The sequence below is a fragment of the Bradyrhizobium sp. 26S5 genome (assembly GCF_036923295.1).
Lineage (GTDB): Bacteria > Pseudomonadota > Alphaproteobacteria > Rhizobiales > Xanthobacteraceae > Bradyrhizobium > Bradyrhizobium septentrionale.
The window spans coordinates 5,935,077-6,047,981 of record NZ_CP145948.1; the positions used below are offsets into that span (position 1 = coordinate 5,935,077).

General features: G+C 63.1%; 113 protein-coding genes and 3 tRNA genes (2 of these 116 running past the window's edge). 56 read left to right on the forward strand and 60 right to left on the reverse strand.

The window, feature by feature from the left end; genetic code table 11:
* The 4 genes in view from V5279_RS27865 to V5279_RS27880 are tightly spaced (at most 22 nt apart) and all read left to right on the forward strand, a layout consistent with a single transcriptional unit that may run on beyond the window.
* Positions 1–507 carry the 3' portion of an FAD binding domain-containing protein gene (locus tag V5279_RS27865; protein ID WP_338690012.1) on the forward strand. Its footprint begins 369 nt before the window's first position, so 507 of the gene's 876 nt are visible here — the last part of the coding sequence; the start codon falls outside the window, past its left edge; it ends in the stop codon at positions 505–507.
* A 22-nt stretch (positions 508–529) separates the two neighbouring features.
* Positions 530–703 carry a 2Fe-2S iron-sulfur cluster-binding protein gene (locus tag V5279_RS27870; RefSeq protein WP_338690014.1) on the forward strand — a complete coding sequence of 58 codons (174 nt, stop codon included), beginning with the start codon at positions 530–532 and terminating at the stop codon, positions 701–703.
* Positions 703–981 carry a (2Fe-2S)-binding protein gene (locus V5279_RS27875; RefSeq protein ID WP_338690016.1) on the forward strand — a complete coding sequence of 93 codons (279 nt, stop codon included), beginning with the start codon at positions 703–705 and terminating at the stop codon, positions 979–981. Before V5279_RS27870 ends, V5279_RS27875 begins: the two co-directional genes overlap by 1 nt.
* A 14-nt stretch (positions 982–995) precedes the next feature.
* On the forward strand, positions 996–3,365 hold the full coding sequence (locus V5279_RS27880; protein WP_338690018.1) for a xanthine dehydrogenase family protein molybdopterin-binding subunit: 2,370 nt from the start codon (positions 996–998) through the stop codon (positions 3,363–3,365).
* Between the two features lie 50 nt (positions 3,366–3,415).
* On the opposite strand, the gene V5279_RS27885 is transcribed toward V5279_RS27880, so the two are convergent.
* Positions 3,416–4,150 (reverse strand): IclR family transcriptional regulator, encoded by a 735-nt coding sequence (locus tag V5279_RS27885; protein WP_338690020.1) that lies wholly within the window; start codon positions 4,148–4,150, stop codon positions 3,416–3,418.
* A 91-nt stretch (positions 4,151–4,241) separates the two neighbouring features.
* Between V5279_RS27885 and V5279_RS27890 the strand changes: the two genes are divergently transcribed.
* From V5279_RS27890 to V5279_RS27925, 8 genes are read left to right on the forward strand one after another with little or no spacing between them, the layout of a single operon-like run.
* Positions 4,242–4,922, forward strand: a complete 681-nt coding sequence (locus tag V5279_RS27890) for an RraA family protein (RefSeq protein WP_338690022.1) — start codon at positions 4,242–4,244, stop codon at positions 4,920–4,922.
* A 2-nt stretch (positions 4,923–4,924) separates the two neighbouring features.
* Complete coding sequence (locus tag V5279_RS27895; RefSeq protein ID WP_338690024.1) at positions 4,925–6,187, forward strand: aconitase/3-isopropylmalate dehydratase large subunit family protein; 1,263 nt, start codon at positions 4,925–4,927, stop codon at positions 6,185–6,187.
* Positions 6,184–6,681: an alpha-IPM isomerase gene (locus V5279_RS27900; protein ID WP_166297481.1), complete on the forward strand. Its 498-nt coding sequence runs from the start codon at positions 6,184–6,186 to the stop codon at positions 6,679–6,681. Before V5279_RS27895 ends, V5279_RS27900 begins: the two co-directional genes overlap by 4 nt.
* Positions 6,678–7,856, forward strand: a complete 1,179-nt coding sequence (locus V5279_RS27905) for an alanine--glyoxylate aminotransferase family protein (protein ID WP_338690028.1) — start codon at positions 6,678–6,680, stop codon at positions 7,854–7,856. Before V5279_RS27900 ends, V5279_RS27905 begins: the two co-directional genes overlap by 4 nt.
* 31 nt (positions 7,857–7,887) lie before the next feature.
* Positions 7,888–8,895: an extracellular solute-binding protein gene (locus tag V5279_RS27910; RefSeq protein WP_338690031.1), complete on the forward strand. Its 1,008-nt coding sequence runs from the start codon at positions 7,888–7,890 to the stop codon at positions 8,893–8,895.
* Positions 8,896–8,899: 4 nt separating this feature from the next.
* Entirely contained in the window at positions 8,900–9,961 is a 1,062-nt protein-coding gene (locus V5279_RS27915) for an ABC transporter ATP-binding protein (RefSeq protein ID WP_338690033.1), read from the forward strand.
* The gene (locus tag V5279_RS27920; protein ID WP_338690035.1) at positions 9,958–11,595 is read left to right on the forward strand and encodes an iron ABC transporter permease; all 1,638 of its coding nucleotides are present in this window, start codon (positions 9,958–9,960) and stop codon (positions 11,593–11,595) included. The genes V5279_RS27915 and V5279_RS27920 overlap by 4 nt, the downstream gene beginning before the upstream one ends.
* 17 nt (positions 11,596–11,612) lie before the next feature.
* Positions 11,613–12,668: a threonine aldolase family protein gene (locus V5279_RS27925; protein ID WP_338690037.1), complete on the forward strand. Its 1,056-nt coding sequence runs from the start codon at positions 11,613–11,615 to the stop codon at positions 12,666–12,668.
* A gap of 51 nt (positions 12,669–12,719) precedes the next feature.
* Here the strand turns inward: V5279_RS27925 and V5279_RS27930 are convergent, their stop codons facing one another.
* Both V5279_RS27930 and V5279_RS27935 read right to left on the reverse strand, forming a co-directional pair.
* Positions 12,720–13,076 carry a DUF6616 family protein gene (locus tag V5279_RS27930; RefSeq protein ID WP_338690039.1) on the reverse strand — a complete coding sequence of 119 codons (357 nt, stop codon included), beginning with the start codon at positions 13,074–13,076 and terminating at the stop codon, positions 12,720–12,722.
* A gap of 74 nt (positions 13,077–13,150) precedes the next feature.
* On the reverse strand, positions 13,151–13,840 hold the full coding sequence (locus tag V5279_RS27935) for a DJ-1/PfpI family protein (RefSeq protein ID WP_338690041.1): 690 nt from the start codon (positions 13,838–13,840) through the stop codon (positions 13,151–13,153).
* A gap of 150 nt (positions 13,841–13,990) precedes the next feature.
* Between V5279_RS27935 and V5279_RS27940 the strand changes: the two genes are divergently transcribed.
* Positions 13,991–15,019 carry a GlxA family transcriptional regulator gene (locus V5279_RS27940; protein ID WP_338690043.1) on the forward strand — a complete coding sequence of 343 codons (1,029 nt, stop codon included), beginning with the start codon at positions 13,991–13,993 and terminating at the stop codon, positions 15,017–15,019.
* A gap of 15 nt (positions 15,020–15,034) precedes the next feature.
* Here the strand turns inward: V5279_RS27940 and V5279_RS27945 are convergent, their stop codons facing one another.
* A complete protein-coding gene (locus V5279_RS27945) occupies positions 15,035–15,898 on the reverse strand; it encodes a LysR family transcriptional regulator (RefSeq protein ID WP_166297500.1) in 864 nt (287 codons plus the stop codon).
* A 134-nt stretch (positions 15,899–16,032) separates the two neighbouring features.
* On the opposite strand from V5279_RS27945, the gene V5279_RS27950 reads away from it, so the two are divergent.
* From V5279_RS27950 to V5279_RS27960, 3 genes are read left to right on the forward strand one after another with little or no spacing between them, the layout of a single operon-like run.
* Positions 16,033–16,902: an SDR family NAD(P)-dependent oxidoreductase gene (locus tag V5279_RS27950; RefSeq protein ID WP_338690046.1), complete on the forward strand. Its 870-nt coding sequence runs from the start codon at positions 16,033–16,035 to the stop codon at positions 16,900–16,902.
* A 40-nt stretch (positions 16,903–16,942) separates the two neighbouring features.
* On the forward strand, positions 16,943–17,401 hold the full coding sequence (locus tag V5279_RS27955; protein WP_338690048.1) for a nuclear transport factor 2 family protein: 459 nt from the start codon (positions 16,943–16,945) through the stop codon (positions 17,399–17,401).
* A gap of 15 nt (positions 17,402–17,416) precedes the next feature.
* On the forward strand, positions 17,417–17,785 hold the full coding sequence (locus tag V5279_RS27960; RefSeq protein ID WP_338690050.1) for a nuclear transport factor 2 family protein: 369 nt from the start codon (positions 17,417–17,419) through the stop codon (positions 17,783–17,785).
* Between the two features lie 204 nt (positions 17,786–17,989).
* Here V5279_RS27960 and V5279_RS27965 read toward each other — a convergent pair whose 3' ends face one another.
* The 3 genes from V5279_RS27965 to V5279_RS27975 form a co-directional block, all read right to left on the reverse strand.
* A complete protein-coding gene (locus V5279_RS27965) occupies positions 17,990–18,991 on the reverse strand; it encodes a DMT family transporter (RefSeq protein WP_338690052.1) in 1,002 nt (333 codons plus the stop codon).
* A 50-nt stretch (positions 18,992–19,041) separates the two neighbouring features.
* A complete protein-coding gene (locus V5279_RS27970; RefSeq protein ID WP_338690054.1) occupies positions 19,042–19,839 on the reverse strand; it encodes a hypothetical protein in 798 nt (265 codons plus the stop codon).
* A 72-nt stretch (positions 19,840–19,911) separates the two neighbouring features.
* Positions 19,912–20,712, reverse strand: a complete 801-nt coding sequence (locus V5279_RS27975; protein ID WP_338690057.1) for an NAD(P)-dependent oxidoreductase — start codon at positions 20,710–20,712, stop codon at positions 19,912–19,914.
* A 172-nt stretch (positions 20,713–20,884) separates the two neighbouring features.
* On the opposite strand from V5279_RS27975, the gene V5279_RS27980 reads away from it, so the two are divergent.
* Entirely contained in the window at positions 20,885–21,700 is an 816-nt protein-coding gene (locus V5279_RS27980) for an IclR family transcriptional regulator domain-containing protein (protein WP_166297508.1), read from the forward strand.
* 245 nt (positions 21,701–21,945) lie between these two features.
* Here the strand turns inward: V5279_RS27980 and V5279_RS27985 are convergent.
* Positions 21,946–22,019 (reverse strand) — tRNA-Gly (locus tag V5279_RS27985).
* Between the two features lie 548 nt (positions 22,020–22,567).
* Between V5279_RS27985 and V5279_RS27990 the strand changes: the two genes are divergently transcribed.
* Complete coding sequence (locus V5279_RS27990) at positions 22,568–22,954, forward strand: YciI family protein (protein ID WP_338690059.1); 387 nt, start codon at positions 22,568–22,570, stop codon at positions 22,952–22,954.
* A 73-nt stretch (positions 22,955–23,027) separates the two neighbouring features.
* On the opposite strand, the gene V5279_RS27995 is transcribed toward V5279_RS27990, so the two are convergent.
* Together V5279_RS27995 and V5279_RS28000 are read right to left on the reverse strand one after the other, a co-directional pair.
* Positions 23,028–23,435, reverse strand: a complete 408-nt coding sequence (locus V5279_RS27995) for a hypothetical protein (protein ID WP_166297510.1) — start codon at positions 23,433–23,435, stop codon at positions 23,028–23,030.
* Positions 23,436–23,536: 101 nt separating this feature from the next.
* The gene (locus V5279_RS28000; protein ID WP_338690062.1) at positions 23,537–24,334 is read right to left on the reverse strand and encodes a lytic murein transglycosylase; all 798 of its coding nucleotides are present in this window, start codon (positions 24,332–24,334) and stop codon (positions 23,537–23,539) included.
* A 249-nt stretch (positions 24,335–24,583) separates the two neighbouring features.
* Between V5279_RS28000 and V5279_RS28005 the strand changes: the two genes are divergently transcribed.
* From V5279_RS28005 to V5279_RS28015, 3 genes are all read left to right on the forward strand, one after another.
* Complete coding sequence (locus V5279_RS28005) at positions 24,584–24,943, forward strand: MerR family transcriptional regulator (protein ID WP_338690064.1); 360 nt, start codon at positions 24,584–24,586, stop codon at positions 24,941–24,943.
* A 15-nt stretch (positions 24,944–24,958) separates the two neighbouring features.
* Positions 24,959–25,345, forward strand: a complete 387-nt coding sequence (locus V5279_RS28010; RefSeq protein ID WP_338690066.1) for a VOC family protein — start codon at positions 24,959–24,961, stop codon at positions 25,343–25,345.
* A 251-nt stretch (positions 25,346–25,596) separates the two neighbouring features.
* Complete coding sequence (locus tag V5279_RS28015) at positions 25,597–25,806, forward strand: hypothetical protein (protein ID WP_029080226.1); 210 nt, start codon at positions 25,597–25,599, stop codon at positions 25,804–25,806.
* Between the two features lie 442 nt (positions 25,807–26,248).
* Here V5279_RS28015 and V5279_RS28020 read toward each other — a convergent pair whose 3' ends face one another.
* Genes V5279_RS28020 through V5279_RS28030 form a run of 3 tightly spaced genes read right to left on the reverse strand, consistent with a single transcriptional unit; the run spans position 26,249 to position 26,928 of the window.
* Positions 26,249–26,476: a hypothetical protein gene (locus V5279_RS28020; protein ID WP_029080225.1), complete on the reverse strand. Its 228-nt coding sequence runs from the start codon at positions 26,474–26,476 to the stop codon at positions 26,249–26,251.
* The gene (locus tag V5279_RS28025; protein ID WP_084518414.1) at positions 26,439–26,618 is read right to left on the reverse strand and encodes a hypothetical protein; all 180 of its coding nucleotides are present in this window, start codon (positions 26,616–26,618) and stop codon (positions 26,439–26,441) included. The genes V5279_RS28020 and V5279_RS28025 overlap by 38 nt, the downstream gene beginning before the upstream one ends.
* Positions 26,619–26,631: 13 nt before the next feature.
* Positions 26,632–26,928, reverse strand: a complete 297-nt coding sequence (locus V5279_RS28030; protein ID WP_338690079.1) for a hypothetical protein — start codon at positions 26,926–26,928, stop codon at positions 26,632–26,634.
* A gap of 341 nt (positions 26,929–27,269) precedes the next feature.
* On the opposite strand from V5279_RS28030, the gene V5279_RS28035 reads away from it, so the two are divergent.
* Complete coding sequence (locus tag V5279_RS28035; RefSeq protein ID WP_338690082.1) at positions 27,270–27,665, forward strand: NUDIX hydrolase; 396 nt, start codon at positions 27,270–27,272, stop codon at positions 27,663–27,665.
* A gap of 73 nt (positions 27,666–27,738) precedes the next feature.
* Here the strand turns inward: V5279_RS28035 and V5279_RS28040 are convergent, their stop codons facing one another.
* Positions 27,739–28,932 carry an adenylate/guanylate cyclase domain-containing protein gene (locus V5279_RS28040; RefSeq protein WP_338690084.1) on the reverse strand — a complete coding sequence of 398 codons (1,194 nt, stop codon included), beginning with the start codon at positions 28,930–28,932 and terminating at the stop codon, positions 27,739–27,741.
* Positions 28,933–29,525: 593 nt separating this feature from the next.
* Between V5279_RS28040 and V5279_RS28045 the strand changes: the two genes are divergently transcribed.
* The gene (locus V5279_RS28045) at positions 29,526–32,684 is read left to right on the forward strand and encodes an autotransporter outer membrane beta-barrel domain-containing protein (protein WP_338690088.1); all 3,159 of its coding nucleotides are present in this window, start codon (positions 29,526–29,528) and stop codon (positions 32,682–32,684) included.
* 341 nt (positions 32,685–33,025) lie between these two features.
* Here the strand turns inward: V5279_RS28045 and V5279_RS28050 are convergent, their stop codons facing one another.
* Entirely contained in the window at positions 33,026–34,270 is a 1,245-nt protein-coding gene (locus tag V5279_RS28050; protein ID WP_338690090.1) for an amidohydrolase family protein, read from the reverse strand.
* A gap of 86 nt (positions 34,271–34,356) precedes the next feature.
* A complete protein-coding gene (locus V5279_RS28055; protein ID WP_338690092.1) occupies positions 34,357–35,712 on the reverse strand; it encodes an MFS transporter in 1,356 nt (451 codons plus the stop codon).
* A 122-nt stretch (positions 35,713–35,834) separates the two neighbouring features.
* Here V5279_RS28055 and V5279_RS28060 point away from each other — a divergent pair, with 122 nt between their 5' ends.
* The 4 genes from V5279_RS28060 (at position 35,835) to V5279_RS28075 (ending at position 41,974) form a co-directional block, all read left to right on the forward strand.
* A complete protein-coding gene (locus V5279_RS28060) occupies positions 35,835–36,761 on the forward strand; it encodes a LysR family transcriptional regulator (RefSeq protein ID WP_338690094.1) in 927 nt (308 codons plus the stop codon).
* Positions 36,762–36,954: 193 nt separating this feature from the next.
* Positions 36,955–39,363, forward strand: a complete 2,409-nt coding sequence (locus V5279_RS28065) for a calcium-binding protein (RefSeq protein WP_338690096.1) — start codon at positions 36,955–36,957, stop codon at positions 39,361–39,363.
* Positions 39,364–40,009: 646 nt separating this feature from the next.
* On the forward strand, positions 40,010–41,767 hold the full coding sequence (locus tag V5279_RS28070) for a caspase family protein (protein ID WP_338690098.1): 1,758 nt from the start codon (positions 40,010–40,012) through the stop codon (positions 41,765–41,767).
* Between the two features lie 6 nt (positions 41,768–41,773).
* A complete protein-coding gene (locus V5279_RS28075) occupies positions 41,774–41,974 on the forward strand; it encodes a hypothetical protein (protein WP_224741533.1) in 201 nt (66 codons plus the stop codon).
* Positions 41,975–41,990: 16 nt separating this feature from the next.
* Here the strand turns inward: V5279_RS28075 and V5279_RS28080 are convergent, their stop codons facing one another.
* The 3 genes from V5279_RS28080 to V5279_RS28090 all read right to left on the reverse strand — a co-directional run bounded on the left by V5279_RS28080 (position 41,991) and on the right by V5279_RS28090 (position 46,299).
* Complete coding sequence (locus V5279_RS28080; RefSeq protein ID WP_338690102.1) at positions 41,991–42,638, reverse strand: DUF4384 domain-containing protein; 648 nt, start codon at positions 42,636–42,638, stop codon at positions 41,991–41,993.
* 20 nt (positions 42,639–42,658) lie between these two features.
* Entirely contained in the window at positions 42,659–44,437 is a 1,779-nt protein-coding gene (locus tag V5279_RS28085; protein ID WP_338690104.1) for a caspase family protein, read from the reverse strand.
* A gap of 140 nt (positions 44,438–44,577) precedes the next feature.
* Complete coding sequence (locus tag V5279_RS28090) at positions 44,578–46,299, reverse strand: hypothetical protein (protein ID WP_338690106.1); 1,722 nt, start codon at positions 46,297–46,299, stop codon at positions 44,578–44,580.
* Between the two features lie 156 nt (positions 46,300–46,455).
* Here V5279_RS28090 and V5279_RS28095 point away from each other — a divergent pair, with 156 nt between their 5' ends.
* Both V5279_RS28095 and V5279_RS28100 read left to right on the forward strand, forming a co-directional pair.
* Entirely contained in the window at positions 46,456–46,737 is a 282-nt protein-coding gene (locus tag V5279_RS28095; protein ID WP_166215719.1) for a hypothetical protein, read from the forward strand.
* Positions 46,738–46,826: 89 nt separating this feature from the next.
* Entirely contained in the window at positions 46,827–47,807 is a 981-nt protein-coding gene (locus V5279_RS28100) for a DUF4424 domain-containing protein (protein WP_338690112.1), read from the forward strand.
* Between the two features lie 8 nt (positions 47,808–47,815).
* On the opposite strand, the gene V5279_RS28105 is transcribed toward V5279_RS28100, so the two are convergent.
* The 9 genes from V5279_RS28105 to V5279_RS28145 all read right to left on the reverse strand — a co-directional run bounded on the left by V5279_RS28105 (position 47,816) and on the right by V5279_RS28145 (position 61,428).
* Complete coding sequence (locus tag V5279_RS28105) at positions 47,816–49,624, reverse strand: serine/threonine-protein kinase (protein WP_338690114.1); 1,809 nt, start codon at positions 49,622–49,624, stop codon at positions 47,816–47,818.
* Positions 49,621–50,397 (reverse strand): PP2C family protein-serine/threonine phosphatase, encoded by a 777-nt coding sequence (locus V5279_RS28110; RefSeq protein WP_166297542.1) that lies wholly within the window; start codon positions 50,395–50,397, stop codon positions 49,621–49,623. The genes V5279_RS28105 and V5279_RS28110 overlap by 4 nt, the downstream gene beginning before the upstream one ends.
* A 6-nt stretch (positions 50,398–50,403) precedes the next feature.
* Entirely contained in the window at positions 50,404–51,105 is a 702-nt protein-coding gene (tagF, locus tag V5279_RS28115) for a type VI secretion system-associated protein TagF (RefSeq protein WP_166307009.1), read from the reverse strand.
* A complete protein-coding gene (gene tssM, locus V5279_RS28120) occupies positions 51,102–54,650 on the reverse strand; it encodes a type VI secretion system membrane subunit TssM (RefSeq protein ID WP_338690119.1) in 3,549 nt (1,182 codons plus the stop codon). The genes tagF and tssM overlap by 4 nt, the downstream gene beginning before the upstream one ends.
* 42 nt (positions 54,651–54,692) lie before the next feature.
* Positions 54,693–55,907: a type VI secretion system protein TssL, long form gene (tssL, locus tag V5279_RS28125; protein ID WP_338690121.1), complete on the reverse strand. Its 1,215-nt coding sequence runs from the start codon at positions 55,905–55,907 to the stop codon at positions 54,693–54,695.
* Between the two features lie 302 nt (positions 55,908–56,209).
* A complete protein-coding gene (gene tssK / locus V5279_RS28130) occupies positions 56,210–57,547 on the reverse strand; it encodes a type VI secretion system baseplate subunit TssK (RefSeq protein WP_029080206.1) in 1,338 nt (445 codons plus the stop codon).
* 48 nt (positions 57,548–57,595) lie between these two features.
* Positions 57,596–58,978 carry a type VI secretion system-associated FHA domain protein TagH gene (gene tagH, locus V5279_RS28135; protein WP_338690125.1) on the reverse strand — a complete coding sequence of 461 codons (1,383 nt, stop codon included), beginning with the start codon at positions 58,976–58,978 and terminating at the stop codon, positions 57,596–57,598.
* A 12-nt stretch (positions 58,979–58,990) separates the two neighbouring features.
* Positions 58,991–59,554: a DUF6931 family protein gene (locus V5279_RS28140; protein ID WP_166297550.1), complete on the reverse strand. Its 564-nt coding sequence runs from the start codon at positions 59,552–59,554 to the stop codon at positions 58,991–58,993.
* A 5-nt stretch (positions 59,555–59,559) separates the two neighbouring features.
* Positions 59,560–61,428: a type VI secretion system Vgr family protein gene (locus tag V5279_RS28145; protein ID WP_338690128.1), complete on the reverse strand. Its 1,869-nt coding sequence runs from the start codon at positions 61,426–61,428 to the stop codon at positions 59,560–59,562.
* A gap of 354 nt (positions 61,429–61,782) precedes the next feature.
* On the opposite strand from V5279_RS28145, the gene V5279_RS28150 reads away from it, so the two are divergent.
* The 9 genes from V5279_RS28150 to V5279_RS28190 all read left to right on the forward strand — a co-directional run bounded on the left by V5279_RS28150 (position 61,783) and on the right by V5279_RS28190 (position 73,746).
* Positions 61,783–63,096 carry a type VI secretion system ImpA family N-terminal domain-containing protein gene (locus V5279_RS28150; protein ID WP_338690131.1) on the forward strand — a complete coding sequence of 438 codons (1,314 nt, stop codon included), beginning with the start codon at positions 61,783–61,785 and terminating at the stop codon, positions 63,094–63,096.
* 121 nt (positions 63,097–63,217) lie between these two features.
* Entirely contained in the window at positions 63,218–63,745 is a 528-nt protein-coding gene (gene tssB, locus V5279_RS28155) for a type VI secretion system contractile sheath small subunit (protein ID WP_338690133.1), read from the forward strand.
* A gap of 17 nt (positions 63,746–63,762) precedes the next feature.
* Complete coding sequence (gene tssC / locus V5279_RS28160; RefSeq protein WP_338690135.1) at positions 63,763–65,265, forward strand: type VI secretion system contractile sheath large subunit; 1,503 nt, start codon at positions 63,763–63,765, stop codon at positions 65,263–65,265.
* 52 nt (positions 65,266–65,317) lie between these two features.
* Positions 65,318–65,803 (forward strand): Hcp family type VI secretion system effector, encoded by a 486-nt coding sequence (locus V5279_RS28165; protein WP_029080199.1) that lies wholly within the window; start codon positions 65,318–65,320, stop codon positions 65,801–65,803.
* 110 nt (positions 65,804–65,913) lie between these two features.
* Positions 65,914–66,420: a type VI secretion system baseplate subunit TssE gene (gene tssE, locus V5279_RS28170; RefSeq protein ID WP_035976637.1), complete on the forward strand. Its 507-nt coding sequence runs from the start codon at positions 65,914–65,916 to the stop codon at positions 66,418–66,420.
* A gap of 1 nt (position 66,421) precedes the next feature.
* A complete protein-coding gene (gene tssF / locus V5279_RS28175; RefSeq protein WP_338690139.1) occupies positions 66,422–68,389 on the forward strand; it encodes a type VI secretion system baseplate subunit TssF in 1,968 nt (655 codons plus the stop codon).
* Positions 68,353–69,417, forward strand: coding sequence for a type VI secretion system baseplate subunit TssG (tssG, locus tag V5279_RS28180; protein WP_338701408.1), 1,065 nt, complete (start codon positions 68,353–68,355; stop codon positions 69,415–69,417). The genes tssF and tssG overlap by 37 nt, the downstream gene beginning before the upstream one ends.
* Before the next feature lie 100 nt (positions 69,418–69,517).
* Complete coding sequence (gene tssH, locus V5279_RS28185) at positions 69,518–72,154, forward strand: type VI secretion system ATPase TssH (RefSeq protein WP_338690142.1); 2,637 nt, start codon at positions 69,518–69,520, stop codon at positions 72,152–72,154.
* Positions 72,155–72,159: 5 nt separating this feature from the next.
* Positions 72,160–73,746 (forward strand): class I SAM-dependent methyltransferase, encoded by a 1,587-nt coding sequence (locus V5279_RS28190; RefSeq protein WP_338690144.1) that lies wholly within the window; start codon positions 72,160–72,162, stop codon positions 73,744–73,746.
* Positions 73,747–73,831: 85 nt separating this feature from the next.
* Here V5279_RS28190 and V5279_RS28195 read toward each other — a convergent pair whose 3' ends face one another.
* Positions 73,832–74,461: a hypothetical protein gene (locus V5279_RS28195; protein ID WP_166297563.1), complete on the reverse strand. Its 630-nt coding sequence runs from the start codon at positions 74,459–74,461 to the stop codon at positions 73,832–73,834.
* Between the two features lie 128 nt (positions 74,462–74,589).
* Between V5279_RS28195 and V5279_RS28200 the strand changes: the two genes are divergently transcribed.
* From V5279_RS28200 to V5279_RS28210, 3 genes are read left to right on the forward strand one after another with little or no spacing between them, the layout of a single operon-like run.
* Entirely contained in the window at positions 74,590–75,468 is an 879-nt protein-coding gene (locus V5279_RS28200; RefSeq protein WP_338690147.1) for a hypothetical protein, read from the forward strand.
* 41 nt (positions 75,469–75,509) lie between these two features.
* Positions 75,510–76,424 carry a hypothetical protein gene (locus V5279_RS28205; RefSeq protein WP_338690149.1) on the forward strand — a complete coding sequence of 305 codons (915 nt, stop codon included), beginning with the start codon at positions 75,510–75,512 and terminating at the stop codon, positions 76,422–76,424.
* The gene (locus tag V5279_RS28210; protein WP_338690151.1) at positions 76,418–76,891 is read left to right on the forward strand and encodes a hypothetical protein; all 474 of its coding nucleotides are present in this window, start codon (positions 76,418–76,420) and stop codon (positions 76,889–76,891) included. The genes V5279_RS28205 and V5279_RS28210 overlap by 7 nt, the downstream gene beginning before the upstream one ends.
* Positions 76,892–76,984: 93 nt before the next feature.
* Here V5279_RS28210 and V5279_RS28215 read toward each other — a convergent pair whose 3' ends face one another.
* Positions 76,985–77,902 (reverse strand): isoprenylcysteine carboxylmethyltransferase family protein, encoded by a 918-nt coding sequence (locus V5279_RS28215; RefSeq protein WP_338690153.1) that lies wholly within the window; start codon positions 77,900–77,902, stop codon positions 76,985–76,987.
* 67 nt (positions 77,903–77,969) lie between these two features.
* On the opposite strand from V5279_RS28215, the gene V5279_RS28220 reads away from it, so the two are divergent.
* Entirely contained in the window at positions 77,970–79,760 is a 1,791-nt protein-coding gene (locus V5279_RS28220) for a caspase family protein (protein WP_338701410.1), read from the forward strand.
* A 341-nt stretch (positions 79,761–80,101) separates the two neighbouring features.
* On the opposite strand, the gene V5279_RS28225 is transcribed toward V5279_RS28220, so the two are convergent.
* Positions 80,102–81,037: a hypothetical protein gene (locus V5279_RS28225; RefSeq protein ID WP_338690155.1), complete on the reverse strand. Its 936-nt coding sequence runs from the start codon at positions 81,035–81,037 to the stop codon at positions 80,102–80,104.
* Positions 81,038–81,411: 374 nt separating this feature from the next.
* Between V5279_RS28225 and V5279_RS28230 the strand changes: the two genes are divergently transcribed.
* Positions 81,412–81,561: a hypothetical protein gene (locus tag V5279_RS28230; RefSeq protein WP_338690157.1), complete on the forward strand. Its 150-nt coding sequence runs from the start codon at positions 81,412–81,414 to the stop codon at positions 81,559–81,561.
* A gap of 51 nt (positions 81,562–81,612) precedes the next feature.
* Here V5279_RS28230 and V5279_RS28235 read toward each other — a convergent pair whose 3' ends face one another.
* A complete protein-coding gene (locus tag V5279_RS28235) occupies positions 81,613–82,041 on the reverse strand; it encodes a universal stress protein (protein ID WP_338690159.1) in 429 nt (142 codons plus the stop codon).
* A 296-nt stretch (positions 82,042–82,337) separates the two neighbouring features.
* Between V5279_RS28235 and V5279_RS28240 the strand changes: the two genes are divergently transcribed.
* Positions 82,338–82,601 (forward strand): hypothetical protein, encoded by a 264-nt coding sequence (locus tag V5279_RS28240; RefSeq protein WP_338690161.1) that lies wholly within the window; start codon positions 82,338–82,340, stop codon positions 82,599–82,601.
* A gap of 83 nt (positions 82,602–82,684) precedes the next feature.
* Here the strand turns inward: V5279_RS28240 and V5279_RS28245 are convergent, their stop codons facing one another.
* The 5 genes from V5279_RS28245 to V5279_RS28265 form a co-directional block, all read right to left on the reverse strand.
* Complete coding sequence (locus tag V5279_RS28245; RefSeq protein WP_338690163.1) at positions 82,685–83,185, reverse strand: Spy/CpxP family protein refolding chaperone; 501 nt, start codon at positions 83,183–83,185, stop codon at positions 82,685–82,687.
* Between the two features lie 263 nt (positions 83,186–83,448).
* Positions 83,449–83,625 (reverse strand): hypothetical protein, encoded by a 177-nt coding sequence (locus V5279_RS28250; RefSeq protein ID WP_165124350.1) that lies wholly within the window; start codon positions 83,623–83,625, stop codon positions 83,449–83,451.
* Between the two features lie 181 nt (positions 83,626–83,806).
* Complete coding sequence (locus V5279_RS28255) at positions 83,807–84,136, reverse strand: hypothetical protein (RefSeq protein WP_414645842.1); 330 nt, start codon at positions 84,134–84,136, stop codon at positions 83,807–83,809.
* Between the two features lie 170 nt (positions 84,137–84,306).
* A complete protein-coding gene (locus tag V5279_RS28260) occupies positions 84,307–84,540 on the reverse strand; it encodes a hypothetical protein (protein ID WP_338690167.1) in 234 nt (77 codons plus the stop codon).
* 155 nt (positions 84,541–84,695) lie between these two features.
* Entirely contained in the window at positions 84,696–85,160 is a 465-nt protein-coding gene (locus V5279_RS28265; RefSeq protein ID WP_338690169.1) for a hypothetical protein, read from the reverse strand.
* Between the two features lie 359 nt (positions 85,161–85,519).
* Between V5279_RS28265 and V5279_RS28270 the strand changes: the two genes are divergently transcribed.
* The gene (locus tag V5279_RS28270) at positions 85,520–85,819 is read left to right on the forward strand and encodes a tyrosine-type recombinase/integrase (RefSeq protein ID WP_338690171.1); all 300 of its coding nucleotides are present in this window, start codon (positions 85,520–85,522) and stop codon (positions 85,817–85,819) included.
* Between the two features lie 25 nt (positions 85,820–85,844).
* On the opposite strand, the gene V5279_RS28275 is transcribed toward V5279_RS28270, so the two are convergent.
* Positions 85,845–85,930, reverse strand: a tRNA-Tyr gene (locus tag V5279_RS28275).
* 310 nt (positions 85,931–86,240) lie between these two features.
* On the opposite strand from V5279_RS28275, the gene rlmB reads away from it, so the two are divergent.
* On the forward strand, positions 86,241–87,065 hold the full coding sequence (rlmB, locus tag V5279_RS28280; RefSeq protein ID WP_338690173.1) for a 23S rRNA (guanosine(2251)-2'-O)-methyltransferase RlmB: 825 nt from the start codon (positions 86,241–86,243) through the stop codon (positions 87,063–87,065).
* A 58-nt stretch (positions 87,066–87,123) separates the two neighbouring features.
* Here the strand turns inward: rlmB and V5279_RS28285 are convergent, their stop codons facing one another.
* The 4 genes from V5279_RS28285 to V5279_RS28300 all read right to left on the reverse strand — a co-directional run bounded on the left by V5279_RS28285 (position 87,124) and on the right by V5279_RS28300 (position 89,346).
* Entirely contained in the window at positions 87,124–87,549 is a 426-nt protein-coding gene (locus tag V5279_RS28285; protein ID WP_338690175.1) for a hypothetical protein, read from the reverse strand.
* An 80-nt stretch (positions 87,550–87,629) separates the two neighbouring features.
* Entirely contained in the window at positions 87,630–88,103 is a 474-nt protein-coding gene (locus V5279_RS28290; RefSeq protein ID WP_029080177.1) for a hypothetical protein, read from the reverse strand.
* 161 nt (positions 88,104–88,264) lie between these two features.
* Complete coding sequence (locus V5279_RS28295; RefSeq protein WP_338690179.1) at positions 88,265–88,960, reverse strand: urease accessory protein; 696 nt, start codon at positions 88,958–88,960, stop codon at positions 88,265–88,267.
* 71 nt (positions 88,961–89,031) lie between these two features.
* Positions 89,032–89,346 (reverse strand): dienelactone hydrolase family protein, encoded by a 315-nt coding sequence (locus V5279_RS28300; protein ID WP_166297577.1) that lies wholly within the window; start codon positions 89,344–89,346, stop codon positions 89,032–89,034.
* 149 nt (positions 89,347–89,495) lie between these two features.
* Here V5279_RS28300 and V5279_RS28305 point away from each other — a divergent pair, with 149 nt between their 5' ends.
* From V5279_RS28305 to V5279_RS28340, 8 genes are all read left to right on the forward strand, one after another.
* Positions 89,496–89,927: a hypothetical protein gene (locus tag V5279_RS28305; RefSeq protein ID WP_166297579.1), complete on the forward strand. Its 432-nt coding sequence runs from the start codon at positions 89,496–89,498 to the stop codon at positions 89,925–89,927.
* A 172-nt stretch (positions 89,928–90,099) separates the two neighbouring features.
* A tRNA-Thr gene (locus V5279_RS28310) sits at positions 90,100–90,174 on the forward strand.
* Between the two features lie 471 nt (positions 90,175–90,645).
* A complete protein-coding gene (locus tag V5279_RS28315; protein WP_166297581.1) occupies positions 90,646–90,795 on the forward strand; it encodes a hypothetical protein in 150 nt (49 codons plus the stop codon).
* Between the two features lie 2,787 nt (positions 90,796–93,582).
* Positions 93,583–93,771, forward strand: a complete 189-nt coding sequence (locus tag V5279_RS28320) for a hypothetical protein (protein ID WP_338690183.1) — start codon at positions 93,583–93,585, stop codon at positions 93,769–93,771.
* Between the two features lie 175 nt (positions 93,772–93,946).
* A complete protein-coding gene (locus V5279_RS28325) occupies positions 93,947–94,135 on the forward strand; it encodes a hypothetical protein (protein ID WP_166297589.1) in 189 nt (62 codons plus the stop codon).
* A gap of 88 nt (positions 94,136–94,223) precedes the next feature.
* The gene (locus V5279_RS28330; protein ID WP_338690186.1) at positions 94,224–94,409 is read left to right on the forward strand and encodes a hypothetical protein; all 186 of its coding nucleotides are present in this window, start codon (positions 94,224–94,226) and stop codon (positions 94,407–94,409) included.
* A gap of 201 nt (positions 94,410–94,610) precedes the next feature.
* Positions 94,611–94,802 (forward strand): hypothetical protein, encoded by a 192-nt coding sequence (locus tag V5279_RS28335; protein ID WP_338690188.1) that lies wholly within the window; start codon positions 94,611–94,613, stop codon positions 94,800–94,802.
* A gap of 134 nt (positions 94,803–94,936) precedes the next feature.
* Positions 94,937–95,491 carry a hypothetical protein gene (locus V5279_RS28340; RefSeq protein WP_338690190.1) on the forward strand — a complete coding sequence of 185 codons (555 nt, stop codon included), beginning with the start codon at positions 94,937–94,939 and terminating at the stop codon, positions 95,489–95,491.
* Positions 95,492–95,553: 62 nt separating this feature from the next.
* Here the strand turns inward: V5279_RS28340 and V5279_RS28345 are convergent, their stop codons facing one another.
* The 3 genes from V5279_RS28345 to V5279_RS28355 form a co-directional block, all read right to left on the reverse strand.
* Positions 95,554–96,714 (reverse strand): DUF2652 domain-containing protein, encoded by a 1,161-nt coding sequence (locus tag V5279_RS28345; RefSeq protein WP_338690192.1) that lies wholly within the window; start codon positions 96,712–96,714, stop codon positions 95,554–95,556.
* A 103-nt stretch (positions 96,715–96,817) separates the two neighbouring features.
* The gene (locus tag V5279_RS28350; RefSeq protein WP_338690194.1) at positions 96,818–97,684 is read right to left on the reverse strand and encodes an alpha/beta hydrolase; all 867 of its coding nucleotides are present in this window, start codon (positions 97,682–97,684) and stop codon (positions 96,818–96,820) included.
* On the reverse strand, positions 97,681–98,049 hold the full coding sequence (locus tag V5279_RS28355) for a hypothetical protein (protein WP_338690196.1): 369 nt from the start codon (positions 98,047–98,049) through the stop codon (positions 97,681–97,683). The genes V5279_RS28350 and V5279_RS28355 overlap by 4 nt, the downstream gene beginning before the upstream one ends.
* A gap of 478 nt (positions 98,050–98,527) precedes the next feature.
* Here V5279_RS28355 and V5279_RS28360 point away from each other — a divergent pair, with 478 nt between their 5' ends.
* The gene (locus V5279_RS28360) at positions 98,528–98,779 is read left to right on the forward strand and encodes a hypothetical protein (RefSeq protein ID WP_338690199.1); all 252 of its coding nucleotides are present in this window, start codon (positions 98,528–98,530) and stop codon (positions 98,777–98,779) included.
* Between the two features lie 58 nt (positions 98,780–98,837).
* Here V5279_RS28360 and V5279_RS28365 read toward each other — a convergent pair whose 3' ends face one another.
* The 4 genes from V5279_RS28365 to V5279_RS28380 all read right to left on the reverse strand — a co-directional run bounded on the left by V5279_RS28365 (position 98,838) and on the right by V5279_RS28380 (position 101,234).
* Entirely contained in the window at positions 98,838–99,077 is a 240-nt protein-coding gene (locus V5279_RS28365) for a hypothetical protein (protein ID WP_338690201.1), read from the reverse strand.
* 186 nt (positions 99,078–99,263) lie between these two features.
* Positions 99,264–99,977, reverse strand: a complete 714-nt coding sequence (locus V5279_RS28370; RefSeq protein ID WP_029080164.1) for an outer membrane protein — start codon at positions 99,975–99,977, stop codon at positions 99,264–99,266.
* Between the two features lie 274 nt (positions 99,978–100,251).
* Positions 100,252–100,680, reverse strand: coding sequence for a hypothetical protein (locus tag V5279_RS28375; RefSeq protein ID WP_338701413.1), 429 nt, complete (start codon positions 100,678–100,680; stop codon positions 100,252–100,254).
* 218 nt (positions 100,681–100,898) lie between these two features.
* On the reverse strand, positions 100,899–101,234 hold the full coding sequence (locus V5279_RS28380; RefSeq protein ID WP_338690204.1) for a His-rich protein BRANT: 336 nt from the start codon (positions 101,232–101,234) through the stop codon (positions 100,899–100,901).
* A gap of 286 nt (positions 101,235–101,520) precedes the next feature.
* Here V5279_RS28380 and V5279_RS28385 point away from each other — a divergent pair, with 286 nt between their 5' ends.
* Positions 101,521–102,081: a hypothetical protein gene (locus V5279_RS28385; RefSeq protein WP_338690206.1), complete on the forward strand. Its 561-nt coding sequence runs from the start codon at positions 101,521–101,523 to the stop codon at positions 102,079–102,081.
* A gap of 195 nt (positions 102,082–102,276) precedes the next feature.
* Here the strand turns inward: V5279_RS28385 and V5279_RS28390 are convergent, their stop codons facing one another.
* From V5279_RS28390 to V5279_RS28440, 11 genes are all read right to left on the reverse strand, one after another.
* Entirely contained in the window at positions 102,277–103,215 is a 939-nt protein-coding gene (locus V5279_RS28390; RefSeq protein WP_338690208.1) for an NAD(P)-dependent oxidoreductase, read from the reverse strand.
* Positions 103,216–103,299: 84 nt separating this feature from the next.
* On the reverse strand, positions 103,300–104,493 hold the full coding sequence (locus V5279_RS28395) for an MFS transporter (RefSeq protein WP_338690210.1): 1,194 nt from the start codon (positions 104,491–104,493) through the stop codon (positions 103,300–103,302).
* Between the two features lie 297 nt (positions 104,494–104,790).
* Positions 104,791–105,069 (reverse strand): hypothetical protein, encoded by a 279-nt coding sequence (locus V5279_RS28400; RefSeq protein ID WP_166297605.1) that lies wholly within the window; start codon positions 105,067–105,069, stop codon positions 104,791–104,793.
* Between the two features lie 140 nt (positions 105,070–105,209).
* Positions 105,210–105,959, reverse strand: a complete 750-nt coding sequence (locus V5279_RS28405) for a cation transporter (protein ID WP_338701415.1) — start codon at positions 105,957–105,959, stop codon at positions 105,210–105,212.
* A gap of 113 nt (positions 105,960–106,072) precedes the next feature.
* Entirely contained in the window at positions 106,073–106,375 is a 303-nt protein-coding gene (locus V5279_RS28410; RefSeq protein WP_338690212.1) for a copper-binding protein, read from the reverse strand.
* A 28-nt stretch (positions 106,376–106,403) separates the two neighbouring features.
* The gene (locus V5279_RS28415; RefSeq protein ID WP_338690214.1) at positions 106,404–106,865 is read right to left on the reverse strand and encodes a cupredoxin family protein; all 462 of its coding nucleotides are present in this window, start codon (positions 106,863–106,865) and stop codon (positions 106,404–106,406) included.
* Between the two features lie 56 nt (positions 106,866–106,921).
* A complete protein-coding gene (locus V5279_RS28420) occupies positions 106,922–110,092 on the reverse strand; it encodes an efflux RND transporter permease subunit (protein WP_338690216.1) in 3,171 nt (1,056 codons plus the stop codon).
* Entirely contained in the window at positions 110,089–111,543 is a 1,455-nt protein-coding gene (locus V5279_RS28425) for an efflux RND transporter periplasmic adaptor subunit (protein WP_338690218.1), read from the reverse strand. The genes V5279_RS28420 and V5279_RS28425 overlap by 4 nt, the downstream gene beginning before the upstream one ends.
* The gene (locus V5279_RS28430) at positions 111,540–111,941 is read right to left on the reverse strand and encodes a FixH family protein (protein ID WP_338690220.1); all 402 of its coding nucleotides are present in this window, start codon (positions 111,939–111,941) and stop codon (positions 111,540–111,542) included. Before V5279_RS28430 ends, V5279_RS28425 begins: the two co-directional genes overlap by 4 nt.
* Before the next feature lie 100 nt (positions 111,942–112,041).
* Positions 112,042–112,488: a hypothetical protein gene (locus tag V5279_RS28435; protein WP_338690222.1), complete on the reverse strand. Its 447-nt coding sequence runs from the start codon at positions 112,486–112,488 to the stop codon at positions 112,042–112,044.
* 114 nt (positions 112,489–112,602) lie between these two features.
* On the reverse strand, positions 112,603–112,905 hold the 3' portion of the coding sequence (locus V5279_RS28440) for a heme o synthase (protein ID WP_338690224.1). Its footprint extends 606 nt past the window's final position; only the last 303 of its 909 coding nucleotides appear in the window; its start codon lies off the right edge, out of view; the stop codon is at positions 112,603–112,605.

The window sequence follows — 112,905 nt, forward strand, 5'->3', positions numbered from 1 at the left end:
TCGGCGACGGATTTCTACGCCGCCGATTGCGTGCCGGCGCTGCTCTGTCTCGATGCCGCGGTCGAGATTGCAAGCCGTGACGCCAGCGAGCGCATGAGCCTGGTCGACTTCCTCAAGCGGCGATCGACATTCCTGCCTGGCCGGTTGCTCACCAGGATCATCGTGCCCCGGACAGAACGCAGGACCGCGCATACCCGCCTGCCGCTGCGCAAATCAGGCGACTATCCCGTCGCGATCGTCAGCCTCTCCGTGAATGTCGATACCGCCAGCCGTGTTCAGGCGGTCCGGATCGCCGTCGGTTCCGTCGAACAGACCCCGCGCCGCTGGGGGCAGCTCGAAGCTGCCTTGCTTGGCGCAGTGCTCGATCCCGCGCGGGTGGCCGATATCGCCGCAGGGCTGACGGCGGAGTTCACCGGCCGGGACAGCGTCGAGGTTCCGCCCTGGTATCGCGTGAGCGTGCTGCCGAGCCTGGTGCGCCGCGCGGCTGCCGTCGCGCGTGGCGAATGAAACGATGATGGAGGCAGCGGGCATGGTCTTCACCCTGAGCGTCAACGGCGACCGCCTCGCCACGACCGCCGATCCCGTCACGCCTCTCGTCGACGTCCTGCGCGAGGAGTTTCACCTGACCGGCGCCAAGCCGGTCTGCCGCGAAGGTTTCTGCGGCGCCTGCATGGTGCTGGTCGACGGCAAGCCCGCGCCCTGATGCCGGTGGCGCTCGCAGCCGATTGCGAGATCCGCACGGTCGAAGGCCTCGCCGGCGGCGGCGCGCTCAACCCGATCCAGCAGGCGCTGGAGACCTGCGATGCCGTTCAGTGCGGCATGTGCTTTCCCGGCATGGTGGTGACCCTGACGCATCTTCTGACGACCACATCAGGCGCAACGCGCGACGACATCCGCGCGGCGCTGACCGGCAACATCTGCCGTTGCACCGGATATGAACGGATTATCGACGCCGCCATGCTGGCGCTCGCGGCGACTTGATGGGAGGCGCAGCGATGGCCGATGTTTCAGCGACCATGGATCTCCGGCGCCGCGATGCAAGCGACAAGCTGCGCGGCCGCACCCGCTATACCATCGATCGTTACTTGCCCGGCATGCTGCACGCGGCGGTGCTGCGCGCCAGCGTTCCCGCGGGGCGTATCGTTCGTCTCGACACCGCAAAGGCTACGCGCATGCCCGGCGTGCATGCCGTCGTGACGGCCGCCGACGCTCCCGGCAAGATCGGCATCGGCATCGCCGATCATCCATTGTTCGCGCGCGAGGTGATCCGCTACGACGGCGAGCCGCTGGCCGCGGTGGCCGCCAGCACGTTCGCCCAGGCGCAGGCCGCGCTTGCCGCGATCGAAGTCGAGATCGCACCGCTGCCGGCCGTGCTCACCATGTCCGAAGCGCTTGCGCCCGAAGCGCCGCTCGTTCACCCCGATTGGCGCGAGCATGAGATCCTGCTCGAAGGCGGCGCACGCGCGGGCAACGTCGCCTGGGAGGCGACCGTGGTCCGCGGCGATGTCGATGGCGCCTTCGCACGCACCGATGTCGAGATGGTCGAAAGCACGTTCCGCGTCGGGCGCCAGAATCATGTCGCCTTCGAGCCGCGCGCGGTCGTCGCCGACTATGAGGACGGACGTTTCCACATCGAGACATCGACTCAGGTCCCGTGGACCGTCCGCAATGCGACCGCGCGACTACTGGGTGTTCCCGCATCGCAGGTGCGGGTCACGGTGCCGCCGGTCGGTGGCGGCTTCGGCCTCAAATTCGATCTTGCGATTGAACCATTCGCCGCGCTTCTCGCCCGCGCCAGCGGACGGCCGGTGCGGCTGGTCAACTCGCGCGAGGAGGAAATGCTGACCTGCCTGTTCCGCGAGAACGCCGAGATCCGCATCCGGTCGGCCGTGACGCGCGACGGCGAGATCGTCGGGCGCGAAGCCGTCGTGCTGATGGACTGCGGAGCATATGGCGGCGAGCAGATCTTCCTGACCACCATGACCGCGCACACGCTCGGCGGCAACTACCGGCTCGGTTCGGTGCGGCTGGTCTCGCGTGCGGTCTACACCAACACTGCGCCGAACGGCGCGTTCCGCTGCTGCAACGGCGTCTACAACACCTTCGCACTGGAGCGGCACACCGACGAGATCGCGCAACGCATCGGCATGGATCCGCTTGCCTTCCGCCGCCGCAATGTGCTCGGCGACGGCGATCTCGGCGCCACCGGTCAGGTATTCGAGGGCGACGTGCTCGGGCCGATGCTGCAGCGGATGGACACGCTACGCGATCCAGCAGCGCCGCCGCGTGAGCTTGCGGATGGCCGGCTCTACGGCCGCGCCACCACGGTCGGCACCTGGTTCGTCTTTGTCGGCCCGTCGGCGGCGACCGTGAACATGAATGCCGATGGCACGGCGACGCTGGTGACGTCGGGCGTCGAGATCGGCTCAGGCTCGATGATGCAGAGCCTGCCCCAGATCGTCGCCAGCACGCTCGGCATCCCGCCTGAAACCGTGATCGTGCGCGCCGCCGACACCGACGCCGCCGGCTATGATGTCGGCGTCGGCGGCGGCCGCACCACGGTCTCGCTCGGCGCCGCGAGCCTGTCGGCCGCGCAGGAGGTTCGCACCAAGCTGCTCAAGGTCGCCTCCGAGTGGATCGAAGCGGCGCCTGAAGACCTCGTGATGCGCCAGGGACGGATCGAGATCGCCGGCGCGCCGGGGTCCGGCCGCACCATCGCCGAGGTCGCGGCGCGCGCCCAGGCGCAGATCGGTCCGATCTCCGGCACCGGCGCCTCCACCGGAGCCGGCGTGCAGGCGATGCCGGGATGCGTTGCCGGTCACTTCATCGGTGCGATCGATATCCCGATCTTCGCCGTCCACGACTGCGAGGTCGCCGTCGACCCGGAGACCGGCCATGTCGAGGTGCTCGCCTATCGCGTCGTCCAGGATGTCGGCCGCGCACTGAACCCGCGCGCGATCCAAGGCCAGATCCAGGGCGGCGTCGTGCAGGGACTTGGCTACGCCCTGCACGAGGAGGTGACGATCGGCGCCAACGGCCGGGTCTGCCAGAACGGCTTCGAGACCTACCGCGTGCCGCTGGCGCTCGACGTCGTTCCGGTCGAGATCAGCCTCTACGAGGACGCGCCGTCGATCGGACCTCTCGGCACCAAGGGCGCGGGCGAGGTCCCGATCCTGAATGTCGGCGCGGCCGTGGCATGTGCGGTGGCAAATGCGACGGGAAAGCGCGTCCAGGAATTGCCGCTGACGCCGCCGCGCGTGCTCGAGCTGCTGCTCGACCGCAAACAGGACCTCGCATTGACGCACATCGCAGCGGCCTGGGCGGACAATCTCGTCCGCCCTCACAACCAATCGGATCGCTCGTGAAGACTAAGTGAGCGCCAACCCGCGACGTCAGTTCGATCCGACGAGCGGCGTTATGGAGAGACTATTTCCGCCGATGGCAGGCTGACGATCTGCAGCGCGCCGACCTCCCGGGGCAATGGCGCCCCGAGCATAAGCGAGAGCTGATGCGATGCGTCGGTGAGGCAGGACGCCAGCGCCTGCAGGTCGGCCCGGCGGATGCGTTCGATGGGGCCGCTCACCGTCATCGCACCCATCAGCGCGCCGTCGTGTCCGAAGACGGCGGTGGAGAGCGAGGCCGTCACGGCGTCGTAGACTCCCGAACTGACGAACACATGCACACCGTCATTCATGCGATCCGCAAAGTGGGCCGTCTGCAGCACCTGTCCCGTCGAGGTCAAATCGAGCGGTGCGAGATTTGTCGGCCGCGCGACATCGCGCACGAGCTGGGGCGAATCCACCCGAAACAGGCAGAGCCGGCTATCGCGTTCGCGCACGTGGAACGCGCTGCTCTCCAACGTTTCCTGGCTTAGCCGCTGAAGCACCGGCAGCACATGCTGTTCGAGATTGAAATTGGCCCGATAGGTGGTACCGAGCTGGAACGTCTTTGCACCGAGCGCGTAGCGGCCGTCGCTGAGGCGGACGACGTAGCCGGCCTCATCCAGCGACACCAGCGAGCGCATCACGGTCGGCTTCGCCAAACCCGTGATCCTGGCGATGTCGGCCAGGCTGCGCGACCCGGCTCCAGCGAAGGTATCCAGGATCGCCAGCGCACGTTGCACGGCGGCGACCCCCTGCGTCTTGGGCATCGAAATCCCCTGTCCTGCCGATTCCGGGTTGACCTCGGCGCGTTGCCATTACACTATGCGTAACGGCGCTCCATTTTCAATGGGGTTCAGCATGGCCGTAGGGTTCAGGATCCTTTCCCGCAGGCGCGTGGTCGCAGGCGAATGGGTCGAGCGGGCGCGCGCCCTTCCGGTCGCCAATATCAGTGACGTGATGTCACGCATGGCCTCGGGCGGCGCCACGCTTCGGCCGATGCATGCGGCTGGCGGCATGGCCGGTCCCGCTTTGACCGTGAAGACCCGCCCCGGCGACAATCTGATGGTCCACAAGGCGCTCGACATGGCGGTTGCCGGCGACGTCATCGTCGTCGACGCCGGTGGCGACCTCAGCAACGCAATCTTCGGCGAGATGATGCTCGCGCAGGCGGCCCGGCGCGGCGTCGCCGGCATCGTTGTCCATGGTGCGATCCGTGATGCCGCCGCCATCCGCGCGAACCGCCTTCCCGTGTTCGCGGTGGGTGTCACCCATCGCGGTCCCTATAAGGACGGTCCGGGTGAGATCAACGGACCGATCGCGATCGGCGGCATGGTCATCCAGTCCGGCGATTTGGTGTTGGGCGACGACGATGGCGTGCTCGCCGTCGCCATCGATGATTGCCGAGCGGTGATCGAGGCCGCCGAAGCCAAGCAGGCCGCCGAGACCAAGCAAATGGCGGCGATCGAAGCCGGTACGCTCGATCGTAGCTGGGTCGACGCCTCGCTCCGCCGTCTCGGTTGCGAGATGCCAGAGGTCTAGCGATGGCCGGGCGTACGATCTCCGAGAAGATCCTCGCTCGAAAATCCGGGCAGGATGCGCGCGCCGGGGACCTCGTGGTCTGCGAAGTCGATTGCGCGCTCGGCACCGACGGTTCGGTCCCGATGGCGCTCGACTATTTCAAGGCGATGGGCGGGAAGAGCGTACGCGATCCCACGCGACTGGTGTTTGCGCTCGACCACTATGTGCCGCCGACGAGCCCGCAGACGATCGAACTGCACCGCGTGATCCGAGACTTCGCCAAGCGGTTCGATGTCACACTGCATGAGGCCGGCGAAGGCATCGGCCACCAGCTCATCGTCGAGACGGGCCGCGCGCTGCCGGGCGGCTTGGTCGTCGGAGCCGACAGCCACGCCGTGACCTACGGGGCGCTGAATTGCTTTGCGACCGGGATCGGCTCATCCGATCTCGCCGCCATCATGCTGTGCGGCCGGATCTGGTTGCGGGTGCCGGATTCGATCCGCGTCGTTCTGGCCGGACAACTGCCGAGCGGCGTCTACGCGAAGGATATCGCATTGGCGCTCGCGGGCGTGCTCGGCGCTGACGGTGCCGCCTATCAGGCACTCGAATTCGCGGGACCGGGTGTCGCCACGCTCGCACTGGAGGACCGCCTCGTCCTGAGCAATCTTGCGGTCGAGATGGGAGCGAAGACCGGCATCTTCCCGGCCGCCGTTGAAACCGTCGCCTATCTGCAGGGCCGCACCGGCCAGGCTTTCGAGCCGGTCGCAGCGGATCCGGATGCGCGCTACAGCCGGACCGTGGAGATCGCGCTCGACGCCCTGACGCCACAGATCGCGTTGCCGCATCTGGTGGATCAGGTGGTGGCGCTCGAGGATGCGGCCGGCACGCCGGTGCAGATGGTCTATCTCGGCACCTGCACCGGCGGCAGGTTACGCGATTTCCATCAGGCCCTCGCCGTGCTCAAGGCGGGTGGAGGCGTCGCGCCCGGCGTGCAGCTCGTGGTCACGCCGGCATCGCGCGAGGTCCGCGACGCCATGGCGGCCGATGGCACGCTCGACGCCATGGTCGGCTTCGGCGCGACCGTGGTCGAGCCGGGCTGCGGCTCCTGCTGCGGGACCTGCGGGGTGATCCCCGGCGACGGGGTTTCGGTGATCTCGACCGCCAACCGCAACTTCAAGGGCCGCATGGGCAACGCCAAGGCATCGATCTACCTCGCCTCGCCGGCCGCCTGCGCAGCCGCCGCGACACGCGGTGTCGTGACCGATCCGCGCAAGGTGTCGCGATGACAGTTTTGCGAGGGCGCGCGCGACTGGTTGGCGACGACGTCAACACCGACTCCATCATCAGCTCGACCCGCAAGCGCGAGAGCCTCGACCCCGCCGTTCTCAGGCAATTCCTGTTCGAGCATGTCGACCCGGCCTTCGCGGCCTCAGTGCAGCCCGGAGACATCCTGGTGGCGGGCAAGAATTTTGGTTGCGGCTCGGCCATGGAAGTCGCCGTCACGACCGTGCTCGGGGCTGGCATTCCAGCAGTGATGGCGCGAAGCTTCTCACGCACCTACTACCGCAACGCCATCAACAACGGCCTGCTGCCGCTCGTCTGCGATACCGGCGAGATTCGCGAGGGCGACATCCTGAGCTCCGACGGCACCGGCGCGATCCGCAACGAACGCAGCGGCGAGACGCTCAGCCCGGAACCGCTGCCGCCGATCATGCTGGCGATCCTGCGCGCGGGCGGCCTCGTTCCCTACATGCGTCAGAACGGTGACTTCAAACTATGACCACCACAGATACTCGTTCCGCCATCGCCTCGACGGGCTACCGTCTCAGGCTTCCCGGTCCGACCGAAGTGCCCGAGCGGGTGCGGCAGGCGATGGCTCGAGTGATGGTCAACCATCGCGGTCCCGAATGCCGGACTGCGATCGGCGAGGCGGAGGAGATGATCCGCCCGATTCTGGGCACGACGAACCACGTCCTGTTCTTTGCCAGCTCCGGAACCGGCGTCATGGAGGCCGCGCTCGTCAACGTGGCCGGACCGGGCAGCCGGATCCTCGTGATCGAGCATGGTCAATTCGGTGAGCGTTTCACCACGATCGCCAAGGCCATGAACATCACCGTCGACACGGTCGCGATCGAGTGGGGCCAGCCGATCGATATCGCCGCGGTGGAGGCTCAGTTGCGCGAGCACGCCTATCGCGCCGTCGTCGTCGTGCACAATGAGAGCTCGACCGGGATCGTGGCCGATCTCGCGGCGCTCGGCGCGCTTATGCGCGACCGGCCAACGCTGCTCATCGCAGATTCCGTCAGCGGTCTCGGCGGCATCGAGATGCGGCAGGACGAATGGGGCGTCGACATCGTGGTCTCGGCCTCGCAAAAGGCCTTGATGTGCCCGCCCGGCCTCGCACTTGCCAGCGTGAGCGCCAAGGCGTGGCGCGTGATCGGGCAGGACGAAGGGCGATCCGTGTTCTATTGGGATTTCCGTCGCGCGCTGAAATCCGCGGAGCAGAACGAGACCCCGTTCACGGCGCCGGTCAGCCATATCTATGGCCTGCGTGAGGCCTTGACGATGATGCATGAGGAAGGCTTCCCCAATGTACTCGCGCGCCACAAGAAGCTTTCGGGCGCGCTGCGCGCCGGCGGCGCGGCGCTCGGGCTTGCAGATTTTTGCCGCGAAGAGCCGCGCTCGAGCACGGTCGTGGTCTTCAAGGTCCCCGACGGGCACGAAGGCGGAGCCATCGTGCGACAGCTCTACCAGGATCACCGCACGGTGATCGCAGGCGCCCGCAACCGTCTGTCAGGCCGCGTCATCCGGTTTGGCACGATGGGTGCTTTGAGCGCGGGGACCATTTTGACCGACCTTCTGCATCTCGAAGACGCACTCACGAAACTCGGCCTGCCGATCGAGCCCGGCGCCGGGCTCAAGTCGGCCACCGAGTACCTCGTCGCAACCACATGAGCAACCGCTGAACCTGCAAGGGCGAACCACGATGAGATCTCCTGCCCCCATCCTCGCCCGAGTCGTGACGCTCGCGGCATCGCTGTTCGCGGCTGGGCTGGCCTCGGCCCAGCAGAGCGTCGTGCTCTATTCGGCCAACGACGACACCGTGAACAAGCTTGTCGCCGAAGGCTTCGCCAAGGCGACAGGAATTAAAGTCGACGTGGTCTCGACCGGATCAGGTGTGCTGGTGCGCCGCGTCGCCTCCGAGGCCGCCAATCCGCAGGGCGACGTGATCTGGGGTGTCAGTGCGACGCTGCTGCGGCTGGCGAGCCCGCACCTTCAGGCTTACCCAGCCAAGGGCCGCGACGCCGTTCCGGCCCAATTCCGTGACCCAAACGACCTTTGGCTCGGTACCAACATCCAGGTCGTTGTGATCGGCCAGAACACCAAGGCGATCGACAAGGCCAGCGGGCCCAAAGCGTGGGCCGACCTCCTCGATCCGAAATGGAAGGGCAAGCTCGCCTTTACCGACCCGGTCAATTCCGGATTCTCATATGCGGCCGCGACCACGCTTCTCTCGCTGTGGGGCGCTGATGACGCAGCCTGGACCAAGATGGACGGGCTGCTTGCGAATGCGAAGGTGCTCAACCGCTCGACCCAGGTGTTCGACGGGATCGGCAGCGGCGAATATCCGCTTGGCATCACCCTCGAATATGCCGGCTTTCTGTGGGCCCATAATGGTGCACCGGTGAGCGTCGCCTATCCGGCCGAGGGCACATATGCGGGCGTCGAGGGCGCAGCCGTCCTGAAAGGCGGACCGAACCCCGAGCCTGCCAAACGGCTGGTCGACTATCTCGCCAGCAAGGAAGTCCAGGAGATGTTGCTGAAGGCGACCTTCCGGCGCCCTACCCGTCAGGATATCGAGCTCGAGGCAGTCGCACCCGGGATGCTGCCCTTCTCGGCGATCAAGGTGCTGCCCTATGACGACGTCAAATGGGAAGCAGCCCGGCGCGACACGCTCGCGCGGCTGAAGACCACGATCCAGAACACGCGCTGATCCGATGACCAGGATCCGGATTGAAAACCTGACCCGCACCTTCGGCGCGGTGCGGGCCGTGGACGACATCTCGCTCGACATCAAGCATGGCGAGCTGTTCACGCTGCTTGGGCCTTCGGGCTGCGGGAAGACGACACTGCTGCGCATGATCGCCGGCTTCGTCGATGTCGAATCCGGCTCCATTTCGTTCGACGACCGGCGCATCGATGCTCTGCCCGCGCATCGCCGCGACACCGGCATGGTGTTCCAGAACTACGCGATCTTCCCGAACCACACCGTCGCCGAAAACGTGGCCTACGGGCTGAAGGCCAGGAAGGTCCCGGTTGCCGAGATCGCATCGCGTGTCGACAAGGCCCTCGAGCGGGTGCGCCTTGCAGGCTACGGTCCCCGCTCGTCACACCAGCTCTCGGGTGGTCAGCTGCAACGCGTGGCAATCGCCCGCGCGCTCGTGATCGAACCCGCCGTACTGCTGTTCGACGAGCCCCTGTCCAATCTCGACGCGCAGCTGCGCACCGAAATGCGGATCGAGGTCCGACAGCTGCAGCAGGCGCTCGGTCTGACTGCGATCTACGTGACGCACGATCAGGAGGAGGCACTCGCCATCTCTGACCGCATCGCCGTCTTGCGTCACGGCAAGATCGAGCAAGTGGACACGCCGGAGCGCATCTATCGGATGCCGCAGACCGCCTTCGTCGCCGAGTTCCTCGGCTCGACCAATATGGTGCCGGGTATCGCGGGAGCTTTCGACGGCCGCAACACCAATGTCGCGGCAGCAGGAACGGAGTTCTCAGTCAGAGGCGAAGTCGCAACGCCAGGTGCAGCGGTGTTGCTGTCGGTCAGGCCGGAGGCCCTGCGGCTGGGCGACGGTTCCGGTGGCCCGCGTGTGCAAGCGCGTCTGGCGCTGCGCGAATTTCTCGGCCCAATGCAGCGTCTCCACGCAACCCTGCCGGACGGCACCCAAATTCGGATCGCGGCGCTCGGCGGCCAGGCGCTCGATGTCGCGCCCGGTGCGCCGCTCACCCTTGCCTACGACCCCGCCCAGATCACGGCGTATCCGGCGCCATGAAACGCTTCGCCACCATCGTGACGCTGGCGGCCCTGGTGCTGCTCGCGGTGTTTCTGCTCTACCCGCTGGCGCTCGTCCTGGATGCCAGCGTACGGGTCGACGGCACCGGCAGCCTGACGCTTGGGAACTATGCGGCGATTGTGAAGAGCCGCTACTATCTCGGCAGCATCGGCAACAGTCTGTTCTGCGCCGCGCTCGCCACAGCCCTCGCATGCGCGATCGGCATCCCGCTCGCTTTCTGTCTTGCCCGGATCGAGATACCCGGCCGCGCGCTGCTGCTGACGCTCGCGTCGCTGCCGCTGGTCCTGCCCTCCTTCGTCAGCGCCTACGCGCTCGTGCTGCTGTTCGGCCATGCCGGCGTCGTCACCACCGCATTGCGCGGCATCGGCATCCCGATCGGTTCGATCTACGGCCTGCCCGGCATCGTCATCGTGTTCACGTTGACGCTCTATCCATACGTCGTCATGCCCGTGCTGGCTGGTTTCCAGGCCGTCGACGCCTCGATGGAGGAGGCAGCGCGCAATCTCGGCGGTTCACGGCCCTATGTGATCCGCACCGTGCTACTGCCGATCGTGATGCCGGCGATCCTTGCCGGCGGACTCCTGGTGTTCATTGAGGCGCTGGAGAATTTCGGCGTGCCGGCCGTGCTGGCGGAGGACCGGCCGTTCCTGGCCGTCGACATCTTCAAGCTCTTCGCCGGCGAATCCGACGCCAACCCGGCCGCGGCGGGCGCGCTCAGCGTGCTCCTGATCGCCTGCACGGCGCTCGCGCTTCTCGTGCAACGGCACTATCTCGGCAAGCGCCGTTTCTCGACCAATGCGCGCAGCGCGCCCGCGAAATTGCCGCTGACGCCGGGACTGCGGCTCGTGGCCACGGTCGTGAGTTGGGGCATCGTGATCGCCTCGCTGCTGCCTTTCGCGGCGGTACTGATGATCTCCCTCCTCCGCTTCCGCGGCCCCGTCCTGACCTGGGAGTTCGGATTGGGCAATTACGCGACCCTGCTGTCGGGCTCCTATCGGCCGCTAATCAACACGCTGACGCTCGCCAGCATCGCGGCCGTCGCCACCATGCTGATCGGCGCGCCGATCGGCTATGTCGTGGCCCGGCACCGCTCCCGCCTGTCGGGGTTGCTCGACTTCGTCGGCATGGTGCCGTTCGCGGTGTCGGGCACGATCCTGGCGATTGGGCTCATCATCGCGTTCAACAGCGGTCCTTTGGTTCTGACGGGCGGCTGGCTGATCCTGGTCATCGCCTATGTCGTGCGCAAATTGCCCTTCGCGATCCGGTCGTCCTCGGCAATCGTGCATCAGCTCGATCCCTCGCTCGAGGAAGCCTCGATCAATCTCGGGGTCTCGCCGGCCAAAACCTTCGCGACGCTGACGGTGCCGTTGATGGCGAGCGGCCTTGTCGGCGGGCTGGTGCTGGTCTGGATCACCGCGGCATCCGAGTTGAGCGCGACCATTGTGCTCTATGCGAGCGGCTGGGTCACCACGACCGTCGTGATGTACCATGCGATCGAGGGCACCGGCGCGGGTCTCGCGGCCGCCGCGGCCGCGGTGCTCATCCTGGTCACCGCAATCCCGTTGCTTCTGATCAACCGGCGCATCAACAAGCAGGAAACGACGGTGATATGACGGCAGGACAGGACGGCATGAACGAAGCAGCCCGGACGCTCCCGAATTTCCGCAGCGACAATGTCGCGCCGGTCAGCCCCGAGATCCTGCGGGCGATCGCTGAGGTCAATCGCGGCCCGGCCGCCGCTTATGGCGGCGACGATTATTCGAAGTTGTTGAATGCGCGTTTCTCGGAGCTGTTCGAGACCGAGGTCACCGTATTCCCGGTCTCGACCGGCACGGCGGCCAATGCCTTGTCACTCGCGAGCTGCGTGCGCCCCTATGGCGCCATCTATTGTCACGAAGAGGCGCATATCCATACCGCGGAAGGCGGCGCCACCGAAGCCTTCACCGGCGGCGCAAAGCTCGTCGCCATGTCCGGCCGGAACTTTCGGATCGAACCGTCGAGCCTGCGCGAGGCGCTGGGCCGGGCGGCCTGGGGAGTCCGCAACCGCTCGCAGCCCGATGCGGTGTCGATCACTCAGGCCAGCGAATATGGGACGATCTACTCCCTCGCCGAGATCGCCGAGATCGGAGCCATCGCCCACGACCGGAATCTGTCGCTGCACATGGACGGCGCCCGGTTCGCCAACGCGCTGGCGCGGCTCGGCTGCAGCCCGGCCGACATGACCTGGCGCGCCGGCGTCGACATTCTGTCGTTCGGGGCGACCAAGAACGGGGCGATGTCGGCGGATGCGATCGTGGTGTTCGACCAGGATCTCGTCGAACCCCTGTCCTATCGGCTTCGCCGTGCCGGCCAGACCTTCTCAAAGATGCGCTTCGCGTCTGCGCAGCTGCTCGCTTACATCGAGGATCGCCTTTATCTACGGCTCGCGGCCAAGGCCAATGCCGTAGCCGCCCGCCTTGGAGCGGGCATTGCCGCGCTGCCCGACGTGCGGCTGGTTGCCCCGGTGGAGGCCAATCTGGTTTTCGTCAACCTGCCCGCTTTGGCCATCGACCGGCTCGCGGCGAACGGGTTGCAATTCGCGCGACGCGGCCATGACGTGATCCGGTTCGTGGCCCGCTTCGACAGCACCGAACAGGAGGCTGACGAGGTCATCGCACTCGTCCATCGCGCGATCTCGGGAAGCTGAGAGCGATTATTCCGTAATCGCTTATTCTGGAGACGGATGCCCGGCCCTGAGTCAGGACGAAGCTGGTCGAACCATCCTGGCATTTCCGAGCAGCACGGCTTCAAAGTCGTCCGCGTCACCGCTGACATTCACCTGCTCGAAGTATTCGTACCAACCCGACGCGGCGACCTGCCGCTCAAATTCGCGTTGAAAATCGACGTTCGGTACACGATAGACGCAAAAGAAATCGTACGGAGCACGACGATCGGTCGCGGGAGAGTTCAAACCATAAGCGACGACCTCGACACCGGCGGACTTCAGACCTTTGACCGCCTCGGCCACTTTCGTCACGAAGTCGGTTCTCTCGCTTTCCGGGCATTTGGCCCAAGCGGGACGGTAGTTATAGAGCTCGATGAAGATTTGCTGCATGACGCGCATCTTTCTGAAGAACAACGGTTACACCACAGACTATCCGCAAACTCCGACGCCGGACGAGACGGCCCCTAGAGCCTTCCCATCGTCAGACAGCGGGCTCTCACGCCCTCCAGTTCTTGAACCGGCATCAGCTGCTTCACGATTTCCGTCGTGTGAGCCAATGTTGCAGGATCGGCCAGTTCGGGACGCCCGGTTCCGAAAGGAGGTTGCGGCGCGTACTCAAATGACAACTCGGCGATGCGGCCGGCGGCCTCTCCGGCGATTTGGCCGATCATGGCAAGGCCGAAATCGATCCCCGCAGTCATGCCTCCGCCCGTCGCACGGTTGCGGTCGATGACGTACCTGGCGTCGGTCGGAATTGCGCCGAACAGACTGAGATGCTCCCGCGTGTACCAGTAGGAGGCCGCCTTGTATCCTTTCAAGAGTCCGGCCGCGCCGAGCAACAGCGAGCCGTTGCACACGCTTGTGATCCACGTGGCGCGACTACCGACAGCGGCGATGAAGTCGAGGGTCCGGTCGTCCTGCAGCTGCTTGAAAAGAGAACGTGTGTTGCCGGGGACGAACAGGATGTCCGGATCCTTCCAGCAACTTCCAAAATCCTCCGTGGCCTGCACGCTGACACCGGCGTCGGAATCGACGACGCCCTTGTCCTGCCACACGACCTGCGAGGAGAATCCTGGAAGCATCATGAAGGCCTGCATCGGGCCGGCCAGGTCGATGAATGTGAAGCCAGGAAAAGCAAGCGCCAGTACCTTCATCGATGCCTCGTTCGCCTGAACTTGTGAATTCGCGTTGAAATCCCGCGCAAGCTAGCTGAGAATGCCCATGTCAGAAATGACATATAAACGGCAAATCCTGCCATCCTGACCAGGTGCCGGTTCTGAACATTGTCCGCTGTAAGGAATCTCATGCCCTCGGAGATCAACCGACGTGTTTGGGTCCTGGTATTCCCGGGCTTCGAGTTGCTGGACCTGAGCGGTCCCCTATGCGCCTTCAATCTGGCGTCGGAGATTCATCGTGCTCCCTATCGGATCGAGGTGATTTCCGTTCATGGCGGCACAATCACGAGCGCCTCAGGCGTGCCGATCCATACCTTGAAGGCTTCGCGAGGCAGATCCGTTGACACACTCCTGATCGTGGGAGGCGCCCCCGACAGCGCCGTCGACGGTGATGCCGACACCGTCGCGCTGATCAGGAAGTTGGCTCCACGGGCGAGGCGCGTGGCGAGCGTGTGCACGGGAGCCTACCTGCTGGCCGCCGCCGGCCTGCTCGACGGGCGATCGGTTACGACCCATTGGCGATATGCCGCCGGGTTGCAAAGGCGGTTTCCGCGCGTGCGCGTCGATGCGGACAAGATATTCGTGAGGGATGGCAACGTCTGGACCTCGGCGGGGATCACGTCAGGCATCGATTTGACGCTCGCGTTGATCGAGGGCGATTTCGGGATCGAGGTATCGAAGGCCGTTGCAAGGGACATGGTGGTCTATCATCGCAGATCGGGCGGACAATCGCAGTTTTCGACGTTGCTTGAACTGGAGCCCTCATCCGATCGCATCAGGGATGCATTGAATTTTGCGCGCGAGCACCTGCACGAACCGCTTCCCGTCGACCGCATGGCCGCGGCTGCCCGGATCAGCGCACGGCAGTTTGCCCGTCTTTTTCTGAAGGAGACCGGAGATACGCCCGCCCAGGTCGTGGAGCGGCTGCGTGCCGAAGCGGCGCTTCCGCGCATTCAGGAGGGAACGGAGCCGATCGACATCGTTGCCCGCAAAGTCGGCTTTGGAGACAAGGACCGCATGCGGCGCGCCTTCCTGCGGATCTACGGCCAACCGCCTCGCGCGCTCAGGCGTGCGACGGCGGTTTCGAAAGCCACGTCCCTCCCCGACTCCCGTGATCCCCTTGGTTCTCGAGCACCAAGGCGAAGCCGCACCAAATAGGACAACAAAAGCCCGCTATCCGAAGTGCTCGATCAGCAACTCGGTGAGGACTCGGACTTTTCGAGCGGGGTGCTGCCCCGGCGGCCGGACGACAAACACTCCGGCTGTGGGCGGAGGATAGCGCGTCATCACCGGAGTAAGGGCGCCGGAAGCCAAATAGTCCTCGACGAGGCATTGCGGAAGCCAGGCAATACCGAGCCCTGCTACAGCGGCGACGGCGAGAGCAGTGCCGTTGTCCGCCTTGAACCGCCCCTGCGGATGAATGGAGATTGTTTTGTCCCCGTCGATGAACTGCCAGGTTTCCGTGCCCTGCATGAGCGCCTGATGCGTGAGTAGCTCATCCGGCGTCTCGGGAGCGCCATGCTCCCTGATGTAATCCGGGCTCGCGACGAGGGCACCATGGATTGGTCCGACGCGCCGCGCCATCAGGATTGAATCGCTGAGATAGCCAACGCGTACGGCGCAGTCGAAGCCCTCCCCGACAAGGTCCACGAAGCGATCACTGTAACACGTGTGCACGTGAAGCAGCGGATGGCGCCGCGCCAGTTCCGCAAAAGCCGGCGCCAACAGCGTTGGGCCGAAGGTCAGCGGCGCTGCAACGCGCAGGCGGCCGCGCAGGTCCCCGGCGGGCAGGATCGTCTCCCGCGCGACATCGATTTCGGCGCAGACCCGAGCGGCGTGGTCACGGAACGTGACGCCGGCCTCAGTCAGTGCAGCGCCGCGAGTTGTCCGTGCGAGAAGCTGGACGCCCAGTTCAGCTTCCAGCCGGAACAGCCGCCGGCTCACGATCGACTTCGAGACGCCGAGCCGGCGTGCGGCCGGCGACACTCCGGCGGCATCGGCCACTTCGACAAAAGTCCGCAGGTCTTCGATATCCATTATCGGCGTTCCGCTTTCCGCGACACAGCTAGGCAGATCGCGAGGCTATCGCATCACGCTTCGGAACGACACCATAAACCCGGTGAGAGCGGACGACGCCGCGCACACTCACCGCCTGCTGAAATGGAGATCAAATGCCGAGCTCTTCTGAACATTCGCGTCGCTCCGCCGCAGTCACCGGCGCGGGCGGCGGCCTCGGCCGCGATATCGCGCTCGGACTTGCCGCCACGGGCTATATCGTTTTTGGCACGGCCATGTCCGGCGCAGAGATCCAGGATTTGAAGGACGCCTCCGGCGGGCGCGTGAGCCTGACCGTCTGCGACTTGACCAAAGAGCAGGCCGTGAAGGCCTGGGCGGGCGGCGTGTCCGACGCGCTCGGCCCTTCCGGCCTTGATCTGCTGATCAACAATGCGGGCATCCTGACCCCGGGCCCAATCGAGGTTCTGCCGCTCGACGCCATCCGGCGCGAGTTCGACGTCAACGTGTTCGGGGCTCTCGCGGTCATGAACGCTTTCCTGCCGGCGCTGAGGAAGGCGCGCGGCCGCATCGTCCAGGTCAGTACCTGGACGGCGAGCATTCCGCTCCCCTTCAACGGGCCGTCAGGCGCGTCGAAGGCGGCCATGGAGGTGTTTGCGGCTGTTTACCGCGCCGAACTGAAACCCTTTGGGGTCGACGTCGTCGTGGCGGCTGCGGGCAACATGAGAACCGGCGGCCCCGCCAAAACGGCAGCGGCGCTCGCACGTGTTGCCGAAGACATGACGGCCGAACAACGCGGACTGTACGGAGAGTCCTTCAACACGTTCGCAACCACACTCAATGGCATGCAGAGCAGCGGGCTCGATTCCGTCCTGGCGGCTAGGCGCGTAATCGAACTCGCCGAGCAGGTGCCCGCACCAAGTCGCGCGCCGGTCGGCGCGGACGCCGATGAGATGCTCCGAGCCGCTCGCGAGAAATCCGACGATGAACTGGATACGCTCCGCCTTCAGATCGTCGGCCTCGGCTAGGGCCATCCGGCCAATCCACTTTTCGCAAGAGGAGTTACCCATGATCGAGCTGTTTGATTCCGATGACAGCCGCGCCGTTCGCAACAAGGCCAGCATCCTTAGCTTCTATGATCTGGTGATCAACCAGAAGAAGTCGGAGGAGTTCGTCGCCGAGTTCATCAGCCCCGCCTACGTCCAGCACAACCCGCTCATTGCAAACGGTCCAGAGGCGCTGGGGCAGTTCTTCGGCCAGATCACCCGGGAACGCGCCCGGGCGCGCGTCGTCGTCCACAAGATCATCGCTGTCGGCGATTATGTGTGGGCTCACGTGAATTTTCTGAATCTGTTCAACGACGATCCGAACGATACGGGGATCGCCGGCGTCGACATCTACAAGATGGATGCCGACGGAAAGGCCATAGAGCATTGGGACACCTTGCAGCTCGTCGGTGACCCGAAGAACTCGGCTCCGTGGCTCGCGCCGAACGTGTCGCGCGCCAACCCTAACGGCATGTTCTGAACAGGAGGGTCAGCTATGAGCGACACACTTGGTCCTCTGATGGAAAGGAACCTGCACGAAGTATTCGGGCAGCCAGATTCCGCGCGCAGAGCGGTCGCAATCGCCGAGATCTACGCCGCGAATTGCACGTTCTTTGAAGCGGGGGAACGGATCGTTGGCCGCGACGCTCTGAACGCGAAGATCGAGCGCATTCTCCAGGACGCTCCCGGATTTGTGTTCGGCGCGACGGGATCCGCTGAGGTGAACCATGATCTCGGCCGCTTGCGGTGGCAGCTCGGACCGGCTGGAGCTCCGCCTCTCGTCACAGGCATGGACGTCGCAATCTTCGAGTACGGGAGAATTCGGGCGCTGTACACCTTTCTCGACAAGCCTGCGAGCGATTGAGCCGGCCCGGGCGCCGGTTTCGTCACGACGGCGACACTGCGATTTGCGAGCTGAAAACACCGGCAAATTTGGAAAGGCATTCAGCCCGGTTGCCGAAATGACTTCAACAATTGTCGGAATGAGATCGAGAACTCGCGCCAAATCACTGAAATTGCTTGGAGCGGGTGAAGGGACCCTCGTATTCAGCTTGGAAGTCTCAAAGAACTATAGTGTTTTCAAAGGTCGCTCTGACATTTTCGGCGTTTTTGGCCCATTGAGATCACTACAAAGTTTCTCGTTGTCAGAATGGCGTTTGCGAGCCCCATGGCCTCCACTGGCAATGTAGACACCGCCCGAAATCAGCAGCATTGCGATCCAGTCGATTGTTGCCGGCCGTTCGCCGAGGATCGGGATGGCCAACAGCGTCGTCATGACCGGGGACTGGGCCGCGAACGCCGAGCCGTTCGAAGCGCCAAGAATGCTCACCGCGCGTCCGTAAAGCCAAAACGAAATCACCGGCGTTAGAACTCCCTGAACCAAGGCCTGCAGCGCGACGTCACGCCAGGGCGCGCTGAAGAGAGTGGTCCCGGAAATGATGACGTATACCGGCACGTAAGTGAGCAATGACCCGACGGCGGCAATCGCAGCAGCGTGAAGCCCTTCCAATCTCGCTTTCCGCATGGCCACGGTGTAGCAGGCCCACAACATGCCCGCAGCGATGAACAGGGCGTGGCCGATGTTCTGCCGTGATCCGATCGTACCGCCCGCGCCCCAAACGATGCCGAGGACGCCGATAACGATCAAGGCGAGCCCGATCCGCTTGGCGACGGTGAAGGCCTCATCCAGCACGACGGCGGCCAGGATCGCAACAAGTACGGGTATCAGAGCGGTATACAGAGACGCGGCGTGTGCCGCCGGTGCGAATAGCAGACCAGCGTAGGACACCAACACCATCGGTGCCCCACCGCCCAGCACAATCGCTGCTAGTCCGACGCCCCCCAGGCGGTCGACGGCAAGGCCCTTCCTTACCAGATGCGGCAGCAAGATCGATCCAGCGACACCGAAACGAATTGCCGTGATGTCCCAGGGTGTGAGGCTTGTCTTGAGCCCAAGCCGCGCGGCCACGATCCATGACGCCCAGATGCTCACGGCCGCAAGGCCGTAAAGCGAGCCGCGCACGTAGTCGGAGGCTGTTGGTTTCGACAAGGGATAAACCTTCCGCGGCATGCGTCTGCGCCACGCTCAGGCGGTCACAAGTGAGCGTTGGCGAGACGAGTTCATCGGAACACGGCCTCCACCATGACGGGCTCTGGTGTAAGGCCCTCCCAGATGGTGGCGATGTGCAGGCCGGGCGTGGGTCTGATGCGCGACATGGCGCCGAGACCGAGGCGGTCACCCGCAACAAGCCGAACACCACGTGCGTGCTGGTTCCGGACGATCCACAGCACCGCATTCATCGGATTTCCCATGATGACCTCTGCGCTTTGTCGATCAACGATCGTATTGCTTTCGACATTTCGCGTCGTGACGATCATGCGCTTGAGCTTTTCGGTTGCGGCCTCTGTTCCATCGAATGGGATCGGTGTCCCGGTCAGAACTGCACGCGCGCCCACATTGTAGACGGTCAATATCGGCGCCGTGATCTTCTGGTGGATGTTCACAAGAGAATCCCCGAGTTCGATGGATGGGAGCAAGAAGGCGATAGAGCGCGCCACCTCCGCGACGGTTCGAGCGTCGTTGATCGCTTCGTCCTTGACCACGGCAAGAAGTTTCGCCTCGACGATTGGACGTGCGCCATAGGTCACCGGGATCGCGGCACCATCGGCCGGCCTGAACATCGCGGCGAGATAGATGCCTCCGAGGGGCTCCTTAAGCCCCAGGTCACGCTGCGCGGGGGGCGTGATTACCGCAGCCTTATAACCAAGCGGCCGGCCCATGAGGGGCTGGATGTGAGCGAGAAACACATCACGGATGCACACGGCCTCATCCATCGAGAGGTCCGGACCGAGCAAAGGGAGAGAGGTTCGAGAAACCCAATGCTCCGCCACCAACGCTCCGAGCGCTTTACAATCCATGGCCTTCTCCTCGCCGAATGCCTGGTTTAGAGAACGCCACAACCGCACAAACCAAGAGACGCATTTTTGCGATCATGCTGCGTCATAGCCATCTGCAGCCCACGGACCGCCCTGGAACACGACGGCTGGGCCGCGTGCTTCGTCGTTCGCCAGAGATTCGGTCATCTCGGCAGCGAACCTATCGGCGTTGTCCTTTGGGATGAAAGCGAGGTGACCGGCTGCGCTGTTATTCCACCAGCAGCGGGATCCGGCCGAAACGCCGTAAGCGATGGTCGCTCCCACCCGTGGAGCCACCAGCGAACGCCATACAAGCTCACCAAGGTCACGGTAGCTCACCCAGGTGCTGAGCTGACGAACGTTCGTCGGTTTGTCCAGCGCAGACCCGATCCGGATGCAAACCGATTCGATTCCGTGCTTGTCCCAGAACAGGCGCGCGACGGCCTCACCGAAGACCTTGCTGGCGCCATAGAGGGTGTCGGGGCGAGGCAAAGCCGATGCATCCACCGATTGCTCAACCGGATAAAACCCAACGACATGGTTGGTGCTGCCAAAGACAACCCGCTTCACGCCCGCCGCATGAGCCGCAGCGAAGACGTTATAGGTTGCGATGAGATTGGCTGATGCAATCTGTTCGATTGGCGCTTCACGCGGGATTCCCGCCATGTGGACGATCGCGTCAACACCGGCGACGACGGATCGTGCTGCGAGCGGGTCCGAAAGGTCGCAGCGCACCGTCTCCTCGCCGTCCCGGGGCGGGTCGAGAGCGAGAATGTCGGTGCTGCGCAACCGGATACGCGGGCGCAGAAACTCCCGCAGTCGAAGGCCAATTTTTCCGGCTGCTCCGGTCAACAACACGGTCCCGAAAGACGACATGATGATGCTCCTTCGCGGCTGCCTATTAGCCCCAAGGCGATCAACCACGCGAAGAAGGTCGCAGACTAGCCGCAACCTGTCAACCATACGGACATTTGTCCGCTATACGGACATTGCCTTTCGGTCGAAACACCGGCATAACGAAACAGGTTCCACGAGAGAAGGCAGGCACATGCCCAGAGAAGTGGCAAAGGCCGTGTCGGTCAGTCGACCGGTTCAAGAAGACGAGCGCCCGGCTCATTTCGTGCAAAGCCTTGAACGGGGATTTCAAATCCTGCGCGCATTCGATCGCGAGCACCCTTCCATGACGGTCAGCGAAGTGGCCGGCCGCACGGGCCTGACCCGAGGCACTGCACAGCGTTTTCTGCTCACGCTCGTCGACCTCGGCTATGCGGAGCACGATGGAAAGCGCTTCGGATTGCGGCCGAAAGTTCTCGATCTCGGATTCGCCTATCTGGCGTCGAATGATGTCTGGGATACCGTCGAGCCTTTCGTGGAAGAGGTCGTGAATGAGTTGAACGAGTCATGCACGGTGGGTGTTCTCGACTGGCCGGACATTGTCTACGTTTGTCGCGTTCAAGCACACCGGGTTGTCAATGCGGCCTTGAGCGTGGGATCGCGCGTGCCAGCGAACGCATCCTCACTTGGCCGCGTGCTGCTCGCCTATTTGGATCCGCTGGTTCTTGACCGCTATCTTCTCGATACGCCCCTTCCTGCGCGGACCCGACATACGATCACGAACCCGCGCGAGTTGAGGAAGGCATTGAACGAGGTGAGAAAAAATGGATGGGCGCTCGGCGATCAGGAATATGAAGAGGGTGTTCGTTCGGTGTCGGTGCCGCTCAGGAATCGCCAGGGCAGCGTCATCGCTGCAATAAAGGTCGTTGCGCCGACGAGCCGGGCGACCAAAGAGGAAATGATCAGGCGATTTCTTCCCGTCCTCCGCCAAGCCGCCGAACGGGCAAATGAGGCATTGCGGGCCCGTTGAGGGTTGGGTGGTCCGGGGGACCCATTTTTGCGCCACGGCCGCCGATTTCCGCACGCGCGTTCGATACCTCTTCTCCAAGTCAAGATGCTCGGTTTTGATGACCTCGCACATCGAGCAACACCGGAAATACGGCAGCGTCTCAAGCGGCACGCGAAACAGTCGCTCGGAAAGCAAGCATCGGAACGTGCAAAGCAGCCCGACTTGTCAGAACAAATCCGCCCCTATCGCCAAGTCCATAAAAAGGCTGGAGCGGGTGAAGGGAATCGAACCCTCGTATTCAGCTTGGAAGGCTGCTGCTCTACCATTGAGCTACACCCGCGTCAGGCGATCACCTAACACGGCCGGACGGCCGCCTCAACTGGTTCGGCTCGCGTCCCAATTCCCCGGTCAAGGGAGCATATTTCGATAAGATCCGGCCGGTTTCTGGCGCGGATGGGCCGGACGGCGGCCTTAACAGCGGCGGATTCGCCGCCTATATTGTGAGTCCCATCAACAAAGAAAGGAGGTGATCTAGTGTCTTGTCTCAAGCGCTGTCACCTCGCTGGGATCGCCCGCTAGGCTTTGAGTAATCAGCCTGGCATCGGGGCGCTCTCAGCCCTGACCAGCGAGACAACAAAAACGGGGCGCGGCGGGAGCAATTCCGCCGCGCCTTTTTTGCGGTCCGGGCTGAGCGATTAACGCCCCCTGCCCCAAACGCGGACATCGAATCAGAGGCCGAAAAAGCGGAGCCAGCGCGGCAGCCAGCGGCGCCTCGCGGGATACCTTGTCGCACCACAAAAACGATCCCGTCCGCTACAAGGGAAATGTCGGCGTGGGTTGCCGCGAGACGTCCTTCGGCCTGCCGCATCAGAAATGAGGAGCACATAGATGCTTTATGCCATCCTGGCCTATCACGTCGAAGCCGAGGTCAAATCGTGGACCGCCGAAGAGGACGCCGCCGTGATGACGGGCCTGCGCGAGGTCCATGAACGGCTGAAGGGCCGGCTCGGTCCCGCCGCACGGCTCGGCGATACCCGCAAGGCCAGCACGCTGCGCGGGCCCGGCCACGGCATGGTGATCGACGGCCCGTTCTCGGAGACCAAGGAACAGCTGCTCGGCTTCTATGTGATCGATTGCGCCGATGAAGCGGCGGCGATCGCAGCGGCGCGCGACCTGCGCAGCGTCAACCCGTCGGCGGTCTACGAGATCCGCGCGCTCAAGGTTTACATCCCCGGCGCGCCGTTTCCGGAGACCGCTGGGCCCAGCGACGCGTAGCAGGGTGCTCGATTCTTTTTGACGCGTTTTCTTCACGCGAACCGGTACCCGCTTCGCTCGAAAACGCTTCGGCTCAGCGGCTGGAGCGTTTCGGCAGCTTCGGAAGCCTGCTCGGATCGAACTTCGGCAGCGGCAGATCCGGCGGCGGTTCGGGCGTCACGTCCTGGCTCGGAATCAGCGTCACCTCGAAGGCGAGATCGGGTACGGCATCCGCCCTGCCCGTGCAGGTCGCGATCGCACCGCTGAAGACACCCTCGAGCCGCACCACGAGGTCGTCGGTGCCGAACACGGTCGCATGTCCATCGGAGTGCCGTCTTGTGGTCAGAACGGCGGAGAAGCGCTCGCCGTCGACCTCATAGGTGCCGCTGTAGAGCATGATGGCATCGCTGCCCCACAGCCGGCCGTCGGCCACGTGGACGATGCCGGTGCCATCAGCAAGCGACGTTCGAAACCACGCCGCATAGGTACCGTTCTTGAGCATGGAGCCCGTTTCCATTTGCTCCGTTTCACCGCAAACGATCTGGGCACCGTTGCCTTAACAGGGGGTGAAGGAACCTGGATGTGAAGAATTTGGCCGTGCGCTCATTGGCCGTCGATCTGCCGCCCCATGATCGCGATCGCCTTCTGATAGACCCCTGCGGCGTTCCACGCCTCGATCGCGGCGAAGTTGGGTTCCCCCGGCTGATAGCCGGCGCCGGCGCGCCAGCCATGGGCCCGCAGGAAGTTCGCCGTCGAGTTCAGCGCGTTGGCGGCGACGTCGAGATTGCCGGTGCCATAGGCGAGAACGTTTTTCGGCATGAACTGGGTCTGGCCGATCTCACCATGCATCGAACCGCGCGTGCTTCCCGAGAGCGTGCCTCGGTCGATCAGTTTCAGCGCGGCATAGAGCTGGTCGGTGAAGAACTCCGGACGGCGGCAGTCATAGGCGAGGGTTGCGATCGACGACAGCATGTTCTGGTTGCCGCGCTGGCTGCCGAAGCCGCTTTCCATGCCCCAGATCGCGATCAGCGGTCCCGGCGGCACGCCATAGCGCTGCTGGATCGAGGCGAATAACGCCGCCTGCGATTGCTTGAGCGAACGGCCGCGCGCCACGATGGTCGCAGAGCCCCGCTTGGCCATGAACTGCTCGAGCGACAGGCCAAAGCTGCGCTGGCCGCGATCCGCGGCAATGGTCGCGCTGGCGTAATGCGACTGCATCAGCGCGTCGATCGCGGTGGCGCCGACGCCCTTGGCCCTCGCCTCGCCGGCGAATTGCTCCTTCCAGGATTCGAAGCCGCCAGGTCCGTTGCCGCACTGCGCCGCGTTCGCCTCAACGCCCAGCGTTGCAACCATCGCGACAGCAGCGAGCGCCGATGCCGCAATCAGCCAGCCCCTCACCATCCGAAACCCCCTCCGCAAATGTGCCGCCGCCCTCCGGGCGCAGCGTTGAAGATGGCCGGATTTGCATGACCCGGCGATGAACGATCCGCCTCAGATTCGGCCGCGGATCGCCACGATATGTCGCGGGGAGCGGATTGGCCATCCCGGCCAGATCAGGCAGGCCGGGACATTTGGCCCCTGCGGCCGCCACTGCGCTTGACATTGACGTTAATGACAAGGTGCTAGGCCGACCCTCGACAGGAGATCGCGATGAAGATTCAGGAGGCGGCGCGCCATCTTGGCGTGAGTGCCCGGGTGCTTCGGCACTATGAGGCAGCGGGGCTGATCGTGCCGCAGCGGATTTCGAACGGCTACCGAAGCTACTCCGCAGCGGAGATCGAACGGGCCGCGTGGGTGCGAGACCTGATCGCTTCGGGGTTCTCGACCCGCGAACTTCGCAATCTCTTGAGCGCGCTGGAAGGCGGCCGGCGCGGCGCTCGCGTGAACTGCTCCGCAGTGATGCAGCAGAAGCTCGACCAGATCGATCGAGCGATTGCGGTGCTGCGCCAGCGGCGGCGCGCCTTGTCGCGTCGGCTGACCGAGCCGGATCGCAGCCGCAGCAACGCATGAGATGAGGACCTGGCGATGAAGATACTCAATATCCTGGCGAGACGTTACCTGCCGCTAGACGGTCTGGATGAGGCCGTGGCCTTCCATGAAGCCCTGATCGGCCAGACGGCGCGCCTTCGCTTCGACTATCCGGAATATGATCTCAGGCTCGCGCAGGTCGCCTCGATCCTGTTCATTGCCGGGACGGAGCAGAGCCTGAAGCCGTTCACGGCGACGCATCTGACGTTTCTGGTCGATGACATCGACGCGTTCGCCGCCCATCTCCCCCGCGTCGGCGCTACGGTGCTGGAGGCTCCCAAGCCGGTCCCGACCGGCCGCAACATGCTGGTGCTGCATCCGGACCAGACTCGCGTCGAATATGTCGAGCATCGCGACAAGCATCCGGCCGATATGCTGCCCTGAGCATTGCCGCCACGAGATCATGACGGACGGCGGCTCGCTATTCAGAACTGTCGGTCGTGCGTGAGCGAGACGGATTGGTCGGTGGTCTGCTCGCGTCCCGTTCAGTCAGGAGGCCCCGTATTGTCCCGGATTTCCAATTGCCGATTTTTCCCGGCTACAACTGGCATTCACGATCAAAATGGGGTTCCTCCGATCGGGACGTCTTGGCTGATCGCGTAACATGCTTCATCGATCTTTCCGGGAATACGGGTATGCAGATCAAGCCGGCACAGTGGACCACGGAGGACGAGCACCGGCTGTTGCAGTTGCTCAGAGAGACGCTGCTGACGCAGCGGGAGATCGCCCAGGAGCTTGGACGCACGGAGGCCGCTGTGAACTGCCGGCTGTCGGTGATCCGGAAACGGCTCGCAGGCGGCAGGCCGGACGAGCCGTCTCCATCATTGATGCGTCCGCACCCATAATTTCACGGTGTTTCAAGGCTGTTGGGCAATGACGTAACGTAGCCCCGTTGATCCGGTGCCTACTTCATATTTCGAATTGATTGCACAAAGAGGGGCCGCGAAAACGCGGCCCTTTCTTCTCTCCCCTCTCGATTTTGCAACGCCGGGGTCCGTCTCCGAAACGAGAACGGCAATCGGCGAGCGAACCTACCGAGCCCAGCGACGAACGACCGGCCCCGGCGCACAAGGCGTTGGGATTTCGTAGGCGAGCACAATCCACACCCGTAATACAGCGGGCATTCCAATTGCCACTTCTTCCCGACTATAATCCACGCTCTGGGAGAAAACACCAAGGACGGGGACGGCTCCGGCGATCACGACATCTCGCCGGGGCCGTTCAACCCGCCTGCCCCACGCAATACTCGCAAGCAAGTCGGATGACATCAACTGCCCAGGCGGCGTGCTACGGCACGTCGCCTCGCCTGCGCGGGCCGACGGTTTGCGGCCGGTTGAGGAAGAATTCGCGGTTGCCGAGCGCGGCCTCCGCATACTGATCGATCGCCACGATGATCGCCTGCACGTGGTGAAAGCACCAGCCTTCCCGCGTTGCCCGGTGCCGAACCTCGGCCAGCGCCTTGATCCAGGGCGCGTGATCATCGCTGTCGTGGAAATACCGAAGCGGCTCTCTCATCTTTCCTCCGGCAGATCACGTCTTCCAGCTCGGCGCGCTTGCGCGACAGCAGAAGCTGCGCCGACGCGCTGTCGCGCCCGGCCCGCCTGAGCCGGTTCACGGATGCGTCGAGCTCGCGCAACTCGGCGCGCAGCCGCAGCATCCTGAGCGCGTCATCACGCACGCGCTTCGCTGGCGACCAGCGCTGGCCTCCCCGGGCGAATGGAGACGGGTGCCGTCGTGCGGCGCCGCGGCGCCACGCTCGCATACACGATGATCGGTTCGCGGTCGCCGAGGACGCCGCGCTCCTCGACCAGACGGCTCATGACGAGACGCATCTTCAGCAGGTCCCCGGCCACGAAGGCGCAGTCCTCGTCCCGGTTGAGTTGCTCGCGCATGATGGCCTCGGCCTCGAGCATGCTGACGCGCAGCGCCCTGATCTGCCTGCGAATTTCACTGATACGGTTGTCCATGGCGGCCTCCTGTTCACGGTGGAGGGCAATTAGAACAAAACAAGAACATCAAGTCAAGCGGTGCACCCGCTTATCATGCGACACGATTGCCGAACTCGATCCGGCGAGTTCCTTCTGTCGGAACCCTGAGGGTGACAGTTGTCACGACTTCAACGTGGGGCTGTTGGGGGATGAATACCTGATCGACAGAGGACGCACAGCGTCGCAAGCTCCTCAATCGTCACGTCCCGCGTCGTCGGCGAACAGCCGACAATGGCAGTGGAACAATGCGCCATCGAACTTGTCTACTCAAATAGACAAATTAAAATGACGGCGATTCTGTTTCGATCATTGCACAGTACATGCCCAAGTCCTCCAAGCTGGTCGCCGCGAAGCGCGGCAAGGTTCTTCTGGTACGGCGCCGATCCGACGGCCTGTGGATGTTCCCCGGCGGACGCAGGCGCGCGCGGGAGACCGGCAAGGATTGCCTGAAGCGCGAGATCAAGGAAGAGCTGCCGAAGCTCAAGCTCGGCAGGCTCAGCCTGTGGAAGGAAGTCACGGCCAAGAACAAGCGTTCGGGCCGCCGGATGAGCGATGCGATCTTCATCGCCAAGTTTGCCAAGGGCAGGCTGGCAATCGGCGACAAGAAGGAGATCGACCGCGCGGCCTGGCAGAAGCCGCGGGGCCTCCGCCTGACGCCGACCTCGCGCTACATCCGCGATCGGCTGTTTCCGAGAAAGCAGCGGCCCCGGAGATAGGCGGCGGAAGATTCGCTGTAGCGGGAGCTGACGTCCACGTTCGGGATTGGCCTCTCTCCGAACGTCCCGGCACTCACCCTTGAAATGCAAACAGCTCGATCGGCTCACTGAAGCCGCGCACTGCGTGTTCGCCGACGCGTTCGAGCCGGAAATCGCGTTCGACGAGGTCGGCGAACGCACGCGACAGCAGCACGTTTTTTCCCAATTGCTTGGTGAGGGCTTCGAGGCGCGACGCCATGTTCACCGCAGGTCCGATCACGGTGAAGTCGAGCCGGGTACGCGATCCTATGTTGCCGTACATGACGTCGCCGACATGGACGCCGATGCCGTAATTCATCGGCGCGCGGCCCATCATGCTGTTCTTTTCGCTGAGCGCCGCCATCGCCTGCCGCGCCTCGGACACGGCGTGCAGCAGGTTGGCGCAGGCTTTTGGGTCGCTGAGCGGGAAGATGGCGAGCAGCCCGTCGCCGATGAATTTCAGGATTTCCCCGCCATGCCGCGCAATCGGCTCCGACATCGCGTCGAAATAATCGTTCAGGAGATCGATCACGTCGTCGCGCGGCCAGCTGTCCGAGATCCGGGTGAAGTCCCTGAGATCGCAGATCATGATCGCGGCGCGCACCGTCGTCCCGCTGCCCCGCCGCGTCGCCCCCGCCAGGATCAGCTCGCCGGCATGCGACCCGACATAGGTCTCGAGCAGCGTCCGCGCCAGCCGGTTCTTCATCCGGATTTCGCTGACCAGCGCCAGCACCGGCAGCAGCTTCGAGAGGCCCGCGATCTGCGCATCGTCGAAACCTCCGGGCCGGTCGGTCGCAAACGTCACGACATGCCGCTTGCCAAGCGTATGGAGCAGCGGCCACGCCACATAATCCGTCAATCCCTGTGCGCGCATCTCGTCATAGAGCGCGTGCTTGCGGCCGGGCGCCCGTTCGAGCCGTTCGCGCACTTCGGTCGCCCCCTCATGGATTTCGTAGACCGGACTGCCGATATATTCCGAGCGCTCCCTGACCTCGTAGTCGACCCGCGTGATCTCGGCCTCGCGCTTGCCGTCGGCCCAGATGATCCGGGCGCCAAGCCATTGCGGATGCTGGATCAGGAGATTCATCGTCGCGCGCTTGAGGGGAATGCCCGCACGCTGCAGCCGCAGGCAGAGCTCGGCGAAGATGTTGTCGATGAAGCGCTCGTCGCGCGTCTCGTTGGTCAGCCAGCGCACAATCTCGCCGTCAGACTGCGGAGCGACGGAATCGATGTCGGGCGGCGCGTTCATTTCTTGCTCCGGAGCGGCGAGTGGGATCAGACAGTCGGTATGTCGTGTGTCCGCCCGGCAACGTCAACGTCGCCAGCGGTAATGTGATCGTGCGCGTCTGGCGGTCGAGGCACCGCATGCCGGCCTGCCCAAGCCCCCTCCGTGCCGTCGATCTGCTATCGGTCCTGCGAACGGTGCTACCTCATGTCCGGCAAATGCGATGGATGCGCCCTCCCCGGCGGCCTCTCACATCTGATTGCGCACGGTACCGTGCCAACGCGACTCAACTGGTTAGCGATCGATTAATTGCAGCGCGCGGACGTTGCATCGCGAGCACACCGCGCTCCGTTTCGTTGCCCACGATACAACCTTCATTTGTCAGCTCACAGTGAGTCACATAGCGTAACACATATCCGCCGCCGGCGAATGTTTGCGCGAATGCAACCTGCCAGGCGGTGGCAAGAACAAGGGGCCAAAGCACCATGCGCGAATGCATCGGGGCTGCGACGATCTCGCGACCAGCGGATGACAATCCACACCTGAGTGCGCGCCGGACTGCATCACCATCCTACAGACGCGCGCAATCCCAGCGCCTGCTGCTGATGAGCGCCTCGGTGGCCGCGCTCTCGGCGCTAATGCCGGGCTTGGCCGCCGCACAGACCTGGACCGGCGCCACCAGCAACGACTGGACGGTCGGCTCGAACTGGAACGGCGGAACAGTTCCGGCCGGCGGTGCGGTTAGCATCGTGGCCGGTTCAACCGTCGTCCTCGGCGTGACCGGACCGGCGACCGGCACGACCGGTACCATCAATGTTCGTGACGCAGTCGGGGCACCGGGCAGTCTCACAATTCAGAACGGAAGCACGCTGACAAGCACCGGCACCGTCTCGATCTCCGACGTCGTAGGCGGTACCGCCACTGTAACTGTGACCGGGGCCGGGTCACGGTGGAATGCTTCCACGATCACCACCGGCACTGCCGGCACGGGCATCCTCAATATCACTGATGGCGCGACCGTCACCGTAACAAGCCGGATTATCGTCACCACTCCGGTCAACGGCACCGGCACCCTCAACATCAGCAACGCCACGCTCGTGAATCGCGGCTTCGGCATTACCGTTGGCAACGCAAGGGGCCAGATCAATTTTGACAATGCCACTTTCCGCGCGGCCATCAATACCCCCGGCATCTCGAGCGGAACGGCCGCCCAGAACAACATCGCCGCGGGCGGACTGACCGTCGATAGCAACGGGTTCACCGTCCTCCAAGCGAACGGCTTCAGCGGCGTCGGCGGATTGACCAAGACCGGCGCCGGGATCTTCAGGTTCGCTGGCGTCGGCAACAGCTACACCGGCGAAACCGTGATCCAGCAAGGCACGCTCCAGCTGTCTAACATCGCCGGCTCCGGCAATGCCGTCGCCAGTTCGAGCCGGGTGGTCGATAACGCAATCTTCGATCTTTCACTCATGCCTGCCCCCAACGCGCGCATCCAGAGCCTGGCCGGCAGCAGCGCCGGCAGCGTCACGCTGGGCACCAAGGACCTGATCATCACCAATGCGAACGATACGTTCGCAGGCTCCATCAGCGGCACCGGCGGATTGCAGCTCACCGGCGGCACGCAGGCGCTGTTCGGCGTGCAGGCCTATAGCGGCGCGACCACGATCACATCAGGCACGCTGGCACTGACCAGCGGTGGCGATATTGCCGCCTCCAGCCAGGTGATCGCGAACGGCACGTTCAGCATCGCAGGGCTCTCCGGCGCCGGCACCAGCATCCAACGGCTGTCGGGCACCGGCGGCGTCGATCTCGGCGCCAAGACGCTGACCATCACGGCGGCGAACGACACGTTCTCCGGCGCGATCGGCGGCAGCGGCGGGCTGACGCTCACAGGCGGCACCGAGACGCTGTCCGGCGCCAACACCTATAGCGGCGTGACCACGATTTCCGCCGGCACGCTGGCGCTTGCAGGCGCCGGCGCGATCAGCAATTCGAGCCATGTGGTAACGAATTCGGTCTTCGATATCTCCGGACTCACCGGCGCCGGCACGAGCATCCAGAGTCTGGCCGGCAGCGGCAATGTCGCGCTCGGCGCCAAGACGCTGACACTCACCAATGCCAGCGACACGTTTGCCGGTGCGATCAAGGGCACCGGCGGGCTTGCACTCACCGGCGGCACGCAAATCCTGTCCGGCATCAACAGCTACAGCGGTGCCACCACGGTCAGCGGCGGTACGCTGCGCGCCGGTGCGGCCGATGCCTTCAGCTCGGTATCTGCCGTCACGGCCGGCGCCGGCACCACGATCGACCTCAACGGCTTCAGCCAGGTCGTGGGCGGATTCAGCAATGCCGGCACGTTGCGGTTCGGCACGACGCCCGGGACCACGCTGACGGTCGCCGGCAATTACGTCGGCAATGGCGGAACGCTGCTGTTCAACACCGTGCTCGGCGGCGATAGCTCAGCCACCGACCGCCTCTTCGTGCTGGGAAGCACTTCGGGCACCTCGACCGTGAAGGTCACCAATTTCGGCGGCGGCGGCGTGCAGACGGTTGACGGCATCAGGCTGATCGACGTCGCCGGCGCCTCGAACGGCACCTTCGCGCTGGCCGGCGACTATGTGCTGAAGGGCGAGCAGGCGATCGTCGCCGGCGCCTATGGCTACACGCTGCAGAAGAATGGCATCTCGACGCCATCGGATGGCGACTGGTATCTGCGCTCCAGCCTCGCCAATCCCAGCGATCCGACGACACCACCCGTGATCGCAGGTCCGCTCTATCAGCCCGGCGTGCCGCTTTACGAAAACTATGCCGGGGTGCTGCTCGGCATGAACGAACTGCCGTCGCTGCAGGAACGCGTCGGCAACCGCTATTGGGGTGGCGGCGCCGGAGAGGCGATGGCGCGGATGGGCGTCACGCCGGCGGCGCAGGCGGACAGTTCGTGGACGCAGTCGCCATTCTGGGGCCGCGTCGAGGGCGGTCAATCCAGCCTGCGGCCGTCGAACACCACGGGCTCGACCACCAACAGCGATCAGTTCAAGGCGCAGGCCGGGCTCGACGGCCTCGCGCTCGAGAACAGCTATGGGCGCCTGATCGTCGGGCTTACGCTGCAATACGGCCTGACCACGGCCTATGTGAATTCGCTGTTCGGCAACGGCCGCATCCGCGCCGAGGGCACCGGCGTCGGCGCCACCGCCACCTGGTACGGCGACAACGGCGTCTACGTCGACGGCCAGATGCAGACCATGTTCTACCGCGGCGACCTCACTTCCGATCTCGTCGGCAACATGGCTCACGGCAATGAAGGCCTCGGTTATGCATTCAGCGTCGAAGGCGGCAAGCGGTTCAATCTCGGCAACGGCTTTTCGCTGACGCCGCAGGCGCAGCTCGCCTATTCGAAGGTCGACTTCGATGGCTTCACCGACCGCTTCGGCGCGCTGGTCTCGCTGACCAATGCCGACAGCCTGCTCGGCCGCGTCGGGCTGTCGCTCAATCACCAGAAGAGCTGGTATGACGGGACGAGCATCGTCCGCTCGGACCTCTACGCGATCGGCAATCTGCACTACGAGTTCCTCGACGGCAGCAATGTCGATGTCGCGGGCAGCGGCTTCGCCAGCGCCAATGACCGCCTGTGGGGCAGCATCGGCGGCGGCGGCAGCTACAGCTGGGCCAACGGCCGTTACACCGTATTCGGCGAAGCGACCTATCGCGCCAGCCTGCAGGATGCTGGCGACAACCACAGCTACAAGGGCAGCGCCGGGTTTCGGGTGGTGTGGTGAGGACGGAAGACTAAAGCAAACTGAAGTCAGACTGAACTGGCTGCACCTCTCCCGCTTGCGGGGTCGAGATGAGCGAAGCTGCACGATTTCTGTATAATCGAATAATACCGCTGAGTTGCCCGACGAGTCAAGCTGCCGTGTCCGCCGGCAGCCGCCGGCTACTTTGCATGGGGTTGTTTTCGATATTTTGGCATTGCCTCCCTGCGACGGCAGGCTATCGCATGCGGCTATCAGCCTCGTCCCATAGCCCGGCCATGACAACGTGGACACCTCAGTTGCAGAAGCCCGCAAGCGCCATATGCGATCGCCATGCCGCACGCGGGGCGAGGTGACAAGGAGCCCTACCCGCCCAGCCGATCGACCTCGGCCTTGCCGGCCTTCATGACAAGCGGGATGTGCTCGCCCTGGCCGAGCAGGCACGCCACGTCGCGCAGCGGATTGCCTTCCACCACCAGGAGATCGGCGAAGGCCTCCGGCACGATGCGGCCGAGCTTGCCCGTCATGCCGAGCACCTCGGCGCCGACAATTGTCGCGCTTTCGATCACCGCCTGCGCGCCGAGCACCTCGGCGCGGATCCGGAACTCATCGCTCTGCAACCGTTGCGATGGTCCGAGCAGATCGGAACCGTAACCCATCCTGACGCCGGCCTCGCGGTAGATCGCGAGCGAGCGCAGCCCGGCATCGCGCACGTCGGCGACCTTGGCGACGCTCGCCGCCGGCAGGCCGTATTTCGCGCCCTCGGTGGCCAGCGCCTCATAGGTGACGAGGGTCGGCACCGCATAGGCGCCCTGCTCGGCCATCAGCCGCGCGGTCGGCAGATCGACCAGATTGCCATGTTCGATCGTCCGCACGCCGCAGCGCACCGCGCGCTCGATCGCCTCCGCGGTGTAGGCATGGGCCAGCACATAGGTGTGACGCGCCCGCGCCTCAGCGACGATGGCGCGGATCTCGTCCTCGCAATAGCCGAAGGCGCCGATCGGATCGGTCGGCGACGCGACGCCGCCGGACGCCATGATCTTGATCTGGTCGGCGCCCATCTGCAGCTCTTCGCGCACCGCCTTGCGCACCGCATCGACGCCGTCGACGACGCGTGCGATCGCGCCGACCCGCACGCAGCAGGAGCAGGTCGGGTCGTTCAGATAGTCCGAGCGGGCGCGTCCGTCGCCGTGTCCGCCGGTCTGGCTCAGCGCGCGGCCTGAGACGAACAGCCTCGGACCATCGGTCAGCCCGGTGTCGATCGCCTGCTTCAGCGCGTAGCCGGCGCCGCCGGCATCGCGGACGGTGGTGAAGCCGCGCTTCAGCATGCCGCGCAGCAGCATGGTCGAGCGCAGCGTCACCAGCACATTCGCCATCCGCGCCTGCTGTGACAGGTCGAGCTCGACGGCGACCGCATGCACGTGAAGGTCGATCAGGCCGGGCATCAGGGTCTTGCCCCTGAGGTCGATGACCCGGTCCGCGGCGGCCTCGATCGGCCGGTCGGACACCTCCTTGATCAGGCGATCCTCGACCAGCACGTGATGGCCTTCGAGGAGATCTGGCCGCAGCGGATCGAGCAGCGCGGCATTCTTGAAGAGGATGGTGGACATGATGGTCTCCTTGTCAGGACGCGGCCTGCGTCACTTTGAGCATGATCTTTTTCGGAAAACCGCTGCGCACTTTTCCGGATCATGCTTCACGCAGCTTCGGTTGCGATGTCTTCGAGCGATCGACCGCGCGTCGGCACGCCCATCAGCACGACGGTGACGGCACCGATCAACAGCACGGACGTGGTGACGCCGAACACGCCGGCAAAGCCGAAATTGGGATAGAGATAGCCGACCAGGATCGGCGCGATGATCGCACCGATGCGGCCGATCGCAGATGCGAGCCCGGCGCCGGTGGTGCGGATCGCGGTCGGAAACACCTCGGCCGTGTAGGCATAGACACCTGCATAGGTGCCGTTCATGAAGAACGACAGCAGCAGGCCGGCCAGCATGATCTGTCCGTCGCTTTTGGCAAAAGCGAGCCCGAGCGCGCCGGCGCCGCCGAGCAGCATGTAGGAGGCGATCGTGGCCTGCCTTCCGATCCGCTCGTTGAACCAAGCCGCGGTGAAATAGCCGGGCACTTGCGCGCAATACATCGCGAGCGAGTAGCCAAAACTCTTGGTGATGCTCATGCCGTTCTGGACCAGGAGGCCGGGAATCCAGACGAAGAAGGAATAGTAGCTGAACGTGATCGACAGCCACATGATCCAGGTCATGGTGGTGATCCGCGCCTGGCGGCCGGCCAGGAGCGCGGCAAAATTGCTCAGCAGTGTCCCCGACGATGCGGCCGGCGCAGCGGGCTCTGCGACCGCAGGCGGCAGCACGCGGCCCTCGCGCGCGAAGCTGGCCTCGATCTTGTCGAGCACCGCCTCGGCTTCCTTCACCCTGCCCCGGCTTTCCAGCCAGCGCGGCGATTCCGGCAGCGAGCGGCGCCACCACAACAGCATCACGACCGGCACGGCGGTGATGACCAGCACGATGCGCCAGCCGTTCTCGTAGGCGGGCACGATGAAATAGCCGAGCAGCGCCGCAGCGACGAAGCCGAAAGAGAAGAAGCCGGCGAGCGCGCCGGTGAAGCTGCCGCGGGAACGCCGCGCCACGAACTCCGCGAGGTATGGCGCGATGATCGCGCTCTCCGCGCCGGTGCCCATGCCGGCGACGACGCGCGCAGCGAAGAACGACGGCCAGCTGTCCACCGCCGCGCTCGCCAGCGAGGCCGCGCTGTAGAGCGCCAGCGCCGACATCATCACCGCGCGGCGGCCGATCAGGTCGCCGAGCATCCCCGCTAGCAGCGCGCCGAATAGATAGCCGACAAAGGTGCTGCTGCCGAGCACGCCGGTCTCGACATTCGACAGCCCCCAGGCGGTGCGCAGCACCGGCAGGATGAATGCGAGAACCGCGGCATCCATCGCGTCGAACAGATAGCCCAGGCCGCCCATCAGCAGCAGGTGAATATGGAAACGCGCGAACGGCAGGCGCTCGATGCGCGCCGATATCATCGACATGAAAATCCCCCTCTGCGCCCCACGGTTCGGCACGCGCCGCGAGGTCAATCGGGGAATGATAGACAAATCGACATTATGGGAATAATTTATAATTATTATCTAGTACATCACCAACGTGAATATTGCCCGTGGCCTTCCGCACGCTCGACCTCAACCTTCTGAAAGTCTTCGAGGCGCTGATGACCGAGGGCAGCGTCACGCGCGCCGCGAGCGCGCTGACCATGACCCAGCCCGCCGTCAGCAACGCGCTGGCCCGGTTGCGTGACGCGCTCGGCGACCCCCTGTTCGTCCGTACCGCAAGCGGAATCCGCCCCACGCAGCGCGCCGTGGCGCTGTGGGAGCCGATCGGCGACGCCCTGGAAAACGTCCGCCACGCGCTCGACGAGGACGCCTTCGATCCGCGGCGCACCCAGGCTGAATTCAGCCTGTCGATGTCGGATTACGTCTCCTCGCTTGTGATGCCGCGGCTGCTGAACCGCTTTAATGACGTGGCGCCGTCCGCGCGCATCCACACCATGCCCAACACCATCCTGGAGATCGGCGACCGGCTCGAAGACAACCGGGTCGATTGCGTGCTGAGCGTCTATGTCAACGAGGCGCAGCAGCCGCCGGCCGTGATCCGCTCACGCTCGCTGTGGACCGTCGAGTATGCCTGCATGATGCGGCGGGATCATCCGCTCGCCAGGCAGAAGCGGCTCAGCACCCGCAGCTTCCTCGCCGCCAAGCATGTCGATGTCAGCCTCGCCGGCAGGACGCTGCCGACCTACGACCAGTTCCTCGCCTCGCGCGGGCTGTCGCGCAATCTGGTCGCCACCGTCAATCACTACAACACCGCCTACGAAATCCTGCGGCAGTCCGATTTGATCGCCGTGCTGCCGCGCGATCTCAGCGCGCAGTCCCGCCACGCGCCCGATCTGCACGCGATGCCGGTGCCGCTGCCGGCCCCGCCGCGCGTCGTCAGCCTGTTCTGGCACCAGCGCAACGACACCGTGCCCGCGCAACGCTGGCTGCGTGAGACGCTGGTGGAGTTGTTTGCGCGGATGGAATGAGCGAGCGGGACGTCGGACGCCACCCGCCTGCGCCGGTTCGGGGCTTCGGCGCGGCAGCCCTCGCCCGACCCCGTGTGCCGGAACTGCATCGGGGCCCGGTGCATCACCCAATTGGGTCTTTCTAACCGCCCCGCAATGCGTAACCTAAGGTTTTAACGAGCGCCCTCGTTGGCCCATATTGCCGGAGTTGAGCATGGCCGTTTATACGATCAGTCCTCATCCCGAACCGTTCATGTTTGCGTCGTTTCCCAACGGCGATCCGATTTGGCAGATCGTCGAGCCGCAAACTGATTTCGTCGCGGAACCCTGGGGTTTGCAGTTCGGCTTTGATCCCATCTATCCAAGTGGACTGCCCAGTTCCACTTACGGTCTGATCAACATCATCGGCACCGGACTGACCTATAACGGAAGCAATCTGACAGGCGGTGTCGTCACCGGGATTACGTGGACGTCCAGCGACGGGGCGTCGCTTTGGGAATCGATCACCGGGTTCAGCTACACCATCACGTCGAGCCTCGATATTTCAGGGCTGTGGCACGCAATCCTCGCCGGCAACGATACGGTGATCGCGAACAACCCCAACAGCTTCTTTCTCTCGGGCGAGTCCGGCAACGACACCGCCATCGGAGGCGTCGCGCGCGATTATCTGAGCGGCGGTCCCGGGGACGACGTCGTCTACGGCGAGGACGGCAGCGACTCGCTCGGCGGCAATTCCGGCAACGACATTGTCTACGGCGGCAATGGCAACGACTCGGAGTCGGGAGGTGCCGGAAACGACATCCTGCTCGGCGAAGCAGGTGCGGATTACATCACCGGCGATGCCGGTAAGGATGTCCTTTACGGTGGCCTCGGCGACGATCAGCTGTGGGGCGACACACCCGGCTGGAACCTGTATGGCGGCGATGGCGGTGACGCGGATGTCATCCACGGTGATGCCGGAAACGATACGATCGACGGCGGCAGCGGGGCCGACCAGCTCTATGGCGATGATGGCAATGACCTCATCTATGCCACGTTGGGTTTTGCATTCACGGCAACCACCGACGCCGACTCGCTTTACGGCGGCAACGGCGACGATTGGCTGATCGGCAATGAAGGGGGCAATCTTCTCGACGGCGGTGACGGCAACGACCTGCTTTACGGCGGTGACGGCAACGACACGCTCGCTGGCGGCGCAGGCAACGACCGGCTTTACGGGGCTAACGGCAACGATGCACTCGCCGGTGGCGCCGGCGACGACGTGCTCTACGGGGGTAACGGCAACGATACGCTCGACGGTGGCGCAGGCAACGATCTGCTTTACGGCGGCTCGGGGACCAACATCTTCATCCTCAGCGGCGGCAACGATACCGCATTCGGCGACCCGCTCGCCCAGAACACGGCCTTATTCGCTGCACCGCTCAGCGCCTTCCAGATATCGCGCGGCAGCGGCAACTCCTTCATTCTCACCGACACGCACCCGGGATCGCCACTTGGCAGCGCCGCTCTGATTGGCGTGAATACTCTGCAGTTTTCGGACCAGACGTTGTCCCTGGTGACGCTTGGAACATCGCTGGCCGAGACGCTGACCGCGCCATCCTACGGCGGCTGGCTCGAAGGGCTGGACGGGGACGATACGCTGAACGGGAGTGCCGAAGGCGATACGCTGAGCGGCGGACCTGGAGACGACACCCTCAATGGCGGTGGCGGACTTGATCTCGCGGACTTCTCGGGCGCAACAGGCAATCTTCTCATTTATCTCACCAACCCGGTCGTCACCGCGCCCGGACTTGGCACGGATCAGCTGAATTCGATCGAGGGGTTGGTCGGCGGCGCATACAACGACGTATTTGTCGGCACGACCGACGCGAACATTTTCTATCTCAGCGGCGGCAACGACTACACCTATGCCCGCGCTGGCGACGACACCGTCTATGGCGGCGACGGCCTCGATGTGCTGCTCGGCGAAGACGGCAACGATGTCCTCTACGGCGGCGCCGGCTTCAATTACCTGTTCGGCGGCGCAGGCAATGATTTGCTCGATGGCACTGGCGGGGCGTCGGCATCGGACGTGAATGTGATGTACGGCGAAGCCGGAAACGATGTGCTCTACGGCGACATGGGCACCAATTACTTCTACGGCGGCGCAGGCATCGATACGATGTATGGCGGCGCAGGTCTCAACCTCTTCATCTCCTCGGGTGAGACCGACGGAAACGTCATTTACGGCGGGTCGGGCCAGAATTACATCTACGGCTCCAATGGCGGCGATACAGTTACCGGCGGCAGTAGCGTCGACGTGTTTCTGATGGGCTCCGGTGCCGATGTGATCAATGGTGGTGGTGGCGTTGACTATGCCTGGGGCGGTGGCGGCTCCGACACATTCACCATCGACGACACGACGTCGGAAGTGATGGTCATCCAGGATTTCAACGCGGGCGGTGTCAATGACATCCTGAACTTCGTGGGGACATCGCTGCATTCGTTTGCCGATGTGCAGGCAGCCGAGACCTACGCCGCCGGTATCGCCTCGACCATCATCACCGATGCCGCAGGCAGCGCAGTTTGGCTGATCGGGATCACACCGGGACAGCTCGACGCGAGCATGTTCAGATTTTCCTGAGCAGTCGCGCCGCGATCCTTGTTACGGACCCGCACGTCTCAGCTTGAGCGGATTGGCGTTGCGTCCAGATGGGCGCAGTTCGCGGTCCCATGGAACAGGCTCGCGGCTGCCGCAAACAGTCGAGACCAGCCGGTTGAACCTTCGCCACAGGAACCAACAACGCGCCCGTCCCAACCTCACGATCCGGCACGAGCATCGCTTGCGCATCGGACGATGCGCACTCAATTCTGAGTTCACTATCAAGGGATGGAACTTCGCTTGGCGAGCCTTGCCGGTTGCCGGCACTCCCAGCCGCCCTGCGCAAAAGACAAAAAGATAACCATCTCAATAGCTTACAAGCCGCCCAATGTCGTTCGGATGCTCGCCATGACCCCTACACTCTTCCGTGTGCGCTTGAACGTCCTCCCTGCCCCGAACGACAACATCAGGAATGGATTGGACTCAAGATTGTTACTGTACGGAGGTAGGCCGGCGCTCGTAACGCTTGACGCAGTGGAGTCTGTGCGCGGCCATCTTCGGTAAAGCTGCCATTGTTTCGGGCCGAATTCGGACGTTCGCCATGCGCTTGTACACACACCTCAGAGTTTTTGTTCTTCTTGCTGCTTCAGTTCTCCTGGCGTCTCAGCCAGCCTGGGCGACGAAGCGAGTGGCTCTGGTAGTCGGAAACTCCAATTATCAAAACGCGCCGCTGCTTCCGAATCCTGCCAATGATGCTGCCGCTATCGCCGCGACCCTGAAGGGCGCCGGGTTCGATGTGGTAGAGTCTCGGCTCAACCTGGCCTCGAGCGACATGCGGCGGGCACTGAGGGATTTCGCCGATCAAGCCCGCGATGCAGACGTTGCCGTGGTCTACTATGCAGGTCATGGAATCGAGATCGACGGGACGAATTATCTAATCCCGACAGATGCCAGACTTGAACGCGACACCGATATCTATGACGAGGCCTTCTCGCTCGATCGTATCTTGCTGGCGATCGAGCCCGCCAGGCAACTGCGCGTCGTGATCGTTGACGCCTGTCGCAACAATCCATTTGCCGACACGATGAAACGAACCGTCGCTTCGCGCGCGATCAGCCGCGGGCTCGCCCGGGTAGAACCCGCCGTATCCAATACGCTGATCGCGTTTGCGGCGAAGGCCGGACTGACCGCACTCGACGGCAACAGCACGAACAGTCCATACGCGACAGCACTGGTCAAGTATATCGCAAAGCCTGGACTCGATTTGCGCAGGGCGTTCGGCTTCGTCCGCGACGATGTCTTGCAAGCTACCGGTAATCGACAGGAGCCATACGTTTACGGCTCGCTGGGCGGTGACGACGTTGCGCTCGTGCCAAAGGCAGAGGAGCCGACGCCGCCGCCGGCCAACGCCTCGTCGGAGACTCGTCGTGACTACGAATTGGCCCTGCAGGTCGGCAACAAGGCTGCCATGAGTGCGTTCCTCGCCCAGCATCCCGACGGCTATTACTCAAATCTGGCCAAGCTTCAGCTCAATCAGATCGACGCCGAGGACGCACGCGTTACCGCGACCAAGAAGGCGCAGGAAGCGGAGCAGCAGCAAGCTCGGCTTGTGTCCGAAGGTGCCCAGCGGGCCGAGCAGGAAAAAGCCGCCGCAGATTTCAAGGCTGCGGAGGATGCCCGTATCGCGGCTGAGAGAACAAAGCAGGCAGCGCAGGAACAAGCGACCGAGGCCGAACGGAAGCGGACTGCATCCCAATCCTCAACGGTCGCCATGCTTTCCCCGAACGGACCCGCCCTCGACAGCGCCAGGCCGGACAATCTTGCACCCCCACCCCCCTCCCAAACTAGCGAGGGCGCGAAGGTTGCCGCCTTGAACCCGGCGGCGCCACAGGAGGATCTTGCCAAATCAGTACAGAGCGAATTGAGCCGGGTCGGCTGTTTCACGGGCTCGGTCGACGGCGAGTGGAACGCGGCCTCGCGTCGTTCCCTGACCCTGTTCAACCGGCACGCCGGGACCAAATTTGACGTCAAGCTCGCAAGCCTCGATGTGCTCGATGCGATCAAGCTGAAACCGGCCCGCGTTTGCCCGCTGATCTGCGAGCAAGGCTACAGGGCGGACGGCGATCAGTGCCGCAAGATCACCTGCGCCGAGGGCTCGTTCCTGAACGAGGACAACCAATGCGAAAAGCGCCGCGGGAAAAAGCCGGTGGCGAAGCGTAACATGGACGAGCGCCCGTCGCGCGCGAATCGTTCGCTACGCGATATCTCCGAGCCGCAAGCCGATATTCCCCGACGACGACAGGCGACTGCAAGACCCTCGGGTGGTAGCGGCCAGATCATGTGTGATGCATATCTGTGCCGCCCGGTCCGTCGCGGATGTCATCTCGATTACCGTGGCGGCGGAGGTCCCGGCGGCGGTACCGGCAACGTTGAGGTCTGCAACTAGGACGGCATGCACGGCGGCGCGCCCGAGATCGTGGAAGGGCCGCCGTCTCTTCCGCGATCGGTAAAGCGTGGTTTGGCGACGATTGAGGGCAAGGGAGCTCAGCCGCAGAGCCCTGCATTGAAGAAGCTGAACGTCAGCCTCGGCCACCAGGACATTCACCACATGATCGCGCGGGGCGGTTGCTTCAGCCGCCTGAGCAAGCCGTAGCAACGGGATCGCTTACCTACTTGATGGAGTATGATTTGATGTCGAACGACCAATTGTTCGGCACCAGTTTTCCGCTGCCGCTGTCCGGTACACGCAGCTGACTGGTCCAGTCCGACAGATAGCTCAACGTGTCGGCCGGCCCCTGAAGCTTGCGCTGAATGTCTGGCAAATCGAGCAATTGCGCACGCCGCTCGCTCAGGATCGCAACGATCACAGCGGACCCGGCCGGCGGCGCGACGACATACTCAAATCCACGTTGCTGTGCCGCCGGGGTCGGAACAATGAATTGGACGCCAGGCTTGACAAGATTCATGTCGGGTCCGACCGACTGCGCCAATAGCTCGGCAGTCGGAAAGATCTGGGACATGCGCCCTTCCGCATCAACATCCACCAGCATGAGATACCCGGGCTTCCTGGCGGTTACGCCGAATGACACCTTGCTGCCAATGTTGACCGTTGGACCCGGCAGGATTTCAAGCGACACGCTGGCAGCATTTGCCGGGCCGCGCGGGGCCTGTACGCGCCGGACCGATTGAGCGTTCGTCGCACCTGCAGATGGAGATGCCGACGGCAGCGGCGCCGCGCACGCGACCTCGCTTCCCGCCAGCACCAGCACGATCGCAAGCCATGATTGCTTGCGGCAAACCAGTTCCGCTGGCGACATGACCTGCTTTCCCAAGTTTGTCAGGGAACGCTGAAAAAGCCGATCGACGCGATCCGCGCGTCCGCCGGCAGGTAGCGCTCCAGACTCTTGATGACCTGCCCCGAGGCACGACGCCGGTTGAGCTGCATCAGGACCGTCTCCAGGTCAACCATCCGCTGCTGCGAGGTCACCGCAACGATCTGCTCGGCACCGAACGGCTCACCTACCCGAAGCGGCAGCCGCAGATTGGCCGATCGCGCCAGCGCGGCATCAGAACCCACCGGATACAGCATTTGGATAGTTCCATCACCCGACACGTTGAATAGCAGCACCGCTCGTGAACCGACGTCGGACAATTCGACCTCGACGGTCTGGCCGCTGCGCTGCTGTCGATCATCCGGCCAAATACGCATCACCTGCGGCGACCGCGTCGCCATGCGCTTAAGCTCCCGAATGGCTGCAGTTCGGTTGACCACTGTCGTCAAGCCGGCAACGTCAACACCATAGGCGACCACATCGCCCCAGGCGATGACGTCATGCGACACGGGGTCCCAGATCAGGTCGGGATTATCAGTTGGTTGAACGGCCTGCACACTGGCATCCTGCGGCTTGACGCCGGCGAAATAGTTCATCTTGCCGTCAAGCGCCGCCAAACGGATCGGCGTGGTGAGACGGAAGGGCGGCAGCGCGGCACTGGGCGCGGCCGGGCCGGTCGCGGCGACGCCGGTTGGAGCGGTTTGTGACGTGGCCGTAACGGCCGGCGGCGTGGGGGTTTGTTTTTCGGCGGGCGTGACGGTAGCAGCCTGACCGGAGGCAGCTCTCGCGGCCGTCCCCTGGATCAGCACCACGCCGCGCGTCAGTTCGAAGGCGACGTCGGTTTCCGGCCTCTGTGTCGGCGACGATACCGTCACGATGTTCTGGCGCTGGTCGGACAGTTGATAGACCACCTGCCGAACATTGCTGAAAAGCTCCTTCAGAGTCACTTTGCCATCGTGATTGATGTCCGCGTTGCCCTCCACTGCCCGCGCGACGGCATAACTCAGTGCGCCGCGCAGGCCATCGATGCCGGGGATCCGCACTTCCGGCGCCTTGGTGTTTCGATCGACGGCGGCGATGAACGCAGTGTGGTCGAGATCGAGTTCTGACTTCGGGTCGTCGCTGCTCGACACCGGCTTCAATTCATCAACCAGCAGCGTGTAGCGCGGCACCTGTCGAAAACTCATCTCTGCCGCACGCGGATCGATATCGCGCACCATTCCACCGCCGTGGCAGGTATCCGCAACGAAGATCACTTTCGCGCCACGCAATTCGAACTGCCGGATGAAATGGTTGAATTCGCTTCCCAGAATGCGCTCGGCCGATCCGGCCGGCGTAGTAGCGAATTCGGGCAGCAGGAACACGTTCTCCATTCCGTCGGGTTCGGAGCCCTTGATGCGCTCGGGCTCCTGCGTGCCGTGACCTGCGATCGACAGGAAGATGAGGTCGTTGCTCTTTGTCCGCTCCACCAGTGAGCTGATCTCACGCAGCACGCTTGCCCTATCGACCTGTGCATTGGTCAGTTCGACCACATCGCTGACGCCCATGGTCCTCAGGCTGGACACGATGTCATTGGCGTCGGCGACCGCGCCCTTCAATTTGCGTACATGCTGGTAGTCGTCGACGCCGATGACGAGCGCCCGGAGGGCCGCACCGTCCGGGTTACTTATCGACAGTTCTCCCGCCGCATGCGCGCGCTGGAGTGGCAGGCCGACCAACGTAGCGAGCAGGATGGCGCTACACAGCCAACCGGTCTTTTGATCAAAGCCCTTGAGCCTTCGCATCGTGATCCACCTCGATATCAAGCAGGTCTGCCCTGGAACCACACCGGTAAGGTAGAGCGGCAGGATGCCGTCCGGACCTCCAGAAACCAGCCCGCAGGCAGCGATCCATGTTCATCTGTAGCCCTAGCGAGACCCCAGGTTCAGCGCCGCTTGTTCGCTGTCTTGCGGCCTGCTGGCGCCTCGGTCTCCTGATAGGCGTTCGCGGAAACAGTCGTCTGATCATCTGCGAACGCGCGAAAGCGGACCGGAACGTAGCCGCGCGCGAGCAGGCTTGCCAGCGGATAGACGTTGCGGCAGACGCGACCGTTGCAGCCGCCCGTCGAGGATTCCATGACCTCCGCCTTGCGATCCGGCGTGAACCGCAGGAACAACATCACGTGGGAACCCGGCTTGTTCAGGGCGTCACCAGGCTTGAGGTCCCAGGGGTTCGTCACGGGTGCAGCGATCGCGGGGATGGCGGCGGTCGTGTAGTGGACGGAAAGTCCCCACGCGGCGCTGACGAATGCCGAACAGTCGACGCCGGCCACATCCGGCCGTGGCTCGTTGCGGGTGCAGACATTGCCTGCCAGCGTCCCGCTTTCGATCCGCTGCCGGAAGTTCGCGAGCGAACCGTGGCAACCCCAGCAATAGGGCACGCCGCGCACTTCCTGGTTTACCTTGCCCTGCAGATACCACGGCCGGCGAATACGGCTGAAACCGGAGCATTGGCTGTCGGGATCGCTACCGTAGTTCGCCTGTGTCAACTTCCACTGGACACCCTCAAAGGCGAAGGCCGTCTCGATCGCCTGCTGGCGATTGGACGGCCGCACGGCGGCGGTCGCATTGAACTTGATATCCGGCTGCGCCGCCGGTGCGGCCGGAGTGCGCGATGGCCTGACGTCAATGACGGATACCTTCCCCATGGGCCGGAAGCCGACACCAACGACCTCAACGCCCTCCGGCTTGGTACGCAGAAAATAGACATCGCCATCGCCTGAGACAGTGACGAACCGCCGGGTCACGGGCGTGTTCTCCAAGGGCAACTCGTAGATGCCCTCCAGGCGTCCGTTCGAGGCATAGCGTGCGACGAATGTGGCGGCATTCTTGCCCGACGGCGGAATGTCCTCGGCCAGCACGTAGAAGCGATCACTGTTGTCGATCTCGAGAAACTCCACGGTCCCGAGCTGGTTGCGGACACGCAGGCCGAGCTGACCGATGGTCTCGTTGCTGACCATGGTCTGGATTTCGACCCGCACGCTGGCATTGCCCTTGTCGGGAATAATATCAGCGATCACCGATCCCTTGCTGCGCGAGGCGATATACTGCCGGTCGGGCTGTCGCGTCGTCCTTACGACGGCCGCGCGGGTATCACGATCGAGCAAGTCGGTTGGACTGCTCAGCGCCTGCGAGCCCATTTGGGCGAAGGCCGAAACGGCGACCTGGTCGTCCGTACCGCGGGACGAAACTTCCTCAAGCTGGATCACGTCTCCGCCCACCCCGCGCGTGGACTGTCCCGGTGCCGCCTTCAGCATCCGTACGCCGCCGTCCCAAACCATGATGTCGTCGTTACGGACGACGAGGTCGGTGGGCTGGACGTCGCCAGGCATCTTCAGGATGTCGGGCGCAGTGTTCGGTTGCTTGGGGTCGAACTGCAGGATGCGGCCGTTGACCTGATCAAGCACAAACAGGTTTCCCTGTCCGTCAGCGCTGAGCGCTTGCGGGCCCCCGAGTTCGACGTCCTGGCCGGCCGGGACGATCCCGACCATGGAGGCAGCCGAACCGCCGGCAAAGCTTCGCACGACGGCATCGTCGGCCTTTGCACCGGTTGCAGCGAAGGCCGCGCCGACGATAGAGAGCCAGATCCAGCTAGATCGACGAAACATATCCGCCTCAACGTAACCGAACCGAATGCAGCGTCAGTCCGACTAATCCAAGACTGCGCGAGCGCAGCGTCAATTAGTGGCGAGCAACCCCAATTCCGTTCAACTCTTTCACTGGACGGTGATAGTCCGAACTCCTTCAGCTTGCAGTGCAAAATCATGGCCAAAAACAGATTTGAGCAAGTCAGCGAAATCCAGCCCGACGCGATTACTCTGGTTTTGAGGCGCGACGATGCGGGCGCATCCGGGTCAATCGTGTTGCCAGCCGCCGCAAGCGGCGGACGCCTGAGCAGCGACCAGGTCAGCGCCCATATGCCGGCCCAGGACGCCTTTCGCGGCGCAATCCGGCTCGCCAATGACATGAAGCTTGCGATCGTGGTTTGCGACCAGGATGGCGTCTGGAAGCCGGAATGGGGAGAGCTTTACCAGGCGATCGATTGACCCCACCCGGGCAGCCGCTGCGGCGCCACATGGAGGCCGGCATGGCAAATGGAGCGTTAAGCGGGCTGTCGTTGAGGTCGCGAGCCCTGATGATCGCCCTGTTGGCCGCAACCAGCTGGCCCGCGCGGGCAAACGATTCCGCCGCCGAATTGTCCATCGGCGGGCTGCAATTCGTTCGCACCAAGGATGTGACCATGGCGAGCGAGGAGCTTCGTATCGGGCTGGACAAGGTCAACGTTCGCTACCAATTCGTCAACCAGACGAGCAAGCCGGTTGCGCTCACTGTCGCTTTTCCGCTGCCCGACATCGACCTGTCCGAAGCTGAGAACATTGCGCTTCCATCGAGCAATCCGGTCAACTTCGTCGAGTTCGAGACCAGGATCGACGGCAACCCGGTGCCGCTGACCATCGACCAGCGCGCCATGGTCGGCAACAAGGATGTCACTGCCCTGCTCCGTCAGTTCAAGCTGCCCCTGCTGCCGCTCGGTGATCGGGAGATCCGGGTAGCCGACCTGCCGGCGACAACTCGCACGAAGCTGATTGATGATGGCCTTCTGATGCCTGCCGGCATGAGCGACAACGGTCGCCAGCAATACATGCCCGGCTGGATAACCAAGACTTCGGCCGTTCGCGAACAGGTATTCCCACCCACGCGTACCGTCATCGTCGAACATCAGTATCGCCCGAGCGTCGGCTCCAGCCCTGACACGGTCCTGCGCTCCGGTCTGCGTCGCAGCGCAGCACTAGGTCCGGAAGTCGAGCGGTACAGGAAAGAGTATTGCGTAACGGATGCGTTCCTTGCCGAATTGGACAAGCGCACCGGCAGCAGCCAGGACAATGCGGCAAAGCTGCAGGAGCGGCGCATTTCCTACGTGCTCAAGACGGGTGCGAACTGGGCGGGTCCAATCCGCTCCTTCACGTTGACGATCGATCCGGGCGGCGACGACCGTCTGGTCAGTTTTTGTCCGGGGCGGCTCATGCCGTCATCTGCCAACAACTCGCGTCAATTCACGGCAAGCGACTTCAAGCCGGATGCCGACCTGAAGATCTTGATGATCGGCAAGTTCTGAAGAGCAGCTCAATTCGTGAGCATTACATAGCGTGCGGCCGCCGTTAGGGTCACATTGCCGCGCTGAGCTTCGCTGATCGCTTGCAGGAAGAATGTGTCGGCCGCCATCGGTCGCGGCTGGCGCAGCGAGTCCAGAACACGCGGGGCCGCAACGACCAACAGGAGCTGCGGACCGGTTGAGCGCGCCATTGGCAGGGCGAAAGAAAGCGAGTCGATGCCCGGCTTCAGGAGATAGGACAGGCTTTGCACCTCGCCGCGATCCGAGACCATGAGCAGTTCCACCACCCGGTTGGCAAAATTCTCGATGGTCCCGTTCAGGGTTTCGCCGGCCTTCAGTTCCGTCGCCGACAGGTTGATGCGCGGCGCACGCGCTTGATCGCTTCCGACCTGACTCAAGAATTTGACGGCCGGACATTGTGCCTGATTCACCTGCCTGACGCCGACCGAAGCCTCAAATCCATGCTCCTTTCGAAACGCCTTGTCGAAGGTATCGAACGGGGCGGTCGAGGCGCCGAAGCCTTCAATGACGGCCGCGCTGGAGCTCACTGCAACAGGCAGGATGAAGAAGCAGTCGCCGCCCGCATATTGGGCGACATATCTGCGGATGCGTTCGGCTCGACCCGGCCCATCGGGCGACGAAGACGGCGTCACCGTCGGCTGAGGCGGCAGCTTCACCGGCTCCTGACGTGCTGGCTGTGGCGGAGCAGGCTCGATCCTCGGCGGCGCGGGTGTCGCGGCGAGTTTCGGCGGTGGCGGCAAGGCCGCCTGACCCGATGACGACCAGACAAATTTATAGAAGGTGTACCCACCGCCCCCCAGCAGAAGCAGCATCGCTGCGACGCCGGCGCCGAGCCAGACGCGGCGAGAGTTCCGCGTGGTTGATGGCGCCCGCTCCAGCTGCGCAGACGTCCCGGCTTCCGGCTTCCCCAACGGATCGAAGCCGTGGAGCGGTGCGGCAGACGGCTGAGCCGAAGCCGCCGGCGCCCAGTTGGCGACCTCCGCCATGGTCGGGCGCAAGGCCGGGTCCGGCTGCAGCATTCTCTCGAGAAGCGGCCTGATACGCATATCCACTGCGCCGAGATCGGGCACACGCCGGCGCTTCTCGACCAGTTGAAACTGGCTTCCGCCCATATCGAGCTTCTGCCCGGTCAAGGCTTGGAACAGCACGAGACCAAAGCTGTAGACATCGGACTTCGCGGTGACATCATTGCCGTACAAGCCGACCTGTTCCGGCGATGCGTAATTATCCTTGCCGGCGAAGCCGGAGCCGATGATGGTCTTGTCACCCATCTGGGTAGACCGGGCGATACCAAAGTCGATGATCTTCGCCCGCCTTACATCATCGAGCGGCACAATGATGTTGTCGGGGGAGACATCGCGATGGATGATGCCGTGCTCGTGAGCGGCGTGCAGGCCCGATGCGACCCGCTGCATCAACTTGATCAGCGCTTCGAAGGTCAGCGGCCCATCGTCGAGCATGTTCGACAGCGAGCGCCCATTCACGAATTCCATCGCGAGATAGGGGCGCTGCAGCACGGGTTCGACCGTGAACAGGAAGTAGCGAACGATCGCTTCATGCGGAAGATTGTGAAGTGCCGCCGCCTCCCGGCGGAACAGCGCAAGTGCCGCCTCGTTGTCGACCATGTCGGGCAGCAACATCTTGACCGCAACGGGCGATCCGGTCTGGATCTCGCGGCATCGGTAGACCTCCCCCATACCGCCTGCCCCGATCATCGCTTCGATCTCGTAGATGCCGTTGAGCCGGGTGCCGGCCGGCACACCGCGGTAGGATGATCGAAACGGATCGTTCGCGGTCATGCTCGCGGCTCCCGATCGAGCGGCGTCCTCGTGGTCTCCGAGGATCGCGGCGCGAGCAATCGCACGATCACGATCGTCACGTTGTCGAGCCCGCCGCGATCGAGCGCGAGCGCAAGCATGTCGTCGCAGGCTGCCTGGGCAAGGCGAGTGGCTGCGTGCTGCTGAATCTCGTCATCCTGCACGTGTCGGGTCAAGCCGTCGCTGCAAATCACGAAGACGTCTTCCGGTTCGGCCGGACCGGTCACCACCTCGAACTCGGGGTCGGCGACAACGCCGACAGCCCGGGTGATGGCATTGTTCGGCCAATCCTGGACCTCTTCGCGCGATAGCGCGCCGCCGGCGATCAGTTCCTCCAACTCGCTATGATCGTGCGACACCTGTGTGATGCCGTGGCGGTTGATCAGGTACACCCGGCTGTCACCCGCCCATATGCAGGCATAATGGCCGTCGCGTACGAGCAGGACTGCCGTTGTGGTCCCGACAGTGGCACCCTGCCTTGCCTCGCTGAGTGCCAGAATCTGCTGGTTGGCGCTGAACAGACGCGCCTCGCATTGCGCCAACAGGTCCGCCGCGGAGTCAGGCGCGGCGATCGCATCAAGCGACTGCACCACGATGCGGCTGGCAAGATCGCCTGCCTCATGACCGCCCATGCCGTCAGCGACCGCCCATAGGCCGACGTCGGTTCTTACCAGACATGAATCCTCGTTCCGCGCCCGCACCCGTCCGGCATGAGTGACGCTACCGACATCGAACAAGGAGGGGACGTGTACCATCGCGCGTCATCCCGTCCCGGATACCGCGCGGCTGACGTCGCCGGTCAGCAGCGTGGAATAGTGAAACGGATCCGGCAATCCGCGGCAACAGAGTGCGATCGGCGGGAACCCTTCGCCTCCGGCGGTCCACCAGAAACTAGCCGCGGCATAGACTTGAGGGCTCGCGCCGCAAAGCGTACCGAACGACTCGGCAAACCCATCGACGGTCGAAACCATTCCCAGCGTCGCGTCGCTCAGCGACACGATTGACGGTCCATCAGTCCCCGACGCGCGCAGACGCGGAAGCGCGAGGCGATCCAGCGCATCGGAGATCTGCTCGAACGTCGCCGCCCGATCCAGGGTCGAGAGCAGGAATGTCTCCACTTGCCCAAACCACTCGTCCTGTGGATCGATGTTCGGCGGCGGCAGCGCGGCGTCACCATCGAGCACCGCATGCAACGTCAACGGATAGTATCGCCCCACCCCGTCAAGCGAAGGCATGATCGCTCCTGCGACGGTGGTGCCGCAGATCGCGCCGCCAAGCCAGAACCGCCAAACCGGCGCGGTCAGGAATGCTTCCTGCCAGGCGGAGCCGAGTTGATGGCGACTCGCGGAGATGGCAGCCTGCACCCACGGCTCCCAGACTTCCAGAAAGCTGCGCGGCGTCGCGATCGCGATGAAATCACGCTTCGCGCCGATCTTGCCGAATAAGCCGCATCTCATGGTCATATTCCGGTCGGGCAACGAAACTCGCGGAGCACTGACAGGTTTAGCGGATTGCGCAACGATCCGGTGGAAATCTGATAGTTGAGCTCACGTCCGGCAACAATGAAGGTTGCGCTGGCGGTTTCCGCCTTGGCAACCAGCGAGCCGGCCTCCAGCATTCGGAACAATGACCAGGGGCCGATGCGCTCAAGTACGGATGGCGAGCCGGACTCGTTGCTGACCGAAATTGCCGTCCGCGGCGATGGGCCGGGCCAGAGGACCGTCGTCGGCGAATTGCTCTGCGGCGGCGACGGAGCAGCGGGTTGCGGCGCGCCAAACATGGAGGGAGCTGCGGCTGGTCCTGGTGTTGTGGGGCTGTTGATCGTCGTGCCACCGATCTCGGTCTTGACTGTGATGCCCGGTCCGGCCGCAGCCGGCGGTCGGATCGCAAAGGACACTGCCGGCACGCCGCCGCCGGTCTGGAAAAAGGCATCGCGGATATAGGCGGCATTCTGGAACTGCTTCAACGTGTCGGGCGAGAACGATCGTCCGACGGGGCTCTCCTTCCGCCAGACCCAGTCCGAGCGCGAAGTATCGGCATAAGGCGCCAGGAATTGGGTGAAGAACTTGTCCATGATGCCGTTCGGGCTGAACAGCTTCGCGAAATCAGCGAGCGGGACTTCCTGACCACTGCTGCGTACAAACGGGTAGCGGTTGGTCACCGTCTGCTGACAGACCGGCGTGACCTGATCGCGCAACGACTGCAGGATTTGACCGGCCGTGGAGGCGGCGATGCTGCCTTCGAACTCCGCGGCTGCCGCCCGCAGCATATCTGAAAATGGTGGCGGCATACGCGAGGCATTGTTGCGCAGCGCGGCAACCTGGGTCTGAAGCCCCGCAGTTGCTTGCGCCGTCAGTTGCGGATTCTCGATCATCAGCGTCAGATTTTGCGCAATGTCGTTCAGGTTTGCGATCGTCGAGTCGATCGGCCGGCGGGTGCTCTCCCCCTCAAGCGCTGCATGGTAGGGCTTGAACTGCGACTCAATCGTCGCGCCCGGTGTACCATCCTGGGCATTGTTGAACAGCGCCGGCGTGGTCACCGCAGGCGGCACGGCCGGCGTTCCGGTGCTCGCCGGCTTCGGGCGTTCCTTGGTCAGCATGGTCTCATCGCGCACCGATTCCAGGATTTGCCGCATCGGCGAGGTCGGCGCCGAAAGCGACCTCAGCACCTCGTATTTCGGCTTGTCGGCGAGCAATTTCTTCAGACGCAGGCTGCCGAGCGCAGTACGCCACGCCGTTACAAAATCATTGGAGTAGATGCTGAGCAGATCCCCAGCCAGATTGTCATACTGCTGGTCAATTGCCGATTGCTGGCCGGCGTCACCCAAGACCCACCGCTCCCGCTTCATGCGCTCCGACAATCCGGGCAGTCGAGCGATGAACTTCTGATTGAAGCCGTTATAGGTGAAGAACTCGGGCACCCGCACGTTGTCCAGGGGCTGCCCAGTCGTGGTTTCGAACACGACTGCGACGTCCGGACCGCCTCGGCGGCTGGCGATCCAGTCGCCGGCGGTCGATCCACGAGCCTCTGACTTCAGGAACTCGTAGGCACGTTGCGAGACGCTGAGGCGCGCCAATGAATTCTGCGCCTGCTTGATCAGCCGGCCATCAAGCTCGATCAGCGGCGGTTGCTCGGTTTCGAGGTCGAACATTGCCATGAGATTTTCATCGAGCAGACGCCGACCTTCCGCGTTGGTCGCGCCAGGATAGAGGTTATCCGCCCAGTCCCGCTGCATCCAGGAGCGGATGAGCTCGCGGTCCGGGGATTGCAGGCCGCCGAGCATCAGGTAGACCTTCAGCGCCTCATAGACGAAGGCAGGCTCGGCGATGCGCGCATTGAGCTGCTCTTCCAAACGGTACAGCAGCCGAGGCCTGAACATGCGCTCAAGCGCGGTGTGATAGGCCGCCTTCGCGGGAGACAACAGGCGCGCGCGCTGACTGAGCCCGTAGCGCGCCGAAAGTGCTACCGGCTCATTCCGCGAGGCATAACCGGCAGGGGCGTTCCGCAGCCGATAGAGCAGCGGCAGCACCTTGTCGAGATCGTGATCGGCGATCAGCGTTTGCTTGATGAGCGGCGCACCGGCGGCGGCATACTCGCTGTCCGCCTGCAAGCTCTGCTCGATCAGGTCGGAGTTGCGCTTGTAGCTGGTCAGCCACGCACCGATCAGTCCGATCGCCACCAAACCGATCACCGACAGCGCCGCGGTCTTGAGGATCAGGGCGCGGCGCACCGCAGCACGGTCGGTCGAAACCCAGTCAGCCTCGCCGATGATGACCTTCGAAATCAAATCGGCGAGGAAATAGCTCTTGCCGGTTCCGGAATAGGCTCCTGCACCGACTTCCTCCGCGCCGAATGTACGCGCCAGCGATCCGATCAATTGATCAATCGGCGTACCCTGCTGAGTGCCCGACGTGAAATAGAACCCACGCAGATTGGCGTTCACGTGATATCGCGTCGGCTCAAAAATCTGGTTGAGGAAATCGTGGATCTGCGGCTTGAGCCGCGCCATCTGCGCCGGGAAGCCAAACAACTGCACCCGGTGCTGCGGCGTCGGCTCGTCCTGCAGACGGTCGAGCGTTTCCTCGCTCAGGCGCTCCAACAGGCGATCGAACTCGACCGGGACCTGCCCCACCAGGTTCTGGGTCTTGTCGGCGGTCTGGAAAGTGGCGCCCCAGACCTGGCGCCGGCCGGCTTCGCCGAGATACGCGAAATATTCGGTGAAACCGGCGACGAGATCGGCCTTGGTGAACAGCGCATAGACCGGGAAACTCACTTTCAGCCGCTGATGCAGTTCGAGGAGCCGCATCCTGATGGCATCGGCATGAAGCGCGAGTTCCTGCTTCGGCAGCGTCAGCACGTCTTCCAGACTGATTGCGACGAGAACGCCGTTGATCGGCTGGCGCGATCGAGTTTTCTTCAGGATATCCAGGAAGGAGATCCAGCTTTCCTTGTCGGCCTTGCTGTTTGAATCCTGGGTTGTGTAGCGACCGGCGGTATCGATCAGCACCGCTTCCTCGGTGAACCACCAATCACAGTAGCGAGTGCCGCCGACCCCGGCGATCGCCGCCGGCGTTGCCCCTCGCGCGAGCGGAAACTTGAGCCCCGAATTCACCAGCGCCGTGGTCTTTCCGGCGCCGGGCGGACCGATGATGACATACCAGGGTAGATCGTAGAGATAACCGGACTTGTTGCCGCTCGCAGTCTTAAGCGTTGAGAGCGCATCCTTCATGCGCTCCTTGAGCACCGGCTCGTCACTGACAGGCTGATCCGCACCGCTGACGCCGTCGGCGATTTCCTTGGCATTCTTGCGTCGCTTGAAGAAATGAAGACCGGTGACACCTGCTGCAGCGGCGCCGAGCAAGAGGATCGCGATCTGGCGAACGATGTGATTCTCCAACGGATGCCAGTCGCCGAAAGCAATAAAGGGACCGGCAAGGTAGATCACCGCCCCAAGCGAGCTGAGCCCGACTCCATAGAGAACGATGCGTAGAATGTCCTTAGCGAGCATTTACCGGTACCTGTCGCTTATCGCGTGAGCTTGTGGCGTCCGCTATTCGCTACGTTCGATGAAGATTTCCACCCGACGGTTCTTGGCACGCCCCTCGGGTGTCGAATTGCTGGCAATTGGTGAATCCGATCCCTTGCCGTCGACGTCGACGCGCGAACCGTCGGCCAGGCCGGGTTTCAGCGCGGCGGCAACCGCCTTGGCGCGTTCGACCGACAATTCGAAATTCGAGGGGAAACGCACGGTGCGGATCGGCGAACTGTCGGTATGGCCAACCACCCGGATTCGGCCGGGCTCCTTGTCGAGCGTCGCCGCAACCCGGGCCGCGATCGGCTTGAAACCATCCAGGATGGTTGCCTGGCCCGAGGCAAACAATGCGAGATCGCAGACCCTGATCACGATGAAGCTCGCCGTCTGATCCGCAGTCATGGCGCAGGCCGTTTTCTCCAGTGCAAGCGCGTTGCGAATCCGCTGCAGCTGGGTGATGCGGTCCGGGGGTGGCGGCGGAGGCGGAGGTGGCGGCGGCGCAACGACCCGGCGCTTGAGCTCGATCGGATCGCCGGGATGCAATGCCAGCGCGACTTCCGCAGCATTCTCTGCACGGCCAGCCAGCAACGTCCGCAGAACAAAATAGGATCCCGTCAGCAGCGCGGCGACCACGGCCGCCACCAGCCAAACGGGAATACGCAAGTGCTTCCGCCGACCGGCCAAGGCCTGCCCGCGCCAGTGCGGCGACAGATCGTTGGTCGGCTTGGGCCGAACCCGGCGCAGCGTTTCATAGAGGTTGCGCTGGATCACCTGGAGGTTCGCAAGCCCGCCCGGCGACGTCCGGTGAATGCCCTGGAACCCGAGCGCAAGGCAGGCGTGCTGGAGTTCGAGCACCGGATAGTTGACCAGCGGATCAGTCTTCAAATGGTCGAGGATCTCGAAGAAGCGTACGCCGCCCACGCGTTCGCCGAAGAACCGGCTGAGCATCGAGTATTGGGCCCAGACGTGTCGATCGTCGGTCGGGATGTGTTGCACAATATCGTCGGCGGTAGCGCACAGGATATATTTCGCCGTATTGGCTTGGTGCTCGGAAATGCCGGCCGAGCGGATATCCTTCTCGAAGAACTTGATGGCGTCGGCGACCTGCTCCATCAGGCTCGCGAATGACGCCCGCATCAGCGCTACGCGCAGCCGGCCAAGCAACTGCAGCAAAGGGCCGCCGGCGCGCATCACCGGATTGGCATTTGGCGTAACCAGATCGTCGACACGCAAGGGCGGTCCGGGCGGCAAGATCGGTTGCGCCTGAGCCTGCGCCGGTGTCGAAATCCATTCCTCGGACGGCTGGCTGGTCGGCGGGGCGGCGTAGCTTGCGCCCTGCGGTACAGGAGAAAATGACGGCGGCGAAGGGGCACCAGGCGAAGCCACGGGCGATGGCGAATACGCTGGACGGCTTGCAGGTCCCTCGCCCGCCGGAGATTGAGGAGCCGGAGCCGGCGGCATCTTCCCGCCGGGGTTCGGACGGATGATGGTCCGCTCACCCCGACCGAAAGGATTAACCGGCTTGTCCCTGTCGGTCATGGCCGCTCTTCCAGGATAGCCCAAAGGTACAACTCAAGCTCCGGCCAGTCGCCGGAAAAATGCATCCCGATCGAGGCCGCAGTGCTGAACTCGGGCCACAGCGGCGACTTGCGATCGAGGTAGAAATAAACGTGGTCTGTGATGGCTCGGATGTGCGGTGGCGGCGTCGGCAGATGCACCAAGGTCAAACCCGGCAGGTTTGCGTGCACGATCTCGGTCATTTTGGTGTTGGGCCCGACCTTGAACAGGTGCGGGAATTCGTTCTGAATCTCCACCAGAGGCCGCCGCGCGGCGACCTCCAGCACGAGGGTCGCATTTCGGAACAATGCGCGATCGCGGATTGGCGATACAAAGGCGTTCTGGGCGCGTTCGATGATCTCCAGACGGATCGCCCGCCTGCCCAACCGCGCGCTCAGGAAATCCTGGATGTCGCGCACCAGCGGCGTGAAGACGTATTCGAGGTTGTCGTGATCATATGCCGGGTAGTCCCGCGCGCGTCGTTCGGTCGTCGCGAAGGTCGCAAGCTCACCGGCAAACCTCAGTAGCTCTTCGTACAGCCGCTCGGGATGTACGCTGCCGGACCGCTTGAAATGAGTCAGCACGGGAATGGTCCGGTTCAGAACCTGCAGCACCAGATAATCGACGCTCTGCAAACCGCCGCCGGACGAAGGGTCGACCGCGTAGCGTGCAAGCTCGTCGAGTTTGGTCTCAACCCAGCCAATGATGCGATTGAGCCAGCCATCGACGACCGGATGTGCGGCGCAGACCAGCATTGGCGGCACAAATTTGTCGTCGAACAGAATGTTCTTGTCGCGTACCTCGAGGATGCGGGCGATGCCGAGACCCATGTACCCCGGCTTGCTGGTCTTGCGCAGCTCGAACGACAGCCGCGGATAGACAATGTCAATCTCTTCTTCGATGCGCAGCGCCGAGGTCGAATCGATAAACGTTTCGGAAGTCCGAACGTAACGACTTGCGCTGTCGGTGCGATCCTCATCCACCTCCCGCGTATTGGGCGCCGCGACCGGCATCATCAGCCAGACGATCTGGCCTGCGGCCGAATCCGGCACTTCGATGGCTTCCGGGATCGGACTGTCAGCAGGGATATCGAACGGCGTTCCATCGGGCATGACGCCGGTCGCACTGCGCACGGCGAATTTGCTCTGTTGAGTAAGATCGTTGTCGATCTCGAGCTGAGCAAAGCCCCACGGGTACGGTGTTGTGTAACGAACGCGCTTTTCCAGCAGATGCTCGAGATAGCGATCGTTCTGCTGCAGATGATGCGGCCGCAGAAACAGACCTTCCGACCAGAAAACTTTGCTGTACCAGGACATTCCTGCATCCACTTGGCAATGATCGGCGACGGCATCGTCACCGACAGTTCACTTTGACCCCGACTTGTCTGCGCGGTCGTAATATTCAGAGAAATGCAGCATGAAGGTATCGATCGGCGCGCTTTCGTCGCGACCGAGATGCGCCTTCCAGCGCGTCAAGAATTCATCCCACAACTTACTCTTGTTCGAGCCGAAAAAGGATCTTGCGCCGCGCTGAAGCTCGAGCTCGCGCGCCATCAGCGTCGGATCGATACTGGCGATCAGCCCGCTGACGGCATGCTGCATTGCCGCATAGGTCTTCAATTGATGGGATTTGAGATCCTTGAAGCCCTGCGCGAAGGCATGCGGCGCATCGAGGTAACTGCGCGTCGGCGGCCCGAACAGGATACGCATGGCGTCGTCCGCGGTCGGCGAGAATTTCAGCGGATTGTTCTCGATAGCCTGGATGGTGGTTTGACTGGTGCTGCGCGTCAGCTGCTTGGCCTGGGTCCGCGCCTGCAGCAGAGCCATCAGGTTTTCCACGGTCATGCGCAGGATGATGCCCAGCTGCTCCGCGAGTTCGGCCTCGGTCTTGTCGGCAAAGAAATTGTCCGGCAGTCCCGCAGCACGTGCCACCAGGCGCGCAAACTCGGGATTGCCGATCGAGGTGGCCGTAGCCGGTGCCGGCTCGGCCACCTGCGGCCGCGGCGCTCCCGCATGCCCTGCCGATGGCGGCGCCGGCGGTGGCGGCGGCGGGACAGCCGCTTCATCGTCGGCCCAGACCGATGGTCGGCGCGGCGTCGGCATCGCGTGCAGCACGTCGACCGGCGGTTTGGGCGTGGCGGCGGGACCGGCTGCCCAGCTCATGTCGTCGTGCAGAGGCGGCTCGCGTTGAAGCATCTGCGGCGAATGCCGGACGGGGTCGACGCCCGCCGGCGGAACGCTCGCCGCCCAGTCCAGGAATTCCGCATTGACGGGCCGCGCTGCTTCGCGCGGCTTTCTCAACTGCTGGGGGTCGATTGGCGGCGGCACGTCGCGACCGGGAGCCCACAGTTCCTGGTAATCGGCGTGCTGCTGCGCGAGAGGAGCTTGCTGCTGGGCGCCATGGCTCGGAGTGCCCTCGGCACGCTCGTCCAGGTCCAGCGAAACGCCAATGACATAGTGGCCGATAACGAGCCGATCGCCATTGCGCAGCCGATGCGCTCCCCGTATGCGCTGGTCGGCCCCATTGAGAAAGGTGCCGTTGGTCGAGACGTCGTGCAACCAGTAGCCGCCGTCGCGAAAATGGACCTCGCAATGCTTCCCCGAAATCATCCGAGACGGATCGGGCAATGTCCAATCGAGATGACGATCGCGGCCTATATCGACCGAACGCCTTCCGGTGACCGTAAATGACACAGGTCCGCCATCGGGGAGGTTGGACTCGTTCTCGATGTTGAAGCGAAGCACCATCACATCGTCTCGTCAGCGCAGAGGGCGCGGTTCGCCGCGTGCCAACTGAATACCATCCTCCAGGCAGGCCGTCATTATCCGGTCCCTGGACTCACGGGTAAGCCGGCAAAGTCCGATCAAAAGAGCTGCGCGAACCGCCCGCGCCGTCTGATCTGGCTTGGCTTCGACCGGGGCAAATTCCGCTGGGACCACGCTTCCGCCAGACCAGCCCGCCGCCAGCGCCAGCCAAGTCGCCGGCTGCTCGGGATCGTTGGCATTGCCGACCGCCAACGCCTTGTTACGCGATTGCTCGTCTGGCTGCCGGACCCAGGTCTCCGCAAAGCTGAGCGACCTGCCTTCGTTGCCGTCGAAATGGTCGAACATCTGCCGCAGCGAGCGACATCCCCAAGCGACGGCCACGCGCCTGGGGAGCAGATACGCGCAGAAGGATACAGCCTGGTGCCAGTTGCCTGCATCAGCGGCCTCCTGCAGGAAATCCAGCGACAACTTGTCCGGCGAGGCTTTGCCGACGTCGTAGCGCGCCAGCGGATAGGCTTCGAACAGATCGCGGACTGTGCTGAACCGAACCTGACCCATGGCCGTCAGCCGACAATGGTTGGTGTGCCGTGGGCAACCAACGGGCCGCCGGCCGCGAGCGCCATGGCGGCCTGCGCGGTCATGGTGATGGTCGGGGCGTTGATGACGATTCCGGCGGGGGTCAGGATGATCTGGCTGGGACCAACCTGGAGGGTGATGTTGACATTGGCCGTGAGCGTGATGCTCAGCCCTGCATTGACGGACTGATCCATCGCCAGCTTGATGTGCTGACCACCCAATTCGATATCAAGCTTGTCATTGCCGTTCTTGAGTGTGGTCTTGCGGGTATCGCCGCCGAACGCGGCTTCACCGATGGTCCTGGTCTCGGTGTCGCGGACCGTTACATCGTGGTCCTTTTCGGCGTGCAGGGTGATCTTCTCGGACCCTTTCTTGTCCTCGAAGTTCCATTCGTTATAACCGCCTCCTCCCTTGGTCGAGTCGGACTTCAATCCTGCAATCGTCTTCTTGGACGGCAGATCGTAGGGCAGCTTGTATTCATCGTTATACACCGTGCCGATCACCAAGGGCCGGTCGGGGTCTCCTTCCAGGAATTCCACGACCACTTCCTGCCCGACGCGCGGGATGATCTGACCGCCCCAGCGCTTGCCGGACCAGACTTGGGCCACGCGCAACCGGCACGACCGCTTCTTCTTTCGATCCCAGAAAAAGCGAACATAGATTTCGCCCAGCGACTCGACGTCGATTTCCTCGCTCGAATTGTCGTCCTTGGTGACGACCTTGGCCGTCTGGATACCATTGATCCTCGGCTTCGGCGTCATCATGGGGGATCGAAACGGCCGATCGCTTGGCAGAAATTCGAAGCTGCCGAAGTAGACGTGCTGTCCGCCGTCGCCGGGACCGCCAGTGCGATAGGACTCGATGGAAAACGAGTGAGCCGCTCGTACGACGAGATATTCAACGTTCTGCGAGTCTTTCGAGTGCTTCTCCAGCTTGGTTAGTCCGCCGGGGAACAGGCTGACGGCGTCGCCGTTGCCGCGGCGGCGCCGATCCATCGCCTGCTCGGCCTGGAGCTGAATCTTGGCGTATCGCTCGCCGTCGGATTTCTCCTTGAACTTGCCGGGATAGTCGTAGACCTCCATCTCGGATCGTGTGTAGTGCTCGGAGCCCTTGGCGTCGCTGATCATCTGCGCGTTGGGTTTCTGGTAGTTGTAGTCGTTAAGCTCGAACTTGCCGGTGCGAAACCGGCGCTCGGAAACCCACTCATAAATATGCTGCTCCTCGCGACGGTCGGATCCGGTCAGCGGGATATAGGGGATCTTTGCGAGACCGTTGATTGGGCTGTGCGAGGACTTGGAGTCAGCCAGCACCAGCGTATGCTTGCCACCCTCATGCTTGAAGAAGTAGTAGATGCCGTGCTGTTCCATCAGCCGGCATACGAAATCCAGATCGGTCTCGCGATACTGAACGCAGTACTCGAGCTTTGGACATGAGCCCTCTTCGGTAAGCTTGGACTCATAATCCGTGAAGCCGCGCTCGTTGAAGACCTCCTTGATGATGTCGGGCGCCTTCTTGTCCTGAAAAATCCTGCAATCGGTGGTGCGCGACAGCAGCCATAACCAGGGCCTCAGCACGATCCGGTAACTGAAATAGTCGTTCTTGACCCCGAGCCACTGCGCTTCCGTGAGAATGCCGCTGAACTCGCGCTCCTTCCCGTGCAATTTGATGGTGAGCGTGCACTGCTGGCCGATTGCGCGATCGAAGTCGAGATCGGCGTCCTCGCTGAGGCACTCGATACGATATTCGAACAGTTCACTCAGACCTTCAGAGGCCTCGAACCTGACAAAAACCAGAACGTCCTTGCCAAGGGGGGTCTTGAGCTCGCAAAGGCGGGTATCCTGGGTAAGCTGGCCCATGTGGGCGTTAAACTCCTTCGTTGACCGCACGATCCGCGCAACCGGCGCATCAGGTCGTCAAGCACGAAACAACCGAAATCCGAGCCAGCCATCGGTGGGATGACCGACAAGTCCGTCCGGTGTCGCCCTCTCCTGACGCGCCAAAGGACGCGCCCGATGGAACCATCCCGGCACTCTTGTAGTCGGCTCCAAGAGCTTGTTGGTTCACGCGAAACGGTCGTGGCCGCCGGGAATGAACCGAGGTCATCGTTGATCTGACCTAACAGACAATAGGATCATGATCCCCGCCTGATCCGCCACATGTGACGGACTTGGCAAAAGGGGGCCAGGGCCCCGCAGACGGACCATCTTTGCATGCTCGATGTCACATCCCTGACCAAGCCCATAGCCCCGGACGATCCCTGCGGGCCTGACCTCGATGCGGCCGGGGATGTCCAGTACATGAATTTCTTCGCAGGTGCGGAATCGCTGCTTCCGATGTCGTATTTCGAGGTCGTCAACGCCAACGGAGAGCGCGGCCGCTTCGACCCAAAGGCCATCGACATTGCCGGCCAGTTCGCCGCTGCGCAGCCCCTCCTGGCACGCACCCGCGATCTGCGCCTGACCATGCTGCTCGCCAAGTTCTCCATCCTGAACCGCGATCTCGACGGCTTTCTCAGCTGCCTGAAGGCGACCACCCTGCTGCTCCGCGAACAATGGGAAGCGGTTCACCCGAGGGGCGAGGACGGCGACTATGCCTTTCGCGCCGTCACCGTCGAGGCGATCGACGTGTTTCCGACGGTGATCAACCCGCTCCAATTCCTCCCCCTGATCGAAAATCGCAGGCACGGCAGCCTCAACTACCGTGCCTATCAGATTGCCAAGGGCGAAATTCCCGCCGCTGACGCTGACGTCGACGCGCCTGACCTCGGAACCATCGAGCGCATCATCGGCGAGACCGACCTCGACACCCTCAAATCGTTGAGCGCCCGCTGTTCCGCGGTCGCGGCCGAGATTGCCGGCATCAAATCGGCTTGGCACGAAAAGTTGAACTCGGGGCAACCCGTCAGTCTCGACAGGCTTGCGGGTGTCGCGAATGGCATGGCGAACTGGCTCGCGGGCATGGTCACAGCACGCGATCCAACCGCAGTTGCTCCATCTCCGGACGAAACTGCTCAAGACAACCAGCAGCTTCCCATTGAAATGGCCGGCGCAGTGACCTCACCGGGCCGGGCATCCGCGGCGCTGGCGGCAGCCGCCGACTATTTCGCTCGGAAGGAACCGTCGAGCCCGGCGCTCTTGCTGGTGCGGCAGGCGCAGGACATGGTTGGCAAATCGTTTATCGAAGTGATGCGGATGCTGATGCCCGCCCACGTCGAGAGCGCTGCCATCAATATCGGACGTGACAAGGTTTTCGACCTGCCGATCGAGCGCATGGCGGAATTCGCCACATCGCTCCCAGCTGCGGAAGAAAATGACCCTCAAGATACTGTTTTTGCGGCAGAAAACAGAGCGCAGGCGTTGGATTTGCTGACCAAGGTTGCGTCTTTCTTCCGCGCCGCGGAGCCGTCCAGCCCGATCCCGTTTCTGGTCGATCGCGCGCGCGAACTCGCACAACGAGATTTCCTCAGCCTGCTGAGTGACGTCTTGCCCGAGGGTGCTCTGAAGGCGATCGATAAATCGAATTGAACCCGCCTTCCGTTCGACGGGACTAAGAGAAGGAAGCTCCGCTGACGAAAGACCGAGGCACTTCCCGAGCCTGCGTCGCGCAAGTCGGCTTCCGCACAGATTTTGTGAAGAGGGCAACCCAATGGCAACCGACAGCGGTCAGAAATTCATTCGCCGAAACCGCGCACCGCGCGTGCACATCACTTACGAAGATCCCTACGACGCCGAACGGCTGATCGAGCTGCCGTTTGTCATGGGCGTCCTGTCCGATCTTTCCGGCAACAACCCCGGCGTCGAGAAGGCGAAGGTCGAGGAGCGCAAGTTCCTCGAGTTCGACATGGACAATTTCGATAACCGCATGGCGGCGATCCAGCCCGGCGTGACGACGCGTGTCGCCAATCGTCTTAGCGACGGGTCTGACGAAAAGATCTCCGTCAACCTGAGCTTCAACAAGATGTCCGACTTCACGCCGGTGGCGGTCGCCCGCCAGGTACCGGCGACGGCGAAGCTGCTCGAGGCGCGCGAACAACTCGCCAACCTGCTCCGCTACATGGATGGCAAGGTGGGCGCCGAGGACCAGCTGAAGAAACTCCTCGCCGATCCTCAACTGATGGCCGCACTGCGCGAGCGCGCGACCAGCCAGTCAACCGAAGCCGACACCAACAGCTAACGCAAGGGATGGGGACCATGGCAAAAGAAGCAACTCACAAAGAGACCACCACCCAGGTCAAGACCGTCGAAGCTGACGAGTTTGCTGCCCTGCTGAAGCAAAGCTTCAAACCGCGCACCGAACGTGCGGCGACCGAAGTCGAGAACGCGGTCTCCACGCTCGTTCAAGAGGCGCTGAAGGACACCAGCGTCATCAAGTCGGACGTGCTCGACACCATCGAGGAGATGATCGCGCGGATCGATCAAAAGCTGACCGCGCAGATGAACGAGATCCTGCACGCACCCGAATTCCAGGCGATCGAGAGTGCCTGGCGCGGTCTCCACTACCTCGTCTTCAATTCCGAGACCGACGCCAACCTCAAGATCCGGGTGATGAACGTCTCCAAGACCGAGCTGTATCGGAACCTGCGGCTTTATCCCGATGCGCGCTGGGACCAGAGCCCGCTGTTCAAGCAGATCTACGAATACGAGTTCGGACAGTTGGGCGGCGAGCCATTCGGCTGCCTGATCGGCGATTACTATTTCAGCCACCTTCCGACCGACGTACAGTTGATGCGCGATTTCAGCAAGATCGCCGGCGCAGCACACGCTCCGTTCTTCGCCGGCGCCGAGCCGACCCTGATGGGGATGGATTCATGGACTGAGCTGTCGAACCCTCGCGACATCGGCAAGGTTTTCGACACGCCGGAGTATGCGGCCTGGAAGGGACTGCGCGACCAGGACGACTCGCGCTATCTCGGCTTGTGCATGCCCCGAGTGCTGGGCCGCCTCCCTTACGGCGCGAAATCGGAGCCGGTGGAAGAATTCGCCTTCGAAGAGGAGACCGACGGGCATACCGGGGACAAATACGGCTGGATCAATGCGTCCTACGCGATGGCTGTCAACATCAATCGCGCTTTCAAGGAGTTCGGTTGGTGTACGCGCATTCGCGGCGTCCAGTCCGGCGGCGAGGTGATCAATCTGCCCACACACACCTTCCCGACTGACGACGGCGGGGTGGACCTGAAATGCCCGACCGAGATTGCCATCAGTGACCGTCGTGAACACGAACTTGCAAAATCGGGGCTGATCCCGCTGATCCATCGCAAGAACACCGACAAGGCAGCGTTCATCGGTGCCCAGTCGCTCTACAAGCCGAAGAAATATTTCGGCGAGAAGGGTGTGGACGCAACCGCATCCGACAACCTGTCGTCACGTCTACCTTACATGTTCGCCGTGTCCCGCTTTGCGCACTACCTGAAATGCATGGTTCGCGACAAGATCGGATCCATGAAGGAGAAGGATGAGCTGACGGTCTGGCTGCAGACCTGGATCAACGAGTACGTTGATGCCAACCCAGCCCTGTCGTCAGAGGCGCAGAAAGCGCGCAAGCCGCTGGCCGCTGCGAAAGTCGAGGTCATAGCAAACGAGGAGAACCCGGGATACTACAACGCACGCTTCTTCCTCCGTCCCCATTTTCAATTGGAAGCGATGGACGTCGGTCTCAGCCTTGTTTCGCGCCTGCCAGGCCCGAGCTCCTGACGCCGAGTTATCGCAACCGTCACTCATCCAGGTTTTTTGAAAGGACTACACTATGGCTGTCGACATCTTTCTGAAACTCGATCCGATCAAGGGCGAGTCGCTCGACGACAAACACAAGGACGAGATCGACATTTTGAGCTGGTCGTTTGGCGAAAGCCAAAGCGGCACCTTCCACAGCGGCTCGGGCGGCGGCGCCGGCAAGGTCAACATGCAGGATCTCCACTTCACGCACTTCGTTGACAAAGCGACGCCTGAACTCTTCAAGGTCTGCGCCAACGGCAAGCACATCGATACCGCGATCCTCACTGTCCGCAAGGCCGGTGAAAATCCGCTGGAATATCTCAAGATCGAGATGAAGCACGTCCTGGTCGCCAGCGTATCGACCGGCGGATCGCACGGCGAAGATCGTCTCACCGAAAACGTGAGCTTGAACTTCGCGAAGGTGAAGATGATCTACAAGACCCAGACGGAAAAGGGCGGCGCCGGCGCATCGCCGACCTTCGGCTGGGACGTTCCGGCCAACAAGGAATGGGCCTGATCGAAAGCTTCCTGCTCGGCGCCGGCTGCCCATAGTGGCAATCGGCGCCGGCGGTATGGGGACCGTCGATGACCGTTACGCCAAAGAAGGACCGGCTTTCTCCTCCGTTGATGCTGGCCTTTCGCGCGGCCCACGAGGCTCGTGATTCGCGCAAGAAGATCGAGCTGCGCGATCAGTTCGGCGAGCGCGTCATAGCGGGGCGGCGCAGTGTCGGCCGTTTCCCGATCTCCGAAACGTTGCTGAGGCGAGAGGTCTCGCATGATCTCGAAACCCTTCTCAATACAATTGCTCTCGAATCGACCCTGGACTTGACAGGCCGCGACTGTGTCCGGACCTCGATCCTGAACTACGGCTTTCCCGATATCGCAAACCGGTCGATCGACGACGTGACGGACGAAGAGCTCAGCGATGCCCTGCGCACGTCGCTCACGACCTATGAACCCAGGCTCGACCGCAAATCGATCCGGGTCCGGCGTGATACCTCGGTCGGCCCCGAGCAGCTCAAGCTTCGCTTCATCGTGCACACCGACCTGAAGTGCGAGCCGCTCAACGTGCCCGTGGAATTCGTCGCCGACGTCGATCTCGACAGCGGCGATATACAGATCAATCGAATGTAGCATGAATCGCGAGTTCCTCGACTTCTACAACCGTGAACTGTCGCTGCTGTACGAGCATGCGGAAGACTTTGCCGAGGAATATCCTGGCATCGCGGAGCGCCTCGGCGGCCTGATCCGCGATCGCTCAGACCCAATGATTTCGGGCCTGCTCGAAGGCGCCGCGTTCCTTGCTGCTCGCGTTCAGCTCAAGCTCAAGCACGAATTTCCGGAGTTCACGGCAAACCTGCTCGAACAGCTGGTTCCGAACTACCTCGCGCCAACTCCGTCCGCCATGCTGGTCAAGGCACAGCCGACCTATGCCGATCCGGCATTGCGCGACGGCAGGAAAATCGCGCGGGGCGCCTACTTCGATGCGAGCTATCGCGAAAGGGAACGGAGCCTCGCCTGCCGATTCCGGCTTTGCCGCGATATCGTGCTTTGGCCGTTTGACGTCACCGGCGCCGAATATTTTGCGACCGCGGGCGCATTGCAGGCCCTCGGGATTCCAGTTGGCGGAGAGGTCATCGCTGGGCTCAGGCTCTCCTTGACCCACCGTACCGCCGCACGGCTCGACGAAGAGCCGGCGGACGCGGAGGCTCGCAGCAAACCGGAGACCTGGTTCGCCGGCTGCCGCGCCAGCGAACTGCCCATCTATCTGACCGGCGCCGAGTCAGACGCTATCGCACTTTACGAACAATTGACCTCGAACTGCGTCGGCCTGTATTTTCGTTATCTCGACGATTTCGGCGATCCGGTCGTCATCCGGGCTCCGAACGACTGTGTGCAGCAAGTCGGCTTCAGCGAGAACGAATCCCTGTTTCCGAACGATAACCGGGTCTTTCGCGGCTCGGAGCTGTTGCGGGAATATTTCGTGTTTCCGCGCAAATTCCTTGGCGTCAATCTGACGGGACTTCGCGCCGTGATGCCACGGTTGCGCAGCAAGTCCATCGATATCGTCTTCGCGTTCGATGAGCACAACTCACGGCTTGCCGCCTCTGTCCGGGCGGAGACTTTCAGTCTCTACACCGCCCCGGCAATCAACCTGTTCGAGAAAACCAGCGATCGCATCCCGGTCAAATCGAATACGCACGAATACCACGTGGTGCCCGACCGAAGCCGCTATCTCGAATACGAGCCGCACCAGGTGCTGGAGGTTTACGCGCACTTTCCGGCAGAAAAGGACAAGCGGCACGTGCGTCCGCTGTACTCCGCCGCCGTCGACCGGACAGCCGGATCAGTCGAGGGACTTTATTTTACCGTTCGTCGGCTACCACGGCGCCGCACCGTCGAAGAGAAGACCTATGGCGCGTCCTCCGACTACACCGGGACGGACATGTTCCTTTCGCTGCTCGAGCCCGGCGACCTGAGCGGCGACGGATCCGCCGCCGAGCTGAGCGTCCGGGCGTTGTGCTCCAACCGGCATCTCACGGAACATCTGCCGGTCGGCCAGGGCGGAGCCGACTTTCGCCTGTTGGATGACACCTCGCTCGAGCTGATGTGCATAGCCGGTCCCACCCGGCCACGCGAGCCGGTGGTGGCGCAGTTGCGCAGTCGCAGCGAAATCGCCAATAGCGGCGTTGTCAGTTGGCGCCTGATCAACATGCTGAGTCTGAACTATCTCGGCCTCGTGGAACGCAGCGGCGGCAAGAACGCCGGAGCGCTGCGGGAGATGCTGTCATTGTTCGCCGACCAGTTCGACGACGCTACGGAACGAAAGATTCGCGGCGTGCGCAGCGTCGAGAGCAGGCCCGTGGTGCGGCGGGTGCGTGAGCGTACTGGCAGTGGCGCAGCGCGCGGCCTGGAGATCACCGTCACGCTCGACGAGAAGGCATTCGAAGGCAGTGGCGTGTTCCTGCTCGGGGCTGTACTGGAACGCTTCTTCGCCGACTATTCGGGCTTCAACACCTTCACCCAAACCGTCATCTCGACTTCGGAACGCGGGGAGATCATGCGCTGGCCGGCCCGCATGGGCACCCGGAGGCCGCTGTGACGCTGATCGACCAGATGAAGGCCGAGCCCTGGCGGTTCGATTTCTTCCAGACGCTCCGCCAGCTCGAGCGATCCAATCCGGATCGGCCCCGGATCGGCGACAGTGCCGCGCGTCGCGAGGAATTTGTTGACCTCGGTCAAACCCCCTATCTGGAATTTCCCGCTTCCAATCTGAGCTCGGTCGACGACCGCGATGGCAGGCTCAGAATCCTGGTCAAATTCCTCGGTCTGCTCGGACCGCAGGGCGCACTGCCGCTGGCCACCACCGATGAGAGCCTCGGCTGGCAGTTGATGCGAGACGACGCTTTTCCGCGCTTTCTCGACCTTCTCAATGGACGCTTTCTGCAATTGTTCTTTCGTGCCTGGGCGGACGCACGGCCGATCGCGCAGCATGACAGGCCATCGGATGACCGCTTCATCGCCTATGTCGGCTCCTTTGCCGGCCTCGGCTCTGATATCTTTGCCAATCGAGACACGGTACCGGACATGGCGAAGCTCAGCTTCGCTGGACTGGTCTCACCCAGGGCGAAATCCGCGTCACGACTGGCCCGGCTGCTGCAGGGGCTGTTCGATGTCAGGGTCGAGATCGACGAATTTGTTGGCACCTGGCTCCCGTTCGATCCGAGCCATTGCAGCCGCCTCGGCGCGGCGCACGCCAAGCTCGGCCACGACGCGCTTCTGGGCTCGCGGGTGTTCAGTGTCGAAGACAAGATCAGGGTTCGCGTTTTCGTGAAGGATTTTGCTCAATACGAGCAGTTCCTGCCCACCGAAGTGCCTAACCTGTCCGAGCCGCTGGCTGACGCCGTCTACTTCTATATCGGCGACGAACTCGAGTGGGAGGTGGAACTCGCCATTCCGGCGGGAGCGGTCGTGCCGATGAAGCTGGGACAGAGCGGACGCCTTGGGTGGACCAGCTGGGTTTCACCGAACTGGGCCTCGACCGAGGAATATCGCCGCGATGCTCGCTTTCACCTTGCCGAGCGTCTGAGAGCCCGGCGAAGCGCCGCGGCAGACGCCCCGCCGATTTGAACCAATGCACCGGTCCGATTGTCCTAACATCATGGAATTCGCGCCAGTTTCCACGATGAGCCGGACATCGCCCCGGGGGAATTGAGCAGGAGGCCCCACCGTGACCGACATCAGCCTTGAGGCCGTGACTGGAAAACTGAACCGCGCTGGCTACGATGCCTTCATACAAGCCCTGCGCCACGCCAAAAGCGCGAGCAACCGCAACATCGAGCTCGCACACTGGCTGTTTCACATCCTGCAGCAGGAAAGGACGGACCTCAGCCTCGCGGTGGATCACTACAAGCTCGACCGCGCGCGGCTGCTGTCGGACCTCGCAGGCGTCATCAACGGCTTCCGCAAGAACGAAACCGACATGCCCGGGGTCGCCAATTCGGTCATCGATATTCTCGACCGTGGCTGGCACTACGCCACGCTGTTCTTCGGCGAGACTCAGATCCGCACCGGCCATCTCCTGGTCGCCGGACTGAAATCGAATGAGATCCGTCGTGCGCTCAACAACATCTCGCAGGAATTCGCCAAGATAAACGTAGACGCATTGGCTGCGGAGCACCGCGCTGTCTGGGCAGGCTCCGAGGAAGAGACCATGCGTCCGATGGACGGCTCCGGATTGGCCGGTGCCGGCACTGACGGCGCGGACCGGGCAGGTCCCAAAGGAACAACACCGCTCGACCGGTTCTCCCAGGATCTCACCGCCAAGGCCAAGTCGGGCCAGATGGACCCGATCCTCGGTCGAGACGACGAGATCCGCCAATTGATCGACGTGTTGATGCGCCGGCGGCAAAACAATCCAATTCTCACCGGCGAAGCTGGCGTCGGCAAGACCGCCGTGGTCGAGGGATTTGCGCAGCGCATTGCCGCTGGCGAAGTGCCGCCGCCACTGCGCAACGTCAGGCTCTGCGCGCTCGACATCGGCCTGATGCAGGCCGGCGCCTCGATGAAGGGCGAGTTCGAGCAGCGCCTGCGCTCGGTGATCGACGAGGTACAGAATTCCCCTACCCCCATCATCCTGTTCATCGACGAAGCTCACACGCTGATCGGCGCTGGTGGCGCGGCCGGCACCGGTGACGCGGCCAATCTGCTTAAACCTCCCCTCGCCCGCGGCACGCTGCGTACGATCGCCGCCACCACCTGGGCAGAGTATCGCCAGTACATCGAGAAGGACCCCGCGCTCACACGACGCTTCCAGCCGATCCACGTCGATGAGCCGGATGTTGAGACCTGCTGCATCATGCTGCGCGGCCTCCTCGGCCCGATGGAGAAGCACCATGGCATTCGCATTTCGGACGCCGCGATCGTGACCGCGGTCAACCTGTCGCATCGCTACATTCCATCTCGACAGCTGCCGGACAAGGCGGTCAGCCTGCTGGACACTGCCTCGGCACGGGTAGCCATCAGCCAGAGCGCGACACCGGCCCTGATCGAGGACGCTCGCGTCGCCATAGCGGCTCGCGAGGCCGAACGATCAGCGCTGGTCAGCGACGGCGATCTCGGGGACGAGAACGCCGAGCGCATTACCGCAATCGACGGCGACATAGCGGCGCTGAAGGACAAACTGACCGGCCTGGAGGCCGATTGGGCCAAGGAACAGGAGCTCGTCAAGGACATCCGCAGCATCCGCGAAATCCTCTCCGGAAGCGGAGACGAAGATCGGGCCGCGGAACGCGTGGAGTTGCGCGGCAAGTTTGAGACCCTGGAGGGCATCAATCCGGAAAAGCGGATGATCTATGCCCATGTGGACCAACAGTCGGTGGCCTCTGTCGTGTCCGACTGGACTGGTATCCCGACCGGCAGAATGATGCGTGACGAAATCGAGACCGTCCTGAAGCTGCCCGAAATCCTCAATCGCCGCGTGGTTGGCCAGTCCCATGGACTGACGATGATTGCCAAGAGAATCGAGACCAGCCGCGCCAAGTTGGACAACCCGTCCAAGCCGATTGGCGTTTTCATGCTGGCCGGACCGTCTGGGGTGGGCAAGACAGAAACTGCCCTTGCGCTTGCCGAAACCCTTTATGGCGGCGAGCAGAACATGATCACGATCAACATGTCGGAGTTCCAGGAGGCGCATACGGTCTCGACCTTGAAGGGAGCACCTCCGGGTTATGTCGGCTATGGTGAAGGCGGTCGGCTCACCGAAGCGGTCCGGCGCAAGCCTTACAGCGTTATCCTGCTCGACGAGGTGGAGAAGGCCCATCCCGACGTCCATGAGATTTTCTTCCAGGTGTTCGATAAGGGGGTCATGGAGGACGGTAACGGTCGGCGAATCGACTTCAAGAACACGTTGATCATTCTGACCACAAACGTCGGCACTGATCTCATCATGGGCCTGGCGCGCGATCCAAAGTATCGCAACGAGCCGGAAGAACTCGCCAGGCTGCTGCGGCCCGAATTGCTGAAGGTGTTCCCTGCCGCGTTGCTTGGGCGCATTGTTTCGATCCCCTACTTCCCACTTTCGGACGAGATGCTTGCCGGCATCGTCAGATTGCAGCTCGACCGGATCGGACAGCGCTTGCGCGATAATCACAAGGCTGCCTTCGGCTACGACGATGCAGTCGTCGAGCACATCGTATCCCGTTGCAACGATCCGGACTCCGGCGGGCGGATGATCGATAACATCATCACCAACACGCTGCTGCCCGAACTGTCGCGTGAATTCCTCAGCAAGTCTCTCGCCAAGGAGGAAGTTAAGCAGACGCGCGTCTCGATCGTGAACGACAAGTTTGCATATTCGTGGAACTGACTGCGATGAACATCCAGACCGAGCACCGCCAGCCGACCACCGGTACCACGGCATACGATGAGGTGTATTATCCAGGGCACGTCTACGGACACACTCACCCGAACCATCTGGCGGCAATCGCAACGGTCTATGGCATGCAGCCGGCTCCGGTCGAGCGCTGCCGCGTTCTCGAGCTCGGCTGCGGCGGTGGCGGCAACTTGTTGCCGATGGCCTTTCAATATCCAGACAGCGAGTTCATCGGTATCGACCTGAGCGGCGCTACCGTCGAACGCGGCCAGCGAAATATCGCCGCATTGGGCTTGAGTAACATCAAGCTCCTGCATTGCGATATCATGGATGTCGACGCCGCCTTCGGACAGTTCGACTACATCATCGCGCATGGCGTGTATTCATGGGTACCCCCGAACGTGCGCGAGAAGATGATGAGCATCTTCAAGCAGAACCTGGCACCCCAAGGGCTCTGCTACGTCAGCTATAACGCGCACCCGTTCTCGCATCTCCGCGACATGGTCCGCGACATGATGCGTTACCACACAAGGCACATCACCGGGATGAAGGAAAAAGTGGGACAAGCTCGTGCCATCGTGAAATTTCTCAGCGACGGCTCGAAGTCCAACTCGGTGCACGGTGCAGTCATGCGCGATCAGTGCAACCGCGTCCTCAAGGCTCCGGACGAATTGCTTTTTCACGACGATCTCGATCAGGGCGCGACGGCCTTCCTGTTGCACGAAGTCGTCGAAGACGCTGGCCGGCACGGGCTGCAATATCTGAGCGACTCCGATTTCTCGCGACGCTATCTTGCCGGTTACACCGAAGATGTCCGCGCCACGCTGCAGCGCTTTCCCGAAAGCGAGTTCATGGCGCGCGATCAGTATCAGGACTTCATCGACGGCAACGGGTTTCGGCGTACGTTGCTCTGCCACGATGGCATCTCCCTTGACCGCCAGGTCGATCTCGACTTCATCACCCGGTTCTATCTGCTGAGCGCCACCAGCTCACGTCGCCCCGACGTCTGCCTGACCGACGAGTCCGAGATGGAATTTGAGACTCAGGACGGCAGCCGAATCACGGTGACCAAGCCGCTCCTGAAGGCTGCGCATCTTTGTCTCGGCCGGGCCTGGCCGCGCGCACTCTCGTTCACTGAACTGCTCGATGGCGCCCGGACGCTGCTCGAGGGCCGGCAAACAGGCGATGACCAACGGATATTGACGGAAGCGCTGTACATCCTGGCATGCAGCGGAGAGATCTCCTTTCTGAAATCACCACCCTTTCTCGTGAAGGAAGCCACTGAACGCCCGCAGGCGAGCCTGCTCGCCCGCAGACAGGCGCAGACCGGCCCGCTGGTCACCAATCTGCTCCACCAGACCGTACAGTTGGAGGACGACAGGACGCGCCAGTTCCTGCAGTTGCTCGACGGCTCTCGGACGATCGGGCAAATTGCAGCCGAAATGACTGAACGCTTCGGACCAACCATCCAGGTCAAACAACTGGATGATGCCGGGCAGCCCGCCGAGCCGCTCCTGCTCTCGACCCGAGACAGCGTTGACCGTTCGCTGGCGACGGTTGGAAAGCTGGGTTTGCTGGTGGCCTGACGCCTTCAACGGCGTCGACCTCGGTAAGGAACTGGCGGCAGCGAGTCGGTCCGCCAGTTTGTGGAGCGGACGCAGCCCGCTCCCGTCAACCGTCGTGGGTGTATTGCTGGCCGAGCAGCCATCCGGTGAGAATGCCGCCAGGTCCGCTGGCATAGACCGAATTAAGGCCCACACCGGCGCGCAGCATCCGCCATTCATGTTCGCCGACCCAGGGAATGCCGGGATCACCCTTCTGATATTGCGACAGCAGCGTTCGGGCGACCTCTGCGGCATTGGCGTAGATCGGGCCGTTCGCCCAGCGGGGTCGCGGTAGGCCTGTCATGCGGCAATAAAGCGCAGTGCAGACATAGGCGGACGCCTCCTCCGCATTGGCGTCAAGGCCGGTGCGCAGCAGATCGTAGGCCGCATGCAAGGCCTCATGGACGATATAGGCTTCGTCCATCCGCCCCGTCGCCGACACGACCTCCAGCGTATTCGCCGCGACGACGGTACCATCCGCTCGTGTTCGCGCGACATCGTTATATTGTGCCGCAACACCCGCCGCGAGGTCCGTCGGAACTCCGACGCTGACCTGTCCCAACCGGATCGCGCGTGCGACATGATGGAACGTTTGCGGTGCAATCGTCACGTGGCTGCCACGGATCGGAAACCGGAAGCGCATGCGCGCGACCGCCGGGCCGTTGAGCACGTCTAGCACCCTGCTCCGAAGTGACATCAGATCGTCCTTGCTCTTTACCTTGCTCCACGAATGGTGGTCGGCCTTTCCGGTTGGGAGGTTCAGTTGAACCCGGCCCCGTCCGGACCAGACCAATCGGAGACTGGCTTTGACTCTGAGGCGGCCCCGTGACGACCACCGACCCGACCACAACCGACACCTACCGGAAGATCGCCGCGCGGCTAACCATGCTTCGGCCACAGATCGATCTGTCGAAATATTTCGCGGGGCCGAATCCCAATGTCCGTCTCTATGACGAAAAGGCCTATATCCGACGTCAATTGGAGAAGTACGGCGTGGCGGCCGCGACGAGCACACTCGACGGCGTCACGTTTCTGCCGAAGGACTGGGAAGACCTGATCAAGGTGCTGCGGATTGCCAAGACGTCGGACGGATTCGACGCCTTCGCCGAAGGGAAAAGCCCGGAGAAACCGTCGCATTGGGCCCTCGATCTGTCGATGGCGGCCACAATCGGCACCGGATTTCGGGAGATCTGGCGCCCAAGGCTATCCGACCGGCCGCTCTCGACGCGAGACCTTCCGGGCCGGCACGGCTTCGGGCTTGGGCGCGGCCGAGGGCAATGGAGCGACGACTATAGTGCGCAATTCGGCAAGGACCCGCAGCCGCAAGACATCACGTCGCTGCATTTCGCAGTAGCACCCGACCGGGTCAACGTTCACATCGACGAGACGGGCTTCGTGTTCGAGGGCGCAGACGGCGCCCTCACGGTCGGACCGAATTTCGGGCACCACGCCGTCAATGAACTGTTCTGGAAGAGCAACCCTCACCTGCCGCGTTGGGCGATCGATCACATCGACCTGATCCTGCCGAACAGCGCCAACGATTTTTCGCGATTTGGCGTTTCGCTCGACATATTTCAACGAAAGAACTTTCGCGTTACGGTCACCGGGTCCTGCGGAATTTTCGGCGGATTCGAATGCTCGGGAACGTTGAGCGTCAGTGGGACGCACGATCTGCTGGGCTCCAAGCCGAGAGGCGAGCGCTGACGTTCCGCCACTGATGACGACCACATTGCTGGTGATCAGTCATGCCGCAATTGAAAGACAAAGTCGGTCGGTTTGCCGCGACGGGTCGCAGCTGCCAGAACTGGAAGCAAGACCAGGAGCTGGTCATTTCGCTGCTTAACAAGATCGCCATTTCCGACGGAGGCGCCGAGACCACGCTCAAACCGCAAATTGTCGTGACCGGTCACGCCAGCGACAGCCTCTACAGCTCGATTCTGTATTTCCAGCAGAAAAACTTCCCGGGCACGCCCGACGGCTATATTCGGCCTGGCGGGCCAACGTTCAGCCGGCTCGTTGACCTCGCGACAAAGGCGGCCGCCAAGCCTTCCCCTCCAAAGGGTCAATGGGATGCGATTTCTACGCCATCCGTCGATGCCGCGCTTCGCAAGGGCTTGCTCGACGATTCCAAGCTGGATTACGCGGAAGTGGTCGATATCATCAGGGCGACCGTCGCGGACGGCACCGTCACTTCATTCGAGCTGGACGACCTGACCACCATTGCGAGCACCTCCAGAACGCTCTCTCCGACTTCGAAAAAGCTCATCACGCTCTTCGTCGGCGACGAAAAGAAGAAGTGGCTCGGAGTTGGACCGTACGACCTCAATTCGGATCAAAAGAAGCTCGCCGCGGAGATGGTCTGTGATTTCCTCAAGAACACGAGGACCACATTCTTTCCGAAGCTCGACCCGCACCGCGTCGGGATCGGGATTCTCAGGCGCATTGCGAAGCCGAGCCTCATCGATCAGGATCAGGCAAGCATGTGTGGCCCCTCCGCGCTGATGTTCAGCTACGCGTCCGACAAGCCGGGGCAGTATGCGCGGTTCGCCATCGACCTGTATCAAAAGGGGCAAGCGAGCCTCGGCCGCCTGCTGATCAAGCCGGGAAAGGACGTGAAGAACTACACGCCGCCCTACTCGCTGGACCACGTCGATTGCTGACATGCGCCTCCATCCGCGACTCCGAAAATTGGTTCCTCGATTTTGACGACACCGGCAGAATAAGCGATGTCGCGGGGATCACGCTGCCGAGCGAAATGGAGCAATGGTTCCGCAAGGCGGGATACCGGGACGTGCGCGAGGAAACCAATCTGAAATTCAGCAAGGGCATCGACAGCGTCAACGAAGCCAACGCCCTGCTCGCCGGCGGATATCGCGTATGCCTTTTCATAAGCGCCAACATGATCGAGTTTGACGACCAATCTGATGAAGGCTCCGTGTTGACGAGGCACTGGGTCGTCTTGCGTGACAGGATACAAGTGTCGAACGGAAACGTGACGACAACGATCTTCACATGGGGCAAAGGAGATTACGCGATACCGCATCCGGGCAAAGGAGGCGCTCTGAAGCCCCTCGCCCTTGGGGACTTTGTTATGAATTATTACGGGTACGTTGCCGCCAAACCGTAACTGGCCCTCGCTGGTATCCGCGGTCTGCCGAGACGATTCCCTCAGTCGTCCCAGCCTCTACAGGTGACATCGGGATCGCCGCGCAGCGCGGCGTCAGGCTTGCGGATCGACGGCCTTGGTCGACAGCTTCCGGCCCGCGTGACGAGCCAATCGCCCCATGCATGTGGGGATCAGTCTTGCCGGGATCAGGAAGGGCGTTCTCGCAGCGTAGGCGTCATATTCGGGGAACGCCAGCCGGAGAATCCGCTCTTCGTTGATCATGCGCCGGCATTGAATCGTCACAATCACAATCGCGATGAGCGCGGCGAGCGGTGAAAGCACCTGGAGTGTCACGCCGATGAGGGCAACCATCTCACAAAGGTAGAGGGGATGCCGGACGATTCGGTAAGGCCCGTTCGTCACAAGGCGTCTTGCCTCGGCCAGAATGCTGAAGGATTTGCCCAACCAGCGAAGGACCACAATACACAGTGAGGTCGCCACCAGGATCAGTGCCGTGGACAGGATCGACCAGATTGGACCGAGCTCCGCCTTTGGAAGGAGCGCGAGCGCGATGCTTAGGAAAGTGCCCAACAAGGCTGATATCCGCGTCTCAATACCCTTCGACTTCATGATGGGGACCAGGCGGGTCATGGTCGTCACTGCCACCAGGCTGAGAAAAAGCACGTTTGCCATGTGGGCAGCGACCATCAGCAGCTTGGGAAAACTGTCCAACGGGAGCAGGTGCGGGATGCCAGCGGCGCCGACAACAGCAGACCCGCCGTAGATGATGATCACTGCGGTTCTCGCGGTCCAGTCCAGCCTGGGATTGACGCCAAAACTGGCGTTCCCGTTGCTGGCTGTCGCGGGGTCCGTCTGGCTGAGCTTTACGTCAGTCACAGCACTGATCTCGCCCGTTCGAAAATCGCGGTTACTAAAAGCCACGCCTCCGGGAAGGTCAATCGGCCGGCCAGGGCGCGCCATCTTGCCGCCCCGGTTCCACTTTCCGCAGATTGCCTTGCGGATCATCGACATGCGATTGAACCGTTTCGGTCGTGACGGCACACATGTAGAAGACATTCATTTGAACAGTAGCATCGCCATGCGTGCACGCTGCTTTGTAGAACTGCGACAAATTTGCCTCTTTCTTATCGTGCTGCTGTTTTGTCAGCCGGCATCGGCTGCGAGCCGTGTCGCCCTCGTTATTGGCAATTCTTCATACAAGAACGCGGCGCCCCTCTCGAACCCAGTCAACGACGCCCAGATTGTCGAGGCGACACTGAAGAATGCAGGTTTTGACGTGGTTCAAACCCGCCTGGATCTTCAGGCGGCCGAGATGCGACGTGCGCTGCGCGATTTTGCCGACCAGTCGCGCGACGCGGATGTTGCTGTCGTCTATTATGCTGGTCATGGCATCGAGATCGAAGGTACGAACTATCTGATCCCGGTCGATGCCACCCTCGAGCGCGATACGGACGTCTATGACGAGGCGTTTTCGCTCGATCGGGTCCTGCTGGCCGTTGAACCGGCAAGGCAACTGCGGCTTGTGATTCTCGACGCTTGCCGCAACAATCCTTTCTCCGACAAAATGAAGCGAACGGTTGGCTCGCGCGCGATCAGCCGCGGCCTTGCCCGCATTGAGCCCCCGACATCGAATACGCTCGTGGCCTTTGCCGCCAAGGCTGGCTCGACGGCGTCGGACGGCAACAGCAAGAACAGTCCGTATGCATCCGCACTGGTGAAGTATATCGGAACTCCCGGCCTGGATTTGCGCAGGGTGTTCGGTTTCGTCCGCGACGACGTGATGAAAGCAACAGGTAATCGGCAGGAGCCGTACGTCTACGGCACCCTTGGCGGCGACGATGTGCCGCTGGTGCCAGCCAAGGAAGTTGCCAAGGAAACTGCCAAGCAAACTGCCAAGGAAGTTGCCCGGGAAGCCGCCCCAGCGCCAACGCCGCGGTCCGAAATGCGGTATGACTACGAACTCGCGCTGCAGGTCGGCAACAAGGATGCATTGAACTTTTTCATCGCCCAGTATCCTGACAGTTACTACGCAAATCTGGCAAAGCTTCAGCTTGCCAAGGTTGATGCGGAGGAGAAGCGTGCCGCTGCGGCCGAAAAAGCGCGTCAGGCGGAGCAGGAACAGGCCCGGCTCATCAACCAGGGCGCTCAACAGACGCAACTCGCCAAGGCGGCCTCGGACCTGAAAGCAGCACAGGAAGCTCGGGCGGCGGCTGAGGCAGCCAAGGAAGTCGCGCAACAACAAGCGGCTCAGGCTGAACAGAAGCGTCCCGCGGCTGAGAGCGCCGCGACCGCCGCTAAGAGCACCGCGCCGGCAGCTCCCTCCGCGCCAGACCAACCGCGAGAGCCGAGCGCAAATGCGGGTCCCAAGGTGGCCGCGCTGCCCAGTCCGCAGGCGACCGTGCAGCCAACAGCACCAGCCGCGGTTGCCAAATTGCTACAGACCGAATTGCGCCGGGTTGGTTGCTTCACAGGATCGCCCAGCGGGGAATGGGACACGGAATCGCGGCGCTCGCTCGAGCTGTTCAACCGAAACGCCGGCACCAAGTTCGACGCAAAAGTCGCCAACGCCGATGCGCTTGACGCGATCAAGCTCAAAACGGCGCGAGTTTGTCCCTCGATTTGCGGATCCGGCCTTAGGCGAGACGGCGATCGCTGTGTCAAGATTACCTGTGCCGCAGGTTACTTCCTCAATGACGACGACGAATGCGAGAGGCGCAAGGCACGTCATGCCCCGTCCGCCAAGCTCGAGCGCAGGAGCGGGGATCGCGAGGCGGAGGTTCTGGCAAGACCCGCAAGGCCGAAGGCCGAGGCCAACGCAGGCAGAAGGGGCGACGGCGGAATGCCTTTCATGCCTTTCTTCTTTCCCTGACGGGTCTGTTATCGCAATTGGTCGCACGTTCATCCGGCGGTCGATAGCACCGGTCCCGCGTGCGTCGAGATTTAACCTGACGGTACATCCTACTGAAGGCGCCTGCCCTAGTGGCAGCGCCGGAACTGTTGGACCCGTTCGATGCCCGGCGTCGCGAGCGCGACTAAGGTCTCGCCGACGGTACCAAGCAAAAGTACTTCTACGCTTGGCGCGGCGGTCCGCTGTTCAAAGGCGATAATAACGAGCCCCTGCAGCCAAACGATCCGCAGTTCGTCGTCGCATACTTATGAATTACTACGGGTACGTTGCTGCCAAACCGTAAAAGCCGAGAACGAGCGATCTCACCACGCGTTGAAGTTGCTGACGAGTTGCCTGTCCAGGGACAGGCTTTCCATGCCACTGGAAAGCAAAATACCGCTTCGGTCATGGTGTCCACTCCCGGGCATGTTCCGTTTGTGGTGCAAGAAGTGACCGAACTCGTGCGCCATGACGCCAATGAACGCTTCGCCATGGTCGAATACGGGTGGATTGCCCTGGTCGACAACCACGCATACCTGCTCATCAGGCAGGTACTCCCCGGCCGCCTCATTATCCTTTGCATCATAGTCGCCGACGAGAAAGCACGTAAGGTCGGCGCCGCGCCCCTTCAACGGCACGATATCCTTTCGAAAAACATCCCGCGGGATTTTGGGCGCCAGGGCTTTCTGGACCGTAATCCATGTGGCCTCGGCCGGGGTGAAAAAGATATTTGCCTGAGCCCCGAACGTCCAGTTCAGCTTGGTGAGGAACGATGGCACGTCATCCGGCGTCCATTTCGTGGCGTTGATCACTTTGCCGGATTGATCGAGGCGCTTGAGGAATTTGAACGCGACCGTGAAATCTTTGCGCGGCAGAATGGCGACATCCAGCTTGATGCTTGCGTTGCCGCGGATGGCCTTAAGTTCCGGAATGCCTTTATCTTTGGGCGAGACCTTGAGGCCGCGCGCAGGGCCGTCCGGCCGTGCGGTGGCATACAGCGCTGTACGCAGACGCAGCAACTGATCGTCGCGCTCCTGACCCTTTTGCTCCCTGAAGCGAAACTTGATGTATTCCTGAGCGACGCGTTCGACGTCATCGAGGCGCACATCCTCGACCAGCAACCGATTGCGATCATACGACAGGCCAACGTCCTTGCTGTCGCGGAGGCAAACCAGGTTGAAGCCTTCCCGAGGAACGATCATGAAGTTTTGCGCAGCGAACACACCAGAATTCTGCAAGAACTGAACGAAGCTCGCCATAGCTCTCCCCAACCTCAATCCACGATGGTGTCGCGCCCGGTCCATCGCGCCGGGGATAACCATCCGGGATCATTGCTGTCCGGTTGGGCGAGCATAGCGAAAATTGGCTTTGCGAGGCAATTTGTCGGCTTCGATTTTACTTGATGTCGAATTGAACCCGGATCGATGATCTTGCGGTAATTTTTTCGGATCTTTCCTGACCGGCGACCGCGACCACGCCGAAGCCGCAACGGCGTCCTGTTGGTCACGCTGTTTCGCGGCGACCCGATCTAGCTGGCGTCGGCCTTCTCCGAATGTAGCGCGCGCTGGAACGTGATGTCGGAGACGGAATTCTTCTCGGCTACGTGTCAGCTCGGCGCATCGTCGATCCGGTGGTGAGCAAGCCGTTCACCGAGGGCCTCGCCATCCGCCCGTTCAAGCCGAAGATCCACTACCGGATCGCGGTCCTCTCTCCCACGCATAAAGCGCCGTCGCAGATGGCGCAGGATTTCGCCAAACTGCTGCGGCGCGCCTTGCGGGCGTGAACTTCGCGCTCGAAGCCCGCGCCGGCGCTTTCTATCGAGCGATCTGCGCGTTCACTGACAAACCAAGACGGGGGTCTTCGCCTGCGTCAGCACCTTGTTTGTCACGCTGCCGATCAGAACTGCGGAGAGTCCGCTACGTCCGTGCGATGACATGACAATAAGGTCGCAGCCTTTGTCCTTGGCCGCTGCGATGATGGCCTGATGCGGTTGCCCGCTCTCCGTTTGGATCGTCTCGCAGGACACACCGGCCTCCCGGGCCGCACGAGCCGCGCCATCCAGCGCGCTGGTGGCCTGTTCCTTGCGTATCGCAGCATATCCGGCGAGCACCTCACGGTACCGTGCCCCCAGCTCTGAAAGGGGCTCCAGGACAAAGATCACCGATACCTTGGCGCCGAGGGATTTCGCGAGCGCTACCCCCTGCGCGACTCCATGCTCCGCCAGTTCGGACCCATCTGTCGGAATGAGAATATGCCGGTACATGCTTCACCTCCCGATTATCTGCATGACGCATCGCTGCCTTCCGAACGAAAGCTGAGCCTTCGTTCCAGATACGGTCTTGAGATAGATCAATCTATCGCTCCGCGCACCGCGGTCCGGATCTCTGCAATTGATCCAAAGCAAGAAAACTCGGTCGATAGGAAGCGTGCACGCTTGCACCCTTGATCTAGATCATGGCGGACCCGGGACCTTCGCCACACATCACGTAGGTGACGGCTCAATCCCTGCGATAATGCGCAAGCATCGGGCGATCCTCGCATCGCAAAAGGAGCACGCCGATGTGGGTACTGATGTACGTGTTCTCCTATTCGGTCAGCCCGGCCGCTACGATCGACAAGGCCGAATGGAGGCTGCTCCCGACCGTGGTGTTCCAGGAATTCACAAGCGAGGAGCGATGCAGGGCGGCCAAGGCCACACTTGAGGGCAGCCTCAAAGAGGCGGGCGCGAAGCTAAGAAGCGGCCTGGAAGACCTGAAGAGTGTTGGCAAAGCCGACCCGGCACAGATCATCATTGCCTACAACGTGGAATGCCTTCCGAAATAGCATTTCCCGCACGGAAAAAATCTGCCACTATTGCCGAGCTTTGGCCGCAAACCCGGCCATGCAGGCCCGCCTCTCAGCCTGTCCTACTCGTCCTCGTCCTCTGGTTCGTCGTCATGCTCAATTGCGTCTCGCATGCCGCGCATGACGGCGAACGATACGAAGGCCATTCTCCTCTTCTGATCGTCGCTCAACGTCTTGTAGAGCGGCTCCCAGGCATCCGCGAGCTTCTTGAGATCGGTCCCGCGTTGAATGAGCCGATCCGCCCGTCGCTGCATGAGTTCAACCGGACTGCCGTCACCGAGAATCGAGCCTTTCTCGTGCAATTCGGCTATCCGCTCCAATCGGGCTTGCCGATTCTTCGCTCGCGCGCGGATGGCATCCTCGATGGCCGGCCAGTATTTCTCCTGGTCGGGCGTCAATTGCAGGGCGGCCTTGACGATGCCGACGCGCATATCCGTCAAGGCTTTCAAGTCGGCGGCGCTGGGTTGTGCTGCTCCGGCAGTCGGAGATGTCTCCGCTGCGCAGGTGAGAGACGACGTTGTGAGCAAAAGTGCAATCGCTGCGGCAGCTGTAATTCTAGTCATGACAAACTCCTGAGCTGCTTCTCATTGATGTCCCTGACAAGAAGCGCACAACCGGATCGGCCGCGGGTTGATCTAGGTCAAATGGCACGGAAGCGGAAATATGGACACGCGTCGAGCCGTTCAGGAAATGCCGCGCGACTTCAGGTCAGTCCACCTCGGGCTATGACCGGCGTAACGGCGTGCTCATCCATGCGATTTTCGCCCTGACGCTGCATATGGTGCCGCCTGGATCGCACGGTCCGATTTGAGCAACAACGGAACGCCTAGTCGCGGTTACGTTTGGGCCGATCCAGGCGCAGCCTCTGCGCTCTCATGCGCTTTATTTCTTCGTCGAGCGCACTCATTTTCTCCTCGTGGCGTTCGTCCTTCGACTTTGGCTTATCGCTATTGCGTAACTTTTCGAGCGCTTTCTCGACCGAGAGCTTTGGGGTGTCGGCCATTGGTCCTCCGAAGCGATCCAATCGTCGTTCAATGTGGCTGGCAGCGGTGTTGCCGGTGCTGGAGCGAACTCCCCTTTCCTCCGGCATTCGGACAACGATCTGAGTGCCGCGTTACGCCTCTCCTCTGCCATCGAGTGATCGGCAACGGCTTACGTCCCGCTAGCCTCGATACCTCCTCAGCTTACTGGCAGAGGTGTTGGCGGCCATCCTCGCCCCGGAAATACGTGCCGGGTGTGCAGACAAAACCCTGACCGCTGGAAGGATAGTTATAATAGCCATAAGCGCCGGCCGCAGCCGCAGCTCCCACAGCAGCGGTTCCGACCACTGCCCTTCGTGTCTGGCGACGGGCAACGCCCGCGACGCTCACCGGCGTCAAAGGACGACCGACGCGCGCTTGCGCGCTTTGGACAGAGATCGAGACACCGCTCTGCTCCGACCAGTCAAAAGACAGCAGCATGGCACACGCGAAGATGGACGTCGCTAGCGTGATCGTCTTCGAATCTGTCGGCATGGCTCTTCCTCCAATCTGCGGGTCCTACCCGGTCTGGTTTGAAAGCCAAGAACCCGGAGAGCCGTTGATCTGGATCAAGCTTTTCCAGATGCGTTTGATCGGTACGCGGACCCCGGCTTGCGGAAGATTGGCGGAACTCGGGTCTGCGTTCTCGCCGACCTTGAAGACCCTTAAAGCGGGAGCTCGCCCTGGCCGTTCGTCCAATCGATGATGTCGATCCGGAGCCCTCGCCTCAGGATCTCGGTTTCAAGATTGCTGGCATGCAGCTTCCATTCGGCCGTCGACCGGACCCGGAATTTTGCATCTTCACCATTGGCCTCGAACTCATCGTCGGCTTGGAGCGCGCCGCGAACAGCCTCGTACATCATCTTCAGGCTCGCGTCGGTGAACGCGCCGTACTCCATCGATCCTCTCCTCAAAGACTCAAACAGAGGAGGTCGCGATCGTGGCGACCTTTTGGGTGCAACACATCCAATCCGGTCGTGCTGAAGCACGACCGATCCTGATCAACGAAGCGTAGCGGAGCGACGGCTGAACTATCCACCACCGCTCGGCCGGATCAGTATTGATACTGGGACTGCGGGCAGACCATTTGACCGGACTGATCGTAATAGCAGCCTTGGTTTCCGTAATAGCCGTAGCTGCCATAGTATGCGCCGGCAGCGGTCGCGGCGCCGACGGCAGCAGCACCATAACCCCAGCCAGGGCGATAGTAACCTCTGCCATATCCGGGATAGCCGGCGACCGGGCGGCCGGGGCGACCTGCAATCGGCCGGCCCGGATAGCCCGGACGGCCGGCGATCGGGTGTGATGGCCGCGGGCGGCCGGCAACGCGATATCCTCCACCATGAACCCTTCCGCCAGCTACATGCATGCCACCGCCACGCATCCCGCCACCGTGAAAGCCACCTCCGCCGCCGCGGAATCCGCCGCCTCCTCCACGACGGGCATAGGCATCATCAGGAAACACGCAGACAGCAACGAGAAGCAGAACTGCCGAAGCGGCGAGGATCCAACGAAGCATGGCGCGCCCTTTCTCTAACGAACGATTTGGCGAACGACGAAGCTGCGACTCGTAGGCGCCGCGAGATTGACGTAGATCAACGGAATGCAATCGCGTCGGAATGAAACTCGCCCCGCCGTGGCGCTTTCGAACGTCAGGTGTTTCCCGGCTCTCGGAACCGCAAGCAATGTTCCTTTGGCACGATTTGCACTTTGGCGGCGACATGCGGCGATCGGGACGGCTTCGGGGATAGTGACGTTCTGGCCGTGATTTCTCCAACCTCCTTCGCTTTGGCCGTGTTCATGTAAAGGGCAGGATCGCCTCAGGGCGAGGATGAACGTGCTGAAAACGGATGTAACGTGTGCGAGCTGTGGCGCGGGTTGCCGTTCACCAAAGAGAGTTTCGGCAACGCGTTTTCAGAAGCGGCCCGTCAATGCGGGATCAACAAGAGCGCCCATGGTGTGCGCAAGATTGCCGCGACGATCGCCGCTGAGAATGGCGCGACTGCTCACCAACTCATGGCGATTTTCGGATGGACCAATATTCGCCAGGCTGAGGTTTACACCCGCGAAGCTGAGCGCGCCCGATTGGCCGCGCAAGGTATCGGCACGCTGGACGAAACCCGAACATCTATTCCCGCACCGAAGGGAAAGGTGCGGGCGTCAGGCGAGAAAGAATAACGATTTCAATGTCGAAAATTTGGAATGGTGGGGGAGGCAGGACTCGAACCTGCGAAGCCATGAGGCGGCTGATTTACAGTCAGCTCCCTTTGCCACTCGGGACACTCCCCCGTCCAACAGCATCAGAACCGGCCGCGCGAGTGGCGGCGGACCGGGTCATCGAAATGACGCTGATAACCGGCCGACCCGAAGCGGGTGCGCGGTCGGGCGCGTTTATGGGCGAAGGCGGTCCCCAAAGTCAACCAAGCCGGCCGCCTATTTGGCATACTTTTGCGGGCTGGCGGGATCTCTGTTCCAAACCGGCAAATGCGGGGGCTAGATTCTTGTTTTTGACGCGTTTTCTTCACGCGAACCGGTCCCCACTTCGCTCGAAAACGCTGTGTAAATTGCCAATATTCGGGAGCCGTGACACAAGCCTCACATGAGCGATCGCGACCGCAAACCCAATTTCCGAGGCAAGGGCGGTAAACCCTTCCAAAAAGGGTCAAAATTCGCCCGTCCGCCGGCCTGGCGGGACCGCGAATCCGGTTCCGACGGGCCGGTGATTCTGTATGGCTGGCACACGGTGGCGGCGGCCTTGGCCAACCCGGACCGCCAGATCCGCAAGCTTTACCTCACCGAGAACGCGGCAAAGCGGCTCGCCGAGGAAAACATCGCGACCCGCGTCACCCCGGAGATCGTCCGTCCCGGCGACATCGACCGGCGCCTCACCCCGGATGCCGTGCATCAGGGCCTTTTGGCGGAGGCCGATCCCCTGCCCTCGCCCGATATCGACACGCTGGCGCTGGAGGGCATCGTGCTGGTGCTCGACCAGATCACCGACCCGCACAATGTCGGCGCTATCCTGCGCTCGGCCGCGGCATTCGCGGTCAAGGCGATCGTCACCACCGCCCGCCACAGCCCGGAGGCGACGGGCGTGCTGGCGAAATCCGCCTCCGGCGCGCTCGAGCTGGTGCCTGTTGTCACCGTGCAGAATCTGGCGCGCGCGCTGAACGAATTGAACGAGCGCGGCTTCCAGACCGTCGGCCTCGACAGCGAGGGCTCGGAGGATCTCGGCAAGGTTCAGCTGCAGGCGCCGCTCGCGCTGGTGCTCGGCGCCGAAGGCAAGGGCTTGCGGCAATTGACGCGCGAGACCTGCCGCGTCGTCGCCCGCCTCGACATGCCCGGCGAGATCAAGAGCCTCAACGTCTCGAACGCCGCCGTGCTCGCGCTCTATATCGGCGCCAGCCGGCTCGGGCTGATGTAATAGCAACGCCCGCTCGCGAGACGCGAACGGGCGCTGATGTCTTCGACAGATCGTCGGATCAGTAGTAGCGGCGCAGCACGCGGTGGCCGTAGTGATAGGCCGGCGCGCGATGCGCGTAGCCGTAGCGATAGCCATAGTGCGACGACCGGTAGTGATGCCGGTAGCCGTAGTGGCGATAGCCATAGCCGTACGGGCGACCATAGCCCTCGCGATAATACGGACGCGGCGCCCAGTTGCCCGGACCGGTGTAGGTCGGGCCCTGGTTGACGTAATAATACTGCTGCGCCGCGCTGGGATAGGCGGCATCCGGGTCGGGCAGACGTTCGACCGCGCCGTAACCGCCATAGCCATAGCCGCCGCAACCGCCGCAGCCGTAATTCACGACGGGCGCGGAATAGCCGCAAGGGTTGAAGCCGCACGCCATTGCGGGCGCGGTCACCATGACGGCCACGGCCGCAATCAGTCCTTTGATCATTTGACGCATTACTCTCTCCTGTGGGTCTCGTTGTCGTCGCGTAGCTCTTGATGGCTATGATGGGCCCCCCTGCTTAAGGGGCTCCCGATTTAGGGGCCTCTTGGTCGCAGTGGCCGCGGCACCGGTCCCGGAAGCCGCTGCGGCCCGTTGAACTGCGGCGCGTAGATCACCGGCGGCGGATCGACCGGCACATTGGATTGCGCCGGCAGCGGCGCGGAATGCGCCGACCATGATTCATGATAGCTCTCGGCCGGCTGCGGCAGGCGCCGGTTAGCCGGCGGCTCGATCTCGAGCCGGCCGTAACCCGGCATGCGGCCGAGGCTCGGATAATAGTGGCCGACATTCGGCACCGGATCGATCGGGCGGCCGCCATAGACGGTCGGCACCATCGAGTCGTTGCGGGCAAGGCCCATCGCGCTTTCGATCACCGCGTAGGAGGCGTCGACACCGTTGATGATGATGGGCACGCCCGGGCGCACGGGCACGACAATGTCGAAGCCGCCCCCGGCCAGCGCCGTCGAGGTCATCGCAGCCAATATCGCCAGCGCAAGACTTACGCGCATGTCACCCAGCGTCCCGAATTGTTCGATCCGCAGCCTAATCCAAGCCCTTGGCGGAAGGGTTAAGGACGCGGGCCAAACTTCCGGTAAGCCTAACGCGTAAGCATCGGCATCCGCTCAATGCGGCGATGCGGGATCAGAAATCGTTAACGGCCGCTGGCGGATCAGGTGAACGCATTCTCGACGATCGAATGGATCCCGATCGCGATCGTGACCGCGCCGACCGCGATTTGCAGCCCGCGATTGGCCCAGGTCAGCCAGCGCGCCGAGGCCGCGAGCGGCACCGCGATCACGCTCGACAGCACGCCCATGCCGATCATCGAGCCGACGCCGAACAGCGCGACATAGCCAAGCCCGATCACCGGGTTTGGGGCCTGCGACACCGTCAGTACCAGGAGCGCCGCGGAGCCCGCCATGCCGTGCATCAGGCCGACCAGGAGCGTGCGCCAGCGGAAACCGTGCGCGTGGCTGTGTGCGGCGCGGGCATGCGGCAAGATTTCGCCGGCGTGGCTGTGGGCGTGGAAATGCGCAGTGCCGTCGCCATGCGAATGGGTGTGGAAGTGCACGCGGTCGCGCCACAGCCGCCACCACAGATGCGCGCCGAGGCCGACCAGCATGACGCCGACCGCGGTCTCGATCGGCTGCGCGACCGTCTCGGGGATCGCCCGCCCGAGCAGGATCGCGGCACCGGCAAAGATGAACAATGTCAACGTGTGGCCGAGGCCCCAGGTCAGGCCGTGCTTGACGATGTCGCCGACATGGGTCCGGCGTGCCGCGATGCTCGAAACGGCTGCGATGTGATCGGGCTCCAGCGCGTGCTGCATGCCGAGCAGAAAGCCAAGACTCAAGATTCCGAACATCGATCCCCCGCGCCCGCGCCGTCACTGCAGATCAAACACCACATCGCTGATCTTGTCAGGCCAGCACCTGGTCAAACAAGCACTTCGTCAAACAGGCCTTGCATCGCCGCCCAGGAGCGGCGGTCGGCCCGCGCATCGTAGAGTGCCGATTTCATGATCGAGCCGTCGGCGGTCGGGTTGGTGAAGCCGTGCAGCGTGTTGCCGTAGCTGATCACCTGCCAGTCGGCAACCTTGCCGGCACGCATCTCGTTCTCGAAGGCCACCACCTGATCGGGCGGCGTCAGCGGATCGTCGGCCCCGGTCAGCACAAGCTCGGCGTCGTTGAAGGCGAGATAGCCACGCAGAGAGGCGTCGCCGCCAGCATAATCGACGTCGCGTGTGTGCATGCAGTGCTCGTCAAAGGCTGCGTGATCCGGAACGCATCATGCGCGAGCATTGCGGAACTTCACACTGGTTTGAACGCAGGGCAAGGCTGCGCCGGAACAGGCGCCGTGCAGCGAGATTAGCCCCTCACGACGACAAGAGGAGATATCGCATGACACAACTGAAGATCCTTGGACGCTTCCTTGGCGCAGCAGCCCTGCTCGCATCGGTCGTGGCGAGCCCCGCGATGGCGCAACAGACCATCGGCACCACCGCCCGCTGCTCGAATGCCTGGCCGGACGCCCGATGCGAGAGGATGGCGCCTGGCACCACCGCCACCACCACTCGCGACCGCACCTATCGGCGAGATCGCGACTGGCAGGGCAGCTACAACCGGTATGACCCCGGGCCTGCCGACGTCGCGGCCGGTGTGGTCGGCGGCGCGGTCGGCACGGCGGCTGCGATCGCCACCGCCCCGTTTGGCGGTCCGGAATACGCCCGCACCCCGATCGGCGGCGAGGAATATGCCCGGCAGAACGGCTTCGTCTGCACCCCCGGCACCTGGTTCCGCGGCAGCGACGGCCTCCGGCATCCCTGCCAGTAGCTCACGCAAGCCGCTGACGGCGCAAAAGGCGGCCTGCGGGCCGCCTTTTCCGTGCCCCTCCGCTCGAAGCGAAGGGATCGGTTCTGGCCTTCAGGTTCTGGACATCGGTTCTTCAGGTTCTGGCCCTGGCGCACCAAGTCTGCTATGCGAGCGCGCAAATCATTCCCATGTCGCCGGCTTAGCTCAGCGGTAGAGCAGCAGTTTTGTAAACTGAAGGTCGGGGGTTCAATCCCCTCAGCCGGCACCATTGGTTTGGCCGACATTCCGCTCTTATCCATTGGGGTGGACGAGATCGCCCGTGCGGCCTTTGGCGGTCCACCAGGACCGCCAATCAATCCGGCTGGCCGGTCATCACCGGGCTTCCAGCCGATGGGGCTCCCCGGCCTTCCACGACGCTATCGACAAACTCTCATGTCGGATTTCCGGGTTCAGATGGCGAAACACCGTATTTCCCCGGAATCCTAAAAGCCTGTTGAAAACTTTAATCTAACTGTTGCCGGGGCTAGCTTTTCATCCCGAACAAATTTTCAGACTAAACCGGCAAGGGGCCGCGCGTGGAGCGGCCCCTTTCGATTCTCCCAAGATGAGTAGCGAAGGTGGATCGTCCGTCCTTCTACTCTTTATCGCTGATGGTCTGGGTCTTGGCGGCCGCCCTGAGTGCGCTTGTGGCAGCCCACCATTGAAAGGCCGCCAACTGAGGCGGCCGGAGAGGCTTCAAATGCAACCGAAGGTCAAAGAGCGTATCTGCCCGGCCTGCAAAGGAACGGGCTTCCCGCCGGTTGAGCAGCCTGTTCACCCGGGCCACAAAATCTATCCGGTCAAATGCAAGACCTGCGACGGCAAGGGCAAGATCCCGGAGGACAAATGAGGCGGCCTTATTCCTGCGTCGGATAGAGCTCCTTCTTTCGAGCCTCCATCTCCCCAATCAAATCGAGGGCCGCTTCGGCTGCGCGCGCGTCTTGAATCCGGATCGCAGTGGTCCTTGCGCGCCTCACGTGCTGTATCTCCGCGTCGATCGCATTTGTCGCACATTGAACTGAAACAGCCCTCACTCGTCCCAGGTTCGTTCGCCGCACGTCCTGCTCTCAAACATGCGAACGTGTTTCCCGGTGCGAACGTTCAGCATGGTCCGGACCAAATCCTGTGGCTTGCCGCACCGACAGGCTTTGACCGGCTGCAGTTCGATCTCTTGGATTTTCTGCGCATTGCGCTCATGGACTTGCCCTCCAGCGAGGCGAATCCTTAAGTTACAAAGTGAACACTTGTTCCTGGAGCGAATGGCAGAATCCAGAACGGGCATGGAACGTTTTCGAAGTGGCGCTTCCTAACTCCGCTCACCTCATTGCGGGCGCTTCATCCGAGAAAGAGCCACGCAACGCTTGCGATCAGGGCCACGAAAGACACCGCCGCTGCGCAGACAAAGGCAGCCTCGATGCCGTCAATTGGGTGGTGGTTCGTGTGCATCGGCGCCCTCCTTAGATGGGCGCTCGTGGACCGGGGGACATCAGCCACTCGGTCAAATGAGCGGCAGTCTCGTCGTGCCGCGCCTTCCTCAGCAAGGCCTCTCGCTCTCTACATGGGGGAAGTTCTCTAGCCCGTTGGCGTAACACTTGGGCTTCTTGGGCAAGGCGTTCTTCAAGCGGGACAAGCTGCTTAACGCGGCGTCGTCGCTTCATGGCTCCTCTCTCCAAGCTGACGTTGCTGCCCCGAAAACGGAATCAAAAAGCGCGGGAGACAGAAAAGTTCCAGCGAACTTCGCGTCGCAGAAAGAGGTTTCCAACTGAGGCGGCCCAGACAAGTAACGCCGCCCGTTTGAAATAAATACGGACGGCGTTTCCCTAGCCCCGAGAGGGTACGAACAAAATCCCGGATATTGCACTTTTCGAGTGCGATGACCTCTTTACTTGAGGAGCCTGTCTTTCTCCTTCTGTATGGCGGCAGCACTTCTGTTGATCTGTTTGCTCCAGAAGTGGTTCAGGGCGGTTTTAATTACCGTGTCGCTCTTGTTTGCCCATCGCCTGCGGAAGTTAACTATTCTCTTCACGCCGATATCTGCATGGGATGGGTATCGACCCATCACGTCGGCGCTCGCAAACCCGGGGACCGCTGCCATTCGCCCAAGTGTGAGCCGGTTTCGGCCAGACGAGCCTTGCGGACTAGGCGCTGGCGATCGATGCCTGGGGGAGTCCCCCGGGCCTCCTTGCGGAGCCGCTCTGCCTGGATGCCAAGCCGCTGTTCAAGTGATTGAGTGTGTATGAGATGTCGCTTCAAGGACATGCCACGCTCCATTCCGTTAGAGGAAGGCGGGAGCGCGATCGAGCGTTCTCATCACCGATATAAGCCACGGGTTCGGGCGGTGATGGATTTACTGTGTGCCTGTCTGGAGCGAATAGCGAGCTATTTATTTCAGGCTTATTGTCGCAACTCGCGGAATGATTGGCGTCCCAAGGAATGATGGGGCCGGAACGTTTGCTGTGGCTCGACGGTAGACCGCCAACTGACGCAGCCTTACCCCGAGCGATCTGCCATCGCCTTATCGATTTCCACAGCCAGATTCCTAAAGTGGGCAGCGAGGCGTTCGTACAGTTCTCGCTTCTTCTGGTCTGTAGCGCTTCTAGCGATCTGGTCGGCATAGTCGGCTTCGGCGCGTAGTTTCTTTGCGCCGGCCTTCATCGGGAAGTGACCTCAGCTGACCGAGATCGTCCGCCGACCACGGCAGCCCCGCCAGCTCGCAGGAGAATACGGCAGCTCCGAGTTTGGTGACGCGAGCCTTGTCGCTGCAGGACTGGCCGGAGGATGGCCCTTCGACGCCGCCGCCGATGCAGTCCGCTCCTGCAAGTCTCTTGATGACCCCGTGAACGCCGACCGTCCTGCCGCCGTTGTTGCCTTCAAACCGAAGTGCCTGGGCATCGAGTCCTCCATCCAGATAGACTCGGCTTAAGCCGAGTTGTGTTGGACCAAGCCGAGCATTTATTTGCGGCTCAATCAAAGCGCCTTGCGGCTTACCCACAACGTACACAGGAGGCCGTAGTTTCCCGGTTGTCAGGCGGCGCTTCACATCATCGATCGCGCTGACGGCCCCCCGCTGCATGCTACGCGCCGACCGACGCTGAGCCGTCATACGAAACAATTACCTTCCGGCGATCCGCCTCACCGCGGCCATCTCAAGATTCCCGATTGCTGAGAAGGAGAGCGCGAATGAGGAGATCAGCTTTGGCAATAGCCGTCATCGCCTGCATGATGTCGCGTGTCGCATCGGCGCAGGACATCTTCCTGCCGGACCCCCAGAAGATCGATTCCATGACGAGGAATTGTGTCTACAACAACGCGTTTTATTCCCAGGGAGCCCTCATCTGCCTCGGCGGAGGTCGCGGCCTCCAGTGCAGCAGCGGGAGTTGGATCCCCACGCAGGATCCCACTGCCTGCAAGGATCAAGTCCCCACACCATCCCCGCGGTGACCGTTCGCCTTCCCGTCTCGCTACACCAACCAGTTCGATTACTCGGCCGCGTGCTGCGCATCGTCCTGCATGCGGGAGCCCCAAGGCGCGATGGACAACGGCCAGCGCCACGCCGAATTGCAGGCATGCACCGCCAGGCAGAAAAAGACGAAGCAAGCATCGCGGCCTGCTGACGAAGCCGCTACGGCTGGTCAGCTTGGCGCCGTCGAGCACCAGTGCGGCGTCGGGCAAATGCACCTGCTCCTACATCGCGTCGACCTGCAAGAGCTGGAATCGCACCCATGGCGGCGATCTCGCCGTCTGCGACAGCTACCGTCAGAGCTGTCTGCAGAGCGGCCGGTGGGACGACAGAAACCGCCATATCGAAACGGTGGTGAAGCGCTAGGCTCGATCGCCCTCCAGACCGGCCCTTGCCGGAGGGCCGGTTCGGAAACACCCGCGACGCCCTGCGCCTTGGCAGGAATCGTGGGATCATTCCCGTAGGATCACCCATCCTCCGCCTTGTTTCTGTCCTTGCGGCCCAGAATGGGGTATGCAGAATGCGGGATGGGACTCAGCCAATGACCTATTTGATCCTTGCCCGTGATGGCACCAGCCAGATCGTGCTGAAGCGCGACAGCGAAGATGCGGCCGAGAAGAAGGCGCGCGAGCTGAAGGAGATGGGCTGGTTCGAGGTCGAGGTCCGCGAGGACAAGGCGGGGCACGCAGCCCCGGCCGCGCTGACCGATCGCTCACAGACCCTTCAATAGCGCCTTCCCTTGAAGGACGCCTTCCCGTCAATGACGGCTTGATGAACCTTTGCCTGATGGCCCTTACACATATGTGAGGAGCCATCCCATGTCCGATACAGCACATTACCGCTTCCAGTCCGATCAGGCACGACGGCTGGCCCGCCAGGTCACCGACGCCACGGTCCGCCAGCAGCTGCTCGAAATGGCCGAGGAGTATGGCCGCTACGCCGACCTCATCGAGGCCCGCAGCACCGAACCAGCGCCGGCCGCCGCGGCCGCCGCCGCGCACTAGACTGAGCCGCACCCCGTCGCGATGCTGCCCCGCCCGCCGGCTCGTCCCCTGATCAGCACGCCCAAGGCCTTCAGGTCCGCTCCTGACGCGCTCTCTGAGCGCCGCGCCAAATCCACGCGAAACCGCCTGAGGATTTGTTCGGAACATTAAGCCCCCTCACGCGATTTTCCTCGCATGAGGCTACGCGAACCTAACCGCAACATGCTCCTTCTGGGCACGTTCACACTGCTCAGCATGGCTGCCGCCGGCGCCGTTGCGGTGCTGGATCCGGCATCTCCGCCGGCCAATGCCGCGGTTAGGCCGGCCCCCAATCAGGTGCCGGCCCCTGACCTGACGCCGGTCCGGATCGTCGGCACCCCGTTCGTCCCGAACACCAACCCCCGCCAGCGCTGACCCGCCTCGCACGCCGGGTACGTCACAATTTTGTCACCGCGCCTGCAAAACAGGCGTCTTCGTCAACCATCATGATGGCGAGTGCTTGATTCCGCGCGGTTGCTCTGCTGCAATCCGCCCGCTCAAGGTGCGCCATGAAGTGGATGAAGGAACGCGATCTCCTGATCGCGCAGACAATGGCTTTCGTGGAGTCGGTGAAGGGCAAGCAGCCCGACGCCGGGATGCCGACGCCTGCCCCGCGGACATCAGCGCCACCGGCCGCCCAGCAGACCGCCGCGCCGCCTGCTATTGCGCCCGCACCCGCCACGCCGGCACTCGCCGCCGCTGCAGAGGCCTTGGCCGAGGCCATCGCCACATTCGACATCAAGCCCAAGCCTGCGGCCGAGACGCGGCCCGCGGCCGTGCCGCCGCCGCTCCCCGTGCCGACCGTGATCGAGGGCCTGCCGCCGGCTCCGCCGCCTCTGGCAGTGACCGTCGTCGAAGTCCCGCCGTCGCCGGCGCAGCCGCCGCAATTCGCAAAACTCGACATCAGCGGCGACTTCGGGTCCGAGGTGCGCGAGCGGGTTGCCAATTTCCGCGCCCAGCAGCAGCGCTTCCTCAAGGAGCGCGAGGAATACTGCACCACGACGATGGATAAGGTGCGCGCCGCGATCCGCGACAACAGCGAACTGCCGCGCTCCGGCAAGTAACCAGCGACCTGTTCACCTGATGGCCTTGCCCCCCGCGCTTGTCCGCCGGGGTCGATTGGACTTCAGCGCAGCGCGCCCGATTTCACCGGATCGGTCAGGAAGCGTCCGCTCGATCGCGTCAGCGCCGGCTCCTCCACTGCGTCGGAAACGGGCTGCTTTCCTTCCAGCATCGATCGCAGGCCGGCGATCGCCCGGGTCATGCGCTCGGCGTATTTGGCCAAGGCGCCGTCGACGAACGCCCTGTCCTTCGGCTTCGGCTTGGCGAGCCGCAGCTCCAGATGCGTCGTTCCGTCTGGACTGTCCAGAACGGCGCGGGTCATCACGATCCGCGGCGCGTCGGGGACCGGAAGCGTGATACCCACCGTGAAGTAGTCGGCCGGGTGCCAATCGAGCAGCTCTTCGACGACGGCATGGCTGCCGTGCATGCAGTGATTTTTGGTGCCGACACCGCGCCGTCCCTTGCCGGATTCCTCGACAATGGTGTCGGCGTCCCACCATTGCTGCCACTGCCCGGGCACGGTGAGAAATTCCCACACGGTCTGCCGGGGCGCGGCGATATCGAACTCCAGCATGGCGTGGGCGTCGGCGCGCGTCACCTCCATCCGCCTTTGCGCGTCGTCCTGCTGCCACGCCGCCTCGAGATCGCGCACCCACAGCGTCACGTCGCCGATGATGTCGATGGTTTCGTGATGCGCGATGAGACCTTGCGCAATCGGATCGACGCCCATGGCGCGGATCGCCGCGTCGCTGTAGAGCGCGTAGGCGCACCCGCCGACCTTTTCGCAAACCGTGTTCTTGAGCAGCCGGTGGACCAGAATGACGTCGCGCCCGGCGAGCTCTTCCCGCCCGCCCATCTTCTGCTTCACCATCTCGCCATGATGGACGACGAATTTGAAATCGAGATCGCCCATCGCGACGCAGGCCCGGCACTCGCACGCCGAGGCCTGGCTAACGCTGCGCAGGCGCCGGCGAAACTTGAAATAGGCGCCCTCGATCGCGTCCTGCAGCAACGAGCCGTCGATTGTCTCGGCGGTGGTGTAGACGAACGCGGCGTCGCCCTCGAACTTGGCGAGGCGAAATGGCGGGCGCAGCGCTTTCACCACCGCGTCCATGAAATCGGCGATGATGTCCTGGGCATGGTCGAGCTCGACCGCCGCGAGGAAGTTCGTATAGCCGGAGATGTCGGCAATCGCGAAATAGGCTGCTTCAGCTTTCGGAAGCATCGAGACCTCCTACGCAACCGGTTCACGCCAATCGTGCGGACGCGCAGTCTGTCACCCGCGCCGCCCGCGGTCGAGGGGCACAGTAGCGGTTCTGACGTGTTTCTCAGCGCGAACCGGTGCTCTGGCGGCCGCCGATCTTCTCCAGCACCGGCAGCAGATACTTCAGGAATTCGCCGGGATTCTCGCTCATCGGGAAATGGCCGAGGCCTTTCATGATGGTGACCTCGCTGCCGGCAATGCTGTTCGCCACCGCGACCGTCTCCTCCGGCGTGCAGGAATAATCGTACTCGCCTGACAGCAGGAACAGCGGGCAGCGTTTGGTCTCGATCTCGGCGATGCGGGCGCGGATATCGCCGTCGATCTTGTAGAAATAGAGGTCGCCCTTGAACACGCCGGGCCCGCCTTGCATGTAGTGCCACAGCGTTTCCCACTTCTCCTTGTCGGGCGCGTCGGGCCCGACCAGCCCCGAGACGATGGCGGCCGCGACCTCGCCGCCATGCACGTCCGGCCGGTGCAGGAAATTCAGGTCGTAATACGGATCGACATGCGCGCCGGCCTGCAAGCCGATGATGGCGCGGAAGCGTTCGGGATGCTCGAGTGCGAGATGCAGCGCGATCCGGCCGCCGATCGAGCAGCCGATCACGATCGGCCTGTCGAGGTCGAGCGCATCCATCACCGCCAGGATCATCGTCGTGTATTGCGCTGATGTGAGCTGGTATTCTTCGTCGTGCCAGCCTTGCGGCGGCGACGACTTGCCGTGCCAGGGCATGTCGAAGGCGATGACGCGATGGTTGCGGGTGACGCGCTCATCGTTCATCAGGCCGCGATATTGCCGCCCGTCGGCGCCGGCGGTGTGCAGGCAGAGCAGCGGCGTGCCCTCGCCCGCCTCCTCGACATAGACGCGGTGCGCCCGGCCGGACAGCTCGAGCTGCATATAGCGGCCGATGATCGGCTCGAATTTGACGCTCATGCCGCCACTCCCTCGCGGCGCAGCTTGCCGAGCGCCTCCTTGAAGTAGCGCAGGTTCGCCATGAACACCTGCAGCTCGCCCTCGGCCTTCAGCACGCGGCGCTTGATCAGCGCCATCAGGTCGTTGGAGCCCGGCGGCGGCCGCCGCTCGCAGAAGCGCTCCCACTCCGCCTCCGAGGTGCGCAGCGCAAAGGACGACGAGGGCATCACGAACGGCCCTTTGGTCACCGACACGATCCGGCCCTCATGGATCGAAATCAGCCAGACGGCCGCGCCGATCTCGAGCAGGAATGTCGTGGTGAGGTAGCGGCCGCGCCGCACCAGGCCGGCGTCGCAATTGACCCGTTCCTTCAGCGTTTCGATCAATGTTCGCTCCCCGATGGCGGCCCGTCGGCGCAGGCGGCGGCGGGCGCTTGTTCTGCCGACAATGATGGAAGGAATGCAGGGGCCGTCAATCGTTACAGCCGTCGCGCGGCCACGGCGTTTTCGCTTAGGTCGCTAGAGCCAAATTTCGCTAAAGCCACGACCAGACCAGCGCCACGTTCGCGGCGCAGGCCGCGAGCAGCGCGATCGCGAGCACGAAGTGCACGCGTTCATGGGGGGTCTGAAGGATCGCTCTCATGGGGAAAGCATCCGGCGATTCTACCCGTGGAGTCCCGGGGATTCTTTTTTCCGGGGTTTACCACCCGTTAAGGACTCAGGGTCCCCGGCGAAAGGGCCGAAATGACTCATATTTTCAGATGCTTGGCCCGGAACCCCGCTCACGGTTCCGTGATTGGAACGGTGATATTGCCTGAAACCCGGGACGGGTGCTGGCGTTGTCGGGGATTGGGGAAAACGACGAATGCCATACGCGCTGTTCTATCAAGACGCCAAGCTGAGCAAGGCCTATCCAACCGAGGCCGATGTCTGGAGGCTCGCCAGGAAATCGGGGCTGGTGGTGGATGCCGTCTCCGGCGAGGAGCAGTCCTCGCCCCACCCGCTGCTCGAGAATAACTATGAGATCCGGCCCTGCCAGGCGGAGCCGGACGAGGACCCGGTCAAGAACAAGGCCGATGCTGATCGCGAAGCGCGCCTGGAGCCGCGGTTGAATTAAAAAACAGCAGACCGGCCGGCACGCATCGCGGCCGGATGCAAAAGCGGTCGTCCCGCCCTTACGGCGTCGCGGTCGCCAGCGAGGCCTGTTCGGCCGTGAGCGACACGCAGATCTTCCGCCGATGCAGACCCCGGATCGACCCGGTCACCTTCAGTACCTTGCCCGCGGTGCAGGACGCGTCCTGCACGAACACGACTTCATACGGCGCAAGCACGAGGGGTTCGGATTTGAGGATCGTCTGGGCAAGGCACGGCACAGCGACCGCAGAGAGGATCAGCCCTAACGCAAAGCTACGCATGTTCGTTTGTCCACCAGCCCCGGCGATCGCATAATAACGCATCACGATGAAAGTTCCGTGCAATGCAGGAATTATTTTTTGCATTGCACGATCCGGCGTGAATATCCGCTGAATAAGCAAGCGTCGGGCCAACAAAAAAGGCCGACCCGAAGGTCGGCCTTTGATCTCGATGCGACGATGACGCGATCAGTAGCGGGAGCCCACCGGACCGCCCCAGCCGAAGCGGTAGTTGACCCCGACCTTGACGGTATGCTCGTCGTTCCGGAAGCTCGTGCCGACAATGTCGGCCGGACCGCTGGTGAAGGTGGTCTTGCCGAAATTGTAGTACTGGTACTCGGCCTTCGCCGACCAGTTCGGGGCGAACATGTATTCGAGGCCCGCGCCGACCGTGTAGCCGTCCTTGTGGCCGCCGTCGGTCGTGAACGCCGCCGGCACGCCGCCGACCGACGCCGTGATGTTGTTGTTGTCACGCCAGGCGTAACCGCCCTTGGCATAGAGCAGCGTCGGGCCCCAGGTGTAGCCGAGGCGGCCGGTCACCGAACCGAGCTGGTCGGTATTCCCGGTCACGACCGTTCCGGCGGGGAATACCAGACCATTGTTCGAGGAGCTCGGCAGCCAGGAGTACTGCGCCTCGACACCCATCACCCAGTTCGGGGCGAACTGGTAGTCGAAGCCGCCCTGCACGCCACCCATGAAGCGCGCGTCGCTGCCCATCAGGTTGTTGCCGTCGGTGAACGCGCCACCGACATGGCCGCCGATATAGAAACCGGTCCAGTTGTAGATGAGCGCCGGAGCGGTAGGCGGCGGTGCCTTGGTATAGGTGCGGGCCGGGATGTCGGCCGCAAACGCCGGGCTCGCAAGAGCGGCCAGCGCGACCGTGCCGAGCAAAAACTTCTTCATCTCTGATCCCCGTGACTTACGCTGCGCTGTTAAACCAAACAACGTGACGCCAATTAGGTTGCTTTGGGGCAGTGCCAGACCTGTGATGTTTCCGAGCTGTGACAGGGTCGCAACAACGCCCGTTTGTTCCTTGGCACAGAAGGTTTTTTCACCGGTTAAGCAGCCGCATTTCGGCTGTATGATGTCGCAAATGCCTAAGCTGAGGTTCAGCGCTCCCCGAAAAGTGATCGGGGTTTGCTAACGATCCGGTCAGCTCCGCGACAGGCCGCCGCGGTCAGCGCGCCATCTTCTCCAGATCCTGAAATGGCGCGTAGGACGCGCCGGCGCAAGGCTCGGCGGAATTATCCAGGATGCGGTCGAGCCGGCCGTCGACGAACAGCACGCCGCGCTCGCGCGCCGGCCGGTAATTGCCGTCGGTATCCTTCGCGCTGTAGCGCAGGCACACCACGTAGCGCAGCCTGCCCCCGACCGTGCGCTGCGCCGGATCGGCGATTGCCGCCTCACGCACCCCGACCGGATTGTTGAGGTAGGTCCGCATGAAGGCGAGGATCTGGTCGCGGTACCGGTCCGGAAACGGCTGGTTGGCCACGCCGCGATCATCGGTGAAGGTCGTCGGCCCGCCCCCGCTGTCATCGCTGGTGAGGCAGCCGGCGAGCGGAATCGAAAGCAGCAAGATCGCCGCCAGTTTTGATGATATCCGCAAACGTCGCTTTCTCATGGGTCCCCGGTCGCGTCTCATAGACCGCCGGGCGGCGGAAGGGCAACTCGGTTGTTACCGCTCGTAAAGTCCAGAGCGTCTTTCTGAAGTCCGAACGCACTCCGGCCCGCCGCCATTGGGGAAGCAATGGACGGACGGGCCGGTTCTGCATCCTGAGGGCGCAGCGGGGCAATGTGGAGCGGACTGCGTCCCTCGGATCAGGATCAGCCGCGCTTGGCCGGCGCGACGTGCTTGATCGAGGCCTTCGCCAGAACGTGCTTGGAGACGTGCTTGGTCGCATGCTTCGGCGACTTCACCTTCAGCATGCCCATGTGCTTGTGGTGGCGGTGATGGCGATAGTGCTTGTGGTGGCCCATCTTGGCGTTGGCGTTGCGCACCTTCGACGGCAGTTGCTCGCTCTTGATCACCGGGGCGGCCTTGGTCGCCGGGGCAGTCGTGGTCGCCGGCGCGGGCGTTGCGACCTTGCCGGTTTCGGCGGCGAGCGCGGGCGCTGCGATCACGGAGATGGCGAGCAGCGCGGCGGAAATCGTCTTGAACATGGTGGTCCTCCTGTTCGGGATCGAGAGGTCTCCGGCCGGATGGTCGGCCTCACCGATCAATGCACGTGACCTTATGGGCCGCGCGCTGAACCCGTTCTGAAGGGCGCTGACGGAGTTCATTCATGTGAATGACATCTTTGTCATGTTGCCCGTCCCCGCCGATGGATCGCGGGAACACGCGATCGTGGGATCGGCCGGGAATGTTTTGTAGCCTCGGGTGTTCAAGTCAGCAGGCTTCGGTGTAGGATTACCGAGCACGATCAGGAACGATCAGGAGCAACCAGGAATGAGCAAGACGCCGCAGTTTCGTTGGAAGTTTTTGGGCCTCGCAGTGCTCTCGATGACACTCGCCACCGGGCCGGTCATCTCGGCCTACGCCGCAGGCAGCGACAATCCCTCGCCGCCGGCCTCCGACAGCAGCGCCACCAAGGGCAAGAAGGCCAAAAAGGACAAGAGCTCCGCGATCGACGATCAGAAGTTCCTCGCCGGCTACCGCGCCGCCTATATCACGATCTACGACCAGCACGACTATACCGCCGCGATCGAGCAGCTGAAGGCGCTCGGCCAGGACGACCGTGCCGACGTCGCCAATCTGATCGGCTACTCCTATCGCAAGCTCGGCGACTACAAGGTCTCGCAGGTCTGGTACGAGCGCGCGCTCAAGGCCGACCCGGCCCATGTGCGCACCTGGCAGTATTATGGCCTCTGGCAGGTCGAACAGGGCAACCGCGATCAGGCGCAATATCACCTTAACCGCATCGCCCAGCTCGCCGGCACCAACAGCGACGAATATCGCTCGCTCGCCGCCGCACTGGAAAAGCCGCCCGGCACCGGCCTGGTTTACTGAGCGGCCGATCGTCCTGACATCAAGCCGGCGCCGTCACGAGGACCGCGCCGGCTTTTTGCTGCTCTGTAGGATGGGTAGAGCGCCGCGAAACCCATCGCTCGCATCGGCGGTGTCGATGATGGGTTTCGCGGAGTTTATCATCGGGCCCGCGCTTTGCGCGGACCCGTTGGCTCTACCCATCCTACCGACTACCGATTACGGACGCGGCAGATCGGCCGCCCTTGCGGCATAGGCATCGAGCACATCGTCGGCGCTGTAGGCTTGGCGTGCCGCAAAATCATCGCGCAGGCCGAGCCTCGCCGATGTCCAGAGCCGCGCAGCGGTGGCTTCCGTCATGATCGGTTGCAGGCCGATCTCCCGGAGTCCCTCCGCGATGCCGTCCATCTCGACCGCACGGCGCTCGGCATGCAGCACGTCGGTGCGCACGCACATGTCGACGAATTTGCTGTAGCGCGTCGCATCCATCGGCTCGCAGATGCCGCGCAACGCTTCGCTGCGCACCCCCGCCAGCGAGGCGGCCGTCAGCGCCTCGACGATCAGCGCCTCCATGCCCTTCGTCACCACGCTGCGCAGCATCTTCACCGCGGCCGCGGTGCCCGCCTCGGGGCCGGCCTGCTCGATGGTGAAACCGAGGGGCGCAAGCAATTCGGCGAAGCGCGCGGCACCATCGCCCGAACAGTACAGCGGCACCGCTGCGCCGTAGATGCTGACCGCGCCCATCAAATTGGCATCGACGAAGGCACCGCCGTTCGCCGCGACGGCATCGCCCACCAGCCGCTTGGCCTTGGGCGTGGAGGCGTTGACGTCGACCACCAGCATGTCAGGCCGAACCAGGCTGGCGATGGCTTGCCCGGCCGGCACGGCGGTCGCGACCACGACCGCGGAGAAGACGATGTCGGCGCGCGCCATCAGCGCGGGCAGACTGTCGACCAGCTCGACCCCGCAATTGGACGCCATGGTCCGGAATGCTTCCGAATATGGCGGACGGTTGGTCTTGCCGTCGCAAAACACCAGCGGCGCGGAACCACCCTTCACGCGCCCCTTGGCTGCGAGATGCCTCGCGAAGCACTGCGCCGCCTCGCCGAAGCCGACAAAGCCGATCACCTGCTGGGTCATGTGAATGCCCTGGGTCATGTCGTGAGCGTGCGCGCTGCCGCACCACAACCAATGTCAAGCAAGAAGCGTGCCCGCGACGAAGGATCACCATCCTGCGATCTGTCACGAAGCGGCGACGATCCCGACCTCGCGCCGGCGGCGGCCGAGAATGGCGAGCATCACAAGTGCTCCGATCGAGCAGGCGAGCGCGAGCTCCAGCACGGCATTGCTGCCGGACCGCGTCAGCAGCCAGGCGAGCAGCGGCGGCGACGCCGCCGAGATCAGGTTCAGCGGCAGCGCGATATGCGAGGTCGCCTTGGCGAATTCGCTCTTGTCGTAGAACACCAGCGGGATCGTCGCGCGCGCGACCGCGAGCGCGCCGCTGCCGAGGCCATAGATCAGGATGAAGGCCGCGATCGCCCAATAGGTGCCATGGCCGACGATCAGGATCAGCATCGCGACCGGCAGCAGCGTGCCGGCGACGAGCCCGGTCGTGATGCCGTCCCAGCGACCGCCGCCGAGAAAGTCGATCGCGCGCGCCGACACCTGCACGACGCCGAGCGTCGAGCCGAACGCGACCGCCAGGGCCGCCGGCAGCCCCTGCGCCTTCAGAAGCTCGACCAGCACCGCGCTGAAGCCGAAACTGACGAAGGCGTTGAGCCCGATCGCCGCGACCACCAGAAAAAACGTGCTCCTGCCGGCCGGCGGCGGCGCACCCGACCGGTCCGATGGCGATGCGGATGCCGCCTCGCCGACCGCCCGGCGCGGCAGCCCGAAGCTGTAGAGCGGCAGGCAGACGAGAGCCATCGCGGCGGCATAGGCCAGACAGGTCCCGCGCCAGCCCAGGGCCTCCGCGAGAAACGCTGTCGTCGGCCAGAAGATGCTGCTGGAAAGCCCGGTGACCAGCATCAGCGCGCCGATCGCGCCTTTCGCGTTCCGCCCGGCCACCTCGTTCAGCATGATGTAGGCGGCCGTGCTCAGTGCCGCGCTGCCGGCAGCGCCGAGGACCGTCCAGGCGATGAAATACAGCACCGGCTCGCGCGCGCAGGCCAGTGCTATGAAACCGAGCGCGGCGATCACGCTGCCGGTCATCATGATGCGCCGCGCGCCAAAGCGCCGGAACGGCTCCGCCAGCAGCGGGCCGCACAGGCCCATGGTCACGTAAAAGGTCGATGTGCCCGCAAACACCGTGGGAAGGGCGATCTCAAGGTCGGCCGCCATCCGGTGGCCGACGATGGCCGGCAGGCCGAGGGTCCCCCACCCGAACACTTGCGCAATAGCCAGCACGAGCAGGACGCCGGCGATGTCTCGATCCATTCCCAGGAACCGTGCCCGGTCCGCCTTCGCCATTCCCACCCGCCGCGTTTCAACCAAACGCCTTCGCTAACCGACGTGGCATGACGGTATCATGACTGGGGTGCGCTGGATCGCGCTCGGAAACGTAAAGATCCCCAAGATTGCAGCCCCCTCTCCCAAGACTCGTCATGCCCGGCCTTGGGCCGGGCATCCACGTCTTTGCTTCGGCAACCAGAGACGTGGATGGCCGGGACGAGCCCGGCCATGACGACGGAGGTAATGTTGAGGCCCAGTCTGCGGCCGCTGCGTCGCCCCAGGCTACGGATAATGCTCAAGGCGCCGGTCGGGCTTCGGCGGGCGGTTGGCGCCCACCGTGTTGCCGGCCGCGGCAGCATCCGGCTTCGCGGGATGCGGCGCCCTCTCGATCGGCGGCCCGCTGTCTCCGGTCTTCGTGTTACTGTTCAGCGCCTGGCCGATGGTGGTCAAATTGGCCGCCTGCCCGGCCCCCGCCGCGCCGGTCGAAGGGCCGGAGCTCTGTGCCAACACGGTTCCCGATAGCACCAAGGCTGCCATCAGTATTGCCGCGTTGACTGTCATGGAGGGAGCCTTCTGCACACGAATGATGCACAGCAACGCGCGGCTGCCACGGACGTTCCCCCGGCGCCCTCATTTAAGGTAAATGCGAGGCGAATTCTGTACCCTGCCACGGCCAATGGCAGGGAGCACAGGCGGCTCGATCAACCACGCGCCGCCGTCGCGCCGCGCAACGCCCCCTCGCGATACTCTGCCCAGGCCTGCCGCAGGATCTGCACCGACGAGGTCAGGAATATGGCCGCCATCACGGCGGCAACCGCGAGATCGGGCCACGGCGTGGCCGTTCCCCAAACCCCCAGGGCGGCCACCATCACGATGAGGTTTCCAATCGCATCGTTGCGCGAACAGAGCCAGACCGAGCGCACATTGGCGTCCCCGTCCTTGTACGGCAGCAGCAGCAGAACCGACCCAAGATTGGCGGCGAGGGCCAACGCACCGATTGCGCCCATCACCTCGGCTTTGGGCACGCCGAGCACGAACGTCTGGTAGACGGTCGAGCCGAACACCCACAACGCCATCAGGCTCAGCGACGCGCCCTTCAGCAGCGCCGCGGAGGCACGCACGCGCAGGCTCGCGCCGATCACCGCAAGGCTCAGTCCGTAGGTGACCGTATCGGCCAGGAAGTCGAGCGCATCGGCCTTGAGCGCCTGCGAGCCGGCCAATTGACCTGCGACCATCTCGGTCAGGAACATCGCGCCGTTGATGCCGATGGCGGTCCAGAGAATGCGCTTGTAGCGCGGGTTGAGGCCGTCAAAGACCGGAACGCCGCCCGAGCAGCCGCACGCATCCGCCGCGCGATTGCGGTCCCCTGCTCGCACGCCAGCCTTCATCGGAAGCGTCAGCGGCGGTGGCGCACAGCATTCGGAGGTTTTCTGCTCGCAGCAATCGCTCATTGATCTTCCTTTCGGAGAACAGGATAGGACCGCCGATGCCACGGATTCAACCCTGTCCGCGTGGAACAGGGCCAATCCGCGCATCAGCTCAGGAACTGAGGCGAGCCCTCGCCTCACTTCGTCTTCTGGATCGCGGTGACGGTGTAGCCGCCGCCGCCCTCCTGGGCTTCGAACTTGACCTTGTCGCCGACCTTGACCTGCTTCAGCAGCGCGGGATCCTTGACCCGGTAGACCATAGTCATCGGCTCATCCATGCCGAGGCTCTTGGCCGGACCATGCTTGAGCGTGATCTTGCCCGCGCCCTCGTCGATCTTCTTGATCTCGCCGTTGATGTCAGCGCCCTGCGCGAAGGTCGCGCTCCATGCGAGCGTCAGCGCGAGCGTGGTGGCGCCCGCGATCCGGATCATCCGGTTCATCATTGTTGTCCTTTTCTCGTCGCTGGTTTCATTTCACGATGACACGGCCGGTCATGCCGTAGTCGCGGTGATCGGGGATCAGGCACGAATATTCGAAGGTTCCGGCCTTGGTGAACTTCCAGACGATCTCCGCGCTCTTCTTCGGCGCGAGGCGGACGCCATTCGGATCGTTGTGCTCCATATGCGGATGCTTCTTCATGACTTCGGCATGCTTCAAATTCTCCTCGGTGGTCGCGAGCAGGAATTCATGATCCTCGGTGCCGGCATTCTTGATCACGAAGCGAATCTGTTCGCCGCGCTTGATCTCGATGCGGAACGGCGTGAACTCCATCTCCTTCATCTCGACCTCGACCGTGCGCGACGGCTTGCTCGGATCGCCGGGCTCGCCGGCCGAGTAAGATTGGTGACCGTGTTTTTCATGTCCGCGCGACGGCCCAGCTGCGGCCGACAGCGCAATGAGCGCGATGCCGATCCTGGTGAGGTGATTCATCGGTTTCTCCATTCTGTGTTCGATTTGCGTCGGCAAACAGACCGACCCCTGTCCTGTCATAACCCTGCGCCCTGGCGCGCCGCGGACGGAGCGGTCTCCGATCCCGCCGACACCCTCGCTCCAAGCCGAAAGCCCTTCACCATGGCGAAGATCGCGGGAATCACGATCAGCGTCAGCAGGGTCGACGAGATCATGCCGCCAATCATCGGCACCGCGATGCGCTGCATGATCTCGGAGCCAGTGCCGGTGCTCCACATGATCGGCAGCAGCCCGGCCATGATCGCGACCACCGTCATCATCTTCGGGCGGACACGCTCGACCGCGCCCTCGATGATCGCACGGTGCAGGTCGTCGTAGCCGATCGGGCGTCCCTCGGCAGCGCGCCGCGCCGTGACCTCGGCCAGCGCGTGGTTGAGGTAGATCAGCATCACCACGCCGGTCTCAGCAGCGACGCCGGCGAGCGCGATGAAGCCGACCGCGACCGCAACCGACAGGTTGAAGCCGAGCGCCCACATCAGCCAGAGCCCGCCGACCAGCGCGAACGGCAGCGACAGCATCACGATCATGGTCTCCGCCACCGAGCGGAAGTTGAGGTAGAGCAGCAGGAAGATGATCGAAAGTGTCACCGGCACCACGATCTTGAGCCGCGCCGTGGCGCGTTCGAGATATTCGTACTGCCCGCTCCAGATCACGTAGGCCCCCGGCGGAAACTGCACACTCGCCTGCACCGCGCGCTGCGCATCCGCGACATAGCTGCCGAGATCGCGCTCACGGATATCGACATAGATGTAGGTCGCGAGCTGCCCGTTCTCGGTCCGGATCGTGGTCGGCCCGCGCGCCGGCTTGATATCGGCGACCTCGCCGAGCGGCACCGCCCCGCCCGCCGGCATCGCCACCAGGATGTCGCTTGCGATCGCACCGGGATTGTCGCGCAGGTCGCGCGGATAGCGCATGTTGACGGTGAAGCGCTGGCGCCCCTCGACCGTCGTGGTCACGCTTTGCCCGCCAAGCGCGGTCGCGATCGTGTCTTGCACGTCCTGCACGGCGATGCCGTAGCGCGACAATGCCTCGCGGTTCGGCGTGATCTCGAGGTAATAGCCGCCGAGGCTACGCTCGGCATAGGCCGACGAGGTGCCGGGCACACCCTTCACGATCTGTTCGACCTGGCGGGCGAGCTTGTCGATCACGGCGAGATCGGGACCGATCACCTTGACGCCGACCGGCGTCCGGATCCCGGTCGAAAGCATGTCGATCCGCGCCTTGATCGGCATCGTCCAGGCGTTGGAGACGCCGGGAAATTGCAGCGCCTTGTCCATCTCGGCGATCAGACCGTCGAGCGCGAGGCCCTTGCGCCATTGCTGCTTCGGCTTGAGGTTGACGATGGTCTCGAACATCTCCGATGGCGCCGGGTCGGTCGCGGTGGCGGCGCGGCCGGCCTTGCCGTAGACCGAGGCGACTTCCGGAAAGCTGCGGATGATGCGGTCCTGGGTCTGCATCAGTTCGGCCGCCTTGGTCACCGAGATGCCCGGCAGCGTGGTCGGCATATAGAGCAGCGTACCCTCGTTGAGGTCGGGCATGAACTCGGTGCCGAGCTGCCGCGCCGGCCAGACTGTGACGGCGAGTGCTGCAAGCGCCAGCACGATCACCAGCGTCTTGGCCCGCAACACGCCGTTGATCACGGGACGGTAGATCCAGATCAGGAAGCGGTTGATCGGGTTCTTGTGCTCGGGGACGATCCTGCCGCGGACGAAGATCACCATCAGCGCCGGCACCAGCGTGACCGACAAGAGCGCCGCCGCCGCCATCGCAAACGTCTTGGTGAAGGCGAGCGGTGAGAACAGCCGCCCCTCCTGCGATTCCAGCGTGAAGATCGGCATAAAGGATACGGTGATGATCAGCAGGCTGAAGAACAGCGCCGGTCCCACTTCTGCCGCCGCCTCGATCAGGATCGCGACCCGCGACCGGCCGGGCTCGGCGCGCTCGAGGTGCTTGTGCGCGTTCTCGATCATCACGATCGCCGCATCGATCATGGCGCCGATCGCGATCGCGATGCCGCCGAGACTCATGATGTTGGAGCCGATCCCGAGCAGCTTCATCGCGCCGAACGCCATCAGGACGCCGACCGGCAGCATCAGGATCGCGACCAGTGCGCTGCGGACATGCAGCAGGAACACGAAGCAGACCAGCGCAACCACGATGCTCTCCTCGAGCAGCGTGCGCTTCAGCGTCTCGATCGCGGCATAGATCAGGTTGGAGCGGTCATAGACCGGCACGATCTCGACCGATTTCGGCAGGCTGGTCGCGATCTCCTTGAATCGCTTCTTGACGTTTTCGATCACGTCGAGCGCGTTGACGCCGAAACGCTGCAGCACGATGCCGCTGGCCACCTCGCCCTCGCCGTTCAGCTCGGCGATGCCGCGCCGCTCGTCGGGGCCGAGCTCGACGCGGGCGACGTCGCGCAGCAGCACCGGCGTGCCGTTGTCGGTCTTCAGCACGATGTTGCCGAGATCGTTGATGTCCTTCAGATAGCCCTTGCCGCGGATGACATATTCGAACTCGGAGAGCTCGACGGTGCGGCCGCCGACATCGGCATTGCTGGCGCGGATCGCGTCGCGCATCCGCTGCATGGTGATGCCGCGGTCGCGCATCCGCTGCGGATCGAGGATCACATTGTACTGCTTGACGAAGCCGCCGACGCTCGCGACCTCGGCCACGCCCTCGGCCCTGGCAAGGGCGAACTTCAGGTTCCAGTCCTGGATCGTGCGGGTGTCGGCCAGGTTCAGCTCTTTCGACATCACGGCGTACTGGTAGACCCAGCCGACGCCGGTCGCGTCAGGACCGATGGTCGGCGATACGCCCGCCGGCAGCCGCGACGCCGCGCCGTTGAGGAATTCGAGCACGCGCGAGCGCGCCCAGTAGATGTCGGTGCCGTCCTCGAAGATGACATAGACGAACGACACGCCGAAGAACGAGAAGCCGCGCACGACCTTCGACTTCGGCACCGTCAGCATCGCCGTGGTCAGGGGATAGGTGACCTGATCCTCGATCACCTGCGGCGCCTGGCCGGGATATTCGGTGTAGACGATGACCTGGGTGTCGGAGAGATCGGGGATCGCATCGAGCGGCAGATGGAGCAGCGCGTAGAGACCCGCGGCCGCCGCAAAGCCGGTGCCGAACAGCACCAGCAGCAGATTGCGCGCCGACCAGGCGATGAGACGGGCAATCATGGCTTGCCTCCCGTCATCTCGCCCTCGCCCGCCGCCTGCGCAGCGCCGGCCCCGCCAAAGCCCTTGATCGCCGCCTTCAGATTGCTTTCGGCATCGATCAGGAATGTCGCTGACGTGACGACCGCATCGCCCTCGGCGATCCCGTCACGAATTTCGACATAACCGTCGCCGCGCCGCCCGAGCTTGACCTCACGCGGCTCGAACCGTCCGTTGCCCCGGTCGAGCAGCACCGTCTGGCGGCTTCCGGTATCGAGGATGGAGTTGTCAGCCACCGTGAGCACCGGCGCCGGGCTGCCGGTATCGATCTCGGCGTCGACATACATGTCCGGCAGCAGCGCGAGATCGGCGTTTTGCAATTCGATCCGCACCCGTGCGGTGCGCGTCTCCTTGTTGACCTGCGGGTAGATCATGGCGATCTGGCCGGCGAACACGCGACCGGGATAGCTGCGCGTGCGCACAGTGACCTTCTGGCCGACTACGATGTTGCCGAGATCGCGCTCGGCGACATCGATCAGCGCCCACACCATTGAGACGTCGGCGACCCGGAACAGCACGTCGCCGGGCTGGGCGCGCATGCCCTCGATCGCGGCGCGTTGCAGCACGATGCCGTCGCGCGGCGACGACCATGGAATTACGATCGGGACCGTGCGGCTCTGCTCCATCTCCGCGATCACGGCCTCGGGCACGTCGAGGTTCATCACCCGCTGCCGCGAGCCCCGCCCGTATGGATCGATCCCCGCAGCCGCTTTCGAGCCGATGGTCGCAACATATTCGGCGGCGGCCGAGGACACCGCCGGGCTGTAGATCTCCATCAGCTTCTGTCCCTTGGTCACCCGGCTGCCGGTCGTGACGTCGGCGACCTTCTGCACATAGCTCTCGGCGCGCATCGCGATCACGGAGACACGCCGTTCGTCGAGCTGGATCGTGCCGGGGGCACGAACCAGCGTGCGGATGCGGCGCATCTCCGCCGCTTCGGACTTGACGCCGGTGCGCTGGATCTTGCCGGGCGACAGCGTGATCGAGCCATCGTCGCTGTCGTCGCCGTCATAGACGGGGATATAGTCCATCCCCATGGAATCCTTCTTCGGCGCCGGCGAGGTGTCGGGAAGCCCCATCGGGTTGCGATAATATTTGATCTTGCGCTCGCTCTTCGCGGCCGTGGCCTTGATGTCCGCCGGCCGCTCGGGCGCGCCGGATTGCGCATCGGCATCCGGAAAAACCGGCAGATAGTCGCGCCCGTCCGCCGTCTTCTTCGGCGTCACCGAGTAGAACGGCTTGCCGTCGGGATCGCGGTAATAGATCGGCGCAGCGCTCTCCGCAGCCTGCGCGGCGGAGACGATGGCGGTCATAGGCCGCGGCGGCAGGCCGTGACCGGTCCATGCGGCGCCTGCCGCTGCGGCGATCGCAGCGGCAGCGCCGGCCCAAGTGAGGGCCCACGCGAGGCGGCTCATTGCTCGGCCGTGACGACGAGCTTGTTCTCGACCGAGCCGGTCTCGCCCTGCACCTTGGCGCCGAGCGATAATTGCCAGCGGCCGGCCATACCGAAGGTCGCCTTGAACCGGTAGGTGCCGGGCTCGGTGCCCGGCATCGGCGTCACCTTGGTGGCCATCTCCTGCATGCCGTCGGGCGCCATGTCGAGCCGGGTCGAGAAGATCACCGCGTCGGGAACGGCCTTACCGGTGGTCTTGTCGACCAGCCGCACCGTGACGATGCGATCGTCCCCGGCCTTGACCGTCGGCTGGGTGAGCTGGAATTCGTAGTTCTTGATCTCGGCGTGAGCGGGCGCGCCGGCCAGGGCAACGCCGATCAGCGCGGCCACAGCGGCGCGCGCGAGGTGGAAAGTCTTCATGGTTAAGATCCTCGATACGTCTGATGCACCGCGTGAGCGGCATGCGACGACACGCGCGCCATCAGGCGCACGCGTCAGCGATCAGGCGCTTGCGCGCCCGTCAGACGTGGGTTCGAGGCGGATGATCCGGAGGTTTGGCGCCGAGGCCGTCAAGCAGGCGGTCTTCGCGCGCGGCGAATCCGCCTCGCGACGGCTCGCGTGCGATCAGCGATGCGGCACCGGCAGGAAGCGGCAGCGAGACGCTCAGCATGCAGAGCGCAAGGAACGGACAGTCGTCGCAGCCCTTGCTCTTGGTCTGGTCCGGGCAGCACGGCATGTCGCCGGCCATCGCCTGCCCCGACATGGCCTGATCGAACTTGGCCATGCCGTGCATGGCTTGGTCCGACATGGCCGCGTGGCTGGACATCGCCTGCATGGCGGTGGCCGATGCATCCGGCATCATCCTGGCAAACGCCGGCGCCACGGGCGCGAGCAACAGCCCGGCCACGACGAGCAGCAGAATCCAGAGATTGGCGAGCCGCCTCACATACATACCTGCTTGTCGCATGGATCAATGCAACCTGCAAATTCACGATTCCGCCAGCTTGGCCTCGCCCGGCGGCGTATCCGGACGTCCCCGGCACGAAGTAAGCCCTGCGGCCGTCGATTCGAATCCGTCCAGTCAGCGGGACTGAGCGTAGGGTGCAGCATTCATCAGCAGCACCCCAAAAAGAAGGACCAGATAGAGCATCGAAAACACGAACAAGCGACGAGCTGGCCGCCATTCCTTGTCGTGGCTCCGACGTACCTGCCATGCGAGAACAATCATGATCGCTCCCAGCACCGCCGCGGCCGCGCCATAGATGGCTCCCGCGAACCCCAGTGCACAAGGCAGCAGTGAGATCAGAACCAGAAGCACGCTATAGAGAAGAATCTGGCGCTTTGTTTCGGTCTTGCCGGCCACGACCGGCAACATCGGCACACC

Coding starts and splice junctions, on each gene's coding strand:
- V5279_RS27870 (WP_338690014.1), top strand. CDS start 530: ATGGTCTTCACCCTGAGCGTCAACGGCGACCGCCTCGCCACGACCGCC.
- V5279_RS27875 (WP_338690016.1), top strand. CDS start 703: ATGCCGGTGGCGCTCGCAGCCGATTGCGAGATCCGCACGGTCGAAGGC.
- V5279_RS27880 (WP_338690018.1), top strand. CDS start 996: ATGGCCGATGTTTCAGCGACCATGGATCTCCGGCGCCGCGATGCAAGC.
- V5279_RS27885 (WP_338690020.1), bottom strand. CDS start 4,150: ATGCCCAAGACGCAGGGGGTCGCCGCCGTGCAACGTGCGCTGGCGATC.
- V5279_RS27890 (WP_338690022.1), top strand. CDS start 4,242: ATGGCCGTAGGGTTCAGGATCCTTTCCCGCAGGCGCGTGGTCGCAGGC.
- V5279_RS27895 (WP_338690024.1), top strand. CDS start 4,925: ATGGCCGGGCGTACGATCTCCGAGAAGATCCTCGCTCGAAAATCCGGG.
- V5279_RS27900 (WP_166297481.1), top strand. CDS start 6,184: ATGACAGTTTTGCGAGGGCGCGCGCGACTGGTTGGCGACGACGTCAAC.
- V5279_RS27905 (WP_338690028.1), top strand. CDS start 6,678: ATGACCACCACAGATACTCGTTCCGCCATCGCCTCGACGGGCTACCGT.
- V5279_RS27910 (WP_338690031.1), top strand. CDS start 7,888: ATGAGATCTCCTGCCCCCATCCTCGCCCGAGTCGTGACGCTCGCGGCA.
- V5279_RS27915 (WP_338690033.1), top strand. CDS start 8,900: ATGACCAGGATCCGGATTGAAAACCTGACCCGCACCTTCGGCGCGGTG.
- V5279_RS27920 (WP_338690035.1), top strand. CDS start 9,958: ATGAAACGCTTCGCCACCATCGTGACGCTGGCGGCCCTGGTGCTGCTC.
- V5279_RS27925 (WP_338690037.1), top strand. CDS start 11,613: ATGAACGAAGCAGCCCGGACGCTCCCGAATTTCCGCAGCGACAATGTC.
- V5279_RS27930 (WP_338690039.1), bottom strand. CDS start 13,076: ATGCAGCAAATCTTCATCGAGCTCTATAACTACCGTCCCGCTTGGGCC.
- V5279_RS27935 (WP_338690041.1), bottom strand. CDS start 13,840: ATGAAGGTACTGGCGCTTGCTTTTCCTGGCTTCACATTCATCGACCTG.
- V5279_RS27940 (WP_338690043.1), top strand. CDS start 13,991: ATGCCCTCGGAGATCAACCGACGTGTTTGGGTCCTGGTATTCCCGGGC.
- V5279_RS27945 (WP_166297500.1), bottom strand. CDS start 15,898: ATGGATATCGAAGACCTGCGGACTTTTGTCGAAGTGGCCGATGCCGCC.
- V5279_RS27950 (WP_338690046.1), top strand. CDS start 16,033: ATGCCGAGCTCTTCTGAACATTCGCGTCGCTCCGCCGCAGTCACCGGC.
- V5279_RS27955 (WP_338690048.1), top strand. CDS start 16,943: ATGATCGAGCTGTTTGATTCCGATGACAGCCGCGCCGTTCGCAACAAG.
- V5279_RS27960 (WP_338690050.1), top strand. CDS start 17,417: ATGAGCGACACACTTGGTCCTCTGATGGAAAGGAACCTGCACGAAGTA.
- V5279_RS27965 (WP_338690052.1), bottom strand. CDS start 18,991: ATGCCGCGGAAGGTTTATCCCTTGTCGAAACCAACAGCCTCCGACTAC.
- V5279_RS27970 (WP_338690054.1), bottom strand. CDS start 19,839: ATGGATTGTAAAGCGCTCGGAGCGTTGGTGGCGGAGCATTGGGTTTCT.
- V5279_RS27975 (WP_338690057.1), bottom strand. CDS start 20,712: ATGTCGTCTTTCGGGACCGTGTTGTTGACCGGAGCAGCCGGAAAAATT.
- V5279_RS27980 (WP_166297508.1), top strand. CDS start 20,885: ATGCCCAGAGAAGTGGCAAAGGCCGTGTCGGTCAGTCGACCGGTTCAA.
- V5279_RS27990 (WP_338690059.1), top strand. CDS start 22,568: ATGCTTTATGCCATCCTGGCCTATCACGTCGAAGCCGAGGTCAAATCG.
- V5279_RS27995 (WP_166297510.1), bottom strand. CDS start 23,435: ATGCTCAAGAACGGTACCTATGCGGCGTGGTTTCGAACGTCGCTTGCT.
- V5279_RS28000 (WP_338690062.1), bottom strand. CDS start 24,334: ATGGTGAGGGGCTGGCTGATTGCGGCATCGGCGCTCGCTGCTGTCGCG.
- V5279_RS28005 (WP_338690064.1), top strand. CDS start 24,584: ATGAAGATTCAGGAGGCGGCGCGCCATCTTGGCGTGAGTGCCCGGGTG.
- V5279_RS28010 (WP_338690066.1), top strand. CDS start 24,959: ATGAAGATACTCAATATCCTGGCGAGACGTTACCTGCCGCTAGACGGT.
- V5279_RS28015 (WP_029080226.1), top strand. CDS start 25,597: ATGCAGATCAAGCCGGCACAGTGGACCACGGAGGACGAGCACCGGCTG.
- V5279_RS28020 (WP_029080225.1), bottom strand. CDS start 26,476: ATGAGAGAGCCGCTTCGGTATTTCCACGACAGCGATGATCACGCGCCC.
- V5279_RS28025 (WP_084518414.1), bottom strand. CDS start 26,618: ATGCTGCGGCTGCGCGCCGAGTTGCGCGAGCTCGACGCATCCGTGAAC.
- V5279_RS28030 (WP_338690079.1), bottom strand. CDS start 26,928: ATGGACAACCGTATCAGTGAAATTCGCAGGCAGATCAGGGCGCTGCGC.
- V5279_RS28035 (WP_338690082.1), top strand. CDS start 27,270: ATGCCCAAGTCCTCCAAGCTGGTCGCCGCGAAGCGCGGCAAGGTTCTT.
- V5279_RS28040 (WP_338690084.1), bottom strand. CDS start 28,932: ATGAACGCGCCGCCCGACATCGATTCCGTCGCTCCGCAGTCTGACGGC.
- V5279_RS28050 (WP_338690090.1), bottom strand. CDS start 34,270: ATGTCCACCATCCTCTTCAAGAATGCCGCGCTGCTCGATCCGCTGCGG.
- V5279_RS28055 (WP_338690092.1), bottom strand. CDS start 35,712: ATGTCGATGATATCGGCGCGCATCGAGCGCCTGCCGTTCGCGCGTTTC.
- V5279_RS28065 (WP_338690096.1), top strand. CDS start 36,955: ATGGCCGTTTATACGATCAGTCCTCATCCCGAACCGTTCATGTTTGCG.
- V5279_RS28075 (WP_224741533.1), top strand. CDS start 41,774: ATGCACGGCGGCGCGCCCGAGATCGTGGAAGGGCCGCCGTCTCTTCCG.
- V5279_RS28080 (WP_338690102.1), bottom strand. CDS start 42,638: ATGTCGCCAGCGGAACTGGTTTGCCGCAAGCAATCATGGCTTGCGATC.
- V5279_RS28085 (WP_338690104.1), bottom strand. CDS start 44,437: ATGCGAAGGCTCAAGGGCTTTGATCAAAAGACCGGTTGGCTGTGTAGC.
- V5279_RS28090 (WP_338690106.1), bottom strand. CDS start 46,299: ATGTTTCGTCGATCTAGCTGGATCTGGCTCTCTATCGTCGGCGCGGCC.
- V5279_RS28095 (WP_166215719.1), top strand. CDS start 46,456: ATGGCCAAAAACAGATTTGAGCAAGTCAGCGAAATCCAGCCCGACGCG.
- V5279_RS28100 (WP_338690112.1), top strand. CDS start 46,827: ATGATCGCCCTGTTGGCCGCAACCAGCTGGCCCGCGCGGGCAAACGAT.
- V5279_RS28105 (WP_338690114.1), bottom strand. CDS start 49,624: ATGACCGCGAACGATCCGTTTCGATCATCCTACCGCGGTGTGCCGGCC.
- V5279_RS28110 (WP_166297542.1), bottom strand. CDS start 50,397: ATGGTACACGTCCCCTCCTTGTTCGATGTCGGTAGCGTCACTCATGCC.
- tagF (WP_166307009.1), bottom strand. CDS start 51,105: ATGACCATGAGATGCGGCTTATTCGGCAAGATCGGCGCGAAGCGTGAT.
- tssM (WP_338690119.1), bottom strand. CDS start 54,650: ATGCTCGCTAAGGACATTCTACGCATCGTTCTCTATGGAGTCGGGCTC.
- tssK (WP_029080206.1), bottom strand. CDS start 57,547: ATGTCCTGGTACAGCAAAGTTTTCTGGTCGGAAGGTCTGTTTCTGCGG.
- tagH (WP_338690125.1), bottom strand. CDS start 58,978: ATGGTGCTTCGCTTCAACATCGAGAACGAGTCCAACCTCCCCGATGGC.
- V5279_RS28140 (WP_166297550.1), bottom strand. CDS start 59,554: ATGGGTCAGGTTCGGTTCAGCACAGTCCGCGATCTGTTCGAAGCCTAT.
- V5279_RS28145 (WP_338690128.1), bottom strand. CDS start 61,428: ATGGGCCAGCTTACCCAGGATACCCGCCTTTGCGAGCTCAAGACCCCC.
- V5279_RS28150 (WP_338690131.1), top strand. CDS start 61,783: ATGCTCGATGTCACATCCCTGACCAAGCCCATAGCCCCGGACGATCCC.
- tssB (WP_338690133.1), top strand. CDS start 63,218: ATGGCAACCGACAGCGGTCAGAAATTCATTCGCCGAAACCGCGCACCG.
- tssC (WP_338690135.1), top strand. CDS start 63,763: ATGGCAAAAGAAGCAACTCACAAAGAGACCACCACCCAGGTCAAGACC.
- V5279_RS28165 (WP_029080199.1), top strand. CDS start 65,318: ATGGCTGTCGACATCTTTCTGAAACTCGATCCGATCAAGGGCGAGTCG.
- tssE (WP_035976637.1), top strand. CDS start 65,914: ATGCTGGCCTTTCGCGCGGCCCACGAGGCTCGTGATTCGCGCAAGAAG.
- tssF (WP_338690139.1), top strand. CDS start 66,422: ATGAATCGCGAGTTCCTCGACTTCTACAACCGTGAACTGTCGCTGCTG.
- V5279_RS28190 (WP_338690144.1), top strand. CDS start 72,160: ATGAACATCCAGACCGAGCACCGCCAGCCGACCACCGGTACCACGGCA.
- V5279_RS28195 (WP_166297563.1), bottom strand. CDS start 74,461: ATGTCACTTCGGAGCAGGGTGCTAGACGTGCTCAACGGCCCGGCGGTC.
- V5279_RS28205 (WP_338690149.1), top strand. CDS start 75,510: ATGCCGCAATTGAAAGACAAAGTCGGTCGGTTTGCCGCGACGGGTCGC.
- V5279_RS28215 (WP_338690153.1), bottom strand. CDS start 77,902: ATGTCGATGATCCGCAAGGCAATCTGCGGAAAGTGGAACCGGGGCGGC.
- V5279_RS28220 (WP_338701410.1), top strand. CDS start 77,970: ATGCGTGCACGCTGCTTTGTAGAACTGCGACAAATTTGCCTCTTTCTT.
- V5279_RS28225 (WP_338690155.1), bottom strand. CDS start 81,037: ATGGCGAGCTTCGTTCAGTTCTTGCAGAATTCTGGTGTGTTCGCTGCG.
- V5279_RS28235 (WP_338690159.1), bottom strand. CDS start 82,041: ATGTACCGGCATATTCTCATTCCGACAGATGGGTCCGAACTGGCGGAG.
- V5279_RS28240 (WP_338690161.1), top strand. CDS start 82,338: ATGTGGGTACTGATGTACGTGTTCTCCTATTCGGTCAGCCCGGCCGCT.
- V5279_RS28245 (WP_338690163.1), bottom strand. CDS start 83,185: ATGACTAGAATTACAGCTGCCGCAGCGATTGCACTTTTGCTCACAACG.
- V5279_RS28250 (WP_165124350.1), bottom strand. CDS start 83,625: ATGGCCGACACCCCAAAGCTCTCGGTCGAGAAAGCGCTCGAAAAGTTA.
- V5279_RS28255 (WP_414645842.1), bottom strand. CDS start 84,136: ATGCCGACAGATTCGAAGACGATCACGCTAGCGACGTCCATCTTCGCG.
- V5279_RS28260 (WP_338690167.1), bottom strand. CDS start 84,540: ATGGAGTACGGCGCGTTCACCGACGCGAGCCTGAAGATGATGTACGAG.
- V5279_RS28265 (WP_338690169.1), bottom strand. CDS start 85,160: ATGCTTCGTTGGATCCTCGCCGCTTCGGCAGTTCTGCTTCTCGTTGCT.
- rlmB (WP_338690173.1), top strand. CDS start 86,241: ATGAGCGATCGCGACCGCAAACCCAATTTCCGAGGCAAGGGCGGTAAA.
- V5279_RS28285 (WP_338690175.1), bottom strand. CDS start 87,549: ATGCGTCAAATGATCAAAGGACTGATTGCGGCCGTGGCCGTCATGGTG.
- V5279_RS28290 (WP_029080177.1), bottom strand. CDS start 88,103: ATGCGCGTAAGTCTTGCGCTGGCGATATTGGCTGCGATGACCTCGACG.
- V5279_RS28295 (WP_338690179.1), bottom strand. CDS start 88,960: ATGTTCGGAATCTTGAGTCTTGGCTTTCTGCTCGGCATGCAGCACGCG.
- V5279_RS28300 (WP_166297577.1), bottom strand. CDS start 89,346: ATGCACACACGCGACGTCGATTATGCTGGCGGCGACGCCTCTCTGCGT.
- V5279_RS28305 (WP_166297579.1), top strand. CDS start 89,496: ATGACACAACTGAAGATCCTTGGACGCTTCCTTGGCGCAGCAGCCCTG.
- V5279_RS28315 (WP_166297581.1), top strand. CDS start 90,646: ATGCAACCGAAGGTCAAAGAGCGTATCTGCCCGGCCTGCAAAGGAACG.
- V5279_RS28325 (WP_166297589.1), top strand. CDS start 93,947: ATGACCTATTTGATCCTTGCCCGTGATGGCACCAGCCAGATCGTGCTG.
- V5279_RS28330 (WP_338690186.1), top strand. CDS start 94,224: ATGTCCGATACAGCACATTACCGCTTCCAGTCCGATCAGGCACGACGG.
- V5279_RS28335 (WP_338690188.1), top strand. CDS start 94,611: ATGCTCCTTCTGGGCACGTTCACACTGCTCAGCATGGCTGCCGCCGGC.
- V5279_RS28340 (WP_338690190.1), top strand. CDS start 94,937: ATGAAGTGGATGAAGGAACGCGATCTCCTGATCGCGCAGACAATGGCT.
- V5279_RS28345 (WP_338690192.1), bottom strand. CDS start 96,714: ATGCTTCCGAAAGCTGAAGCAGCCTATTTCGCGATTGCCGACATCTCC.
- V5279_RS28350 (WP_338690194.1), bottom strand. CDS start 97,684: ATGAGCGTCAAATTCGAGCCGATCATCGGCCGCTATATGCAGCTCGAG.
- V5279_RS28360 (WP_338690199.1), top strand. CDS start 98,528: ATGCCATACGCGCTGTTCTATCAAGACGCCAAGCTGAGCAAGGCCTAT.
- V5279_RS28365 (WP_338690201.1), bottom strand. CDS start 99,077: ATGCGTAGCTTTGCGTTAGGGCTGATCCTCTCTGCGGTCGCTGTGCCG.
- V5279_RS28370 (WP_029080164.1), bottom strand. CDS start 99,977: ATGAAGAAGTTTTTGCTCGGCACGGTCGCGCTGGCCGCTCTTGCGAGC.
- V5279_RS28380 (WP_338690204.1), bottom strand. CDS start 101,234: ATGTTCAAGACGATTTCCGCCGCGCTGCTCGCCATCTCCGTGATCGCA.
- V5279_RS28385 (WP_338690206.1), top strand. CDS start 101,521: ATGAGCAAGACGCCGCAGTTTCGTTGGAAGTTTTTGGGCCTCGCAGTG.
- V5279_RS28390 (WP_338690208.1), bottom strand. CDS start 103,215: ATGACCCAGGGCATTCACATGACCCAGCAGGTGATCGGCTTTGTCGGC.
- V5279_RS28395 (WP_338690210.1), bottom strand. CDS start 104,493: ATGGATCGAGACATCGCCGGCGTCCTGCTCGTGCTGGCTATTGCGCAA.
- V5279_RS28400 (WP_166297605.1), bottom strand. CDS start 105,069: ATGACAGTCAACGCGGCAATACTGATGGCAGCCTTGGTGCTATCGGGA.
- V5279_RS28405 (WP_338701415.1), bottom strand. CDS start 105,959: ATGAGCGATTGCTGCGAGCAGAAAACCTCCGAATGCTGTGCGCCACCG.
- V5279_RS28410 (WP_338690212.1), bottom strand. CDS start 106,375: ATGAACCGGATGATCCGGATCGCGGGCGCCACCACGCTCGCGCTGACG.
- V5279_RS28415 (WP_338690214.1), bottom strand. CDS start 106,865: ATGAATCACCTCACCAGGATCGGCATCGCGCTCATTGCGCTGTCGGCC.
- V5279_RS28420 (WP_338690216.1), bottom strand. CDS start 110,092: ATGATTGCCCGTCTCATCGCCTGGTCGGCGCGCAATCTGCTGCTGGTG.
- V5279_RS28425 (WP_338690218.1), bottom strand. CDS start 111,543: ATGAGCCGCCTCGCGTGGGCCCTCACTTGGGCCGGCGCTGCCGCTGCG.
- V5279_RS28430 (WP_338690220.1), bottom strand. CDS start 111,941: ATGAAGACTTTCCACCTCGCGCGCGCCGCTGTGGCCGCGCTGATCGGC.
- V5279_RS28435 (WP_338690222.1), bottom strand. CDS start 112,488: ATGCGACAAGCAGGTATGTATGTGAGGCGGCTCGCCAATCTCTGGATT.